Below are 115,343 nucleotides of genomic sequence, written 5' to 3'. Positions count from 1 at the left end.
GCCACAGCGTGCTGCTGATTCATCCACAATAACCACACGCCCAGTCGATGCAACAGACTCTAAAATTCCTTCTTCATCCAGAGGTGAAATCGTTCGAGGGTCGACCACTTCAACCGAAATACCATCTTTTGCCAGTTTGTCTGCTACTTCATTGGCGCGATGTACCATCAGGCCTAAAGCAATAATGGTCACGTCTGTCCCTTCGCGGGTGTAATTTGCTACACCAAAAGGAATGGTATAGGCCTCATCAGGAACTTCGCCTTTAATGTCATAAAGCATTTTATGTTCACAGAACACTACAGGGTCATCATCACGAATAGCCTGAATTAATAGCCCTTTCACATCATATGGGCTAGATGGAACTACAACTTTTAAGCCCGGAACCGCGGCAAATACGTTATATGGCGACTGAGAATGCTGAGCTGCTGCAGAAAAACCTGCGCCGATCATGCCACGTACAACCATGGGTGCTTTTGCCTTTCCACCGAACATATAACGGAATTTAGCGGCTTGGTTATAGAGCATGTCATGACACACGCCATAGAAATCCATAAACATTAAATCGGCAACAGGACGTAAACCTGTTGCTGCAGCACCAGCAGCCATACCGATAATTGCAGACTCGGTAATTGGCGTATCAATAACACGTTCCGAACCAAATTCTGTCCATAAACCTTTGGTTACGCCCAATACACCACCGAAACCTTCTAACTGGTTTTCTTCAGTATTTTTACCGCCGTGCCCACCGCGAACATCTTCACCAACAACAAATACGGTTGGATCACGGCGCATTTCTGATTCAATGGCTTCTTTAATTGCATTACGAAAACTTTTATTTGGCATCTTTACTATTCCTTTAGTAAGAGACATAGACGTCAGTAAGGAGTTGTTCTGGTTTCGGATATGCCGCAGCACGGGCTTTTGCAACGGCATCATCAACATTTGCCTTTGAAGCTGCATCAATCTCGTCTAGTTTGGCTTCATCAATTTTGCCTTTGACTTTCTCACGGAAAATTTTCAAAGGATCTTTATTTTCTTTAATGAACTCGACTTCTTCTTTAGAACGAATCAAGCCAGGGTCACCTTCGAAGTGGCCATAAAAACGGTTTGTGATGGTTTCAATCACGCTTGGACCTTCACCACGGCGCGCGCGTTCAATGGCAGTTTGAGCGGCTTCATAGACAGCAAAGAAGTCTGTACCGTCAACTTTAACTGCCGGTAAACCAAAGCCTGCTGCACGGCCAGCAATGTCTTTGCTTCCTACTGCGTAATCATGACCAGTACCTTCACCAAAGCCGTTATTTTCAAAAACGAAAATTACTGGAAGTTTAAGAACAACAGCCATGTTCATCGCTTCAAAAGTAAGACCTTGGTTTGAGCCGCCGTCACCTGTAAAAGACAGTCCGACGCCACCAGTCTTTAAGGTTTTTGCTGTCAAAGCTGCACCAATTGCTAAAGGAGGTCCACCACCCACAATCCCGTTGGCACCGAGCATACCTTTGTCTAAGTCGGCAATATGCATAGAACCGCCTTTTCCACGGCACAGCCCGTCATCTTTACCGAAAATTTCCAGCATCATGGCGTGAATGTCGCATCCTTTTGCAATACAGTGTCCATGTCCACGGTGTGTTGAAGTGATATAGTCTTTGTCGGTTAGATTTTCACAAATACCGACTGCAACAGCTTCTTCTCCGCTATATAAGTGAATAAAGCCGGGAATATCACCATTGGTATTTTCTTCATGAAGTCGATCTTCAAATTCACGAATATCACGCATGCGTTTATATGCTGCGAGTAATTGCTCTTCCGTTAATTGCATATCCTTTTCCTTTATTATCTTGATTATTAAAAATCAACCAAGTTTCAGCGAGTTCTATATATTTCGCTATAAATAATAAAGCTCAATTTAATTTAATATGCTATTAGACTAAAAAGTTTAAAATAAGTTTTTTAGCTATTATTTTTTATTTTTCACTAACTTACACCGCAAAAATAAAATTAAAATATTTTAATAAATTTCATATGATTGCAAAACAAACCTTTAACCAACCTTTATTAATTTATAATATTTGCTGTGCACTACACGCATTAATAAATTCTTTATTTTTTTGTTTATATAAATAAGGTTTTTATTATAAACAGTCTAGTTGAAAATTTATTTAATATAAAATGGAATTTTATATATGGACTTAAAAAGGCAAATAGAAACAGGTATTAAATTAAGAGGAATAGATAAAGTTTCTCGTATTCCTATTAAAATTTTACCTACCGAAGAATTACCTAAAAAACCTGAATGGATTCGAGCAAAAATAACTGATTTCGAAGAAATTCAACGTATCAAAAATTTATTACGCCAACAAAAGCTACATAGTGTTTGTGAAGAAGCCGCATGTCCAAATCTACCTGAATGTTTTGGTGGTGGTACAGCAACCTTTATGATTATGGGAGATATTTGTACAAGACGTTGTCCTTTCTGCGATGTAGCACATGGTCGTCCAATGCCTTTAGATGAAAATGAACCTAAACATCTAGCTGAGACGGTCGCTAATCTAAACTTAAAATATGTAGTCATTACCTCTGTAGACCGTGATGATCTACACGATGGTGGCGCAGCACATTTTGTGAAGTGTATTGAAGAAATCAGAAACCGTTGTCCAGACACGCTAATTGAAATTTTAGTTCCAGACTTTCGTGGCCGTTTAGAAACAGCACTCTCTACATTAAGCTTATCACCACCCGATGTGTTTAATCATAATATTGAGACAGTGCCACGTTTATATAAAGCGATGCGTCCCGGTTCGGACTATCAGCATTCACTAAATTTATTAAAACGTTTTAAAAAATACTGTCCAGATATCAAAACTAAATGCGGCCTAATGGTAGGGTTAGGAGAAATTGAAGCTGAGGTTATTGCTATACTCAATGATTTAAAAGATCATGATGTAGATTTAGTGACTATTGGACAATATTTACAGCCCTCTAAATCACATGCCACTATTCACCGGTTTGTGAATTTACAAGAATTTGAAAGATACACACAGCATGGTAAGCGTTTAGGCTTTAAAAATATCTGGAGTGCACCAATGGTCCGTTCTAGCTATTTTGCCGATCGGCAATATTTCGGTGAACCTGCACCAAAGCCATTTTCAAGAGAGGACGTTTTGTCATAGGACGAGGCGAAATAACAAAACTTACCCAATAGGATAATAGTCAAACTGTTTAAAATTATTTAAGGTAAATGAAATAACGAGGAAATAGTCACAATAAGAAAGCTAAACCTGTTGAGCGGCCACGGATACGCCATTTCAACGATAAAGGAACTTCGATATGGATATGTCAAAACAATTATTATTGCCTTCTACAGACAACCTTCCGTCTTTCTTTAGACCGGAAACAATCTCGGAAACACCTTGTTTAGGAAAAAAGCCGTCACTCGATCTAGATGCGGCTCCTATATTTGTTCTAGATCAGGAATGGCAACATTCCTTATTTGGTCGTTCAATCCAAGAGTGCCATAGAAATTTGATGCATATTGCTGAAGATGCAGATATGGCAATTGGGGTAACTGACCCCCATGGTACTTTACTCTGGACATGGAGTAGTACACCTATGCGTTCATCTGCTGAACAAGTCCATTTTGTTGAAGGTGGACAATGGTCAACTCAAGCAGTTGGTCAAAATGCAATTGGTCTTGCCCTGAATACACATTCAGCAAGCTGTGTTTATTCACATGAAAACCAGATGAACAGTGTTAGAGACTGGGTATGTTATGCAGCTCCGATCACCGATGCAAACACCGGCCAGTTTTATGGCATTATGAACTTATCAACTAAGTATCAAAAGCATAATTCACTGGGAATTTTAGCGGTTGAACGCTGTGCCGATATTGTAAAACAAGCCATTCAACTTCATCAAAAGAACATTTTATATATTAAGGCGCTAGGCACACCTAAAATTCAATATAACCAACATGGTTTAACACTCACGCAGCGCCAAATCGAAATTTTATGTATTCTTGCTTTATGCCCGGAAGGCATAAACCTAGAAGAGCTTCACTATGCCTTATATGGCGATCGGCCAGTGAGTACCACTACACTAAAAGCCGAGCTTTCACAGCTTCGAAACCTGATTCCCGATGTGATCGAGTCACGACCATATAGACTTAACTGTGAAATTCAATGTGACTTTCTTATGGCTGAGCAAGCACTAAACTTAGGTTTTACTGCCACCACTTTGACACTGTATAGAGGTAGTTTTTTAGCCAAATCAGAAAGCCCATTTTTGTGTGCTTGGAGAGATTGCTTTGATGCCCGCTTGAGTCATGTTATCTATCAAATTGATGATGTAGACCAACTATTACGTGTGGTTAGCCGCGTTCCTGACCGTGTTGATGCCGTTGAACGCTTACTTGAGCTTCTGCCTGAAGAAACGCCTTATCGGGCAAAGCTCTTAAAATTGCTTGAATAAAATAAAAGGGAGAATATCTAACAATATTCTCCCTCTTTTAAATGAAATTAAGCGGAGGCTTGAAGCTGTACCCTATAGCAATCATCTAAAGCTAGTTCATAATAACGTAACCCTTCTTCAGCAGCATGAAATGCTTTTTGCTGCCAATCAGGTCGGTCATTCGACAACCGCTTAATCAACTCCATGGCTTCATAAGGATGTAAATCATCATAATGAGCATGAGCACGTAACCATGCTAAAGAGCGTTTATCAATCGTAACTTCAGGGTGATCTGTATAAGCGTGAATACCTTTATAAACTTGAATAGACCAATCACCTGTCGCCCATTCAATTGCCAAATTGGTCGCAGCCAAACATTCAGCCAAGTTACCGCGATGACTCATATTCCATAAAAAGTGATTCACAGCATTCATTGCAGCTGGGGGGCGCACGCTATCAAGCTGTTCTACAGTTAATCCAAAACCTTTAGCCCAATCACGATACCACTGTAAATGGCGCTCTTCGACCTTAATATTTTGAATTAACCAGTCTCGTGTTTCTGTTACACCTGGTTCTGCAAAAGCAGTTGCTTTAGCTAACGCACCAGCCATATATGACGGGAAATGCGCTACCAATGGATAGAAATTAAGCAAAGCATAGCGGAAACTTTCTAGGCTCAATCCCCCATTGGCCATTTCAGTAAAAAACGGATGTTTACTCACCCGTTCCTTAACTGGTAAAAGATCCTCCCAAAACCGCTGAGACCATCCATTATGCGGCGTAATTTCTAAACTCATTCCATATTGATTTAGAGCAGTCATTGCTAATTTTCCTATTTATATGACAGCAATCATCTGTACTTCACGGCTATAAGTCTATCCGAAAATGATAAAGATACAATCTTTAATCGACCATTTGTAATTTTTTCTCAAAGGTTTTGAATCTTTAGATAATTGTGACGCTAATCATTGAAATGTCGTGATTTTTATCACAATAAGGGCCTATAAAAATCATTACTTTTTTAAAAAATCTGTATTATTATTTTGAATAAACCACACATTATATAACCAATACTTTTAGATGGAACTTTAATAAAACAAGTCGCATTTTATGCCAACTTCCAATATAGAGAGCATTAATTATGAAGTTGCAAGGTTCCAATATATTGGGACAGGAACAAATAGATTTATTAACCACACGCGGATTGAATTTCGTATGGTTTCCAAAGCAACTTGAAACGATCTATCGTTTTCAATATCAAAATGGTGCAGCCTATGAGTTTCGCTATAGAGCACCTATTATTTTAATATTATATTTATTTTTAAGCTTTGGTATATACCAAGTTTTACCAACCGACCAAGTTTTGTCCTGGTTAAGCTATTATTCTTGGGTAGGCATAATTGTTTTAATCGCATGGATTTTATCATTTATTAAAAAATTAAATCAGTGGTTTGATTATTATGTCGGAATTGGATCTGCTGCTGCAGTTGCCATAACATTTATTTTAATTAACGTTTTAGAAAATGGCCAAGATAATGTTCTTTTTCATGCAGCAATGATGTATGCAATTGTGATTATCTACGGTGCGGTAGGTATGCGCTTTTATACTGCCATTATTGCAGGATGGGTCGGTGGCCTTGTTGGTATTTTAGTCAGTACCTATGTAAAAGGCGATATAGATTGGACGTTTTTGAACCGCACATATACGTTTAGTAGTTTCTTAGGAATGACGCTTGCCTACGCTACAGACCGTCAACACCGGGAAAACTATTTACAAAACTGTATGATTGAGCTCAACCGTATTGAACTCATGCAACAAGCGCAGCAGTTGTCTTTGCTTTCACAGCAAGATGCTTTAACCGGACTTGCTAATCGGCGTTATCTTGATGAAACACTTGATAATGAGTGGCGTCGTGCACTGCGCCATGAAACACCACTGACTATTATGATGGTTGATATTGATTTCTTTAAACCCTATAACGATACCTTAGGACATCTTAAAGGCGATCAGTGTTTAAAAGATATTGCGACTGCTATTTCTTCAATTGCTGCTCGTAGTGGAGATTTAGTTGCTCGCTATGGCGGCGAAGAGTTCTTGCTGCTCTTCCCTATGACGAATGCACAACAAGCTCAAATTCAAGTCGAAAGATTAATGAATGCAATTAAAAAAATCGCCATTGTTCATCCATGTAGCAGTGTTTCACCATACGTAACCATTAGTGCGGGTGTGGCAACAACAATTCCACGTTTAAATGATTCAATTTCTGCTTTTGTTAGTCGTGCTGATCATGCGCTCTATCAGGCAAAAACAAATGGCCGTAATCAGTATCAAATTGCTGTAAATCAAGAACAAATCGTAGATTTAACCTAATAATTAGTTAAAAGATATATATTTAATTAAAAAATTGCTCTCAATAAAAAAGCCACATACTTTAAATTATGTGGCTTTTTTTAGTTAACGAGAGCTAGAACTATGGTTCAATTGGTTCAAATGGAGGAACAACATCGGCATTTTGAGCACGATGACGTAAAAAATGATCCATTAGCACAATTGCTAACATTGCTTCCGCAATTGGAGTTGCTCGAACACCCACGCATGGATCATGACGGCCCTTAGTCAACACATCGGTATCTTCACGGTTTAAATTAATGGTTTTACCTGGAGTTGTGATACTTGCAGTCGGTTTTAGTGCAATTGCTACACGAATGGTTTGACCACTTGAAATACCACCTAAAATACCACCAGCATGATTCGCTAGAAAGCCATGACTAGTCAATTCGTCACGTGTTTCATGTCCGAACTGTCCCGCTACAGCAAAACCATCGCCGATTTCAACGCCTTTAACCGCATTAATACTCATCATTGCATGTGCAATATCAGCGTCTAAACGGTCAAAAACAGGCTCGCCCCAACCTACAGGAACTTTCTCAGCTAAAATTTCTAACTTGGCGCCACAGCTTGTACCTTGTTCACGTAAAGACGTAACCAATGCTTCAAAACGAGGAACAGCATCTACATCGCCACAGAAAAAAGGATTATTTGGAACTTCATTCCAATCTAACTTTTCAGCAACTTCATTACCAATTTGAGTCACATGACCACGAATCGAGACACCAAATTTTTCTGCTAAATATTTCTTTGCAATAGCACCCGCTGCAACACGCATCGCAGTTTCACGAGCACTTGAACGACCACCACCACGATAATCACGAAAACCATACTTTTGTGTATAAGTATAATCCGCATGACCTGGTCTAAAGGTTTGCGCAATATTTCCATAATCTTTCGATTTTTGGTCAGTATTACGAATAAGCAAACCAATTGGCGTACCAGTCGTCTTACCTTCAAATACACCTGAAATGATTTCAACCTGATCAGGCTCTTTACGCTGAGTCGCAAATTTTGATGTACCCGGCTTACGACGGTCCAAATCTATTTGCAGATCTTCTTCGGTTAATGCAAGACCTGGCGGCACGCCATCAACAATTGCCATTAAACCAACCCCATGCGATTCACCGCATGTAGTCACACGAAAGAGTTGTCCAATAGTGTTCCCTGCCATACGTACAACTCCTTAAGCTTGTTCTGCAAATAGTTTTCTATAACGACGACATTGTTCAGCAGTGAGGGCAAAAATGCCTGAACCACCTTTTTGGAAAGTCAGCCAGTTAAACTCAACTGTATTGAAGTTTTGACGCATAGCCCATTCAGAGTTGCCGACTTCAATTACAATTAAACCATCTTCCGTTAAGTAATCTGCCGCTTGAGCTAACATTTTACGAACCAAGTCTAAACCATCTTGACCTGCTGCTAATGCAAGTTCAGGCTCATGTAAAAACTCTTCCGGTAAATCAGCCATATCTTCGGCATCAACGTACGGCGGGTTACTTACAATTAAATCGTACTGATTTTCAGCTGGAATTTTGGCAAACAAGTCAGATTCAAGTAACGCAACTTGATATTGTTTATTGTGATGTTCAACGTTAATCGATGCTACTTCTAAAGCTTCTTTAGAAATGTCGGTTGCATCGACTTCTGCATCTGGATAAGCATAAGCTAAAGCTACTGCAATACAACCAGAACCCGTACACATGTCTAAAATACGTTGCGGTGTCTTAGGCTTGCTATTTTCTGGTAAGTTGTTAAGTGCTTCACGCATTTGACCATTTTCATCTAAGCAATATGGTGCAAAACGTTGCTCAATTAATTCTGCAATTGGTGAACGAGGAATAAGCACACGCTCATCGACATAAAATGGCTTATTGAAGAAGTAAGCTAAATTTAACAAATAAGAAGTTGGAATACGCTCATTAATACGACGCTCCAACAAGCTTAAGAATTCTGCTTTTTCACTTGGTAAAAGTTTAGCATCTAAAATCTCTGAATCTGCTGACCATTCAAGAGATAAGGTTTGTAAAACTAATGCAGAACTTTCTGCAAAATAATCTTCAGTGCCTTGTCCTAAATGTGCATCATGTTGACGTAATGCTGATACCCCAAAACGAATAAAATCTCGAATTGTTGATAAATTTTCAGCAGCTTCCTGTAAATGTTCAGGGCTAATCGTCGGTCGCTCCACTTAGGCGTCTCCAAAGGCAAATTTTGCAAAGTGACTATTCTACTGAGTGAGACAAAGCAACGCAACGCTTTGCCTTGTGAACCAGTGTTTTACATCTCAATCTGTAATAATCTCAACTTAAAATTAGAATACTTTGTTTTAGTTAAGAAATAATGAAGTTTATAAGTAGCAGTATTGTAGTCTCTAAAACAAAAAAGCGGCCATTATGATTGACCGCTTTTCTTGTTTAGTTGACTTAAAGCTTAAGCTTTTCTGCAACATAGTCTGAATCTTTGTCTCCGCGACCAGAAAGATTAACCACAATCATGGTTTCTTTCAGCAGCTTTGGCGCTTCACGTATTGCCCATGCCACAGCATGTGAGCTTTCGAGTGCAGGAACAATACCTTCAACTCGTGATAGGGTCATAAACGCATCTAAACATTCTTGATCTGTTGCAGTGCTATATTCCACACGTCCTAAATCTTTTAAGAAACTATGTTGTGGCCCAACACCAGGATAGTCCAATCCTGAAGCGATAGAATGCACCGGCAAAGGTTCACCAGCCTCATTTTCAAGTACATAACAAGCCATACCATGAATTTGGCTCGGTTTACCTAAGGTTAGGGTTGCGGAATGCATCTTTGTATCTAGCCCATGTCCAGCGGGTTCAACTCCAACAAGTTTTACATCTAGATCATTTAAAAATGCTGTGAAAGCACCGATTGCATTTGAACCACCACCAACACATGCCACCACATAATCTGGACTTTTACCAAAGCGCTGATGCGTCTGTTCTTTAATTTCATTACCGATAATTGATTGAAAATCACGAACCATTTTTGGAAATGGATGTGGCCCAACCACAGAACCAATGGCATAAATAAAGTTTTTAGGGTCTTTTAAATATTCTTCAAATGCGCTATCTACAGCATCTTTTAAGGTTGCTGTACCACGAGTTACCGATACCAAATGAGCGCCCAAAATTTTCATTTTGACCACATTTGGATGTTCTTTTTCAATATCGACTTGACCCATGTGGATTTCACATGGAATACCCACTAAAGCACATGCTGTTGCCAAAGCAACCCCATGCTGACCCGCACCCGTCTCGGCAATCACTTTCTTTTTGCCCATATACTTAGCAAGAAGAGCCTCACCTAAACAGTGATTAATTTTATGAGCACCCGTATGGTTTAAGTCTTCACGCTTTAAATAAATTTGTGCACCACCTAACTGTTCTGAAAGGCGTTTTGCATGAAATAAAGGACTTGGACGACCTACATAATTTGCAAAGAGATCTGATAATTCATTTTGAAACTCTGGTGTATGGCGGATTTCTTCATAAGCAACATTAATTTCATCCATTGCTTCTTTTAAATGTGGAGGAATAAATTGCCCTCCATACTCACCAAAAAATCCTTGCTCATTTGGTAAAGCAATACCATCAATTTGATGTTGCATATCATCCCTCTTTTTAAATTATTAAAGTTATCAAGTTTATCGAGAAAGGTAACGCGTTAAATCTTCAATGCCTTTTAAAGTCATGGGGTACATGTGGTTTTCAAAAATCTCTTTAATCCAACCAATTGTTTGGGTGTAATGCCAATACCCTTCTGTTTCAGGGTTTAACCATGCTGTTTTATCAAAATGCTGACGTAGACGACGTAACCAAACTTCACCTGCTTCATCATTCATATACTCAACCGAGCCACCTACCGATTTCAGCTCATACGGTGCCATACTGGCATCACCTACGACAATTACACGATAGTCACGTCCATAGGTATGAAACAAGTCCCATGTGTTCATGCGAGTCGCTGTTCTTCGGTAGTTATCTTTCCAAACGTAGTCATAAAGACAATTATGGAAATAAAAGTATTCAAGTGTTTTAAATTCTGTTTTAGCTGCGCTGAATAACTTTTCACATTGGGCAATGTGCGCATCCATCGAACCGCCGACATCAAACAACATCAGTACTTTAATTCGATTACGGCGCTCTGGCACCATTTGAACATCCAAGATACCTTGCTTGGCTGTTTCCCGAATTGTTCCATCAACGTCTAGCTCTTCGGCAGCGCCTTGCCGGGCAAATTTGCGTAAACGTCGTAAAGCAATTTGCATTTGGCGAGTACCAAGAACTTGGTCATCATCTAGATTTTGGTATTTACGCTGTTCCCAAACTTTAACCGCCGAACGTTTACGGCCCGGCCCACCAATTCTGACGCCTTCCGGATGGTCACCAAAAGCACCAAAAGGTGAAGTTCCACCTGTGCCAACCATACGGTTACCACCTTGGTGTTTTTTATGCTGTTCACGTAAACGCTCTTCTAGCATTTTCATCAGTTCTTCTAAAGAACCTGCTTTTTGAAGCTCAGCTCTTTGCTCTGGTGTTAAATGCTTTTCTAAAAGCTCTAAATCGAACCAGTCTTTTGGTAGTTTATGGACTTGTTTGAGTAATTCATCGATATCAAAGGTTTCTATGCCATCAAAGTAATCTTTCATGGCACGATCGAACTTATCAAAAAAGCGTTCATCTTTAACTAAAATTGTTTTAGCAAGTTGATAGAACTCTTCTTGATCGGCAAAAACTAAACCTTCACTCACCGCACGATTTAAGTCAATCAATTCACGGGTCGTGACTGGAACACCATATTTTCGTAAGGTGTAAAATAACCGCACAAACATGGGTTATTCCCTCCTTTAACGTCGCGACATGAAAGCCAAACGTTCAAGCAGTTGCACATCTTGTTCGTTTTTAATGAGTGCGCCATACAAAGGTGGAATCGCTTTTGATGTATCTCGATTACGTAGTACATCTTCTGGCATGTCATCTGCCATAAGCAGACTCAACCAATCGATCAGTTCAGATGTAGATGGGGGTTTCTTTAAGTTAGGAATTTCGCGGAGTTTGAAGAAAACTTGCAGAGCTTCATTTACCAAAGTCGCAGAGATATTTGGGAAATGTACCGAGATAATTTCACGCATCGTTGCTTCATCTGGAAACTCAATATAGTGGAAGAAGCAGCGACGCAAGAACGCATCTGGTAATTCTTTTTCATTATTTGAAGTAATAATTACGATTGGACGTTGAGTCGCCGTAATTGTTTCGCCTGTTTCATAAACATAAAAAGACATCTTATCAAGTTCATGTAACAAGTCATTTGGAAACTCAATATCTGCCTTATCAATTTCATCAATTAAAAGCACACAACGCTCTTCACTGGTGAAAGCTTCCCACAATTTACCGGGCTTAATATAGTTCTTAATATCGTAAACACGATCATCACCAAGTTGGCTGTCACGCAAACGAGACACAGCATCGTATTCGTATAAGCCTTGCTGTGCCTTAGTTGTTGACTTGATATGCCAAGTAATGAGTTTTAAACCGAGGCTTTCTGCCACTTGCTCAGCAAGTAAAGTTTTACCTGTACCCGGCTCACCTTTAACCAATAAAGGCTTTTGCAAAGCGCGGGCTGCTTTTACAGCAAGTTTAAGACTATCAGTCGCGATATATTGATCTGTACCGGTAAAATGTTGGGTATCAGCAGACATGTAGAGACCTTATTTTTCTATTTCAATGGTTAGATGGAACGCATGCTTTTGTTTGTTGTATATTTTGACCAACAATAGCCAATAAGCAAACCTAGACCGATTACAAACAGAATTAAGGATAAATTTGACCAGATTAAAGGACTGTCTTTAGTTAACACACCAAACAATAGCCCAAAAATAGCTGGAGCTACAGATGCATTAGGACCTTCCGAAACGGTTGGTGTCACCAAAATGGCAAAAACAACTAACCAGCTTATTGCGCCAAAAGTAGCAGGTAGGCGGCGCATTAAACGCCACCAACACCACAAAGCAATAATAGCGCCAACGCCATAAGCTGTTAAAGCAATGATCTCCTCAGGAACTGCATCGAGAGAAGAAAGTAATTGATTTAGAACTCCAGCTTGATCTTCACGCACCACGTAAGCCCTCTGGTTCAACTGCATTTGGGTTAATTAACCCTTCTGGCGGCATCTGAATAAAGAAACCTTTTGTTTGTAATGAGTCTAGAACATGTAAAACATTTACACGCGCTAATTTACGTGTTGGAGCCAATTCTAAATGCATGACAAACGTTGCACGACCAAATGCTTGTAAAACAGCTTCTGGAACTTTTTCAAACGGATCAGCTTGCTCCGCATCATCAGGATAGTTTGGACGAGCAATATAAATGTACATTTCATCTTTTTTGCTCGATCTATAAATATCACAGTGCATTTCAAATCAACTCTTGAACTAAGGACAGCATACATGAAAAAAAACAACAGACACACGTAGGTTTGTTTACGCATCAGTCGTTTTTTCTTTTCTCGCGAAATATTAACCCACAACAATCATTAAGGTCGATAAATAACTTTTAATTTTCTAAAGTTTTAAATTTTCCAACCTTTATTAACGTATTAATTTTACATAAAAAAGCTTTTTATCAACTTTTATAAAATGAAAAAATTACATTTTGAAAACAATAAACTTAGTCTTAAACAAATTAAAATTATCTTAAAGAATTGAAAATAATAAATTTATTTTCAATAAAAGTTAAAATAAGATTTAAAAAAGATTCAAAGTATGCATACACGATAAGACATTATTTAACCGATTTTAAATTCGAATGTGTTTCAATAATAAAAGATCTTAAAAGAAAATATGGAGGTCTTTGCTATGTCTCGTGGCGACAAATCATCTTACACAGCAAAACAAAAGCGTCAGGCTAAACATATTGTTGAGAGTGAAGTAGATAGAGGTCATTCTCAAGAAGAAGCTGAACGTATCGCATGGTCTACTGTCAATAAACAAGATGGTGGCGGCAAGAAAAAATCACATTAAAATTATTACTGGATACTTCTTTAGTTAAGTTAAGGACTAAAGAAGTATCTTATCAATAAGTTAATCAAAAGTTTTAAAAGACTCTTGAGCCCTGCATATAGTCATTACTCACCTGATTTAAGGCACACAAAATTGTGCTGTGGTTTTCAGTAAGTAAGGCTTCATTTAAATGATTCATGTAATTCATTAATGTTTCTTTAGAAGCTTGTGCAAACTCAGTAGTTACCGCTTCATCTTCATATAAAATGACATAACTACGAGCAAACCCATAAATAAGATAAGCTGCGGCTTTTTCATTTAAATTTGAAGATTGCTTAAGATACTGCTCACACGCATTTTTTAAGTTTTTAAATGCATCTGTACCAGTCGATTGATTTTTGAAAGATGAAAGTATTGTTTGGAAGTTCATATCCATATTCCACTCAAAAAGTAAAGCTACAGAAGAAGCATAAACCTGTCAAACAATATATTGATTTTTATAAATTTAGATTGTAAAAAATTATAAGAAACGCCCTAATCTATGGGCGTTTGAATAGTTTAAAGCTTAGAAACTGACTTCAATATTGACGGTTGTACCAGACTGATCAATATTGGTTGAAACGTTGAAACCTCGTGTCTTTAGCTCTTCCTCTACCTGCGTAATGTGTTCAGGATGCAAAGCATCTATTGGAAATTGAAACACTGCTCGACGTTTACCTTCTTTCGAGACTTCTTCAGTTCCAGATAAGATTTTTTCCAACAATATTGCTTGATCTATTTTGACATCTTTAGCATTTTTTCTTGCCTGTTCAGCATTAAAATTATTAGTCATGTTTATCTCTCTAGTTATTAGTAACTTTCATTTATAGCATAAAAAATTAATCTCAATATTAACTTATTATTGATTTTAAAAACTTTTTAAGACTTTGTATATAAAATTAGAGGCCTCCTCTCCCCGAGAAGGCCTCTATATTTCTGCACCGAAACAAACTTATAGTTATATATTGTTTATTTTGAAATTGTTTTTCTTGTTGCCAAGAATATACAGACCTGTATATATACGCAATTGAATTTTTCTCACGCATAAAGTTAATTTAATTCAGCATAATCATATAAAATTAAGATGAACTCATATTTATAGTATTTAAACTTCAAAACAACCTAAATATATAAAGTATAACTAAACAAAAATTTAAGTTTATAAAGATAGCCTTATAAAAAGGCTTATTTTTAAAGCAAGATTAAATACAAGAAGTTGAATAAATATTAATCAAATAAAATATTTTCTAAATACAAAGTGCATTTAAACTAAAAACACCTATTTAAATTTAAAATAAGAGACTTGCTTTCTCTTCTGTAAATAGCTCAATAAGAGGTTTAGTGAGTAATTCATAGCGCCAACCTAACAAATAGTCAGGTAAGTCTTGTTCATCACCTTTAGAAAGTACATGTTGATGAATTGCATTTAACCATTTCTTACGAAGTAAAACTTCTTTCGGAATGGAAGTCTGCTCTATTGCGTTTGCAATTAATGCATCCATTTTATCTAATGTTTCTTTTGATGTAATTTTAAAAGGTTTAGCAATTTTAGCTGGCCATTGCCCTTCTACTGGTAAATCCTTCAAAAGATCTAGAATAATTTTGCCATATTCACGAACAACATTGGGACGGATATCTCTTACTTGTGATAACTGGAAATTATTACGTGGATTTTTTTCAACCAAATCAATCATTGTAGAATTTCTAAGGATAAAACTACGTGGTTGATTGGTTGCTTTAACTATATGTTCACGCCATTCACTTAAATTTTGCAATTGCATTAATTGACGGCGTGAGTGTCGATAATTACCTACATCTGTATAGAGTAATGGTGTTGGTGTTTCACTAATAATTTCTTTGGTTAAACTGCGGCAGTCTTCAAGAACACACTCATAAAGACCTTTTTGCTTAAGCTGGTCCTTAATATGGTTTGCTAACTGCATAAGGTATAGGACATCATTTGCAGCATAACATAACTGTTGAGGTGACAAAGGTCTTGCTAACCAATCTGATCGAGTTTGATCTTTTTCAATGTCGATTTCTAAACAAAGCTTTAAAGCACCTTGATAACTGACTTGTAAACCATGCCCTAAAAAAGAAAGTCCAACTTGGGTATCAAAAACATTTAATAGATTTTGTTCATCGGCATAATGATAGATTAAATCAATATCCTCACCGCATGCATGAAAAATATTTTGTTGAGCAACAAAGATTTTTTTCCAAAAATCTCTTAAGTCTAACGACACGCCATCCAGCAAATATACATTTCCGTTAACATTAACTTGACATACTCCAAGTTTAGGCCAAAGGGTATCAACCTTAATAAATTCTGTATCAAGTCCGTACGTTGAACATTGATCCATTTGTTGAAGGACATCAACCAATTCGGTTTGCTGTTGGATAAACTGAAACATGCTTTCTCAAGTAACTGCAAAGAGTGCTTTAAACTCTGGTATATATAACATAGCAATAGAAAAATGCTACTGAATCCATGATGAATAATCTATTTTTGAACAATTTTCCAAAAAAGAGATAATTTTTTGATCATTATTTTAAATTTTTCAATTTAAGATCCTTATAAAAATTTATTTTTACTAACGGCTTTTTTTAATTTATATATTCACTCAGTAATTTTTTAAAAATATGTTTTTGTCTTTTAAAAAGATTTTTTAATAATACAATTTTTATTTTAAAAAATCTTTGAAATAAGCACCGAAGTACTTATTTCATACGCATACGGTTATGCACCGCTTGACTTAATGTATGACTATCAACATATTCAAGCTCACCACCTTGAGGTACACCTTGAGCAATACGTGTCATGTGAATAGGTAAATGTTTCGTCGCTTCAACCAAATAGTGCGCTGTCGCCTGACCTTCTACAGTGGCGTTAGTCGCCAAAATGACTTCTTCGATCGTGCCTTGGCTTAAGCGTTGAATTAGGTAAGGAATACCTATTTCCTCTGGCCCAATCCCATCTAATGGAGAAAGATGCCCACCCAATACATGGTATTTACCACGGAAACTACCACTTTGTTCAATTGCCATAACATCTGCCGGAGATTCAACCACACATAGCAGTTGATCATCTCTTTCTGTTGAAGCACAAATATCACAAATTTCGTGCTCAGTTAAAGAGTGGCAAACACTACATTCATGAATATAACTTGATGCTTCATGTAGAGCATGCGCTAAAGCAAATGCACCTTCACGATTTTTCATCAAAAGATGTAAAGCCATACGTTGAGCCGACTTCGGTCCAACGCTAGGCAAAATACGTAAAGCTTGAACGAGTTGTTCAAATCTATCACTAAACACTGAATTTCCTTAGAACATGCCCGCTAAACCAGGAGGTAAACCCATACCAGAGTTAGCTTTTTGCATTTTTTCTTCAGAAACTACTTCGGCTTGACGCACAGCATCATTCACCGCAGCTGCGATTAAGTCTTCAATCATGTCTGGTTCATCTTGAAGCAATTCTGGATTAATTTCGATACGTTTTACGATATAACGACCAGTCATGGTTACTTTAACCAAACCACCACCCGCTTCAGCGTGTACTTCAGTTTGAGCAAGCTCTTCTTTGGCCTTTTTTATATTTGATTCCATATCTTTTTGCATGCGCTGCGCTTGCTGCATGAGCATATTGATATTCATAAACCTAACTCCGTATCTCTATCAAATATAATTGATAGTCACATAACACTTCAGAACTTAAACTCTTTTAGTCACTCAACTCATCACAAAGATCATTGAGGTCATTACGTTTAAATCAAAATTAATCTGTAATTCTGACACAATAAATTAATGTTTTCTATTGCTATCTATGAAACTATTTTCGCTAACTTATCTGTTTAAAGTTTTCTGTGTAAAACTTTTTACGCTTAGAGCCAGTTCTAAAATTTAAGTGAAACTATTGTGAAGCTTGAAGGTTTTTATTGTCCGGTTTGTATTCATTTAAAGGCATTTTTTGAAAAGAGGCATTTGCCTTTTCTATGGAATGATCTGCATCTTCAACTGATTTGTTCGCATCATTAATTAACAATACAGTTTCGCTAATCTGAGTCGGTTCGTCCTTTTGGGCAAATACTCTGTATCCAACCAAACCAATTGCCCCTATAGCGACTAATATAATTATAGGTTTAAGCATGGTTAAAAAACTCACTTTGTTATTTTTATTAAATTTAGAACTTTTATACGTTGTGATTTTAGAGTCATTTATAACAAAATGTAGTCTTTTTATTTCATTCGTTGTATGTAAGTAACAACGCTATGAATAAAAAGCCACACTAAAATAAGTATGGCTTAGTCTTAAATATATAAATTAATTAGATTAAATCTAATCCACGTGAGATATCACCAATAATATCGTTAATATCTTCTAAACCAACTGAAACACGGATTAGACCTTCTTGAATACCTGCTGCTTGTTTTGCTTCAGCAGAAAGTTTGCCGTGCGTTGTGGTCGCAGGATGGGTAATCGTTGATTTCACATCACCTAAATTACCGGTAATAGAAATAAATTTGGTGTTATCAATTACTTTCCAAGCGCCTTCACGCTCACCTTTAACTACAAAAGAAACAATCCCTCCAAAACCTTTTTGCTGTTTTGCAGCAAGTTCATGTCCTTCATGAGCTGAAAGGCCTGCGTAGTAAACTTTTTCTATTTTTTCATGAGTAGATAACCATTCTGCAAGAATTTGAGCACTCTCACAGTGTGCTTTCATACGTAAGCGTAAAGTTTCTAGACCTTTTAGGAACACCCACGCATTAAACGGACTCATAGAAGGTCCAAGTGTACGAACAACACCAAAAACTTCTTCTAGCAATTGATGATTACCGACAACAGCCCCACCTAATGCGCGCCCTTGTCCATCTAAATATTTAGTTGCAGAGTAAATCACAAGGTCTGCACCAAATTTTAATGGTTGCTGTAAAACTGGCGTACAAAAACTATTATCAACTGCAAGTAAGGCACCATTCGCATGGGCAATATCTGCAAGTGCTTGAATATCCGCAATCTCAGCTAATGGATTCGATGGTGACTCAACAAATAAAAGTTTAGTTTCTGGACGTACTGCATTTTTCCATGCATCCAAATCACATAAATCAACAAATGTAATATCTACACCAAACTTGGCAATATATTTTTCAAACAAGGCAACGACTGAACCAAATACTGCTCTTGAGCAAATAACATGATCACCCGCTTTTAAATATGCCATTGCAACTGACAAAATTGCGCCCATTCCAGAACTTGTTGCAACCGCTCGCTCAGCCCCGTCTAAAGCTGCTAGGCGTTTTTCAAACATTGATACAGTCGGATTGGTAAAACGAGAATAGATATTTCCTTGAACTTGACCAGAAAATTTTGCAGCTGCTTCAGCAGCGTTTTCATATACAAAAGATGAAGTCAAAAAAATTGGTTCGCCATGCTCACCTTCAAAACTACGAGTATGTCCGGTACGAATGGCTAAAGTATCAAGTTGGTATTCTAAATCATCAGACTGGTTCATTAAATGTGCGCCTTTACTGGTCATGTACTAAAAAACTATCATCATTTTGAGTGTCTAAGGTATTTAAGGTCAAGGTAAACCTGAAAATTTTCGCTTAGACTTCAATCAATCTTTAGTATAGTTGGTAAAACAAGATGAAACGCTTAAAGTCCCTTGTCCCAGAACAAAGTCAAATCAAGCACCTCTCTACCCGACTATTTCGTCCTCAAACATTAGTATTGTCACAAAGCACTCCGTTTGAAGTAATTGGTGAATTCAATCAAACCCGTGTTCGTTACTATGCGGCTACCCAGAAGCGTTTTAAAGAACCATTAGTATTTGTTGCTCCGCTAGCAATTAATATGGCGATCTATGATTTATATCCTTATCGTTCGCTTGTAAAATATTTTCAAAATGCAGGTTTTGACGTATATCTAGTCGATTGGGGACGTTTGGGCTTTAAAGATAGACATCTTAACTTTTTATCATTTATAGAAGATTTTATTCCTAAAGCTATAGAACTTGTTCGCACCCATTCAGGCAGTGACCAAATTTCTCTACACGGATGGAGCATGGCAGGTATATTCGTTACTTTATATACAGCGCATAATCAACCAAACTATGTCAAAAACCTTATAGTATTAGGTAGTCCAATTGATAGTTATGCTTCTGGTTATATTGGAAAACTCTACCGAACCATAAATAACACTATTGCTCGCAATAAGAAGCTACAGGAGCGTATCTACTCAGGTTTACCAAAGCGTTTGATTCATACACCTGGTATTTTAAATTCTCTAGGATTTAAAATTCTTGATCCTAAAGGTTGGCTCGATGGTCATGTTCAATTACTGAAAAACCTTGATGACCTTCAGTTTGTACAAGAACATGCCACTTTAAGTAGTTTTTTAAATAATATGATTGATTATCCAGGAGGGATTAATCAGGACATGTTATTCAATGTTTGGCTACAAAATCCGTTGAATCAAGGTTCTATTTTATTAAAAGATAAAAAAATTGAGTTAAAAAATATCGACTGTTCTCTCTTGGTTGGTGCGGGTCGTAGCGATCAATTGGTTACGGCGGATGCAGCTCAACCATTAAGCCATTTAACCAGTAGCCAAGATGTTACATTTACTCTTATTCCAGGTGGTCATTTGGGACTAATTTCAAGCCAAGCAAGTTCTCAAGAGTTTTGGCCAAAGTTAGCAGCATGGCTAAGTGAACGTTCAACGAAAATTTGAGCTTTAAAAAGGAAAAAGCCCTTACATAAAGGGCTTTTTTATACTTAGTTTTAAAATATAAATAAGATTTTGATTAATTTTGAAGATTTGTAATGTTTTGAACATTGACCCTAAAAGCAGACTAGAAAGATATTTTTTTAAATACGAAGTACCCTACTTTGCTTTCAAAACTCCCGTCTTTTTGAATATTAAAATATTTTTTGACCACATCTGATGCATTCTCTTGTAGATACTTAAGTGTTTTTATTTGGTCTTCGGGAGTTTTCATACGCTGCACCCAGCTATCAAAATCTAGCATGAGTGACTGTTTATCTAAGGTAGTTAACTCAAAACCAGCATCTTCTATAAAGTAAACCCATTCTTTAATACTATAGTTTCTTACATGACTTGGGTCTCGAATAACCTCTATAGTCTGTAAAAACGTATCTAAAATGGGAAAACTTGAGCTGATAATATCAACAAAAATAACGGTACCATTAGGTTTTAAAACACGATTTATTTCTTTCATCGCCGTTGGTACATGTTGCCAGTGATGGGCAGAATAGCGACTAATCACTACATCAAACTGTTCATCAGTAAACGGCATATCTTCGGCTATGCCTTGTTGTACAAAAATATTTTTTATTTTTCGATCATTGGCAGCTTTTGAGACAGTATCAAGCATTTCATGAGATAAGTCATAAGCAAAAACTAAATCGGCATGATTAGCAACGTTATAAGCCACATGGCCACCACCACAACCTAAATCTAAAACGACAGCATTTGAATATTTCTCAATCTCTTTAATGAACTTATCAAACTCAATCCCTTCAGAGTGAGCTGTGCTGTTCAAATAACTTAAAGATTTATTTTGATACTGTTTTAAATTTATCTCATGTTGATTCAACATGGCTCATTCCTCTTCTTTGATGAATTAACCATAAAAGAAAAAGTGGATAAAAAATAATGATTAGTTTTTAAATAATTAATAAAATAAAGTTATAAATTTATCTTTTAAAGAATATGAGGATAGAATAATTAAAGTGAGGATGATTAATAGTTATCTTGTTTATAATTTTACATCCCAAATATAGAAAACCACCAATTGGTGGTTTTCTATAAATAAAAAGTCAAATTTGTGTCCTTAAAATTCACTTTGCCACAAACTTGATGTTGAACTTTCTTACCTGTTTTCTTACCTCAGGATTAGAAGGCAAAACAAATGGGCTTGCACGCCATATTGCCTTTTCAATACTTGATTTGAACTTTGGATCTTCTTTATCTAGAAAAATAATTTGCTCAATCTCACCACTATCACTTAAAAACAGTTTAACGCTAGCGCTCATACCTACAGAAGATGGTGGGACATCCCAAATTTTAAATATCTTTTTTTGATATTGTTGCTTATATTTTTCAGCCTCTACAATAGTTTTATCATCACCGCTTTTCACTGGCGATAATGATTTAGAGTTAATAGTACACCCAGTTAATAACAATATTGAAGTTAAAATAATGATATTTTTCATTTATAAAACCAATTTTTTCAATGATTAAAATTTAACATTTTATCTTTTTAAAAACTACCAAGCTGATAGTTTATATTGAATAGTCATTATTAAATACAATCTTAGTAAACTTTATATTTCAGCTAATTTACTCGATTGTTTAGCCTAACTATTCAATTTTAATTTTTAAGTAGTGACTTAAAATGATATTTTGTAACGTGAATTGATATTTGAATGCTCAGGCATATCAGCAATATCCTGCTCAGTAAAAATTCCATGCTCAAGTACTTTTGTCCCATTAAATGCAGTATTAACCGGCGTAATGGGAGACTTGGTAATATAATTTTCATCAGCTTTTTGCGTCAATGATGTGCAACCTTCTAGCCCAAATCCAGCAATAAGGACAAATAAAAATTTCTTCATCTGGCTCACCTGTTATAATAAAAATCAAACAATCTAACAAATTATCTATCAATTGTCACATTTTCAAAACGATTAAGTCTCAATCAAAGCTTTAACAAAACTTAATGAAATGTAAACTAATTTGCATAAAATGTTAAATTGTGTAAAATACCTAAATAATTTAACGATATGTTTCAACTCATGATCTTTCTACTTTTTTTATTTTTATTATTTACGTTTGTGCTTCTTTTAAATGCTCATTACAAACAATAGGAGCATTGATTAATCATTCATCAAAGATATCTAAATATTTTTTAAAATAATAAGCTTTTACAGCACCCATAGATCAAGTTTAGTCATCTAAAATTTTATAAAAATAAAAAAGCCCGCTTTGTAAGCAGGCTTTACCCTTTTGATTTTTTGCGCTGATCATTCAGGACTTTTTTGCTGTTTGTGACAGCGCTCGGATATTACACTTATACTTAAAGATTAAAAAGACTAATCTTTTTTAAACTGATGCACTTATTCATCAAGTTCTATCGGATCACCATCTTCTGGACGAATATGTTGTGTGCCGTCATCAGCAGGATCAACACTAGATCCATCCTTAGTGATCGAGTTATACATTTCATCCTCTTTTTTATCATCTGTGAATTCTTCATCTTCAAAATCAAGAGGCTCGTCATCATCTTCAAAATTTAAAGGCTTTTCTTCATCTATCATGTGATTCATCCTTTTTTAAGTTATGTCACTTCATGCTTAATTAAATGACAGATATATTCAACAGTGAACACACATCATTTATGTAAAGAATACTTAAGAAGTATTAAAGATATAAAAACTAAAGGCTGTTATTCAAAGTATTTTAAGAACTCTTCAAGCACAGGTAAATGGACAAAACTTTTATGAGCATCTTCTAGCACGACCCATTCATGTTTTGACTCTATACAAAAATTAAGCTTTAAGTCTGGATTAAATGAGTGTTCCAAAAGCCCTAATGGTATCCATATATAATTTGTACCATTAATTTTATTGGGTACGGGTGAACCACATTTATTACAAAACGATGAGGTAAAACCAGTCTCTTTTTTATAGGTAGAAATATGTTCACTTCCAAATAGCCAGTTAAATTGGCTTTCTTTGACCAAAGTAGCCGCATTTGCTCCTGTACCCGTTTGTTTTCGGCATAAACTGCAATGACAGTAATAAACCGTTTTTATTTCACGAGTTATAGAGAATTTTACTTGATTACATAAACAAGAACCAATGTTACTCATATAATGTATTTAATTCATCACTATGAAATTTTCATAATGACTTTAAATATTGATTATGTACATATTTTTATTGTTTAATTTAAAATAAAATCTAACCAATTGATTTAAAATAAATTTAAAAAAAGATATTGATATCTAAAGCTTTTTTGTATTATAAGATCAAATGTGATTTTTAATAACACTTGAGTAATTAATAGTCATTGAAATATTGGGAATAAACCTTATATTGAGTACAGGTTCATACCTTTAACTGAGGAAAAGCTCATGAATAAATTATTGGTTGCAGTATTCACTGGAATGGTAACCCTTGCCGGTTTCAGTGCTCAAGCTGCAACACCTGAGCAAGAATGTCAAAAATTGCAAGACGATTACAATTTAATTTATGCATCAAAAGGTTTTTGTTTTAAAGACCAAGATGCTAAAGAAAAATATGGTAATGAAAATTGTCATACGACTAAGCCAAAATTCTCTGATAAAGAGCAGCAACGTCTAGATGCAATTAAAGAACGTCAAAAAGAATTGAAGTGTAAATAGTATTTAAAGGAATAATACATGGCATATGATGATCAAAATATCTTCGCAAAAATTTTACGTGGAGAACTTCCAGCGATAAAACTCTATGAAGATGATCAAGTTCTAGCTTTTATGGATATTATGCCCCAAGCCGATGGTCATGCATTAGTTATTCCAAAAACTCCTGTAGTAACTTTACTTGATTTACCGCCTGAAGCGGCAGCCTATACCATTCAGATCGTGCAAAAAATTGCGAAAGCAATGGAAACAGCATTAAATCTTGATGGAATTGTTCTTATGCAATTATCTGGCGCCGCTGCTGGACAAACCGTCCCTCATGTTCATTTTCACCTAATTCCAACAAATGTTCACCAACTTGGTAAACATGCTGCGCAATTGGGAGATCAAGATAAAATCAAGGCCTTAGCTGAAAAAATTAAAGCAGCTCTTTGATTTGAAGAGATAAAAGCGGAGCTTAGGCTCCGCTTTTTTATTTAAAAAGTGTAATAAAATCAAAAGAAAATAAAGTATTTCTAATTTTTATTTGTCATAAAACTGTCATTTCTTCTTCACTCCACTGTCACAAAGTTTACAGATACTTCTTAGCAAGTTGGTGAGCTTCTGTAACTTTTTGTACATAAGCCAACTAAAAAATAAAAGTTAGCTAGGCATACGCCATTTAAAAATACCTTTTGGAGAAATCTCAATGAAGAAATTGCTTCTCGCTGCCGCAGTTGCAACTCTAAGCGTAAACGCGGTGCAAGCAGCGCCAACTTTGTACGGTAAACTCAATGTTACCATTGACCAAGTTGACAACAAAAATTTCGATGGTAAAAGTGACGTTACCGAAGTTAACTCTAACGCGTCTCGTATTGGGGTAAAAGGCGAAGAGAAATTGACTGATAATTTATCAGCAGTTTATTTAGCTGAATGGCAAATTAATGCTGATGGTGATGGTACAGATCTTGGTCAACGTAACCGTTATATCGGTATCAAATCAAATAATGTTGGTACATTAAAAGTTGGTAAATTTGACTCTTACTTTAAAAATGCTGCTGGCAACTACCAAGACATCTATAACGACCACACTATTTTAGATATTACCAACACAATGTATGGTGAAGAACGTCTAAATAACGTTATTGGTTTTGAATCTGATCCTAAACTTCTTGCTGGTGTAACATTCAATGTAATGTTCCAACAAGGTGAAACTCCTGCTGATCCAACACCAGGTACATCTGGTAACGATGACAAACGTAACGGTTTTGGTGACTCAGTTTCAGGTTCTATCGGCTACGAAAACAAAGATATTGGTTTAGCATTAGCTGCTGCTGCTAACTACAGCGTACAAGGTAAATATAATGCATATGGCCTTAGCAATATTTTCTCTGATGCTTACCGTGTAACTGGTTCTTACGATTTTAGTAAACTTGGCGCAACTGGACTTGTATTAGGTGGTTTATGGCAACATGCTGAACCAACTGATGAGCTAACTAAATATAAAGGCTTACAAGAAGATGCATGGGTTGGTGCTGTAACTTACAGAATTGGTGAAACACCTTTTGTAGTAAAAGGCCAATACCAATCATCTAAAGCTTCTGTAGATGGTCAACAAGATCGTAAAATTGATCAATACGGTGTGGGCTTAGACTACAAAATTAATAAACAAGCACGTTTCTACGGTATTGTTGCTCAACAAAAACGTGACTGGCTTGCTCAAGATGACAAACGTACTGTTGTAGGTGCTGGTATGGAATATAACTTCTAAGTTATTAACCATCTTGCATAAAATAAAAGGGCTTATGCCCTTTTATTTTATTGTACCAACAAAAAAGCCGATAATTTTTATATCGGCTTTTTTTAATCTCAATCTTATTTTAAGAAACTGCTCACAAGATTCATCACATTTTGAATGTCTTGATTCGCTTCTTGATGATCTGTACTTTCACCCTGTGGTGTTAAAGAATCAATAACCTGAGGTAACACAGACGCGATCGCGCCGTAAACTTGCTCTTTTGGCGCTTGAGTCTGTTGGGCAACTTGTTCAACATCTGCAGGGTTAAATAAGCTTTGCAGTTGCTGAGTTGGAACTTCACTATTACTTTGATTTGGATCAACCCAACTTTGAACTTGACTACCTAAACCGGCACCTTTTAACTTTTCTAAAGCAGCCTGTAAACCACCTTGTTGTTGAACCCAGCCTAAGATTAAAGGTACTACAGCAATTAATAAACTTTGTACACCGCCACCAGCTTGAGGTGTATTGTTATTTCCAGTCACTTGGCCTAATACCGAACCCAATACTCCACCTAGACCACCTTGAGTACCAGAAGAAGTATTACCACCCATTTGTCCCAATACAGAACCTAAAATTCCACCTAAACCACCTTGACTTGATGCTTGCTGGTTCCCACCTAAAGCTTGCTGAGCCAAAACTTCTACAATATTGCTTAAATTTGTCATGAGTAACTCTTATGTATGGTTTATACACGAGCATACGCGTTTTTTTGTTAAGACAGCAAAAGCGAAATTGTTAAATTTTGAAAGAGATTAAATAGCCTTTTACCAGCGGAATTTATTCCAGTTTTCCGGGTTTGCCCAAAATTTTGAATTAAACCAGTCTGGAACATGTTTATAGGTCAAGATATTAAATTGCCATAAAGCGAAATCACTATCATGTGAAGTTTTATCAATAAGTTGGGTGAAACCTAAAGAACGCAGAAGCTGTTCATCACTGCGCTTACTTACTACAACAATTCGTTTTGCTAATAAATCTCTTAGCTTTACTAATAATTGTGATTTATGTACATCGCTAACGCTTTGCATTTCATCTGTATCAAACAATACAAAACCTAAATCATAACGCTGAGTAAAAGGCAGACTTAAAAGCTCAGTTACGGTAAAATAATGCCATTGAATTGCGTTATTCTGGTCAATTTTCTGGCCAATACAAAGTGCAGTATGAATGGGCTGTTCGTTTGATAAATCGTCTAGCATAGAAGTGATGACATTTTGTTCAGCCATAACTGCAACCCTTAATTGAAAGATGTGAGTTTAAACTTTATGGAACTACAAGGCATTTGCCATAAAATGCATGCAGGCCTAAAAGATGCTAGTGTAACTGATCAACAGACAACCAAGGCAAATGTTGAATACAAATTTGTATTAGACCGTTCAGAAATTGATCTTCCTTTTAATTTAGGACAAGAACTAGAAATCGAATGGACAGGTAATATTTATTGCACATCTTGTGGCGCCAAAACACCGAAGTCCTATTCTCAAGGTCACTGTTTTAAATGTTTTAAAACGAAAGCTGAGTGTGATCTTTGCATTATGAAACCTGAAACATGTCACTATCATTTAGGTACATGTCGTGAAGATGACTTTGCCCACAGTGTATGCTTCCAACCACATATTGTGTATTTGGCAAATTCAAGTGCTTTAAAAGTAGGAATTACCCGTGTTAGCCATATGCCAGGTCGCTGGCTAGATCAGGGAGCAACTCAGGCTTTACCTATTTTAAAAGTTGGATCACGTCGTTTATCTGGTCAACTTGAAACCATGTTTGGTTCCCTAATTGCTGATAAAACTGACTGGCGTAAACTTCTTAAGGGTGAAGCTGAACCTCTAAATATGGTTGAACAACGTGATCAATTAATTGAAGAGTTTGCACCTAAAATTCAAACTATACGTGAAGAGTTTAGCCAAAATCTTGAATTTAACGAGACAGTTGAATTACTAGAAAATGAGTTACCGCGTGAGTTTGTTTATCCTGTTGAACAATATCCTGAAAAAATTAAGTCTCTAAACTTAGATAAAACACCAAAAATTCGTGGTTTATTACAAGGTATTAAAGGCCAATATTTAATTTTTGATATTGGTGTTATCAACATTCGTAAATATACGGGTTACGAACTGATCGTACGTGCATAAGTAGATTTAAAAAGCCCCTAAAAATGGGGCTTTTTCATTAATACGATTAAGATAATCTATTTCTAAATAGCCAAGCTGCTAAGGGTAAAGTGATCAGTCCAAGTATGATCATTGGAATAAAATTAAATTGAACTTGTGTAAAGTTTGCTCCTTCCAAATACACCCGTTGTACCAAATTAATTCCAAACCTTAAAGGATTTGCGTAAGTTGCTATTTCAAGTGCTTTTGGCATATTTTCTACAGGTGTCAGTAAGCCTGAAAGCAACATCAAAGGCATAATTAGTAGAAACGTAAATAGCATGGCTTGTTGCATATTTAATGATAATGCAGAAATTGATAAGCCCACTCCAACTATAGCCACATTAAAACTCAATAAACCAAAATAAAGCAGCCCAATAGAGCCATTCATGGGAATTTTAAACCAGAACAAAATAATCAATAAAATAATAGTTGACTGCATCAGCCCTACAAAAATTGGCGGCAAGGCTTTACCAATCATAATTTGTAATGGCGTATACGGTGTCACTAATAACTGATCAAATGTTCCCTGCTCACGTTCACGTGCGACTGACAAAGCAGATAAAAGTAGTGTCTGCATCATACTTAATGCCGCAATTAATGAAGGCATTAAGCTCCATCGAGACTCTTGATTTGGGTTATACCATGTTCTTGTTTCAAGGCTAATAGGTAAAGCTGAGTTAAATTTTTGCTGATTAAACTGTCCAACTATTTTGTTTAGATATGAACCTGCCACAACTGCCGTTGATGAATTCCTGCCGTCAACAATCACCTGTATAGGAGAGTTTTGGTTATTATTTAATTTACTCTCGAAGTCTGACGGAATCGTGATTACAAGCAATACCTGACGGCTATCAATCACCTGTTTGATTTGTTCGGTATATTGAAGTGTTGCAACACGCTTAAAAATACCAGAGCCATCTAATTTTGAGATGAGTTCATGTGAGACTTGGCCATTGCTCTGATCTAGAATTGCATAATCCACACGGTTAACATCATAAGTTGCAGCGTAACCAAACAAAAGTGCTTGCATCAGTGCTGGTACAAATAGAATGACTCTATTTGCAGGGTCACTAAAAATAGTTAAGAATTCTTTTTTGACTAAAAAACTTAAGTGCTTCAGCCACGTGATTAATTTTTGCCACATAACTTTATCTCAACCGTTTTTTTAGTGAAAAGTTCACGGCACATATCAAAACAATAATATATCCCAGTAAAAAACCGCATTCTTTAAGCCATAACTTCCAGTCATCACCTCCCATAAATAAGGTTTTAATTAAAATCATAAAATGTGTAGCTGGCAGTAACTGGCTAATAATTTGCACCACTAAAGGTAAGTTACGTGTATCGAAAACAAATCCTGAAAGCATAAGTGCGGGCATAAAACTTGCCAATAAAGCAATTTGACTTGCCTGAAACTGACTTTGAGCAAAACCCGATATGGTTAAACCAAGTAATAAAGAAACAACTAAATAGAGAAATGAAGCCGATAAAACTGAGAATAATGAACCGCGCATGGGTACTTCAAAAATAAAATAGGCAGCAATAATACAGATTACGATATCAATCATGCCGACAACAACATAAGGAATGAGCTTTGCTAATACAATTTCAAATGGTCTTACAGGTGTGACAAATAAGGCCTCTAGTGTTCCCCGCTCCCTTTCACGAGCAATAAGTAAACCAGTTAAAAATGCACCGATTAAAGTTAAAATTAATACCATTAAGCCAGGAACTAAAAACCAAGTACTATTAGCAGATTCGTTAAACCATATTCGTTGTTCAACATTAATGGCACTTGACGTTGCTAATATTTGACCACGATCAACTTGTATAGACGCCGCTGTAGCCAAAGCCCCTGTAATATAGCCCTCCAAAGCTGTTGCTATGATGGTGGATGTACCATTTAATAGTAGTTGAGCCTTTGCATTACCTTGTTGTGTCTGACTCGTAAAATCTGAAGGAAAGTGCAAAATGGCATCAATTTCTCCATCTCGAATGGCCTGTTCTGCTTTAGGTAAACTAGGAAACTCTTGACTTGCTAAATATCGCGAACCCTTTAAACCCGCTAAAATCTGATTGATCTGTGGTGAGGACTGATCAACTACGACACCAACTCGTGCCTGATTTAAGTCAAAGGAAAGTCCATAACCAAACAATAAAATTAAAATAACAGGCAAAACCAGACCAATCCCGAGGCTGCTTTTGTCACGAATGAGCTGCTTAGTTTCTTTCCTTACTAACGCTGTCAATCGATTCCAAAATCCAAAGCTCATTGTAGACCTCCTAAACAGCATGCCTTAAAGCACGGGCTTGCTCTACAATTGCTATAAAAGCCTCATTCATATCACCAATATGCTTATCTCGACTGGCTAAATCGCGTACTTGTTGGGGGGAGCCTAAGGCCAATAACTTTCCAGCATCTTGTATGGCGATGCGGTCACAATATTCCGCCTCCTCCATAAAATGAGTCGTAATAATGATGGTAATTCCCTGATTTGCTAGCTCGCCAATGCTGTACCAAAATGAACGCCGTGCAAGAGGATCAATCCCGCTCGTAGGTTCATCTAAAAATAAAATTTCTGGTTCATGCAATAGTGCTGCAGCCATAGATAGTCGTTGTTTATAACCACCGGGTAAATCACCACTTTTAATATGAGGTTTTAAATCGTATTGCTCTAATGCATTATCAATTTGTTGATTTAGTTTTTTGCCTGTTAGACCATAGGCCCCACCAAAAAACTTCAAATTTTCTAAAACAGTTAAATTGCTATACAGTGCAAATTTCTGAGAGACATACCCAACTTTGCCTCGTGCCTCAGCACGAGCTGTGCGTAAGTTTTTACCAGCAACTTCTAGATAACCACTACTTGCTGGTAACAATCCACATAACATCCGAAATGTTGTGGTTTTACCCGCACCATTTGGTCCAAGTAATCCAAATATTTCGCCTCGCTTTACATCAAATGATGTATTGGCAACGGCAGTAAAATCGCCAAAGGTTCTGACTAAATCTTTAACAACAATGACGGGTTGTTGTGATTTTAAATTATTGTTTTGTTCTAATTGAAAATTCTGCTCAGGAACAGATACATGTTTTGTTTGCTTTTGAGTCTGCTGCAACAACATCATAAACGCATCTTCAAGTTCGGCTGATCGCCTATGAGCGACTAGCCCCTGAGGTAAAATATCTGTTGATAATTCTTTTTGGCGACTGATAAAGTTTACTTGTTCACCCTTTGGAACAGCATCAATAATGTCAACAGAATTTCCAAGCAATTGGGCTTGTAAAGTCCGTGCCTTAATTTGCTCTGAAAGTTTTACTTTCCATGTTTGTCCATGTGCTATTTCTTTTAATTGCTCAGGTGAGCCTTGCTTTAAAATTTTGCCCTCATACATGATATATACATAGTCACACTTTTCTGCTTCATCCATATAAGCAGTACTTATAATAACGCTTAAATTTTCTTCTTGAACAAGCTGTTCAATAATAGTCCATAAATCTCTTCTTGATAAAGGATCTACTCCAACACTAGGCTCATCAAGCAATAGTAATTCTGGGGAACGAACTAACGTACATGCCAGTCCTAGCTTTTGTTTCATTCCACCAGAAAGTTTCCCTGCTGGGCGTTGAATGAATTGAGTAAGATCCGTTATTTCTAATAACCGTTTAAATCTTTGACTGCGTACATCTTTGGGAACGCCATGTAAATCAGCATATAAATTTAAATTTTCTTGTACACTTAAGTCTTCATATAGACCGAAACGTTGTGGCATATAACTAATACGGTCTTGCACAGCTTGAGGATGTTTATCGATATCAAACTCAAGCACATTCAGAGAACCTGAAGTAGCTTTATATAGTCCAGCAACTAATCTTAATAAAGTTGTTTTTCCTGCGCCATCTGGGCCAACTAAAGCAGTAAGTTCTCCTTTATTGATTTGCATATCCAAATCATCAATTGCCTTAGTATCTGTTAACTTTTTATTTTCACCTTTAAAAATCATCGATAAATGATGGGCTTGAACCACTACATTATTATCAGTCATGAGCTTTCTCACCTGAAACAAGTGGTACTTTTACAGTCACTGGTTGACCCATTTTCAATTGATCATTCGGGTCATTTACATAAACCCGGACTTCATAAACTAGAGTTGTTCTTATCTCATCAGTCTGTACAGTTTTAGGCGTGAACTCAGCCACAGAAGATATATAGCCAATTTTTCCATTGATAGGTTGATTCGGATCAGCATCTCGAATGACCTGTGCCGTACCACCCATATGAATGGAACTCAAATCTTTTTCATTTGCATATACACGAACCCATTTTGGATCGGTCAAGGCCAATGTATAAACTGCCTTTTGCGCAGTGGTCATATCTCCAACTTCTTGTAGTCGCGCTCTCACAACTGCATTTACAGGAGACTTTAGTACAGCTTGAGTAAGATTATAGTTGATTAGATCTAAATTCGCTTTGGTTGCGTCATATTGTGCTTTGGTTGCTTCTCGATCCTCTTGTCTAGCGCCTTTAATGACCAATTCTAAATTAGCTTGTCTTTCACGGACCGCTGCTTCAGCACTATGTTGATTACTTTTGGCATAGTCGAGTTCTTGTTGGCTAATTGCCCGACCATCCGTACTACTCACCAATATTTGTAACCTTTGCAAGTTTTTACTGGCTTTATCTAAATCAGCTTGAGCAGAAGCGAGTTGTGCTTTTGCTTGACTAATTTCTTCTGGCCGAGCTCCGACTTGTTGTTTAACGATAGCTTCTTGTTGAGCTTTGAGTTGTGCTTGGGCTTGCTTTGCCTGAATTTGTAATGCATTAGTATTCAGAGTTGCTAATATTTGACCGGCTTTAACTTTATCGCCCTCTTGAACTAAGAGTTTTTCAATACGGCCCGGCTGTTCAAATGCAAGTGAAACTTGGCGGATATCCACGTTTCCATATAGAGTCAAATTACTATCTTCTTGATTTTTTGTCTTATATCCCCACACCCAAAAACCGATGACAACCAGAGCTATAATAACTAGGACTATGGCAATCACTTTTTTATTCATCTTATTATCCTTTATTAAATTCAAATTTTCTTAGTTTAAATTCAATTTAAATTTAAATTACTCCAATCTTTGAATAAAAGATATACTTTTATGGTGAATGAAAATTAGGTTTAAACATGTCCAGATCTAGACGAAGTGATGGTGACTTAACAAAGACTAAAATTATTGAGGCAGCAGGACCATTAATTGCCCAGTATGGTTTTGCAAAAACAGCGAACAAAACAATTGCTAACGCTGCTAATGTAGATTTAGCTGCAATTAATTATCACTTTGATGGTCGAGATGGTTTATATCAAGCAGTTTTGGTGGAAGCACATGCCCACTATCTAGATGAACAATACTTACTAGAACTTGTCGAAAGCACTTACTCTCCTGAAGAAAAATTGAGTTTACTACTTGAAACTTTACTGCATAAATTGACAGAAAAAGATGTCTGGCATGGCAAAGTTTTTATTCGTGAACTGTTTTCACCTTCTGAGCATTTATTAAGTTTTATTGAACTTACAGGTATGAGAAAATTTTTTCTTATTCGTAAGTTAATTAGTCAAGTTGCAGGTTTAGAGGAAAATGATCCAGCGGTTTTACCATGTATTTTAAGCGTGATGACACCTTGCATGATGCTCATTATTGCTGGACCAAATGCTCAAGCACCTGAGCCTCTTAAAAATATTGCTCAGATGCCATTGCATGATTTAATTGAACATTTCAAAAAATTTTCATTAGCAGGATTAAAAGCAATTAGCCAATCAAAATCCTAAAGGTTAGCTATTCAGACATTTCAAAATAGCCTGAACAGGATCTTCCGTATTTCCAGAAATAAGTTGTTTATGCATGGTTAAATGTTGCATTACTTGAATTTGCGCCGTTTCAACATTCATTAGTTTTTCTATTTCAGCTGCTAAATTTTCTGGCGTAGCATCTGCCTGAATCAGCTCTTCAATAACTTTTTTACCCGCAATAATATTCGGTAAAGAATAGTAAGGAATTTTGACCAAAAGCTTAGCAATTATATAGGTCAGCCAATGCAATTTATAGAAAGTGACCATCGGTCTATGCATAAGCATTGCTTCTAATGTCGCAGTCCCAGAAGCTAAAGCAATAATATCACTTGCATTCATGACCATACGGCCAATTTTCGATTCGCTATCTGTATTTTCTAAAATATTAATGCAAGCCTTTAAATGGGGCGCTAATTGTTGAACACCCTGCTCAATCTGTTGCTTACGGGCATCATTAATGGCCGGAATCAAGAATTGGATATCTGGATATTTGGTATGCAAAATATTAGCAGCACCCAGCAACATAGGAAGAAGTCGCTCTACTTCACCTTTTCGGCTACCTGGTAATAAAGCAATATACTTCTGATTTTCATTAAGGCCCAATTGCTGTTTACCAATTTGAATTGGATTTTCGAGTGGTAATTGTTTTGCTAGTGGATGACCTACAAAGGCCGCTGGAACGTCATAGCGCTCATAAAAGACTTTTTCAAACGGAAATAAACAAAGTACTAAATCTATGCTCTGTTTAATGCCATGTACACGCCCTTGGCGCCACGCCCAAACAGATGGACTCACGTATTGAACTGTTTTGATCGGAAGATTCTTTTCTTTAATACTTTTAGAAAGTCTGAGGTTAAAATCGGGTGCATCAATACCAATAAAAATATCAACCGGTTGCTGAGTCCATTGGTTAATTAAACCATCTCGCACAGCAAATAGTTTTTTTAAATCTTTTAATACCTCAACAATCCCCATTACAGATAAAGTTTCCATTGGATAATAACTGTTAAAACCCTCAGCAATCATTTGGGGTCCACCGATTCCTTCAAACTCAGCATCGATTCCTTGTTCACGGAAACTACGCATAAGTTTCACACCCAGTGTATCTCCAGAAATTTCCCCAACTACAATGCCTATTTTAAGTTTTCGATTTGCCAAGGCGATTTACCCAAAAATTTGAAATAATGCATTCTAGCATAGAGGCTTATTAATCTTGAACTTGCTAAATATATATGGCTAAAGCCAGCAGAAGCACACCATAATCTAAAATTACACTCATGCACTATCTTTTAATCAAAATTAACAATGCGATTTGAATTGTAGCTTACATTTACAAACAATAAAATAAATGAGAATTATTTACATTATCTTTACTATTATGACCATCCCACCTCGACCATTTAAACTTTCTGTAATCGCCTGCGCGATTTGTTATGCAAATCTCACTTATGCTCAAGATGCAGATATACAAGCTTTGCAGACGATTCAAGTTAAAGCTACAAGTACAGAGCAGTCTTCTGAACAAACCAAAGCCTATAATGTTAAGAACTCTAGCAGTGCAACTAAGCTTAACATTGAGGCTAAAGAAACGCCTCAAACTATTAATGTCGTTACTCGTCAACAAATTGAAGATTTTGGGCTTACTAGCACCCGAGATGTTCTAAACAATACACCTGGGGTCACAGTAACCAATCAGGAAACCGAGCGAACTACTTATATGGCTCGTGGTTTTGAAATTTCAAATATTTTAACTGACGGCGTAGGTTTCCCCCTCTCAGGTTATAACTATAACAATACTAATCCTGATACTTATTTTTATGATCGTGTAGAAGTCGTTAAAGGTGCTGACTCTTTAACGAATGCATTTGGTGACCCAAGTGCAACCATCAATAATATTCGAAAACGCCCAACCCAAGAATTTCAAGCAAGCGGCGGTATAAGTTACGGGTCTTGGGATACTCAGCGTTATGAGGCTGACGTATCTGGCTCAATTCTACCAAGTGGAAAAGTCCGTGGTCGCATTATGGGCTATGAGCAAACTGGTGACTCATACCTTGACCGATATTCTTCAGAAAAAAATGGTTTCGCTGGTATTGTTGAAGCTGATTTAACAGATACAACATTACTTACCGTAGGTTATAGCCAAGAAAAAAATAAACCGAATGCAAACAACTGGGGTGCTCTACCCTTGCTTGATGCCAACGGCAAACAAATTTCTTATGATCGCTCCTATAACCCAAACCCTGACTGGGCGCATTGGGATAATGAAACACAGAATGCTTTTGTTGAATTAAAACAGAAAATTAATGATCAATGGGCAGCTAAGCTGACTTATAACTATCTTGATAACAAGCATAACAGTCGCCTCCTTTACTATTATGGTTACCCAAAAGCTGATGGTTCAGGAGTGTCTTTGACACCATGGGGTGGCCAAGAGCATCAAGAACAACATGCTGTAGATTTTAACCTTGAGGGAACTTATAAGCTCTTTAACCAAGAGCATGAAGCAACGTTAGGTTATAACTATGTACGTAGTCGTCAACACGATAAACAATCTACGGGAACAATTAACGATAGTAATGTTATCAATTCGACCACTACAAACTGGGCAAGTTGGACACCTCAATCTATAACGTGGTCAGATTTCTCTGAAGCAGCGAACTATACGCAAAATATAGATTCAATTTATGCTGCTACCCGCTTACATCTCAACGAAGATTTAAAACTCTTGCTTGGCGCAAACTATGTGAAAGCCGAGAGTAAAGGCGAAAGCTATGGTTCGCCTATGGAATATAGTGAAAGTAAAGTTTCACCGTATGCGGGCTTAACTTATAACTTTACACCTGAATATACAGCTTATATGAGCTATACCTCAATTTTCCGTCCACAAACTGGTATTGATCAAGATACCAATCAAGCTTTAAAACCAATTGAAGGTAAAAGCTATGAAATGGGTGTAAAAAGCTCATGGCTAGATGACCGTTTAACTGGGACGCTTTCAGTATTCAAAACCGAACAAAACAATTACCCACTACGTAACTCGGACGGAAATCCACTTAATCGAAAAGTACCAACCAGCGATTTAAAGTCACAAGGTGTCGAAGTCGGGTTATCTGGTCAAATCACTGATAACGTCAATCTTGCTTTTGGCTATGCTCAATTTAGTATTAAAGATATTAAAAATGGTGGCGAAGCGAGAACGTATAATCCAAACCAAACCCTTAATTTGCTGACTACCTATACACCATCAGTTTTACCTAAGCTGAAAGTTGGCGCAGGGCTACAATGGCAAGATGCCGTGAAGCTATACGACTCGACAGCAAACAGCACCATCAAGCAAGATGCTTATGCCTTAGTAAATTTAATGGCGAGCTATGAAGTGAATGATCACATTACGCTCCAAGCCAATGGAAATAATATTTTCGATAAGAAATATTTGTATAGTTTCCCTAATGGTCAAGGCTTTTATGGACCCTCAGCCAACTATACGGTTGCTGTAAAGTTTAAATATTAAACGCGTAGCCAACTCCACTTTAGGTGTTGGCTTTCTTTTATTTTTTATGTGCCAGTAAAGATGTCCAAAACATTAAATCTCCCTATGTCATATCGTATAAAAGTTTTCTATCGATTTTTAGTCGTTTTCGGTATGGGTTATGCCTGTATGGCTTATTTAAGTCTTGGGCTTACTGGTATCTTTCATTTGACTCTAGATAAACCTGAAGCCATTTATTTGGCAGCATTTATCTCTATTTTGTTTTATGTATTTTTTGTGATGATTGGTTTTTGCATTCAATCATTATGGAAAGTGACTGGGCTATCAATCGTGCTATTTACCCTTTTCTTTATTGTGACACGGATGGTGAGTTATGCATAAAGGTATACGCCAATCTATGGCATGGCTGCATTCATGGACTGGATTAATTTTTGGATGGCTCGTATTTACTATTTTTTTAATGGGGAGTTTGTCGTATTACCGCCATGAAATTAATTTATGGATGCAACCAGCACTTGCACAGTACGAAATAAAACAAGATGTGGCAATTAAAACAGCATATCAGTACTTACAAAAAAACGCTCCAGATGCCAAATCTTGGTATTTAACTGTTGCTACCGCAGAAAGTCCTGCTAACACTATGTATTGGGAAAAACCAGACGGTGGTTATGGAAATGCAACACTTGATGCAAATACTGGTCAAGAACTAAAACTTTCAGCAACTGAAGGTGGTGACTTCTTCTATCGTTTTCACTATCAACTTTTTGGTATTCCGATATTAATTGGACGGCTCGTTGTATCTTTAGCGGCTTTTATTATGTTAATTGCCTTAATCTCAGGCATTATTACCCATAAAAAAATTTTTAGCGACTTTTTTACTTTACGGACCTTTAAGTCTCAGCGCTCATGGTTAGATTTTCATAATGTTTCATCTGTTATTGCACTACCCTTCTTTTTGACTATTACTTTTACAGGCTTGGCTATTTTCTTCTATTTATATCTTCCTTGGGGAATGCAAAAACTCTATCCAGATAATCCATATCAATATTTTACCGAAATTCGCACAAAGACGGTCTCTGAGAACCAATCGATTCAACCTGCTCAAAACTTAGCTATTGAGAATTTATTGAGTCAAGTTCAGCAACGTTGGGGAAATCAAACTTTAGCAACTATGAGTGTTAAAAACCCAAATACGAATCAGGCTCAAATTACATTTATTCAGCAAGAAGACCGTTCTATTACCCGTAATCAAGCACAAATCACACTAGACGCGTCAACTGGCAAAGTCTTGGGTGATACACGTAATCATAGTCCTATTGCTACACTTTATGCTGGAGTATATGGCTTACATATGGCAACTTTTGCTCAGCCTTTACTTCGCTTAGGGTTGTTTTTCTCTGGTATTTTAGGATGTGTAATGATTGCATCTGGCTTGTTACTTTGGAGCCTAAAACGCCAACTTCAAAAGAAAAATAGTAAGTTTCATTTTGGGCATTATTTAGTTGATCGTTTAAATGTTGCTACATTTATAGGTTTGCCTTGTGCAACACTTGCTTACTTATATGCAAATCGATTGTTTACAGTCACGACAACTACTATCAATTATGAAATTTATAGCTTCTTCTTGGTCTGGCTAATAAGCTTGATTATTGCACTCCTCACTAAAAAACAATATTTGTGGCGAACTCAACTTGGCATCTTCATTTTGCTTTGTATAGCACTCCCTCTCTTGAATATAAGTTATTTGCTAAAAAATCATTATGTCCAAAACTTTAATGCTTATTGGGATTTTGCACGCATAGATATTTTTTTCTGGTTATTTGCAGCCTTAGCCCTTTTCATATTTTTTAAAATTAAACCGATTCAACATAAAGCCATAGAAAAAATTCAAAAAAAGCTGAATAAGTTAAATATTGAGGTGAATTCATGATGTTCTTTGTGTTTATCCTGACTTTACTAGGCATGTATTTACTATTCATATCGGCTGAAAAGTATCGCTCACCGAAATCAACTGGTCATTTCAAATCTTTAGCTCAAAAATATTATTCATTGTTGAGGATATTGGCCTTTTTACTATTTGCGTTGAGCGGGTTTATTCTCATCAAAAAATATGGTTTTTCAATTGGTTTTGTCAGCTGGTGGATCTTTGCAACACCCCTTACCTTTTTACTCATACTTTGGCTTAATCCCTTAAGAGCTTTGAAATCATCATCTAAGTCATGAATTTGAATAAAATTTCGTCAAAATAGGCATATTTTTGATTGCTTAGCGTTTTTTTGCATAAGTAAATCATTATTCATGACAACTGTTTATCTCTAAAAGGAATAAGATATCTGCGTTTCGTGATAAGTGGCGATAAAGATGTCTGGTGCTTTTGAATTTATCTTAGCGGGTATGTTAGTTGGCTTCTGTGTAGGTATTACAGGAGTTGGTGGTGGGTCATTAATGACACCAATTTTAATTGGTCTTTTTAGAATTGAACCGCATATCGCAATTGGTACCGATTTACTTTATGCCGCAATTTCAAAGTTCTGTGGATCAATGGTTCACGCAAAAAAACTCAATATCGTGTGGCCTATCGTTTTATGGCTAGCAGTGGGTAGTATTCCTGCGTCTTTCGGTACTGCTTGGGTATTGGAACATTATTTAAGTCAATCAACACACTATAAAGCTGTTTTAACAATGGTATTAGGCTTTATGCTGACTTTGACTGGTATTTCTATCATTTTCCGTACTCGTATTGAAAAGTTTTTTAATAAATTCCGAAATAAAGAGAATACCCAAACTGAAAATGAGCAATTAGCTGTTCAAAATAAACGCACCTATATTGTGATTATGGGCATTATTCTAGGTGTATTCGTAACGTTATCATCTGTTGGTGCCGGTGCCTTTGGAATTATGGCACTCGTGATTATGTTCCCGAACTTACCAATGATTCGAATTATTGGATCAGATGTCGTACATGCAGTATTACTAACCTTAGTTGCCGGTCTTGGACATATGAGTGCCGGTAACGTCGACTTTATGCTACTTATGTGGTTGTTGGTAGGTTCTATTCCGGCAATTATTATTGGCACATTAATTAGCTCACGTATGCCGGAACGTTTAATCCGTAAAATTTTGGGTATTACTCTATTTGCTCTTGGTGTTAACTTTATGGTCCACCCAGTCAAAGCCAAACCAAAAGCAGCTGTGGTACAACAAGCAGTAGTTGCTGAAAAAACAGGCAACTCGACTGAAAGATAGTAAAATCAATAGGATTTTTCCAAACTGAATTGCCATGAGATGTAGTATTTTCATAATTATTTCATGGTATATTCAGTACACAAAACAACCTTTAGTATGATCGAACCAGTGACAGCAATGACTACACATTCAAATTCCGTTTCAAAGCCAGATATCGACGACGTTAACATTAAAAGCATCCAAACTCTTGTAACACCCGCTGAGCTTAAGTCAGAACTTCCATTATCTGATGTTGCTTCCCAAACTGTTCTAAAAGGCCGCGAAACTATTCGTAATATTTTAGATGGCTCAGATAAACGTTTATTTGTCGTTATTGGTCCTTGCTCTATCCATGATCCAAAAGCTGCTCACGAATATGCTGACCGCTTAAAAGCATTAAGCGAAAAGGTTAAAGATACTCTATATCTAGTTATGCGTGTTTATTTTGAAAAACCACGTACAACAATTGGCTGGAAAGGCTTAATTAACGATCCAGATATGAATGACTCATTTAACATTGAGAAAGGTCTACGTATTGGTCGTAAACTTTTACTTGAGTTAAATGAAAAAGGTTTACCTTGTGCAACTGAAGCACTTGACCCTAACTCTCCACAGTACTACCAAGATTTAATTTCATGGTCTGCTATTGGTGCACGTACAACCGAGAGCCAAACTCACCGTGAAATGTCTTCTGGCTTATCATCACCAGTAGGTTTTAAAAATGGTACAGACGGTGGTTTAACTGTCGCAACCAATGCCATGCAGTCTGTTAAATATGGCCATAGTTTCTTAGGCTTAAATGAAGACGGTCAGGTTTCAATTATTAATACAAATGGTAATCCTTATGCACACGTAGTATTACGTGGCGGTAATGGTAAGCCAAACTACGATGCTGGTTCTGTTGCAGAAGCAGAAAATGCTTTAGCAAAAGCAAAAGTTAGCAACAAAATCATGATCGATGCGAGCCACGCAAACTCAAATAAAGACCCATACTTACAACCGCTTGTTCTTAAAAATATTACTGAACAAATTTTAGATGGTAATAAGTCTATCGTAGGTATTATGGTCGAAAGCCACTTAAAAGGCGGCCGCCAAGATATTCCTGAAAATCTTTGCGAGCTTGAATATGGTAAATCAGTCACTGATGGTTGTATTGATTGGGAAACTACCGAAAAGACATTGCTTGAAATGCATGAAGCTCTAAAAGATGTTTTACCTAACCGTTAATTCATCTTTTAAAGATTGAAGATTAAACCCTCATTTTTGAGGGTTTTTTTTATTTTGTTTGGTCGGAATTCAGCTATGACAGCTATTCGTTTTTGATTATACTTCGACGAGTTTTTCCACTACGACCGCCTAAAATATGGTGCTGAGTTTCCGTCAACATTTGCTGAAGTGGCGCACGCTTTTAAGTGCTATCACTTTGCTGTGTTTACTATGGCACATTTTTTTGCCTACTCTTGTGCAAATTGGCATCGTACCTGAATTGTATACTATGCCTAGTCACTGCCAACCAGTTGTATTAGAGCATTCAGCCTACCAACAAAATTTTAATATGGAGCAGCATCACCTTTCACATGCTCATCACCATATGGAATCTATTCAGAATAAATTTCATACCAAGCATGCTCAAGAGGTTTTCGCGTTAGCTACTCAAATCATGAAGCATTGCCCGTTATGTACGCATGGGCTAGATGCAGCAATTTTAATTCCACTCATTGCTTTGATTTTTGTTTTAATTTTACGTTGGTTTAGCCGTGTACGATGCCTGTGCCATACGTGGACCATACAACTAGAACTTCCCGTTACTTTCTATATTTTACCGATTAAACACGCCCCACCAACTGCTCTATAAAACCATAACTTTTCTCATCCCTATTTTCAGGGATTCAAAATTTATTGCTTTTTATAGGGTCATTCTATGTCATCCCTCAAATTTCGCTTATCTGTTTTAAGCGCAGCATGCTTATCTGCTTCATCTAGCTCTCTAGTTTTTGCTGAAGACTTAACACCAGCAAACAATGACACAAAAACCTTAGCAACGATTGTGGTCACGGCAAGTCGCGAAGGTGAAATACTGAATAAAACTCCAGCTGCAATTAGCCAAATCAATAGTGAGCAAATAGAAAATAAACATGCCACTTTTATTGGACAACTTGTAAACCAAACACCAGGAGTCTTGATGAATGATCTTGGTAATGAACAGCACATGATGTCTATACGCCAACCCATGACTACTGCTGCTGTTTATCAATATCTAGAAGATGGCCTTTCAATTCGACCTGTAGGTGTGTTTAACCATAATGCCCTGTATGAGATGAATATGGCGGGTGTAGACAATATTGAAATTTTACGTGGACCAGCAAGTAGTGTTTATGGAAGTAATGCAATTGGCGGAACCCTCAACTTTTTAACCAAGGCGCCGAGTGCCACACCAACAGCAGATATTGATCTGAGCGCAAGTAGTGAAGGTTATCGCCGTGTTGACGTGGGAGCTTCTGATACCTTTGATACTCGTACTGGCACCCATGGGTTAAGAGTTTCTGCCTATGCCAGTGATCGTGGTGATAGCTGGCAAGATCATGCCGAAGCGGATAAACAAAGCATTACAGTACGTCATGACTGGCAAATTTCTGATTCAACTAAACTGAAAAATATATTTACCTATAACCACTTATATGCAGATATGACAGGTAGCTTAAATACTGAAGATTATAGTCAACGGCCTGGTTATAGCTATCAAACATTTACTTACCGGGAAGTAGATGCAACACGTATATCCTCCCAACTAAGTCATGACTGGAATGATCAACAGCAAAGTCAAATCACTTTATATTATCGGGATAATACAACCGAGCAAAATCCAAGCTATAACATAAAAACTGACAAGAAAGATGGAGTTGCAACAGGAACTTACAGCGGGCAGACCACTTATAATAGTTTTCAGTCCTATGGAGTCAACCTACAACACTCAGCAACTTTAGGCCAATTCAAGTTAGTCGTGGGTAGTATGGCTGAGCACTCACCGACTCAGGGCAGAACTAATGATATTGAAGTTTTTCGAGATCCTGTTACACGTATTTATACGAGTTTTAAACAGCGAAAGCTTTTACGTGATTTTGATGTCGACGTTGATAATGAAGCGATCTATGCTCAAGTGAATTGGCAAGCTTTGCCTAACTTAAACTTAGTCGGCGGCACACGTTATGACTGGATTCGTTATGACTATCAAAATAATTTAACTCCTTCTAATGTTACTGGCGCTCCAGATGAAACAAGAAATTTTCATAAGGCTAGTCCAAAATTAGGGGCAATTTGGAATATTACTCCTCAAATCGACTTCTATACAAACTGGTCACAAGGCTTTGTTCCACCAGAGGTCAGTAGCCTTTACGGCGCAAATTTAGTTACGCCGAATTTAACTGAAGCAACTTTTACCAATATTGATGCAGGTGTCCGTTTTAAAACATTCAATGACCGATTAGATGGTGAAATTACGCTTTATCGTTTAAATGGTGAAGATGAAGTAATTAGTTATACTAAACCCGATAATACCCGTGAACCACGTAATGCAGGTAAAACTCTTCATGAAGGTATTGAAGTCGGTGGAACTTGGCAAATTTCCGATCAGCTTGACCAAAAATTGAAAATTTCAGGTAGCTGGGCTCGTCATCGTTATGAACAATTCCAGCCATCAGCTACTATTGATTACAGTGGAAATGATATGCCGAGCGCACCAAAAACTTTTGGTACGCTTGAATATCAAATTAAGCCAATCCCCGAATTATTACTTTCAGCAGAAGGTGTATATGTAGGTTCATATTGGATTAATGACGCCAATACTCAAAAATATGATGGTCATACGGTACTCAACCTGCGTGCAAACTATCGTAAAAAGGCCTATGAAATATATGGTCAGATTTTAAATGTGGCAAATACACATTATGCTGAAAGCACTTCTTTTAGTAATAATGAAGTGAGCTATACACCGGCAGCTCCACGTACATATTTAATAGGTCTACGCTATCATTTTGGTAATTAAGTAAATTTAAGTTTGTGGTCACAGCTGGCCACAAACGCTTAATTTAACTATAAATAAAAACAACTTAAGACAAAAGTAAAAAGCAGAACGGTTTCACTAATTTCAATTGTAGCGCCCACGTTATCGCCCGTAATGCCATCAATTCGTTTTATAAACAGATATCTTAAATAAATCAGGCTTATTAAAAAACCAATTACCGCTATCAGCCCTTGCCATTCCCAATACAAAGGTAACAGTAAAATTAATGCAGCTATTATCCATGAAACAGTTTTAGGTAAATGGTCTGTCAAAGAACGACCTAAGCCTTTTTCGCGAACATATGGTGTAGTTAAAAACAAAATAGATGGCACCACACGTCCAAGTGCAGGAACAAATACTAAGAATAACGTTTGATGTTGTTCAATCAATACCAAGACCAAAGCAAACTTGAGCAAACAAATGATAACTAAGCTCAGCACTCCAATTGGGCCGCAGCTTGGATCTTTCATGATTTGTAAAGTACGATATTTATCCCCAAAGCCACCTACCCAAGCGTCAGCTGTGTCGGCCAGTCCATCTAGATGCAATCCCCCGGTCAGCCAAATCCATAAAGTAAGTATAATTGCGGCAAGTAAAACAACGGGTAATTTGACTAAAAGACAGGCAACAAGAAAAAGTATGCCACCAATAATCAGCCCAACTAGTGGATAAAACAAAATAGCCCGACCATTTTGTTGCGCCGTTGGTGTAGTCTTTAACTCAATAGGTAGAACAGTTAAAAATTGCAATGCAATCCAAAAAGGTGTCATATCCCACTCTCTAACTGATCTATATATAAAAACAAACTGAATTATGAGTAATTAAAAATGGGAATAGCAATCCCTATTCCCATTAAACACTTCAAAAACTGTGAAAAACTATTGTATTTGATAACACTGCTTTAATTTGATGTAGTCGTAGTAAAAACTAGTTGGTGTGTAACGCGCATAGTTACATGCAGATTTAAATAAAGTCTCTTTTTCATTATAAAGCATCTTCACTAAAGTCGAACCTTGGCTATTTTGGTAAACATCCCACTGTACGTTGGCTGCCATAGGTGAAACTACTTCACCACGCCATGTACTTGTTGAATAGTTATAAGTCTGGCGTAGTGGTAACGGCTGCATCATATTATGCAAATCCAAGCTAGTTGCCAGAGGAATAATAATTTCAGCATGGGCAAAACGTAAAACTGCTTTATATGGTTGAGCTTTATTTACAACAGCATCAACTTGTTGGAATAAATCTTGTTTGAGTCCTTGAGCAATTTCACTTGTAACTTGGTTCGACTCTGTGAAACTTGGACCTTTTTCATAAAAATCATTGGCATCATTAAATTCAGCATAAAATTTTGCGGCTTCCAAAGGCATATATTTATCAAAATCAACACCTTTTAACTCATCTTTCATACCACCAGAAATTGAATAAAGCTCATAAACATAAGCCGCAGCATCTACTGCACTAGCAATGGTATTTTTACCCTTACCTTTTTCTGTAATTTGCTCACCTTTTGGTGAAGTTACTGTAAAAGACCCATTATTGCTAAAACTATAACCTGTCGTACCAAGTTTTTTAATAAAGTCTGCTTTAAAAATCGGAGTGAGTACGGACTGGGCAATTTTTTCTGCTTGAGTATTCTTCGATAACTCACTCAACTTTTGGGCTAAATCTTTATTGTTTGCTTCGAAATCTTGATAGGCCTGACTAGCATCATAAATTTTTTGTTGGCTAGCACTAAGTGGTTGAGTTAAATCTTCAGTCGCATTTAGACTATGAAAATAAAGTTTAAAACGATCAACACCCCCGTCTACAAGACTAGGAACGCTTGAACTCGATAAATTGGTATAAGACACAGGAACAATTTTATCTTTCAGCTGAGGCTGTTGTTTTATCAGTTCAGCAGTGAAGAATTTAGCACTATCCACCGCACGATCTACCCCAGAACTTTGTACCAATATAGATGCTTGAGAGTTTACAAGTGTTGGCAAGCGCTGTAATAGGCGATCGGCAATCCCGCGGTGTTCTAAAATACCGGTCATGGTTTCATTTCCATAACCGTATTGGCGAATACCTTCAACCCCATAGCCCAATAAAATATTGGCTTTCATCATGGCTTCCAAGTCAGCACCTAATTGCTCACCCAAAGGCGTTAAAGCATTTTCTGTTTTCGCCTGTTTCCATAAATTATAAAGTGCTAAATCATATTTAAGACTTGATAGTCCTCTCGAACCGTGTCGCGCAACCAATTCTGTAAAAACTGGCTGGAACCCATTTGGAGCTTGTTCATAATTTTTTAGATCTTGCTGTGGTTGATAAGGTGTTTTGGTTTGATAATATTTTGATGAATTTGTAGATGGTGGAGTTTGAACTTCTTGATCATCATTATTATTACAAGCCACGAGCAATAATGAGGCTGCAAGCACACTAGTTTTAAATAAAATATTCATAAGCCAAATAAGTAATTAATTAATAAATGCCAATAGCTTAATTTTTAGTAATGACAGTTCTATTACATAGTTTAAAATATCTTTATAAAAATAATAACTTACAAGTGTATAAAAATATAAAATTCATCTATCTCAACATAAAAGTTAATTGACCATCTGCTTCAGAAAATTCAAAAGAATATAATTTCCCAAGCTCTGCCGACATTTTAAGTAAGTCATCTAAAGGTTGCTGCTCGGCTAAACAAGCCAATAACTTAATCACACCCCCATGAGTAACAACTAACGCATGCTGTAAATTATGTTTTTGCATATGCGTAAGCAAATCCTGAAACCCTTTCAGAACCCTTTTTTGAAACTGGTTTAATGTTTCAGCGCGAGGTGGACAATATTGACTTGGTTTTTGCCAAAAGTTTGCAAGTAATTCTGGTGAAGTTTCATAAATTTGCTGAGTTGAGATACCTTCCCACTCCCCAAAATACATTTCTTTTAAGTCATGATTTATAAGTAAAGGGAGTTCTGCTGTTTTGGCAAGTTCCTCAGCAAAACAAGCACATCGTTTTAATGAGGAACTTACAATAACATCCCATGTCTGGTCTGTGACTTGCTCAATGGTTGACTGCATTTGCTGCCAACCTTTTGCTGTTAACTCATCATCTAAATGCCCACGTAAAGTATGGCTATACTGACTTTCACCATGTCTGAGCAAATCGATCCTAAATTTACCCAATTTTATCCCCGCTTACAGCAGCTTGAGCAAAGGTAGCCATTTGGTTATGTAAGACACATGCCATGTTAACTAATGCCAAGGCAGTACCAGCCCCACTACCTTCGCCTAAACGCAAGTTCATCTTCAAAATCGGGTCAGCATTAAGTTCTTGTAAAATACGTAGGTGTCCATACTCAGCCGATTGATGACCAAATAACATCCAGTCACGTACTTTAGGGTTCATTTGTACCGCACATAAAGCGGCTACAGAACTAATAAAACCATCCACAATCACAGGTAAACCCACTTGCGCACAGCGAATATAAGCACCTGTAATTGCCGCAATTTCCAAACCACCTACAGCACATAGTGTTTTAAAGACATCACCAATGACATGTTTATGGTGAAGTTCAATTGCCTTTTCAATTACTTCAATTTTATGTCTTAACTGATCGGCACCAATTCCTGTACCAACTCCCGTTAATTGCTCAGCCGTATCATTTAGTAAAAGACAGGCTAACGCAGAAGCTGAACAGGTATTTCCAATACCCATTTCACCCGCAATATAAATATCTGCACCATTCGCTTTAGCAGTATCTACACTTTTTTTACCTAACTCTAAGGCAGCACGGCACTCATCAGCATTCATTGCAGCGTGTTTGGCAAAATTTGCAGTGCCAGCACGAATACAGTGACGTTCAACACCTGCGTACTGGTATGGTTCACCTACTGTGCCACAGTCAATGACTTGTAAATGAGCTTGATGATATTTAGCAATGACACTAATTGCCGCACCGCCAGTTATGAAGTTTTGCAACATTTGACGGGTAACAGCTTGAGGGTATGCAGAGATATTTTCTTCAACTACACCATGATCACCTGCAAAAATTGTAATCCATGGATGGTTAACTTGTGGATGTACATTTGACTGTAAACTGGCAAGTGTAATTGCAATCTGCTCTAAATCACCTAAGGCACCTGTAGGTTTGGTAAGTTGGAGTTGATGTTGCTCAGCTTGTTGTTTTGCATCTAAATTAGGTTGCTGTACAGATTCTAACCACCAGTTCATTTTTATTTCTCACCTTTTAAAATCATTGGAAAACCAGCCACACAAAACACAACTTTATCTGCAATTTGTCCTAAAGCCTGATGTAGCCTTCCTGCTTCATCGACAAAACGGCGGCTAATCTCACCGAGTGGTACAACGCCTAAACCCGTTTCATTACTTACTAAAATGATTTCGGACTCGAGTGTGGGTAAAACTTTTAACAGCTCTTCACACTCAAGTTGTTGAACGTTTTTATCTTCTAAAAGTAACAAATTGGTTAGCCAAAGTGTTAAACAATCCACCAGAATAATTTGGTTAGGTCTATCAATTTCTTGCAGAGTTTTTGCTAAAAATAATGGTTCTTCAACCAAAGACCAGTGAGCAGGACGATGATTTTGATGATGGGCAATCCGGCTTTGCATTTCAGAGTCAAGTGCTTGCGCCGTCGCCACATAAGTGACAGCTAATTGCATAGATATGGCCGTTTGTTCAGCCAGTCGGCTTTTACCAGAACGAGCACCACCTAAAATCAATTGCAACATAGCTCACCTAAAAACAAATGCTGATACGGATACAGCTGCCCTTGTAAAATTTGAGCCTCATAATAACCAAAGGTTAAATGCTCAACTTTAAGATCAAATTCAGCCTGATTGTATTGTACAGGTAATTGAGAAATTTTTTGTAAAATCAAATCACTACTATAGTCTTTTTTATACAAACCCAATGTAATGTGCGGATAGTAATCTAAAGCGGCAATTTCATTAGAAATTGAGCCTAATTTTTGACGCATGAGAGATAAAATATTTTCTTTATCCTGAATTTCTACAAATAAAGCACTACTAAAGCTATCAACCGAACCAATTTTTAATTGAAATGGTGCAATATTTTCTTTTCTTAAAATTTCCCTTTGCTGCACAAATTCACTAAAACAAAAGTCATCATCATGAACTTTAGTTTCATGAGTCAAGAAACCGCATATAAACAGCGTGACATGATATTGACGGTGATTAGGCTCTACTAGAAATTCTGAAAAATGCGCACGCAATTGATCTAGATAATGAACTAATTTCTGATCATTAATTTCTAGATACCATAAAGCGTAATTTTGACGCCCAAGGTGCCATTCGGGATAATCCCGCATAGACGTCGGCACCATGAGTGTGGAGGATTTTAACAGCACAGTTTTAATTTAAAATCATAAAAATTTCGTATTAAAACATGTTTGCCTTTCAATTGTTGAGGTTAATTCATTAAGCACATTTAAACATATTAAGTGAGTGTAGTTTTGGCATTGTTCAACTTAATGTCCAAAGGTTGTTTACCTTGTTCAGAAAATAAATATTGAATAAGTTGAACCAACTCAACTTCACGCTGTCTTCTTTGATTTGTATTCAATTCTAAGTTCTGAATTTGCTGTTGCAGATGTTCAACTGCTTTAGTCTCTTCAATTTCTAAAAATTGAATTGCATAGGCATAACCTAAAGCAGCACCTTTTAATAAATTTTTATAAGGCAAATCATGACGAATATTCACTGCAATTGATGCCATAACACGTTCATTGTGATTGAGTTTGCGTAGTGGATCTCTAGCTACGCGTTGACAAGGATCTTTAAATGCATATTCACATGAGTCTAGAAAACTTTGTGCCATTCGATTTAGATCTTTTGCATAGTTAGGTAATACAATTGCAAGTCCCTGCTTCACTTCTGCAATTAAGTTTTCTGCAAATGCTTTAACTGAATGATCACCCATGGCAACACCAATAGATTCATAACCCATTAAAGATGCATACCAAGCAAGCATCGCATGTACACCATTCCATAAACGGTTTTTAATGAGTTGAATGTCAGTAATTTGGTCAACCAACACCACCTGACGCAACTTTTCAAGCAAAGGGCTGCCTTTCTCTACATAAATTGGCATATCTGTTTCACTATGGAACAAGATTAAATCCATGCTTTGTAAGATATGTCCCGGCTGAAAATTACGGCGCATATTATCAACATAGATAGAAGCCTGATTTTGCTGATCTTGAGTCAGTTTATTACAGTCTTCAATTTCGATTTGGTCTTCTTGTTCAACATCTTCTAAATGCTGTTCAAGAAAATTATGCTTAATACGAAGTTGACGATATAAATTCTGATTAGAAAGTTTTGAAACCATACGATTAACTACGGTATCGCAAAAATAATGCTCTTTTAAAATATGCTCGGTAACATCTTCATCGTTAGTTAACTCGAGTAGAGCTTCTTTAAGATGCTTCATCACCAAATATTTCGCACCCACCTTATTTAAAATAATTAGAAAGGTTAAGGGTTCTATACATGTTTCAAGTTGTGAATTAAAACGTGCATATAACCCTTTTGCGATTATCTGTGCTTCAGTTTCAATTGCTTGCTCAGGCAAACATAATGCAATCAAACTTGAATGAATGTACATCTCTAACATTTGTTGTTCATTGTCAGAGTCAACAATCGTCATATTCTCAATACGTTCATCATAAGAAAATTGCCCATAGCGAATACTATAGGTTCCAAACGCATTTACAGCTTCGCGGAAAAGACTATTTCTTGTTGACGCAATGATTCTCTTTGGCTTTGTGTATCCATCCCAATGTGACAAGATCTGCGCTATATAACCACCGCCAATAGCACCGAAACCATGTATTCCAACAGTAAGCTGATTCAGACTTTGCGGAAAAGGTTCCTGTATCTCTGGCATATCCATAACAGGAATAAATTGGTCGAGGTCAGTTAAAAAATCATACATCTGGTCATAATAAAAATGCGCTTTTTCCAGCATTTCATCATTAGGTTCTTTAATATCTTTTAATAAAATTGTTAAACCTTTTGAGGTGTGAGCCGAGGTTAAACCATTTTCTGAATCTTCAAACATTAAACATTGGTTGGCGTCTAAATGAAGTTGACTAGCCGCTTTGAGAAAAATTTCTGGATGTGGCTTCCCTTGTTCTACTTCATCTCCACAAGTAATGACATCAAAAAATTTATAAACATTCGCATTAATTAAATATTCTTCGGCAATTGCTCTACGGCTTGATGTAGCCACAGCCATTCTTAGACCCGATTTTCTTAAACGCTCTAGAACTTGAACCAGACCTTTTTTAATAGGCACACCGTGTTTTCGAATATGTTCTAGTTCCATCTCATCGGCACGTTTTCGAATTTCCTTATATGGAACATCTACTCCGTATAAACGTTGTGCAAGCTTTTCCGCCGTTGTCGCACTTAACCCCAAACATTGCATTAAATATTCGTGTGAAAACTCCTGCCCAATGAGTTCTTGAGATGCCTGTTGCAATGTTTGAAACCGTAACCGTTCAGTATCAAACATTGTCCCATCCATATCAAAGATAGCTCCATGAACAGGTTTTCCATGAAAAATAAGCACGTTTTTACCTCTTTTTTGATCATGTTTTATTCAGGGTATACAAAAAATTGCTTAAAAAGGCAGGATGATAATAAATGAAACATTAGTGGTTATTTTTTAATCATAAATATAAGAAATCTGTTACTGAGAAGAGTTAAATACTCAAAAAGGTTGAACAATATAGATAATTCTGAAACTGAGTTTAAGTACAAAGGTAGCAAGCCTTCCTCGCTTGCTACCTTTGCTTCTTCTTTTTATGCGCTGATCATGTTTGTTTTTCTTAGGTCCATTTACTGCTAACAAACCTGCATTTTTTATTATGTCTTGCAGGTCTACCAATACCAGAAACTCATATAATTTTTGTTATTTTCTGGTAGAACCAAACAATACATAATAATGATAATCATTTTCATTTAGTATGTCAACTTGCTATGCCCTTTTTTAATCAATCAAGTACATCTACAAATTGCGCCGTTAATATGTGTGCCAAGTCTTTAGGATTTAAACCAATATCTAACCCTCTTTTACCACCACTTACATAAATTTTGCTTAACTTTTGTGCAGAGGTATCAATCACTGTCTTTAAGCGTTTCTTTTGACCTAATGGACTAATTCCACCCACTAAGTACCCTGTTAAACGTTCGGCATCTTTGGGATTTGCCATCTGCAATTTTTTACACCCAACTGCCGTAGCTACCTTTTTCAAATTGAGTTGATGATTAACTGGTATAACCGCAACAAAATAATTTTTCTCATCGGTAACAAGAAGTGTTTTAAATACCTCGTTTACATCAAGGTTTAACTTTTCTGCCGCTTCCAAACCAAAACTTTTAGCATTTGCGTCATGTTCATACTCATGGATAGAAAATTCGATTTTGTTACTTTTTAACAGTCTACATGCAGGAGTCATAGGATTTTAGATTTTAATGAAATGAGCTTGATTATATTTATTTAAAAAAAAGTTTAAAATTTACTTAGGCTATTTACATCCTTTACATGAAAAATCAAACGAACACCGAACAAAAAACAATCTAAACTTGATATTGGGTAGATGACTCCAATATATTTAGTTGAGATTTAAAGTCTGAACTGGCGAATTTATGAGTTACAAACACAATAATCTGATGGCAATGCGTCACCGTTTTTGGGATGAGTCTTCAGATCATGTATTAAATGAAAAGCAATTTTTACAGCAGACCTTAATCGAACAAGGCATTTTTAATAATGCGACTTTTGATGATGTTAAGTACTTTTTCTATACACTGCCTAGCATCGTTATTGTAAAGGCTCATGCACTTGGTTTTATGCATGATTCCGTCAAGCAAATGGTTATTCAGCATATTCAAGCTAATCGTATGCACTTAATGCAAAAGGCTGAATTGAAAATTCAGTTTAAAATGTAATTTGCCGGTTAGTATCTGATACGGCGTTTTATAGTAGTTTATTTTTTTCTGAATGGTGGATATTTTGATTTTCTTATTAATGCTTAGGCTATTTTTAGAAAATTAAAATCCCAAATAAGACTTTCAACTCACCATTCAGTCTGAGGGAACTATTTTAATACGTTCAAAACATGTAATATTCGTTACAATTTTAGATCACCAGCGTTTGGCTGCATGATGCGCATAGGATTCTATTTTCATGTCAAATCAGAACGATAAGCTTAAGAGTTTAAAAACTTCTTCCATGGATCGACGCTTATCAATCGCGAAAGCTTCTTTACTGGCAGGAACACGTTGGGCTACTGCAAGTGCCTCTTCCCTCTTTTCTAGTGAAGAAGAAAAAGAGAAGAAACGTAAAAAGGCAATGAGCGAACAAGCTAATTATCTTGTCTCTGAAATTGGCAAACTTAAAGGTTCTATTGTCAAGATTGGCCAAATGATGGCACTTTATGGTGAACATTTTTTACCAGAAGAAATCACTCAAGCTTTAAATACCTTAAATAACCAAACTGTTGCTTTAGACTGGCCAGCAATTAAACCTCATTTGCAAGAACAATTAGGTTCTAAATTAAATGATCTAACAATTGATCATGAGCCTATCGGTACAGCCTCTCTGGCACAAGTTCATCGCGCAACACGTAAATCAGACGGTTTAGAATTAGTTTTAAAAATTCAATACCCTGGTGTTGCGAATGCAATTGACTCCGATATGAGTCTGTTTAAAAACATGCTTAAGCTTACACGTATGGTTCCTCAAACTCGTGAGTTTGATCAGTGGTTTGATGAAGTACGTGAAATGATGCATCGTGAAGTCAATTATCACGTAGAGGCAGCCACAACACGTCGCTTTGCTGAACGTTTAAAAGATGATGAGCGCTATATCGTCCCTACAATTGTAGATGAATACTGTACCGATCAAGTCTTATGTATGACCTTTGAACGTGGCGTGCCAATTAATAGTCCAGTCATGCTTTCCCTTCCTCAAGAACGACGTAATCAGCTCGGTGAAGCTTCACTAGAGATTGCAGTTCGTGAGATTTTTGAATGGGGTGAAATGCAAACTGACCCTAACTTTGGTAATTACCTTGTTCGTTTAGGTAATGGCCAAGATATTCAGGATAAAATTGTACTATTAGACTTTGGTGCGATCCGTCAGTTCGATGAACATTTACTCTCAGTGGCGCGTAATCTTATACAAGCGGGTTATCAGCATGATAAACATGCGATGGTCCAAGCAATGACTGGATATGAGTTTTTCGATGCAATGCCTGAAAGTATTAAACCCGGCATGGCCGATGTCTTTTTACTTGCGACAGAAGCATTCAGTACCCCTGCAAATAATCCAGATATGCCAGTGGGCCTAATGGATGAACATGAACGTTATGACTGGAAAAAGAGCCAGTTACATAGTCGTGTTATGCAGCAAGCAAGCAAATCAATCGCGTCTCGATATTTCTCGGTTCCTCCAAAAGAATTTATGTTTATTAGCCGTAAGTTTATTGGCGCATATACATTTATGACGGTGATTGATGCCAAAACCAATGTACGACGTATGATTCGTAACTTTGCTTAATTTATCAAGACTAGAATGGCTCTATGTCATTCTAGTCAATTCAAACAAAATGATTCTTTTTAAAAATTAATTTTTCCTTATAAAATCAAATATATAAAATCAAGCCTATTTTACTCTTACCATTTATCTGCTCATTTTTTGAATGTCAGCAACGACATAGTTTTTTCTTATACAGCGTGTCAGCATAAAACAATAACAATGTGTTAGGACACCACTATCATGACAAATATGATCAATAAAGCCCAAGGGTTGGGTTTATCGCTGATCACGAAATTAGCTGGAAGCGATGTACTTGATCAACTCAAACTACGTAAATTTCTTGAAAAGTCTCTTTATCAAGGTTCAAAAGCTGGATTTAGAGCATTAAGTCAGACTCAGAAAGCATTTAAACCTAAGCAAATCCCCCAACAGCGTCTACCTCAACAGAAGAAAAACCTATTTGACTTAAGCCTCACCGAAGAACAACAAATGACTTCTGATGCAATGTCTCAATTTGCTCAAGAAGTTTTATTAGGATTAGCTCATGATGCTGATCAGGCAGGTCAATTTCCAGAAAGCCTTTGGCAATATGTAGAAGATTTAGGACTAAATTATTATGCTCTTCCAGAAGCACTAGGTGGTGTCGCCGCTGAACAAAATATTGTAAGTAACCTATTGATTGCTGAAAAACTAGCTGAAGGTGATTTTAGTCTTACAGCAGGACTTTTAAGTACGTTTAGCGTTATTAATGCGATTACACGCTGGGGTTCTACTGAAGTTCAGTCAATGTATTTACCTTGCTTTGCAGAAGACTCAGACATTACCGCCACTTTCGCTGTACAAGAAGCTACTCCGGCATTTAACCCATATGTCTTAAAAACAAAAGCTTCTCTTGAAAATAATCAATATTTTATAGAGGGTGAAAAAACCTTAGTCATTTTAGGTGATTTAGCTGATGTGTTCTTGGTGAGTGCAGATTTTAATGGTAAGCCGGATGTGTTTGTAGTACAAGCGGGCGATACCATTTCCATTAAAAGTACCCCTGCTATGGGTCTCAAAGCAACAGAGACAGCTACTTTAAAATTCAGCCATACACCTGCTCTACGATTAGGCACAACAGATTTTGATTACACCGCCTTTTTAGATTTAGGCAACTTAATGTGGTGTGCAATGGCTGTAGGAACCTGTGAAGCTGTAAAAGCATATTGTATTAAATATGCCAATGAACGAACTGCTTTCGGAGAACCAATTTCACATCGTCAAAGTGTCGCATTCATGATTGCAGATATGGCAATTGAAATTGATGCTATGCGCATGCTGATTTTAAATGCCGCAAGTCTTGCCGAAGCAGGTAAACCTTTCCATCGTGAAGCATATTTAGCTCGTCTTCTTTGCGCAGAAAAATCCATGAAAGTAGGAACAGATGGCGTACAAATTTTAGGTGGACATGGGTTTACAAAAGAACACCCTGTTGAACGTTGGTATCGTGATTTACGCGCAACCGCAATTTTACATTCTGGCTTACATGCTTAAGATCAATCAGAGGATATTTTCATGAATTTACAAAATCCAAAAAAATTCAAAATGATGATTGATCAGGCACATGATGTTGCGATCAATGTATTACGCCCTATTTCCCGTAAATACGATAAAGCAGAACATGCTTATCCGAAAGAACTCGATATGCTCGCTTCACTCATTGATGGCATGAATGAAGGTGGTGAAGGAATTAATGCAGGTGCTGCCGGTGCAGGAAAACGTGGTGAATCTGATAATGAAGGTGTCCGTAACGGAACTAACATGTCAACAGCGTTAGGCATCATTGAAATGTGCTATGGCGATACTGGGCTATTACTCAGTATGCCACGTCAAGGTTTAGGAAACTCTGCAATTGCCGCGGTCGCAAATGATGAGCAACTAGAACGTTTTAAAGGAACATGGGCAGCTATGGCGATTACTGAACCAGGCTGTGGTTCTGACTCTGCTGCGATCCGTACTACGGCAACTAAAGATGGCAATGACTATATTTTAAATGGTGAAAAGATTTTCGTAACTTCTGGTGAACGTGCGGACTCGGTGGTCGTATGGGCTACACTTGACCGAAAACTTGGACGTGCAGCCATCAAATCATTTGTAGTGCCTAAAGGTACTCCCGGAATGAAAGTTGAACGACTTGAACATAAGTTAGGTATCAAAGCTTCTGATACAGCCGTTATAAGTTTTACTGACTGTCGTGTTCCGGCTGAAAACTTGCTCGGTAATCCTGAAATTGATGTTGCAAAAGGTTTTGCCGGTGTAATGGAAACCTTTGACAATACACGACCATTAGTTGCCGCAATGGCAATTGGCTGTGCCAAAGCTTCTTTAGAACGTATTAAAGAAATTTTTAAAGACCAATTAGATCCCAATTACTCGACTCCATATTTGCAAACTTCTAACCTTGCTGCGCAAATTTACCGAATGGAAGCCGAATGGGAAGCTGCACGGTTACTTATGTTGAAAGCCACATGGATGGCAGACAACAAAAAACCAAACTCCAAAGAAGCTTCCATCGCTAAAGCAAAAGCAGGTCGTGTAGGCAACGAAATCACTTTGAAATGTGTCGAGTTAGCAGCAAGTGTTGGCTATAACGAAGATGAACTACTTGAAAAGTGGGCACGTGATTCAAAAATTCTTGATATTTTTGAAGGTACTCAACAAATCCAGCAACTTATTATTGCTCGTCGTGAGCTTGGAAAATCTTCAAGTGAACTAAAATAAAGATATTGCAAGGGAGTTTTTTTACTTCCTTGCTTCTTAGCACTGTGACTTATTAGCAAAAATAAAACCCTCTAACCACATGACTAGAGGGTTTGGTATTTCAGGAATATACTTTTAATTATTTAGCTTGTGTAGTTTTTAATGACTTATCGACTACACCAAATTTTTTGAAGATTTTTGCACGACGTTTTGGTGAAATATTCGCTTTATTTAAATCACCTTTGTAGTGATCAAATACACGCTTATCCATCATTTTAAACCATAATGAAGGAATCATTGCTGGTAGCAACATACTTGCATAGCCGCTTGGCAACTCTGGTGCTTCGTCAAAATGACGTAATGCTTGGAATGGACGAGTTGGATAAGCATGATGATCTGAGTGACGCTGTAACTGATATAAGAACAAGTTGGTCACTACATTGTTATTATTCCAGCTATGCTCTGGCATTGTACGTTCATATTGACCATTTTCTTTTTTCTGGCGCAATAAGCCATAATGTTCAATATAGTTAATAATTTCGAATAGACTAATCCCGTAAAATGCTTGTGTTGCTAAATAAGGAATCGTACCTTTACCAAAAATTCCTACCATAGAAGCATGGAAAGCAGCACTCATACCCCAGCCTTGCAGCAATTCGTTATCGAGTGACCAAAACTCTTTACCTTTACGTTTTAAACGATTTTTTTCAATTTCAATTGCTGATTTAAAAGAACCAACAACTGTACGTGGCCAAAATTCATAGAATGTTTCACCCATACGTGAAGATGCCGGATCTTCAGGAGTAGCTGCACGCTTATGATGGCCATATGGATGCTCAATACGGAAATGGTTATAACCAGTAGGTACTAAAGCAAGATGAGATAAAATATGGTCGATACGATCATGTTTATGGCTTAGTTCATGGGCTGTATTAATTGCAATACCATTAATGGCACCCATGGAAATACCAAGCAAAATTTTGTCAATAAATGAAGTATCTTTACGGCTTGTTAAATAACATGCATAAATATTTGCCGCATACTGCAATGGAATAAAACTTTTTACCAAACGCGAATAATATGGATCTTTCTCAAGAAGTTTAATTTCTTCATCGGTTGGATTACGCGCATCTTTACCAATAATTGTATCAATTGCAGGAATCACAACATGTAATAAAAGTGGACCACCTAAAGCAAATACTTTCTTTAATGGGCGTGGACCAAAATGGTATCCGGCTAAAATACCTAAACCAATTACAGGTAGAGCCGGACTAATCATCCATAAATAGCGCTTACGGTCTATCTCACGCATAGACGCTGGCACTGGCATAAGTTCTTGCTGAACATTCACTGGTGCATTCATAGTCATATTTCCTTTTTCTATATACCTATATAGTTAAAGAAATACTATTTGCTTAACAGTTGTAACCGTCCAAAAAACCTATTTCAAAGTCTTTGGCATTTTCTTCCACTTTTTTGTCCTAAAAACACATGTTGATCTATTCTTATAGCTCACTATAATTTTATTAAAATAATGATTGATCATATAAACATGGATGCACTAAGTAAATTTTTTGATGATATCCACTTAAATAAGTCTGAATATATTTATATAAAAGCACAAGGTGAATGGGCTTTTAAAACACAAGATCAATCTGCTTTACTGGCTTACATTGTTTTAACGGGTTCTGTATATATTCAAATAAATAATGTCGAAAAAATAATTGCAAAAGCTGGAGATATTATTTTAATTCCTTCTGGAAAAGCTCATCAAGCTACAGATTCAAAAGCGACTGGAAGCAAACTGGTAGATTCTGTCGATATTACTCCCTTATTTAATGGGCATCGTCACGATCCAATTGAGTTAGGTTCATCAGCACCTGAAAATACATTATTGCTCTGTCTACGTTGTCAAGTTGATACGTATATGGCGGGACCACTGATTAATGCATTACCATCTATTATGCATATTCAACACGAAAACCAGACAACTCCTCCTGAATGGTTGCAAATAGGGCTTTATTTTTTAGCGGTCGAAACACAAAAAATTCAACCTGGCCATGACAAAATTATTGATCACTTAGTCAGTATTCTTTTAATTGAATGTATTCGAGACCATATCCAACAAATGTCAGACCAACAAAACTGGTTAGGAGCATTAACACATCCTGAGTTAAGTAATGCTTTATCCGCAATCCATAGCCAACCTGAGGCTAGCTGGACTGTTGAATCATTAGCTGAACAATGCTGCATGTCGCGTTCTAAGTTTGCCAATCTCTTTAATAATATTATTGGTGAACCACCTCTTACTTATTTGCAGCATTATCGCTTTCGCTTAGCGAGCCAATATCTACGGACAAGTAATTTATCAGTTCAACAAATTTCAAATAAAGTCGGCTATTCATCAGAAACTGCATTTAGTCAGGCATTTAAGAGAGTATTTGATTTATCGCCTAAACAATATAGACAAAATTATATAGGTAGTAGAGATCAGTAATAAAAAAAGCGCCGAAGCGCTTTTTTTATTACATAAGTTTTATTTGATTTTAGCGTGTGACTTTAAGTATTCGCTGTAATCTTCGAGTATTTGCTGACCACGAGATTGACGATAAAGCTGTTGTAATTGCTTTAACTGATCCGCTGGCATAGCATTTACCGCAGCTGAATTTACATTAGAAACGGCAACGACAACCAATTCATTAGGTAAGTTCGCTGTTGTAACAGACCACATACCAGGTTTCGGTGCAGGAACACTAAATGCTGCACGCTCAATTGCACGTTTTAAACCTTGTGAACGAGTAAATACACCTGCAGATTCAAAAGATACTTTATTTTTCGCAACAACTTGCTCAGCTGGCTGAGTTTTGAATTCAGTCAACATGGTAGCAATTTTTGCTTGAGCTGCTTTGCGTGCTTTCTCATCAATTACTTTAGCTTTTGCTTCGTTCATTGCTTGAGCAAGTGGTTTAACGCCAGCAGCATGATAATCACGCACCTTAACCCAAACAGTATCACCATTCGCTAATTGAATATTTGATGAAGCGTTACGATCGCCATTTTTCACATCATCATTAAACAATTTAATTTTTACGTTTGGATCGCTTAGTTGTGGATTTTGAGTAGCTAAAGTTACACCATTTAATGATTCAATTTTTGTACCTTTAACTTGCTGTACAACTGCCTCTAAAGAATCATTACCTACAATTGTTTCATTCAAACTATTTACTGTATCTGAATAAACAGTAGCAACCTTATTCTTTTCAACTTCGGCAGTTAAACGCGCCTTCTCAGCTTCAAACGAAGGAATTTGATTCGCTGGAGTCTCTGCTTCAATAATATGGTAACCATATTGTGTTTTTACTGGCTGCGAAACTTGACCATTTTTCAGACTTGAAACAGTTTTATCAAATGCATCAGAGAAAACACCAGGTGCATACGCCTCTACTAAACCACCTTTCGTTTTTGAAGTTGGATCTTCTGAGAACTGAGCTGCTGCTTGAGCAAATGAAAGACCGCCTTGAATTTTTGCATATACCTCATTAGCAAGCTTTTGAGCTGCCGCATCATCACGAGCATCTGTGGTAATAAGAATATGCTTCACAACACGTTTAGCATTTTTTTGCTGAGTTTCTACAAATTTAGCATAGGCTTGTTTGAGTTCAGCATCTGTTGCTGGTGCAGGTTTCGCCATTAAGGACGGAGATAAAACAACATAATCTACATCAACAGAAGCAGGCTGTTTAAACTCGTTTTGATGTTTATTGTAGTAGTCAGTCGCTTCTTGATTAGATGCTGTTAAACCCGTTTTATAGGTATCTAACTTAATACTAGCTAAATGTAATGTACGCTGTTCAGTTTGCAAATTCGCAATTTGCATTACATCAACTTTACTCACTAAAGCATAATCAGAAAAAGTTGAAGTCAACATTTTCAAAGCGTGATCTTGACGCAAGCTCGCAATTAAGGCTTGGCTTGTCATACCAATTGAACGCAAATAATTTTCATATAATTTTTGTGAAAACTGACCATTTTCTTGCAAGCTTGGCTGCTGAGCTAACATTTGCTCGATTTGAGCATCGCTCAAAGAAATACCCAATTTTTCAGCTTGCTGAATGAGTAAATTACGAGATACCAATATATCGAGAGCTTTTGCTTGAATAACCGGTAAATTAAGTAAACTTTCATCACCTTTTACAGCAGCTAAATATTGTTCTTTATACCTTTGCGTTAAAGTTTCAAGGTCTTTTTTTGATATGTCCTGTCCATTTACAGTTTTTGCGACATCTGCCTTGTTTCCCCTATTAAAATATCCATTAATACCTACAAGCGCTAAAGGGGTCAAAAACAAAATTAAAAGGACTTTGCCGAGCCAACCCTTAATGACTGTACGAAACGATTCCATAAGTATTCCAATATTTTATTTCGAGGAGAATTTTAACTGAAAAACCACAATGAATGAATGAGCAATATTGGTCAATTCAGATTTTTAATAAAAAACGCGCCTATATCGGCGCGTTTAATCATCTTAAAAGATTAAGCAACTGAATCTTTAAGACCTTTACCAGCTTTAAAGCTAGGTACTTTTGTTGCTTTAATTTGAAGCTCTTCACCAGTTTTAGGGTTACGACCAGTACGTGCAGCACGCTCTTTAACACTGAAAGTACCAAAACCAACTAAAGTTACTGTGTCACCTTTTTTAAGTGCTTCAGTAATTGACGCAATTGTCGCATCGAGTGCCTTGCCTGCATCAGTCTTAGATACTCCCCCTTTTTCAGCAATTGCATCGATTAATTCTGATTTATTCATGAATAAAACATCCTCTTAATATCGTTTGTTTAAGGTCCAAGGCTATAGTTTAAAAGGCCATGACGCCTTTATAGCAATGCTTTGGGGGAAAACGCAATACTAGAGCAGAGCTTTTAGCAAAAATAAATGCTAAAAAACTGTTATATATTTGCTAAATCCCTACATTTTTTTACTTTTCATTCAATTTTGCCTTCAATTTTTGATTTTCTTCAATAAGAGCATCAACCTTTATATGCAATTGAACTAACAGTTGTTCAATGTGCTGTAAGTCCTTCGGAGTAACTAAGCCAATTCGATTTAAAGAATGATTTACACTGGTATCTAAAATTTTTTCGACCTTGTCTTTTGTATCAGACACTGACTCTTTCGCCTTTTCGGTTACTTTGCCAACAGTTGTATCGGCTAAATCACCAGTTTTAGACTCAAGTTCTTCCCCTACTTTGACTAGTGAGTCAAATAGTTTATTGCCTTCTTCTTCGGCACGAGAGAAAGCACCTAAACCAGCTAACCATATTTGCTTGGTATACTTTCTAAAATCCAATGCAGACTTTCTAGAACTTTTTGATTTTAATTTGTTTTTATCTCCTTGCTCTTCTGATTGTGTTTCTATGTTTGCATTATCCATTGACCTAAGCTCCTGATCGGATGAGACAGATGAAGTCTTATTTAACCACAAAATATTCTTATAATAACAAAGTCAAGACTTGATACATTTATGAAACTGTTCTACAAAACAATCATGTCATGTAAATATATTTAACAGGACAATGTGTTAAGTTTGAGATAGGATGTCTCATTCTCTTAATTAATCTCTAATATTTAAGGATAAACTTTTATGAGTGAAACGCAACAAAGACAAAAACACCCACGTCTGTTGCTGAACATTGTTCTAATTATTTTAGAAACTTTTTTCTCATTTATTCTCACCCACGATGGTGTTCTTCGCTTGCAGGCGAAAAAGTTTATCGCAAATAAAATCACAATCCGTATTAATAGCTACTTGCCATTTTTCAACTTCTATGTGCAATTTACGGAAAAAGGTTTATTATTTGATATTCATTCTTATGATCGTCGTATTGACTTAGAAATTAATAGTACTCTCATCGACCTTATCAAAATTTTTGCTTTTTCAAATCAACGTAGTTTAAACAATATGCGGATTGATGGAGATGCAGAAACCAAAAAAGAACTCATCGATTTAATTTCACATCTCACTTTACCTAAGCTTCTGGCTGACTGGAAGCAATGGTTCAATACTCCAGATGATGAAGCCGAAGCACTTGCTTCACGTAAAAAAATTGCCCCCTTACTTGAAAAAATTGATCAACAGCGTTCAGAGATAAATTCTTTGAATGTCGAAATTAAGCAGTATCAAAATCGAATTTCACGTTTACAGCAGCGCCAACGCAACATTAACTTGTGCTTTGGTATAATTAGCCTAATATTTATTGCTTATTTCATATATAATTTGTGGGTAGCTTAACTTATTTTTTCTATCTTGATCCTGCACTTGAATTAAAAATAAAAAAACTTGACTATTTTAGTCGGGATTCATAAAATCCTATTATCTAGTCTTAACATGTGTATCGAATCATGCGCCTTACAACTCGCGGTCGCTACGCAGTGACTGCTCTACTTGATTTAGCTTTGCAGCCAACTGAACAAACGATCACGCTCGCCGAAATTGCCGCACGTCAATCTATTTCAGTTGCTTATTTAGAGCAGTTGTTCGCAAAACTTAAGCGTCATGGGTTAGTTTCTAGTGTTCGCGGTGCAAATGGTGGTTACCATTTGGCTCGAAACGCTGATGAAATTACTGTGTTAGAAATTATTGAAGCCGTAAATGAAACTGTTGATGCAACACGTTGTGACCATAAAGGTAACTGCCAAAATGGTGCAATGTGTCTTACTCACGATTTATGGCAAGAACTCTCTCATCATATTGCCGACTATTTAGCTAAAATCACTCTTGCCGACCTCATTAGCCGAGACAACGTTCAAACTGTTGCATTACGCCAAAATGTGACTGGCACAGATTCAGCTCTTTTATCGGGTACAGGTATTTGATATGAAACGTCCAATTTATCTTGATTACGCAGCAACCACTCCAGTAGATCCGCAAGTTGCAGAACGTATGATGGAGTGTTTAACTTTCGACGGTACCTTTGGTAATGCTGCATCTCGTTCCCACGCTTATGGCTGGCAGGCAGAAGAAAAAGTTGAATATGCACGTGAGCAAGTCGCAAATTTAATTAAAGCCGACCCACGTGAAATTGTTTGGACTTCTGGTGCAACTGAGTCAGATAACCTTGCTCTTAAAGGTGTTGCTCAATTCTATGCATCTAAAGGCAAACATATCATTACAAGTAAAATTGAACACAAAGCTGTTCTAGACCCTTGTCGTGAATTAGAAGAACAAGGTTTTGAAATTACTTACTTAGAGCCAGAGCCACAAACAGGTTTAATTACTCCTGAGATGGTTAAGGCTGTCCTTCGCCCAGATACTATTCTTGTTTCTCTTATGATGGTAAACAACGAAATTGGTACGGTTACAGATGTAGCGGCGATTGGTGAATTAACACGTGCCAACAAAACATTTTTCCATGTAGATGCAGCACAAGCAGCTGGTAAAGTTGATATCGACTTATCTACTATGAAAATTGATCTTATGAGTTTCTCTGCTCATAAAATTTATGGTCCAAAAGGTATCGGCGCATTATATGTACGTCGTAGCCCACGTGTTCGCTTAAAAGCACAAATTCATGGTGGTGGCCATGAGCGCGGTATGCGTTCTGGTACTTTGGCAACTCACCAAATCGTTGGTATGGGTGAAGCTTTTGAAATTGCAGGCAAAACAATGCATGCTGAACAAGAGCGTATTCGTAAACTTCGTAACAAACTTTGGAACGGTTTACAAGACCTTGAACAAGTGTTCTTAAACGGTCACCCGACTCAAAACGTTGCTAATTATTTAAATGTCAGCTTCAACTTTGTTGAAGGTGAGTCTTTAATGATGTCGCTTAAAGATGCTGCTGTATCAAGTGGTTCTGCTTGTACGTCTGCAACTTTAGAGCCTTCATATGTTCTTCGCGCATTAGGTTTATCTGATGAGCTAGCACACAGCTCAATTCGCTTTAGTTTTGGTAAATACACGACTGAAGAAGATATTGACCACGTGCTTACAATTACCAAAGCCGCTGTTGAGAAATTACGTGAACTTTCTCCGCTTTGGGATATGTACAAAGAAGGTATCGATCTTTCTACAGTTGAATGGGCAGAACACTAATTATTGAAATTAGTGTTTTAACCCTCATATTAATATTAGGCTGACCCCGAGGTTTGGAGAAGCAAAATGGCTTATAGCGAAAAGGTAATTGATCATTACGAAAATCCACGTAATGTTGGTGTTTTAGATAAAAACTCTGAAAATGTTGGTACAGGCATGGTGGGTGCACCTGCATGTGGCGACGTGATGCGTTTACAGATTCAAGTAAATGACAGTGGCGTAATCGAAGAAGCACGCTTTAAAACTTACGGTTGTGGTTCTGCAATTGCATCAAGTTCACTTGTAACTGAATGGTTAAAAGGTAAAACACTTGATGAAGCTCAAGCAATCAAAAATATTGATATTGCGACTGAGTTAGCTCTTCCGCCAGTAAAAGTTCACTGCTCTGTTTTAGCTGAAGACGCGATTAAAGCTGCGATTGAAGATTATCGTAGTAAAAAGTCAAAAGCTTAATTTGTTACCATTATAAACGTTGGAGTTTTCATGATTCATTTAACTGAAAATGCTGCGACTCATATTAGCAATTACCTTAAAAACCGAGGTAAGGGTGAAGGCATTCGCGTTGGTGTGAAAACTTCTGGTTGTTCTGGGTTGGCTTATGTTCTCGAATTTGTAGACGATATCGATGAACATGATCAAGTTTTCGAACAATTTGGTGTTAAGGTTTTTGTAGATCCTAAAAGCTTAGTTTACTTAGAAGGCTTAGAAATGGACTATGTTAAAAATGGCCTTAACGAAGGGTTCGAATTTAACAATCCTAATAAAAAGGGTGAATGTGGTTGTGGTGAATCTTTCACTGTTTAATCCTCTCCTTTCCTTTTTCTCATTAAAACAGTGTCTTTCAAAAGCACTGTTTTAATGTATTTAATTAACGTGGATCCCATTTCTAATGAATCATTTTGAGTTGTTCAATTTACCTGTGGCACTCGATATCGATTTGGCAAGCTTAAAATCAAATTTCTTGAGTTTGCAACAACAATATCATCCAGATAAAGCCGCAGATAAAGATCAAGCATTGATCAAATCAAGTGAAATCAATCAAGCTTTTAAAACGCTTTCACAAGTTGATAGCCGCGCTGCCTACCTTTTAGCTCTTAAAAAGCAAGATCATCATCTTGACCAATCTATTAGTGATTTTGAATTTCTACAATCTGCATTAGAACTTCGTGAACAACTTGATGAAGCGACATCACCTGAACATTTACGTACGTTAAGATTGGAAGTACAACAATGGATTGATGGCTTGGTTCGTGAATTCAAAATTGATTACAACGAAGAAGATTGGGCTGAAGCACGTGATACCGTACGTAAGTTGCGTTTCTTTCAACGTGTTTTAAACGATATTGATAAAGCAGAAGATCAACTGTTAGATGAAGAAGACAGCTTTGATTTAGACGATGATTTTTAATTTTGCTTTCTCTACTTTATTTTCAAGGGATTTAACTCATGGCACTTTTGCAAATTGCTGAACCGGGTCAATCCAGTGCCCCACACCAACATCGCATTGCGATTGGTATTGACCTAGGAACAACACACTCATTAGTTGCGACAGTGTTATCAGGCAAACCTAAAGTACTCAATGATGTTCAAAATAGAAGATTACTTCCTTCTATCGTTCATTATGGGGACAATACAACTCATTATGGTGAAGAAGCTAAACCATTTATCATTGCAGATCCCAAAAATACGATTGTATCTGTTAAAAGATTTATGGGACGCTCAAAAGCAGACATTAAGTTTCAGCATCCTTATGAATTAGTAGGCTCAGAAAATGAAATGCCTGCTTTTGAAACACGTGCCGGGCGCAAAACACCAGTAGAAATTTCAGCCGAAATTTTAAAACAATTAAAAGATCGTGCTGAAGACAGCTTACAAAATCCCGTTAATGGCGCTGTGATTACAGTTCCTGCTTATTTTGACGAAGCTCAGCGTCAAGCAACTCGCGATGCAGCTCAACTTGCAGGCTTAAACGTATTACGTTTATTAAATGAACCTACAGCTGCCGCAGTAGCTTATGGATTAGATCAAGAAAGTAATTTAGAGACCGACCGTAATTATGTAATTTACGATTTGGGCGGTGGTACTTTTGATGTATCAATCTTACGTTTTTCACAAGGCGTATTTGAAGTTTTAGCGACCGGCGGCCATACCGCTTTAGGTGGTGATGACTTAGACCGCCTCATTGTGAAATGGGCAAAAAAGCAGCTTAATATTGATGTATTAAGTAATGAAGACTATGCAGTATTTATAGTTGCAGCACGTCAAGCTAAAGAGCAATTATCTACTCAAGATTCAGTTGAATTAAAACTGCTTGATAGACCTCTTACACTAGACCGACCTACATTTGAAAATATTATTCAAGTTGCTTTAGATAAAACAATCAGTGTTTGTAAGCGTGTATTGCGTGATGCAAAGCTTGATTTGACTGACATTCAAAATGTAGTTTTAGTGGGTGGCTCTACCCGCTCTTATGCAGTTCAAAAAGCTGTACGTGAAGTTTTTAATCAAGAACCTCTTTGCACAATTAACCCAGATGAAGTTGTAGCAATCGGTGCTTCAATTACAGCAAACCAGTTAATTGGTAATAGTCAAGATGGGTCACTTCTTCTAGATGTCACTCCACTTTCTCTTGGTTTAGAAACAATGGGAGGTCTAGTTGAACGTCTGATCTCTCGTAATACAGCTATTCCTGTTGCACGTCGTCAAGAGTTCACAACCTATCAAGATGGCCAAACTGCCATGTTAATTCATGTGGTTCAAGGTGAACGTGATTTAGTTGAACATTGCCGCTCATTAGGTAGATTTGTACTCCATGGCATTCCGCCAATGACTGCCGGTCAAGCCCGTATTGAAGTCACTTTCCAAGTTGATGCTGATGGCTTACTTACTGTTTCTGCTCGTGAAGCAACTTCTGGTGTACAAGCTCATATCGATATCAAACCATCGTATGGTTTATCTGAGGCAGATACAGAACGCTTATTAATTGAAGGTTTCCAACATGCCGAAGAAGACAAAAATCTTCGTCACTTAAAAGAAACCAAAGTTGAAGCAGAGCGTGAACTTGAAGCTCTAGAGCAAGCCTTAAAAGTAGATGCTGATTTACTTGATGAAAAGCAACTTGCAGAACTCAATTCCTCAAAAGAATCATTAAAAGTTCAGCTCGAAGGTAGTGATATTCAAGCAATTGAACATGCTGTTCAACAGCTTAAAGTACATAGTGACGCTTTTGCAGCATTACGAATGAACCGACATATTGACCATGCCTTAAAAGGCACAAAGCTCGACGATTGGTCAAAATCAAACAAAAAGGTATAGGTGATCAATATGCCACGTATTAAAGTACTTCCTCATGCTCAGATTTGCCCTGAAGGTGCAGAATTTGAGGTTGAACAAAATGCAAATCTTTGCCAAAGTTTGCTCAATAAAGGTATCAAAATTGAACATGCTTGTGATATGTCTTGTGCATGTACAACTTGCCACGTGATTGTCCGCAAAGGTTTTGATAGCTTAGAAGAGATGAACGATGTTGAAGCCGATCTTTTAGACCGTGCTTGGGGTTTAGAACCTGACTCTCGCCTTTCATGTCAGGTTAAAATTGTAGACGAAGATCTTGAAATTGAAATTCCGAAATACACAATTAATCATGCTTCAGAAAATCATTAAGATTTAATGGTAAAAAAAGCTGCTTAAGCAGCTTTTTTTATTTATATGATTTATACCTGATCTTGCTCTTGATCAATATTTATTGGTTTAACTTCATCCTCAAGTCTAAGCTGAGCAACACCTTGAGTATTAATTAAAGTTTGTTGAACTTTAATACGTTGAATCATCTTTTCAAGCACTTCAACCAATTCCGGATATTCGTAGTTTTGTACTTCTTCTAAGTTCAATACTAAATGGAAACCTTTATATTCATAATCAAACCATTGTTGATGATCTGATTTATTTCCTGTGTATTTTTCCATGACTTGCCATGTTTTTACTGCACCTTGAATTCCCTTTAAATAGATTGGGGTTTTCGGTGCACATAGAAAATCACTTTTAATGAGTTGATAAGTATCATCAGAAATGAGTATTTCATCAATTTCAGCAGCATACTGTAAACGCGCCGCCAAATTTACATCACGACCTACAATTGTATAAGCCATACGATGTGTTGCCCCATAATTCCCAACGTGGCAATAACCCGTACTAATACCCATACGGATATGCAAGGCTGAATATCCCATCTTTTTCCAACGCTCACGCAGCAACTTCATTTGCTGACGCATAGCAATTGCCATTTCTACACAAGATTTGGCATCTTGTTCAACACCTTGTGAATTTGGATCTCCAAAAAAGATGAGGATTGCATCTCCCATAAATTTATCGACAGTCGCCTCATATTGCTTCGCAATTTCAGTCATATGACTTAAATAATCATTAAGCAAGAAGGCCAAGTCATCTGGAATTAAGGTTTCTGACAATTCAGTAAAACCTTGAATATCAGAAAAGAATACGGTCATTTTTTTACGTTTATATTCGATTTTTGCTTCAGCTTCACCACGCATAATCGACTGCCATAATTGCAATGGAGCATAGCGGCTTAACTGATTAGCAAAAGCGATATAACGCGTCATTTGGTCATAATAATGCTGGCGTTGCTGACTAATTTTTTTTACCCAGCGATGTTGGTAGTAATTTCCAATAGTGATAAACATCACTAAACCAAGTAGGGTAATTACCGTTAATTCTTGGCTTGTGGCTTCAAAATATGGATGAAAACCAAATAGAAAAAAAGTACTTAAATAAAAAATAATCGCACCAAGCAGACTCGTTAAACAAATCACTGCAAACGAAATACGACTATTAATTGCTGAGTAAAATAATGCAAAAAGTGCAATAAATGTAGGAACAAGATTGAGGTGTACGCCTGCTAGAGTAACCGCCACCACAATTGCATCTATCGCAAAGAAAACACTTTTTTGGGTTTTCTTATCAAATTGGTACTGTAACCAGTGCTCTAATTTAGAACTAACAAAAAGTAAAAAAAGAAAGAAAGGAGGAATATAGATTTGATAATTAGTATTTGGTGAGGTAAAGGCATAGATCACTAAAATCAATGACAGAATGGAATACCCCATCAAACGATGAAAATATGCAAACTGCTTAGGTTCCCGATCTATAAACCTCTCTAATTGCACCCTATCCTCCACATTTCAATGTAGCCACACTCACATGTGGCATGACATTGATTTAATCCATGCGCCAATCAAAAGGCATATCACCCTGACCACGTAAAGCAAGCATAAGGGTCTGACGCATGTGAGCTAAAACATCACTTGTGTATGGTACAGCTGGTGTACCCCACACTGGTTTAGGCCAAGCTACGTCATTTTGATAGCGGACAACATGGTGGAAATGTAATTGAGGTACCATATTACCTAAAGCTGCAACATTCATTTTGTCAGCACGAAAAACGCGAGATAACTGGCTAGATAACCAGCTTGATTCACGTAAAAACTGTTCTTGGTCAGCTTGACTTAATTCGTATAATTCCGTGATTCCTGGTACACGAGGTACTAAAATCAACCAAGGAAATTGCATATCATTCATTAAACGACATGTTGAAAGCGGGAAATCGCCTACAAAAAAAGTATCTTGAGCAAGTTGTGGATGCAAACTAAACATATCTTTTATAAATGACAATAAACAATAATGGCTAATACTATCACATCAGTTTTGATGTGAATATTATTAGTAGTCCGTTTACTTACAAATAACAATGATTTTATGCACTTATTCATATCTCAAGGTATAAAAAAGTACATAAAATCCAATCACAACAAGACAAATGCCCTGATCAGTTATGGCTTATTCAAAAAACTGGACTCAGGCATGTAATTCACTCATCAATTTTTGTAGTAAATCATTGATAAATTGAATTCGTTTTTCATAGTCTTCAAGCTGCACCATCACTTTCAAGCGCTGTCCACCTTCCATACGATAATAGGTCGGGTTCTTTTGCATGAGTTGAATAATACTAATCGCCTGAACTGGAGTATCTGGTGAAAATTCAATGTTGCCGCCTTGAGTATTAATATCAATTTTTGTAATACCCAAATGCTCCGCTTTTAAGCGGATCTGATGCACGCTAAACAAGTGTTTAACTGATTGCGGTGGAACACCAAAACGGTCAATAAGCTCCATGCGAATATTATCCAGTTTTTCTTGAGTATCTGTATTACTAATACGTTTATAGAATAATAAACGTTGATGAACATCACCTAAGTAATCATCCGGAATAAGTGCGGGAATATGTAAGTTAATTTCTGCAGTTAACGACAATGGTGCATCGAAATTCGGTGTTTTACCCTGTTGAATTGCTTTAGTCGCTTTCTCAAGCATTTCCATATACAAGCTATATCCGATCGCCTGCATTGAACCGCTTTGTTGCTCACCCAACAATTCACCAGCACCACGAATTTCTAAATCTTCCGTAGCGAGCATAAAGCCTGCGCCTAATGTAGAAGCTCGTTGAATTGCATCAAGACGTTTTTCAGCATCACCTTTCAAGTGCTTGATTGAAGGCACCAATAAGTAAGCATAAGCTTGGTGATGTGAACGACCTACACGTCCACGTAACTGGTGCAATTGTGCTAAACCAAGCTTATCTGCACGTTCAATTAAAATTGTATTGGCATTTGGAACATCAATACCCGTTTCAATAATGGTTGAACACACCAGCACATTATATTCTTTGTGGTAGAACTGCTGCATAACTTGCTCAAGTTCACGTTCGCGCATTTGTCCATGTGCTACCGCCACGCGTGCTTCTGGCACAAGCATACGAATATTTTCAGCCGCTCGCTCAATGGTATCTACTTCATTATGTAAGAAGTAAACTTGTCCACCACGTAATAACTCACGCAAAATCGCCTCTTTGATTGAAGCATCTGTATGTTCTTGAACAAACGTTTTTACTGCTAAACGACGTGCTGGTGGAGTGGCAATGATCGATAAATCACGCATTCCCGAAAAAGCCATATTAAGCGTACGAGGAATTGGAGTTGCCGTAAGGGTCAACATATCAACATCAGCACGCAAAGCCTTAATTCGCTCTTTGTCACGTACACCAAAGCGATGTTCCTCATCCACGACCATTAAGCCTAGATCTTTAAACTGAACATTCTCTTGTAATAACTTGTGTGTGCCTACCACAATATCGACTTTACCATCCGCCAAGTCTTCAATATTTTTTAAATGAGTTTTGTTCGAACCAAATCGTGATAACACTTCAATACGAACAGGCCAATCAGCAAAACGATCTTTAAAAGACTCATAATGCTGTTGGGCAAGTAACGTGGTAGGAACTAAAACTGCAACTTGTTTACCATTTTGTACTGCAACAAATGCTGCTCGCATGGCCACTTCGGTTTTACCAAAACCCACATCACCACATACCAATCTATCCATTGGTTTTGCTTGCTGCATATCATACAACGTAGCTTCAATTGCATTGGCCTGATCAAGTGTTTCTTCATACGCAAAGCCACTTGCAAATTGCATATAAAGCGACTGATCCAATTCAAAAGCAAAACCAGGTTTTGACTGACGACGTGCCTGAATATGCAAAAGCTCGGCTGCAACATCATGAATTTGCTCTAATGCTTTACGTTTTGCTTTACTCCAAGCATCAGTACCAATTTTATGTAACGGTGCTAAATCTGGGTCGCCGCCACTATAACGGCTAATTAGATGTAAGTTGGTTACTGGGACATAAACTTTGGCATCTTCAGCATAATCTAGCTGTAAGAACTCATAGTCTTGACCTTCGATAGCAAGTGTAATTAAGCCAGCATAACGTCCCACACCATGATCAATATGTACGACAGGAGCACCAATACTTAGCTCAGTTAAGCTTCGAATTAGAAACTCTTCAGAAACTTCCTGTTGACGCTTACGACGACGCTGTACAACTCGGTGTTCATAAAGCTGATTTTCTGAAATAACTGTTAATTGATCAGTTATAAGTAAACCACGGTCTAAAGGTGCATTGGTAATCGCAATTGCAAATTGACTGGTTTTGAATTGCTCAAAATTCTCTACATTCGGAATTTCACCCAAACTTGAACGCAATGCATCTTTTAAACTTTCTCGGCGTCCTGCACTTTCTGCAACCAATAGAACAGGATGGTTTGCTTCATCAATATATTTTTTTACAGCTGCAAATGGTTTCTCTTTTTTTGGATCGACCGGTAATTTACGGGGTTGCTCAGTTTTAAGGTTAAGTGCACCAGCTTTTTCTTCAATAGTTTCTGCACTTACAAGCATGCGCGGAAACTGATTTAAAGCACTCAGCAAATTATTTGGAGAAATAAATAACTCTTCAGGAGCAAGAATAGGTTGATCAATATTATGACGTCGATCTTCATAACGACGCATAACTTCTTTCCAGAAGTTAGTTAAATCGGTATCAACATCACTAGTTGTAATTACAATGCAATTCTTTGGCAAGTACGTTGTAAACATACTTTGCGATTGCATTTGTTCTTTATCAAAAAATAATGGTAAATAAAATTCAATTCCGGGAGATGCTATACCATCTAAAACATCTTGATAAATTGGATTTTTCTTAGGGTTTGCTGTCGGGAAAAACTCAGAATAACGATCTCTAAAAACTGACCGTGCTTCTTTTAATGGAAACTCTTTAGCTGGTAGAACAGTAAAACTTTTTAACGTTGTGGTTGTTCTCTGGGTTTCAGGGTCAAAGAATTTTAACGAATCAATTTCGTCATCAAATAGATCTATTCGGATAGGAGCTTCTTGCCCAGATGCAAAAATATCCATAATACTACCGCGTACAGCAAATTCTCCATGATCATAAACTGTATCTACCAAATGGTAGCCAGCCTGAACCAATCTTAGTTTTTGCTGTTCTAAATCAAATTTTTGCCCCACTCTTATATCAAAGTGCTTACCCAAAACCCATGAGTAAGGCGCAACCCGTTGAGCCAAAGTACTTGCTGAAATGAGTAATACGCCTTGCTGCAGCATATTCGATAAAATCGCAAGACGTTCCGAGACAATATCCTGATGCGGAGATAACCTATCGTAAGGCAAAATTTCCCAATCGGGAAAAATTGTCGGTTTTATTCCATAAAACTCAAGTTCACTTTCTAATTGAGCAACATGTTGGTTATTTCGAGCGACTAAAACTAATAAAGAAGGATGCTGATTCGCAATTTCTTTAAGCAATAAAGCTGCTGATGAACCTAATAATGACCCCACCCAACGCTTTTCACCGGCCTTGAGCTGTTGCAAATTCAATTGAGAGATTTCTTGTTGAAACATGTATATGGCTTTTATGAGCTAAAAAGGTATGAGGTTAATAGTAGCATGATGTTTTTATTGAATTGAGTTATTTTTCTGAAATCAAGCTACTACTTTACGATACTTTTTTATAGTTCTTAAACAAATGTTTGAACTTATTTATCACGTAGAAACATCACATAATATTGGTTCAATATTTGTATGATTGCTTTAAGTTCAAGCAACTTTTCTTGAGTATTACCTAACCTTTCGACATAGCGTTGATTTGCAATTTCTAAATCAATTTTTTCATTAATTTGTGGTGTGATTTGGAATAACTTACGTAAATCATCAAAGTTCTGTAATTTACGATTTGAAAAATATTCAAGGTGCTCTGACCACTTTTCATTAATCACGACATCTTTAATAACCGGACCACGCTCTGAATCAAAACTGAGCTGATTCTCCTGTAAATATAATTGCTCTGGTGACTCTTTCGAGCCTTGAAAAAGCTGGCTTAACTTTTTAAACATTTCATCACATCTTATTAATTTTCAATTTATATGGTAGAGGTAATCTACTCACCTCTACCATCTAAGTTTATTTTTTTAATGCCTACTCGTCACCCAAGTCATCTAGAAAATCTACTGTCGGTACGAAAAATAAAGTACCTGTTTGGGCAGTACTAAAGTCAAGTAAGCGGTCAAGATGACCTTGCTCATTTCCTAAGAACATATTTTCAAGCATTTGACGGGTTGTACTAAATTTACGCGAGTATCCAATAAAGAAAGTCCCATATTCATTTTTTGAAGGGTTAGAAAAAGGCATATTGGCACGCATAATTTTTAGCTCATTACCTTCCGCATCATGCGCTTTACTTACAACATTATGAGCTGTTAAAGGCTTTTCATCATCACCGAGTTCAATATCATTAAACTTCTTACGACCAATTACTTTTTCTTGTTCTTCATCACTTAAAGCACGCCATTTTTCCATATCATGGGTATATTTTTGAATAAATGCATAACTTCCCCCAATGAATTCGGGATCTTCACTGCCCACTAGAGCCCACTGCGCTGCAATTACAGGTTCAGGATTTTCTGTTCCATCTACAAAGCCAATAATTGCACGGCCATCGAAATAACGAAAACCATGTACTTCATCAATTGGATAAGTCACTTTACCCAACTGTTCATTGATAATACTTCCCAATTCATAGCAGAGAGCTTGTCGATCAGCACGAATATGAAAGAATAAATCACCTGGTGTTGAAACGGCTGTGTACTTTGGACCTTTGATTTCTTGAAATGTTTCTAATTCTTGAGGCTTTGATTGTTCTGGAAATAAGATATCCCACGCATTTGAGCTAAAACCGAATGTGGCATTAAATTTACTTTCTGGATAACGATTAGACAAACTTCTAGTTAACGCTGAAAAATTAGCTGCAAAATCTTTTACTTTTTCTACAACAGAATCACCTTGAGCTAATCCTAATACAATAAATAATGCATTTTCTCCAGGATGACTCGTTACAGGCTGAATTCTCATACATTCCATAAAACAGGCCTTATTTTGGTAATTTACGGTAGTAATTTAGCATATTCATGTTTTTATCGTACGATTTCTTATGGTTCTCAACTATTAAAAAAGAGATTGAACGATCCCAATCTCTTGTAATTTTTCTAAGTTATATTTAGCCACCATATTGTTTTTTTAAGTACTTTACAATTTGGGAAGATTCAAACATTTTAACGCCTGTATTTGGATCAACTAAATAAGGCACTTGCATTTTTCCTTGCATAATCTGCAACAATTTTTCTCGTTTACCACCCTTTAAGGGTACATATTTTCCCGGTTTTAAGCGAAGAATAGCAGGCCCCATATCTTGCCATCTTTCTTTAGCCACATTATGCAAAATATAAGGAATTTCAAGTTCGCATAGTACATTTCTTACTACTCTTGAATATGGGCTTGCTTCAAAACTCCATAATTCAAGTTTATGTTCAGGTGCGGCCCGATTTACTATTTTTTTATCAATCCAGACTCCACGAGCACCATTTAATAAGGTTCCAGCAAATGCAACATATGGTTTTTCAGGATAATTTGAAAATTTCTGAGGCGTTTGCCCTGTCTTACCATAATGTTTGAATAAGTGATGAATAATATCTTGTGATTCGTATAGTTTATCGCCTGTATTTTCATCAATTAAAAATGGAAACTGCAATTTACCGCCTATTTCTTTTACGACTGAACGATATCTTGTTCCCCCTTTAGGACATGGGTAAATTTCCACATCCAAATTTAAAAGTGTAATCACTTCACGAACACGCCGACAAAATGGTGAACCTTCAAACTCATAAAGTTTTAGAGCGTTAACAGGCTGATTAGGAAATGCTGTACCTGTAACCCCTCTACCACCTTGAGCAATTGCAGATGCTACTGCTTGCAGCACTTTAATTTGATGATTCACCATTACACGTTCCTTTATATTGTGGAGCTAAACTAATTTTTCCTTAGCAATCACAATTCCATTGTTATCTGCATAAATAAAATCGCCAGATTGAATTGTGACTCCACCAAAATACAAAGGAATATCTACTTCACCAATGCCCTTACGATTACTTTTTTGTGGAATTGCAGCCAATGCATGTACCCCTAAATCCAGAGTCGCAAGTGCATCAACATCACGTACACAGCCATAAATAACCACACCATTCCAGTTATTTTTAACTGCTGATTCAGCAATCATATCTCCCATAAGTGCGCAGCGCATTGAAGCACCACCATCTACAACTAATACCTTCCCTGTACCATCTGTAGCCAATAATTCTTTTACACGCGAGTTATCTTCAAAACACTTTACAGTCACAACTTGTCCACCAAAAGTTTGACGTGCACCGTAACTTTTAAAGAACTTACCGTCCATTGAGGGCGTGACCACTTGTAAATCTTTTTCCGGGTTATCATCCAATAAATCACATGTCACAAATGGTACTGTTGACACTTTTATTCTCCCTATCGAGTTTGTTGTATGCTGAGATTATCATATCGTTTAAATGCTTCAATTTGCGTTAGCGCCGCTACAACCATGGTATGAGCCAATTGCTCTGCTGTAACAGGTTTATATTTGAATGGTTTATTCCATTTACTTTCAATGAATTTAAAAAGACTTTGTCCTAAATCTTCCATAAAACGCACATCGCTACGTTTACCAATTAATAAAGATGGCCTAAAAATAGATAATTTTTCGATGCCTAAACTCTGAATATAGTCTTCTAATTGTCCTTTAACCTTATTGTAGAAAATTGGTGAATTAGCATTTGCCCCAAGTGCACTTACAATTAAAAAATGGATATGTTTATCTTGGATCAAGTCTGCAAAATGAGCATTTATCTCATAATCCACTGCATAGAAGCCTTGTTTTGAACCTGCTATTTTTAAAGTTGTACCTAAACAGCTAAATGCGTGAGTGTGATCATTTACGTCTTCATCGTTGAGCAATAAAAAATCTTCAATTACTAACTGAGTAACTTTTTTATATGTATTAAGTAGTTGTGATTCTTTTCTAACAACAACTGTAATCGCTTCAAATTCCGGTGTTTGTTCAAGCTCTTCAACTAGAGCTAATCCAACGAGTCCTGTAGCACCTACTACAATTGCTTTTTTCGTGCTTATAGTCATTTTTTATCCAACCTTCTTTAAGTTTGTATCAAATTTAACCTTTTCTTACGGTTTTAGCAGCCCCTAAAACGGCTTAAAATGCTCTCAAGGCTTGACTTCACGGTATTGATTCATCACAATATGGCACTTGTTTACGGGCTGGTGATGGTTACACCAGTTTACTGGATTGACCACAGCCCGCCCAGACCAACTTATTTTCAAGGAGTGCAAGAGTGGCAAACTCTGCTCAAGCTAAAAAACGTGCGCGCCAAAACGTTAAAGCGCGTAAACACAACGCAAGCTTGCGTTCTATGGTTCGTACTTACATCAAACGTACTTTAAGTGCAATCGCTGGTGGTGATTATGCTGTTGCTACAGAAGCTTACAAAAAAGCTGTTCCTGTAATCGACCGCATGGCTGATAAAGGCATCATCCACAAAAATAAAGCTGCTCGTCATAAGAGCCGTTTAAATGCTCAAGTTAAAGCTTTAGCTAACTAATTGAAGCATGTAAAAAAAGCCCAACAGGGCTTTTTTTATTACCTATAATTTTATAATTACTCTACTTTATGAAATTTAGAGACATCTAACTCGTAAGCTTCGCCTCGCCAAATCCATTTCAATTTACAATTTGGAAATTCATCCCCTTCAAACCACACAAACAGGCCTTCCATCATTTCTGGCCAATCTGCCTTTTGTATTTGATTGTTGCCTGAAATTACAGCAACTATGGCAGCAATAATTGTGTCATGACTAACAGCTAAACTCAGCCCACTTTTTGTTTTAGGATGAGTCTGATAAATAAGTTCCAACACATCTAAAACCCCAGTAATGGGATGTTTCATACCAGGTAATGCATTGTTCACAAAACTATTAATAAAGCCTAAAGCACCTTGTTTACGAAAATATGGTGCAGCCTGTTGAATATCGAGTACAAAGCTCCCCGGTTCTACCAGTAAGCCTTGTTCAACAATTTCAATTGTATGTGTATTCGGCTCAGGGCTTACCCCATCTGCACCTTCAATCATAAGTGCAGCAGTATCTACACAACGTTGAATTGGACTAGAAATACAGTGTTGAATTACACGATCCGTATTTTTGATTAAATAGCTACCCCATTCCTGTGCAAGCTCACGTCCTTGAGGTGTAAGTTGAAGGTCATATCCTGCCAAGCCTTGCCCATCTACCAGCTCTCTTAAGGAGTGACGTGTAAAAAGGGTTACAGGAGTTGAAGCATCAGGCAATAAATCAATTGCTTCAAACATGCTTTTAGGCAATAAATCGAGTGCCATTTTTATCGTGTCATCTTTTCTCAATATTTTGCCACTATAGCATGTCTGCAATAACTCTCAATCCAAAACACCCGATTGAGCCAAAGCTTCAAATGCTATTTTTTTGCTTTCCTGATCACGAAATGCGATAAAGCCCCCGTTTAATACAGTATCACGTTGGTTATATTCAAATGGTTTACCTTTTAGGGTGAGCAAACCTCCACCTATACTTTCTAATAATCCCTGACCTGAGCTAGTATCCCATTCAGATGTAGGGTGAAATCTAGGGTAAATATCAATCTCGCCTTCTAACATCATGCAAAATTTATAAGCACTTCCCGCTTCACGTCGAATTACGGTACGGCTCTTTTCAATTGGCTCAATAAACTTCTGATACTTCGGATTTTTACTACTATGACTTAAGCCAATTTGTACAGGCGCTTGTGTCGAATAAGATTCTTTTTGATATTGGTACCATTGTTGTTGGCTAAAGTTATATTTAAAAGGCAAATGGTTTAAATAACCTAAATAAACAACTAGTTCACACGGTACAACAATTACAGAAAATACAGTTTCACGCCCCTCAATCAAACTCAAATTTATCGTGAACTCATCTCGTTCATGTATAAACTCTTTCGTACCATCAAGAGGATCTAGCATCCAACAAGAAGACCAATCGTGGCGAGCGCTATAGTCGCTTTCTTCGGATAAAACTGGTAACTGCGGTGTGATTTCTGCAAGATGTTTTAATAAAAATTGATTTACTTTTAAATCTGCTTGGGTCACAGGTGAATCATCATGTTTTTCTTGAATATTAAACTCATATCCAGCTGAATAATTCTGATATTCTTGTAATAAGATCTGACTAGCCTCTTCCAATATTGGTAGTAGCTGTTCAATTAAGTCATCATTAGGGCGAGTTGTTGTTATAAACATAAATAAGCTCTATTTACTTTCCTTTTCATTATAAGTGAATTGTGACAAATTCAGTATTCACCAACAGTCTAGTATTCTTACAAAAAGCTCTTATCTTTAACTAAGAAGTCTTCTATTACCTTAAAAGTTGATTCTTTATATTTTTACTTATTAAACCACTTATTACTCAAGAGAAAGTAAGGTTAAATTTTGTATAAAAAAACATATTATAACTTATGAAAAATAAACAACTTAATGTAAAACCAACCATTTCCTTTTCACACATTTCTTGCTATGTTCAATAGCACAATAACAAAATGGAAGACTAAATATGACGCTATATGGATATCACTTTTCAACAATTGAAAATAACTGGGAAGACTTAACCCCATTAAATGAGTTTTTACAAACATTTGCTGATGATGATGGTGATGTCTCCCAAAGAGACAAAGAATCACTGAAAGAAATTATTGCTAAATCCGATACAGCTTTGGCTTTAGCTAAAGAAATGGGTTGGGACGGTAGCTATACGGGTTGCCCTTATTTATTCTGGTTACCAAGTAAGAATACACAATCATTTGAATATGGATTTGTTTTTAAACAAACCTCAGATAATTCGACTTTTGTGATTTCACCAATTGAATTGGCTTATCTGGCCCAAGATGAGCAGGTAGAAACTTTAAGTAAAAATATTGACTAAATAACAAAGGTTATTGACTTAAAAATTAAGCCAATAACCTGACTCTACTGTTGTTATTCAAACATACTTAATTGAGGCGTGGGCTTTATAATCTTCTCTTTGGGAACGTGTAAACATTCAAATTCCTCAATAGGAAAACCTTCAATAAAGCTTGAAATATCTGGTGTTTCTAAACTTAACCATTCCTCTAGACGATCATGCGGAATCACAATGACTGATCGTTTGACATCGCCCGGTTCATGAAAATCTTTCATCATGGGATGGTCTATGGCATCCATGGTTAACATACTTGCAGAAGGGATAATGGTTTCATTCATTTTGCAAATTTCATAAATTGCGGCAATGAAAAAAGCCTGTCCATCTTTACGGCGGACGCCCCATCGCTCAGGTTTATCATTTATATATTTACTCTCATAAAACTCCGTCACGGGTATTACACCAAACTTACATTTAAGAGCGGCTTCTTGAAAACTCGGTTTTTGGAAAATCGTTTCATGACGGGCGTTATAAGTATGTTTTGCTATATTTGTATCTTCGGCCCATTTAGGAACCAAACCGAACATGACTTCACGCCACTCAAAACCTTGCGGTGATTTGAATAATAGCGGCGTTGTCCCACCCGGATAAACCTCATCGGCATAGCTAAAGCCGACCACAGGCAACTGAAGTTGCTGCAATTGGGCAAGAGTTAAAGGTTTAAAGTTGGCACACATAGCAAGAATAAAATACTGTACTTTTACATCTCTTATTTTATAAGTATTTATTCTATAAACCAAATAAAAAGGCACTCGAAAGTGCCTTTAACGACATAACTTTACGCTTAGGAAATGTGCTGAATTCCTTGCGGAATGGCCTGTAATAGTCGTTTAGTGTAGTCATGTTGAGGATGCGCATAGAGCTCATCTGAGTTAGCGATTTCAACAACTTCACCATGATTCATGACCATGACCTGATCAGAAATATATTTCACAACCGATAAGTCATGTGAAATAAAAATATAACTAAGGCCAAACTCATCTTGTAAGTCTTGTAATAAGTTAAGTACTTGTGCCTGAACCGACACATCTAGTGCCGAAACAGATTCATCACAAATTAGAATTTCAGGCTTTAAAGTTAAACAACGTGCAATCGCAATACGTTGGCGTTGACCACCCGAGAACTCATGCGGATATCGATAATAAGCTTGTTCAGGTAAATTCACTCGCTCAAGTAAACCAAGTGCAATTTGCTTACGTTCCGCATCATCTTTACCAATGCCATGAATTTGCATAGGTTCTAATAAAATCTGCCCAATGGTAAAGCGTGGATTTAGCGAAGCATATGGATTTTGGAAAATGATTTGGATCTTCCTTTGATATTTGGCAAACTCTTTTTCAGTTAAAGACAGAATATCTTTACCTTCAATTAAAGCCTGCCCCCCAGATGCTTGATGTAAGCGCATAAGCAATAACCCGACAGTGGTTTTGCCTGAGCCAGACTCTCCCACTAAACCAAGCGTTTTACCTTTAGCAAGTTTAAAAGAAACGCCTTTTACCGCCTGAAATTCTTCTTTGCCAAATAACCCCTTACGGCTATAAAAGCTTTTTTTCAAATCTTTTACTTCTAAAATAATTTGCTCATCGCCATTTAAACCACGTTTACGCTGTGGAATTTCTGAAACATCAAAACTTTGCTCTACCAATATATTGTCTTCTTGACGCATAAAATCGCTGGTCACAGGCAAACGATAAGGTCGCTGTGATATTTGAGGACGACAATAGAGCAATGCTCGGGTATATACATCTTTAGGTTGCTCTAGAACTTGTTCTGCAAATCCCTGCTCTCTAATTTCACCATGACGCATCACAATGACTTGATCTGCAATTTCACCCACTAAAGCCAAATCATGCGTAATAAAAAGCATCGACATTTGACGGCGCTGGCGCAACGATTCGAGTAAATCAATAATTTGTTTTTGAATGGTGACATCAAGTGCCGTAGTCGGTTCATCGGCTATCAGTAGCTTAGGTTCACAAGCAATCGCCATTGCAATCATGACACGTTGCTGTTGACCACCAGACAGTTGGTTAGGATAAGCATCAATCTTAGTTTCCGGTGAAGGTATCCCGACCTCTTTAAGTAACTCTAAAACACGTTGACGGGCCTGTTTACGACTCATACCCATGTGTAAACACAACACTTCTGCGATTTGATTACCTACCGTAAAAACGGGATTTAATGATGACATCGGTTCTTGAAAAATCATGGCAATATCTTTACCACAGATTTTTCGCATATCTTTACGGGATAAGCTGAGTAAATCTTGACCTTCAAAAACAATCTTACTTTTTTCATCAATTTTACTTTGGCCTACAGGTAGTAAACCCATGGTTGCCAAAGAAGTAACCGATTTACCACTACCTGACTCACCAACTAAAGCAACAGTCGTATTTGCTAGAATATCAAAGGAGATTCCTTTAACAGTTTCGATATACTGCTTGTCTTCACCTTTAAAACTTACACGTAAGTTTTCAATGTGAAGTAATGGGACATTTTTTTGTTGTTCTGACATTAGCGTTTCCTCTTATTTTAATTTTGGATCTAATGCATCACGCAGTGCATCAGTAAACATTGAAAATGCCGTAACTAAAACAGCCATTGCTACCGAGGCTGCAACAAGCTGCCACCATTTTCCTAAAAGAAGTTCACTTTGAGCTTCATTTAACATACTGCCCCAAGACACTACACCCACTGGTACACCAAATCCCAAGAAACTTAAAATAACTTCCGATTTAATAAAGGAAACCACCAAAATCGACATTTGAACCAATGCGATATGGCTGACATTAGGAAAAATATGAATAAACATACGGCGAAAATGGCCAACACCAATTGCCTTGGCCGCCAGAACATATTCACGTGAGGTATGTTTCATATACTCCGCACGAATTAAACGGTAAACACCAGTCCAACCCGTTAAACCTAAAATCAAAACAATAGATAAAATGCCCTTTTGTTGCAGTACGGCAGCTATCGCAAGAACTAATAATAAATATGGAATGGAAGTAAAAATATTATAAAACCAGTTAAGGATGTCATCTACCCAACCACCAAAGTAGCCTGAAATTGCCCCTAATAATGTGCCTAAGGTCACTGCGAGTAATGCAGAAACTAGCCCTACAATAATTGAAGTTTCAGCACCTTTAATGGTTTTTTTAAGAACATCTTGCCCCCATTTGTCGGCCCCAAATATAAGAGTACTTTTTAGTTCACTCTGCTGATCGAGTAAGTGTCCACCTAGTTGCTGATCAATTGCTTTCATATCATCAGCTAGTGGGTCAACTACCCCATAATAATCAATTGCATTTCCAGAGGTCTTTTCTTGTTTAATTTCAGCCTTGAGTTGGTGAATGACATCTTTTAAAGGATCGACTGGATTTTCTGGTAACTCTTCATCTACAGCAGCTGTCTTTTGCAAAGCTTCAGTTGTTTTATCTGCACCTATAAATGTAGGAGGTGCATAACTGACAGCAACTTCTTTATTCCAGTCTGATGCAATCACGCCAGTAAATGATAGTAGCAATACGACCAGATAGAACAGCACAACAATGAGCGATGCAATTGCAATTTTGTCAGCCCGAAGACGGCGCATTGCAAGGCGCCATAAACCCGCTGAAGCTGGAGCTGTCTGGGTTTGTAATTTTCTTTTTGTTAGAACACTTAGCATAACCCACCTACTTCAACTGTACACGTGGATCAACCACTTTGTAGACCAAATCGGCAATCAAATTAAAAATCATGGTTGCAGCTGCGATATACACTGTAATTGCTTTAATCACAGGAAAATCACTTCGCTCAACCGCGATAATTACTTCTCGACCAATACCGGGAATACCAAAAAAACGTTCAATTAAAAATGCACCTATGAGCAACGCAGGCAAAGTCGCCATCACGTCAGTAATAATAGGAATTGAGGCATTACGTAAAACATGCACACCTAAAATTCGGCTTTCCCCTACACCTTTAGCCCTTGCCGTTCTAACATAATCTTGATTAATCTCATCAAGCACAAAACTACGGTATAAACGTAAAGTAGGTGCAATACTCACCACCAACATAATTAGAATTGGAAGTAAGGCAAACTTAAATAAATTATCGGTAAAGTTATCGCTCCAGCCCTGCACTGGAAACCAACTTAACTGATATGCCAAAACATATTGAAAAACAATAATATAAACCAAGATACTGATCGACATACCAATGGTACATAACATCATGACCATACGATCTGTTAAAGAACCACGTACTGCCGATACAGCTAGAGCCAAGCCAATTGAAATAACGGTTTGTAAAATAGTGAGTGGAATTAAGAGCGTTAACGAAGGCCCCAAGCGAGTTAAAATAATTTGTGAAACTGGCTCGCCAGTACTCCAACTTGCGCCATAGTCAAAAGTAAGAATCTGCTTAATAAAAATCCAGAGCTGAACGTAATAAGGCTGATCGACACCTAGTTGCTTACGAATGTTTTCAATCTGCTCAGGATTAGACATCTTACCTGCCAGAATATAGGCCGGATCTCCACCGACCCAGTTAAAAAGAATAAAGATAAACAGTACTACTCCCAACATGGTTGGAATCATCTGCCATAACCGCCGAATAACATATGCCAGCATAGTGATAATTCCTTATTTAACCCGTTGTCCGGTAATTTCGTTAAAGAATGCTTTATTGTCAGGATCACGACCAAGGAAATCTTTAACCAATTCAGCTGCCGGTTTTTGGCTACCTTGCGATAAAATGGTCTGGCGATAACGTTGTCCTACTTGTGGGTTATTTAAGTTGTCACCATAAGCAGAAAGCATGTCTAAAGCTAAAACCTCAGACCACATATAACCGTAGTAACCTGCTTGATAACCACCCATCAAGTGTCCAAACTGACCAGGAAACTCTGTTGTTGGGACATATCCCAAAGCTGTAGCTGCTTCCATTTTTTGCCAAGTTTCTAAAGGTTTTACTTTTAAGGCATCAGCCGTATGAAGCGCCATATCGTACTGTGCATAAAGCGTTTGACGTGCGTAACGTAAACCGCGCCCATAGTTATGTACTGCTTTTAAACGGGCAATTAATTCATCATCAACTCGTGGGCATGCCGGGTCACAATAATCGGCCACTTTAGATAAGGTTTCTTTACGGCGTGCCCACTCTTCATACATTTGAGATGGTGCTTCTACAAAGTCACGCTCTACAGATGTTCCAGACTGGCTTGCATAACGGGTATTAGATAAAATGCCATGTAAGGCATGACCAAATTCATGCACAAAAGTTTCGAGCTCATCACTATTTAAACCTTTACGGTTAAAGTTTGTGACTAATGCTGAAACCGGTAAGCGGTTGGTTAAAGTGCTGCCACCATATACTCCCCAAACGGCAGCATGACCATATTTCCCTTCGCGAGGGAATTTATCCATATATAGGCCGCCTAGAAGTTTTCCTGTCTTTTTATCGACTACATCGTAATATTCAACTTCGCTCTGCCATGCTTTCACTTTGACAGGTTTAAAATCAATACCATAAAGATCAGATGAAATAGCAAATAACCATTTTTGTGCTGCTAAAGTCGGGAAATAATCACGAAGCTTTTCCTGATCAATTTGATATTTGCTCTTACGAAGTTTTTCACTCCAGTAAGCTTCACTCCAACGTGTTATCTCAGTTTTATCTAATGGTGTTTTTAAAGTTTGTGCTTTAAATGCACGGAGCTCTTCTACTTCTTTGCGCTCAAGTGGTGCTACCGTTTTTTGTACTTCTGCTAAAAATTGATTTACAGTTTCTGGCGTTTTTGCCATACGGTCTTTTAACGCCCAATCAGCATAACTTGCTTTGCCAAATAATTGCGCCAATTCATAACGCAAATCTATTGCCTGCTTGAGTAATTTTAAGTTTTGTTCAGTACCGCGTCGTGTAAAGGCAATCTGGTATCTTTTTCTGGCATCATCATTATCTGCCAGTTCCATAAATGGACGATATTCCGGATACTCAAAACCTAATAAATAGTTTCCTTTGGCATTTTTCTTTAACCCTGAAATATAACTCTCTGGCAGACCTTTCATCTCTTCAGGTGTAAATTCAAGTTTTTCAGGGTTATCACGAATATTGCGATTATATTCTTGCTCGAGTTTAGTCAATTCATCAAGAATCGCTTTCATTCTTGCACGTTTGGCTGGTTCTAATTGAACCCCTGTGTCTTCAAACTGATCCAGAATATCCTGACGGTATTTCTGATCTATCGGATCAGTTGCTTTTGTATTTTTAATTACGTTATACAGTTTTGAGTTTTGGAATATATCAGTATGAAATTGATTAATTTTGATCTCACAATCTTCTGCTGCTTTACGTAATTTCGCATCTGGATCTACATTACTATATAAACCTATGGGCCCTGAAAAATCTTCAAGATGAGCAAAAATTTTATCCCACTTTGCTAATATTGGAGCTGCGGCAGCATCAGTTTTAACAGGTGTCTTTTCAAAGTTTGAAATCTCTTGGTGGATTTTTTTTAAATTAGAATCGCACCATGCTGGGAGTTGTTCTGCCTTAAGTAATGGTAAGGTTGCACGTGTGGTCTCTGCCGATGCAAACTGACTTATACCTATCGTCAACATACATAAACTAGTCATTTTCAGTGTGTTATTTTTCATCGTATCTCCAATTTTTTTCATTTAATGATTAGATTTCGTATTTGTATCAATATCGAAGTACATCCATTCAGCATGTAAAATCGGATGCTTCTTATATCCAATGATTCGTGGTTGAGCCAACATATTTCTATAACGTGCATACAAGACTTGCACTGGCATATAAACTTCTAATAAACGTGTCATTTTTCGATAAATCACGTCTCGTTCTGGGCCTGGCTTAACCTGTTGAGACTGACGGTATAATTGATCAAACTCCGGTATAGAACCGCAAGACCAGTTGGTCATATGGGTATTCGGACCATAAAAATTCTGCATAAAATTATCCCCATCCGGATAATCGGCTATCCATGCAGAGGAACCGAACATTCCGTCACACTGTTTTTGTGCCCGAATGAGGTCTGAAAAGAGCATTGGCTTGTACACCATCCGGATATTCAAACTGTCAAAGTTCTTTTTCCAAAGCTCAGCGCTTTGCTGACCAATACTGTCATTACGCGCCATATATTCAATGACCAAAGGCTTACCATTTGGTTGTGTACGCCATCCTGATGCATCTTTTTTGTAGTTATATTTATCTAATAATAAATTTGCTGCTTTGACCGAATATGGGGTACTGCTTCTATATTGAGGTTCGGCCCCTACTACACCTGGTGGAACTGGGAAATGTAGACGCTCTGCATCACCGTTGCGCACTAACTTAATTTCTTGATCTATTGAACGGGACATTGCAATTGCACGGCGTAAAGCGATTTTTTCTTTACTCATTCCTCCAACAACGGGATTTTTAAGATTCCAATAGTTATAACTAATTTCCGGATCTACAATACGTGATAATTGCACACCTTCTTTTACAAGCTCGGGTCTTAATTTACCGTCTTTAATGGCTTTCGAGACTAATTGCCCTTCGAGCTGAATGATATCAACTTCACCACGCTGAAATGCCAACCATCTTGACTGGTTTTCCTCCATCACCTGAATATCAATTGTACCAATTTGAGGCATTTGTTTGCCCTTAAGATGCTTCACAATAGCTTGATCTTCAGGGGTACTGGGGACAAAATTCCAAGTAAAGCCATGATAATCAGGATTCGCTTTTAAAACTATGCGTGAAGCAGGCACCCATTTACTGAGCATATAAGGTCCTGTTCCTACTGGATGCCCCATAACAAAGCCAGCTTTATCTTTATATTTTTCGATAACTTCACGTGCTACAGCCCCTGTAGGGTCATGTGCCAGTAATAAAGGAAAGTTATAATCAGGTTTCATTAATCGAATAACCAAGGTGTACTTATCAGGGGTCTGCAAACCACTCACACTTTGATCATAATTAAATTTTCCTGTTTTATTAGCTGATTGTACTAAGGCATCCATACCTTCAATTTTGTTTTCCAGCAACCAGCTATTTGGTGAACGTAAAGTTGGGTCCAATAACCGCTTAAAAGAGTATGCATAATCATAAGCCGTTAACTCTCTAGGTTTGCCTTTAAAAACAGGGTCTGGCGTAAAATAAATACCTTTTTTAATGTGAATAGTATAAGTCAGACCATCTGCACTCACTTCAGGCATAGCAGTTGCGATTTGGGGAATAAGCTTTGCTGGCCTTGCTAAATAGTCATAGGTATATAAAGTTTCAAATATCGAAGTAGTTACATGCGCCGAATATAAATCATGGATATACGCTGGGTCGAAACCTGTTTCAGCTGTCGGGAACGTATAATGTAAAATTTTATTCGGATCGGCTGGACTTTTGGCAAAAATAGTCGTGGTCCCCGTTAATGCCATTCCGGCAAATAATAGGCCTACACTACAGTGCTTGAGCTTTAGTCTTAAATTTTCAGTCATGATGATCTTTATCTAAAATTATTTTTTAACGGGGGTAATATCAAGATATTGCCAGCTTGTATTTATCATCGGGTGAGGTTTAAAACCCTGAACTTGTGGCCGTATCAACCAATTGCGAATTCGAGTTACATGAATAATCCAAGGATTGTCTGCTTCAATCTGGCGATTAAGCTTTTCATAATATGGTAGACGTTGTTGCGGTGGTAAATGAATAGCCTGAGTATAAAGAGCATCATATGTTTTAGATTGATAACAAGCATGGTTCCCTTGCCCAGCATTTGGTCCATATAGTAATTGTGCAAAATTATCTCCTTCGGGATAGTCAGCAATCCATGCCCCACTCCAGATCATATATTTACATTGTGTGGCGGCTTTTAAGTTATCTGCAAAATTACTTACTTTAAAGTCAGCACGAATGCCAATCGCATCTAAATTTTTTTTCCAGAGTTCGGAAAGAATAACTGCAGCTGAGCTATTTTCATTATTAATTTTTAAAACTAAAGGTTTGCCATTTGGTAAGGTCCGATAGCCATCAGCTCCTTTTTTATAACCATAATAATCAAGTAGTTTATTGGCTAATCGAGGATTATATCCTACGCTACTTTTATACTTTGGGTTATACCCGTTTACACCTTCAGGTATAAACATTTCTGCTCTCACTGCCTGACCTTTATATGCCTGTTTTATGCTTTCTTTTTGGTCATAGGCCAAAGTAATTGCGCGACGAAGTGCAATTTTTTCTGGACTAAAACCACCAATAACCGGATCACGCATATTCATCATGGTATAGGTCATTTCAGGTTCTTTATATGGAAAGTGTTTAATTCCTTTTTTTTGAAAAGAAGCTTTAAGTTGATTGCCATCTAACGCTTGAGGAACGGCATCTGCCGTAAGTTTGTCAAAATCTAATTGACCCGATTGAAAGGCTAACCATCTTGATTGTTGTTCTTCTATAATGCTCACTACAACTTTGCCAATTTGTGGCATTTTCTTTCCAGACATTTCTTTAACAAGCTGGTTATCCCACGGTGTTCCTGTTGACTTAAAATTCCAGACAAAACCACGATAATCAGGATTGGCAACCAACTCGACCTTACTTCTTGGAACATATTTACTTAACATATACGGTCCGGTACCCACTGGATGCATACCAATACGATCACCGTAATAGTCAACAATCTCTTTAGCAACGGCCCCAAAAGCAATATAAGCAAGAATATAAGGAAAATTATAGTCTTGGCGAGTTAACGTAAATTGGAGAGTATATCGATCAGTCGCTTTAAGCCCTGCAATTGGCACGGCATAATCAAACTTTCCAGTTTTCTTTGCTTGAGCTACCACTGCATCGGCACCCAGCAATTTTCCATCCAGAAAAGAAACAGAAGGTGCTCGATTTTTAGGGTCTAAAATACGCTTAATTGAATAAATATAATCTTCGGCCACTAACTCACGGCGTTTGCCTTTAAAGGCAGGATCATCTGTAAAATAAATCCCTGGCTTAATTTTAAATATATAAACTTTACCGTCTTGCTCAACCTTAGGCATGCTTTCAGCCGTATAAGGAACTAATTGTAATGGACGAGCTAAATAATCATATTTGAGTAGTGGTTCAAAAATAGCTTCAGCAATACTAGCACTATAGAAATTGGTGGTTTTAACCATGTCAAAACCGTCATCTGGTGCTTCATAGGCAACATGCAAAATCTTGTTTGGTTGTGCTGGCGTAATTGCATAAGCACATGGAATTGAAGTAATAGCCAAACTTAAAATGGCGAGCTTAAAAAATTTTAATTTCAAGTTCATATCCACATAACTAATTTTTTTAAAAGATATTAACCTTTTGAGTAACATCTAAATCCGCATAAGAAAAGTTCTTTTTTCAGCAGATAGGCCTATTTGGGATTTGGAATTCACTTTCCTTTATCATCTTTTTATTTGATCAAATGGAAAAATAAATTCAAGTACCCAGAGTTTTGTAACTACTGAATATAAAGCGAATTTCATGCCATCTATTGGTATTCATAATAAAATATTTAAGATTATTCGAAATTCATATTTTTATTAGGTACTTAAATCCGTTTGAACTATATAAATAAAAGTTACTTTTTGCCAAATATTATATTTGTATATGTTAATCATTTAACATCTTAAATGCACAAAAAAAATACATTGATGATTCATTATGCAACATATTAATTCATTTGTACCAAATGAAAAATATAAATTTAATTATTTGATATTTAAATAAAATTATGTGAAAAAATCTTACAACAAATAGTATAACATTACATATAGTAAAGTTCTAAAACGATACATTTTTATTTATTAAGTATGTGAAGTGTCCATTAATGTATATTTTTTATACAAATAAATTTGAAACTTTTAGCCAATATAAAAAAATTTGCCAAACGGAAAATTTATTTTTCATCAAAACAAATAAAGACTCTGTCTTCAAACATAATAAAATCAATATTTATCAGTATTTTGCATAAACTAAAAAAAGAAAAATATATAGTTGGCACTTGCTTTGCTTAAAAGCATTACAGCAATATCGCTAACTACAACAAAAAGGGATCAAGTCCACGATGAAAAAAAAATACAATGTTCGATCTCAGGTAACCCCCAAGATCGGCAAGACAATACTTAAATTAAGTACCCTTAGTTTAAGCATGATGTGTCTTACCATGGCACAAGCAGCAGAAACTGAACAAACAAGTAATGATGACAAACCAGCAAAAGTTGTAAAAGTTGCCGTTACAGGCTCTTCAATCAAAGGGGTTGCTGCACAAAGTGCTTCACCAATTACCGTTGTAAAAGTTGATGAAATTTTAAAACAAGGGGTAACTTCAACTGAAGAAGCATTAGCTAAGATTAGTGCAAACCAATCAAACTTCGTAACTGCTAGCAACGTGGGCGCTAGTAAAACTGTGGGGTCAGCAGCAAACCTAAGAGCTTTAGGGGCAAACAAAACTCTTATTTTACTGAATGGTCGTAGATTAGCTGCCAATGCATACGATAGCGGAGTAACCAATTTAAATATTATTCCACTCGCTATGTTAGACCGTATTGAAGTTTTACGTGATGGTGCTTCTTCCATTTATGGAACAGATGCAATCGGTGGGGTTATCAACTTCATTACTAAAAAGCAGTTTACGGGTCTTAACTTAACTGCTGGGTATCAAAAACCAGAAGAAAAAGGTGGAGATCAACAAGACTACAGCATTTTCGGCGGTTTTGGTGACTTAGAGGAAAATGGCTATAACGTTTTTGGAGTTGTCGATTACAGAAAAGGCGATGATGTCATGGCCCAAGACCGTAAAGTCAGTCGACGTGGAGGCATATTACCTGAATTAGGTGTAAATAAAACCAGTAGTGGCTCATTCCCAGCCAATGTTCCAGGTTTAGGCAATCCTTATGCATCTATAGGTTGTAGCAATGACCCTCTAGTCAACAGTCCTGATGGCAAAACTTGTAGATATAACAGCCAGGCTGTTATTGGAATTGTTCCAAAAACAGAAGATATTTCTGTAATGGGCCGTGCTACTTTTAAACTCAGCGATAATTTTAATGCAATTGCTGAATATTTATATGCAAGAAATGAGGTTACCACTTCAGTAGCACCAGATGTATTCTTTGATTTAACACTAGATCCTAGTAGTAAATATTATCCAGGAAATGGCATAACTCCTGCTCTTGCTGGTGCAACGGGCCCTATTGATCTTTATTTACGTTCACAAGCTGGTAATCGTATCAGTAATAGTATTAACCAGTCACATCGTATATTTGCCGGTATTGAAGGTGAAACTCATGGCTGGGATATCAATTCAGGTGTGACTTATGCGCATAGTAGTGCCTCTGATGCTATTTTGAGTGGATATTTAGACTATGACAAAACTCAAGAGGCTTTAAACAATGGCACCTTAAATCCGTTCGGACCGCAAAATTCTGAAGATGCTGGTGTATGGGATCAACTAGGTGTTAAAGGCAAATATTTAAAAGCCAACTTAGATACTACAACTGTCGATTTCACTGCAAGTCGACCTATTTTCAAACTACCAGCAGGTGATGTCGGATTCGCCGTTGGAGCAAGCTATCGTTATGAAGATTGGACTTCAAAGGTAGTTGCAGATGTTGCTCGACTAGCTCCTAGTACAGGTACTGATCCAGACGAACCAGAAAACAAGGGCGATCGTAATATCAAATCGGTATTTACCGAATTCCACATTCCACTGCACAAAACTTTAGAAGCTCAAATTGCTGCTCGTTATGATGACTATAACGATTTTGGCGATACGTTTAATCCAAAATTTGCACTTCGTTGGGAGCCGATTAAACAGTTAATGTTCCGTACCACTTATAGTACAGGTTTCAGAGCTCCTACACTTTGGGAGGTTAATGGACCAAATTCAGTAACGAATACAGGTGCGACATATGATGACCCAGCACTTTGTCCTGGAGGAGTTGTACAACCTGGTGGTAAACAAGAACGCGACTGTAATATGCAGTTCAAACGCCAAAATGGTGGGAACAAGAGTTTAAATCCAGAAGAGTCTAAATCTTTTACAGCGGGCTTAGTATTTGAACCTGTCAAAAATTTAGCCTTCACTCTTGATTACTTTAATATAGAAGTGGATAAGCAAATTGCTACTCTATCCGAAGCAGCTATATTTGCAGATCCTGTGAAATATGCAGACAAATTTGTACGTAATGCTGACGGCTCACTAAATTATATTATTACTACACAACAAAATTTAGGTGGCATTAAAACATCTGGTTTTGATGTGGGCTTAAGTTGGGTTTCACCAATGACTACCACAGGCCGATTTGGTTTCAATATTGATGGTACATATATCACTGACTACAAATATCAAGCAGAACCAGATGGTGACTGGAAAGGTGTTGCAGGATCATATAGCGGCTTAGATTATCAATCGATTATTTTGCGCTGGAAACATACCGCAAATCTGAACTGGAACTACGAAAACTGGGCTTTAAACCTACAACAAAACTTCTCTCGTGGTTATCAAGATCAAAATGCAAATGATCAAAACCATAGAGTAAGTGACTATACAACCTACAATATTTCAGGAACTTACAAAGGATTTAAAAATCTAGAGTTAACAGCAGGTATTAAAAATATATTTGATGAAGATCCACCTGCTTCTAACGTAATTGATAACTTCCAAATGGGTTATGACCCACGTTACGCAGATCCTTTAGGACGTACTTACTTTGTACGAGGTACATATAAGTTCTAAATGGTTGTTCTGCAAATATAACTGTCAAAAGTTAGTTTGCAGAACAAATACTCATTCTTAGCCAAACAGTCATTTTAAAAAATTGTTTGTCTACAGTTTCAGGAGTAACTATGGGCATGACTTTTACAGACATAGAAAATAAATCTGCCAAACGCCTTATTGGTATTGCCGCAGTACTTTTTCTGCATCTTCTTGTTGCCTATATTCTGATGTCAGGTTTAGCAAACAATATTCAAAAACCAGCAGAAAAACCTGTGGAATTACAAATTATTCAGGATATTAAACCGCCTCCTCCACCAAAACCGGAGGAGCCAAAACCTAAGGAAAAACCACCGGAGCCACCAAAAATGGTCGAAAAGGTTGCCAAGGTTCCTGAGCCGCCTAAACAAGTTGAAAAAGTAACGACACCGGTACAAAAAACTACTCCGGTAGCTCAGCCAACTAAAGTTGCGTCTCCAGCTCCAGCCGTGCCGGCAACACCTAGTACACCATCACCAAGTCCCGTTGCAGCACCTGCCCCAGCACCGGCAGCACCGGCACCGAAACCAACTGGCGTGACTCGTGGCGTTTCAGAAGGTTCCGCAGGTTGTGAAAAACCGGAATATCCTCGCGAAGCACTGATGAATGAAGAACAAGGTACGGTACGTATACGTGTTTTAGTTGATACATCCGGCAAAGTTATTGATGCCAAAGTGAAAAAATCGAGTGGCAGTAAAACCTTAGACAAAGCGGCAACTAAAGCTTACAGCTTATGTACATTCAAACCAGCAATGAAAGATGGCGTGCCTCAGCAGGACTGGTATGAAATTGAATATCCATTCGTAATTGAATAAACAATTGAATTAGTAAGAAATTAAAAATATTGGAGATAACATGATGAAAAAATCAACTCAACCACTAGTACGTTTCGCTTCTGCAAGTTTAATCGCAGCATGCTCACTGCTCCCATTAAGTACAGTTTTTGCAGAAGAAACCAGTAATACTCCTGTTGCAACAGCAACTACTGAAGCGGCTTCAAACGCAAGTACTCCTACTCCGCCTCCAAAGCCTGCAACGAGTGAAACTGTTAAAAACCCTTATGGTCTAGAAGCTCTTTGGCGTGAAGGTGATTTAGTTGCTAAATCTACCCTATTCATACTCGTACTTATGTCTATTGGTACGTGGTACATCATTGTCTCTAAATTCTTACAACAAGCAAAAGTAAAACGCCAAGGTAAAGAAGCAGAAAAAAGTTTTTGGGAAGCCACTTCTCTTGATAATGCCACTGACGGTTTGGAACAAAGTAGCGCATATCGTTTTATTGCGGAAAAAGGTATTAACTCAACTAAATCACACGGCGGTTCATTACTTGAACGCATTGACTTTAATACTTGGGTCAGCATTTCAATACAACGTGCGATTGAAAAAGTACAAAACCATTTAGGTGGAGGTTTAGCCTTTCTAGCAACGGTTGGATCTACTGCACCTTTCGTGGGTCTATTCGGAACAGTATGGGGAATCTATCACGCGTTAACTGCTATCGGGATTTCAGGTCAAGCATCTATTGATAAAGTAGCAGGACCTGTTGGTGAAGCACTTATTATGACTGCTATTGGTCTTGCAGTTGCAGTACCGGCTGTACTTGGTTACAACTGGTTGACTCGACGCAATAAAGCAGTAATGGAAAACGTCCGTTCATTTGGTTCAGATTTACATGCAGTTTTATTAAGCGGTGAAATTAATACCAATAATTCAGTTAACCGCAGCATTAAATAATAAGGAGCAAACATTATGGGTATGAGTGTTGGTTCTGAAGATGATGACGAAATGATTGGAACAATTAATACGACACCTTTGGTGGACGTCATGTTAGTTCTACTTATTATTTTTCTTATTACTATTCCGGTAGTTACTCATACAGTTCCGGTGAAACTACCAGAAGAAAAGAATACGCCGTATGCAACCACACCTGAAAATATTCAACTCTCAGTTAATAAGAAAGGCGATATTTTCTGGAACGAAAGTTATGTACCAAATAAAGAAATACTGTTAGCAAAATTGCAGGCTGTAGCACAAAAAAGACCACAGCCAGAAGTACATATTCGAGGAGATCAGCTTACCCGTTTTGAAGCGATAGATCAGGTCATTAGTACGACCAAACAAGCTGGTATTGGCAAAATTGCCTTTGTTACTACACCTCCAGCCACCCCGTAATGATTTTAAGGAGAATTTTATGGGTATGAATGTCGGTTCAAATAATGATGACGATGTGATGTTGGAAGTCAACATGACACCGCTTATTGATGTCATGTTGGTACTCATTATTATGTTTATTATTACCATACCTGCACCAAACAACGCGATTAATATTAATTTGCCAAATGGCACACCGCCACCAACAAATGAAAAGCCACCTGAAGTGATTGATGTAAGAATTGATACAACAGGCAAAGTATTTTGGAATAACCAAGCGGTTTCTGACCGAAAGGCACTAGAGACTTTATTTCAAGGTGTTGTTGCTAAAAAAGATCAAGACCAGATCAAACTCAAACCAGACCAGATGGCTGAATATAAAAATGTAGCGATGGTTATGGCTACTGCACAGCGTTTAGGTGTTACTAAAATTGGAATTGTAAGTAGCAACTAGTATTTCTTTTAATTTATATAGCTCCATTATCTCCAACGCTAACTTGAATTTTCAGTTAGCGTTTTTTTGAAGCGAAATATTCAACTCTAAAATAATATCACCGCATTCATCACATTCTCCAGTTTCTATAAAACCCAATTTTTTATAAAGTTTTCCAACCACATAATTCGATGGCTTATACATCGTTCGTATGCGTTTCGCCCCTTTAGTAAATATTTCATCAATTGCTATTTGCAACGCTGTGGTACCATAACCTTTAGCTTGGTTACCTTTGCTAATCATAAATCGAAACAACCAGAATAATGTCTTATCAGGTGGATCAATTTCGACGCAATACATTAGGAACCCAACGACTTCCTCATTAAAACAGATCACTCTTGGACAGTAATGTTCTTCCACTTTAGACTCAGCAATAGAATATACATTTGGTGCAACATAGTCCTTTTGAGAATCATCTAATGATAATCTTGCGCATAGAAGCCAATTCTCACGATCGAGATTTTTTAAGTTAATCAAACTTGAAATCCTTTATTTATAAATTCACACCTTATCTGTAAGCACAAAATATACCGAAAATAAAAAAAGCCTCCGAAGAGGCTTTTTTTATAACAGGTTTAAATTAGTCACCTGTATAACCTTTTAATTTTAAGCGAGCAGCGTGTAGTAACGGTTCAGTATAACCTGAAGGCTGTTCACAACCTTTAAAGATAAGGTCTGAAGCTGCTTGGAAAGCAATATTCGTTTCAAAGTTAGCTGCCATTGGTTTATACAATGGGTCATTCGCATTTTGCTCATCAACAATTTTTGCCATGCGTTTAAGCACTTCTTCAACTTGTTCACGAGTCACAATACCGTGACGTAACCAGTTCGCAACGTGTTGAGAAGAAATACGTAATGTTGCACGGTCTTCCATTAAACCCACGTTGTTAATATCAGGAACTTTTGAACAACCTACACCTAAGTCAACCCAACGAACAACATAACCTAAAATACCTTGGCAGTTATTTTCAAGCTCATTGTTGATCTCTTCTGCTGACCAGTTTGTATCAGGTGCAAATGGAGGTGTTAACAAGTCGTCTAATGACAGCATTTCTTCAGCTTTTAGCTGATCTTGACGTGCTTTTACATTTACTTGATGGTAATGTATCGCATGAAGTACAGCACCAGTTGGTGATGGAACCCAAGCACATGAAGCACCAGCATTTGGATGAGCAGCTTTAGTTGCCAACATATCTTTCATGCTGTCTGGTTTTGGCCACATACCTTTACCAATCTGAGCTTTACCTTGTAAACCACATTTCAAACCAATTGCAACGTTACGGTTTTCGTAAGCAGCAATCCATTTTTGTGTTTTAACAGCTTCTTTACGAACAACTGGTGCAGCTTCCATAGAAGTATGGATTTCATCACCTGTACGGTCCATGAAACCAGTGTTGATAAAGATAGTGCGATCTTTAGCAGCAGCAATACAGTTTTTCAAGTTTACAGATGTACGGCGTTCTTCATCCATAATACCGATTTTTAGAGACTTCGCTGGTAAACCTAGTGCTTGCTCAGCACGTTCAAATAACTCTACAGCAAATGCAACTTCTTCAGGACCATGCATTTTTGGTTTAACAATATACATAGACCCTTTACGAGAGTTTTTATTTTCGTTCGTACTACGGATATCAGCAACTGATAACAATGGAGTTACCAATGCATCCATAATACCTTCGTAAATTTCTTCACCATCTACTAAAATCGCTGGATTCGTCATTAAGTGACCTACGTTACGAAGTAACATAAGTGAACGACCATGAAGTTTTGTTGTTCCACCAATTAAGTTTTTAATCTCGCGGTCTTTGCTTAACGCACGAACAATTGTTTTACCATTCTTTTCGATAGATTCTTGAAGTGTACCCTTCATTAAACCTAACCAGTTACGGTAACCTTCAACTTTTTCTTCTGCATCTACAGCTGCAACTGAGTCTTCAAGATCTTGAATTGTTGTAACCGCCGCTTCAAGTGTTAAATCTTTAACACCTGCTAAATCAGTTTGACCAATTGGGCTATTCGCATCAATTTCAATAATGACATGCAAACCATTACTTAAAAGTACTACTTCTGAAGGATTTGCTTCTTCACCATTGAAACCAACGAACTGGGCTTCATGAGCTAAACCTGTTTTAGTACCATCTTTTAAAGTCACAACAAGTTTGTTTTGCTCAATTGCATATTTAGTTGCATCAGCATGTGAACCTTCTGCAAGTGGGAAAATTTCATTTAAGAAATTTTTAGCAAACTCAATCACTTTAGCGCCGCGCACAGGGTTATATCCTTTCCCTTTTTCAGCACCACCTTCTTCTGAAATTACATCGAAGCCGTAAAGTGCATCATACAAAGAACCCCAACGTGCGTTTGCTGCATTTAAGCAATAACGTGCATTACGTACAGGCACTACTAACTGCGGACCTGCTAATAATGCAATTTCTTCGTCTACGTTTTCAGTTGTGATCTGGAAATCTTCAACTTCTGGTAATAAATAACCAATTTCAGTTAAAAACGCTTTATAAGCACCTAATTCAAATTTGTTATTACGGTGCCATTCATCAATTTTTGCTTGTAATTCATCACGCTTAGCCAATAACGCTTTATTTTTTGGGCTAAGATCGACAACAACTTGCTCAAAGTTCTTCCAGTAAGTTTCACTATCTAAACCAGAACCTGGTAAAGCTTCATTTTCGATAAAATCGTAAAGTTCTTTAGCAATCGCTAACTTGCCTTTTTGAATACGTGCAGTCATTGTCTTTCCTGAAGTTGCTACTTTTTATACCAAGAGAAACCTAGTATACCGATTTAAATTAAGCTGAATACTAATATCACATTCCTAAATAGTAAGCATTTTCCCTTGCAAAACTATTGACAAAGATAAATTTTTCTATACAGGAAAATATTAAAATTCTAACTAGGTTTCCCAACAATTTATTCAATATTGAAAGATACTGAAACTAGACTTTTTGTTAACATACAAAAAGTTTCACTATCTTATTTTTTCTAAAGCGTATTTAGTTATATCAAACTTTGCACAATGAAAAAGTATTATTTAGCTAAATTTATCTATTTTTGTTGTAAAAAAGCGCTCTATTTAGAGCGCTTTTTTATATCTCATTTCTTAAGAAGTTTTAGTAGCATCAATATGACGATGCTCAGAATGCAAATACTCATCTGATTGCATTTCTAATAAACGGGAACGTGTACGCTCAATTTCAAAAGCCAATTTCTCACCTTGATAGATATCAATAATGCTGTCTTGAGAAGTTAAGAGTAATTTCACACCACGATCATAAAACTCATCGACAAGATAAATAAAACGACGTGTGCCTTCTGACAAGAAGTCAGTTAAGTGCGGAACATTACTCACCAGAACAGTATTATAGATATTGGCAATTTCAATAAAGTCTGCAGGACTACGCGGCTTTAAACAAAGTTCAGAGAACTCACACCATAAAACATCTTCTGTATGACCTAGTGTTTCAACAACACGGTTATTAATCACAATTGGTTCATGAGAATTTGTTTGCGTTTGAGTTAAAGCACTATAACGCTCTGCGATCCAGTTTTGAGCTTCATTGCCCAGTGGTGATTTAAACAATTGAGCTTGTTTTAAAACACGTAAACGGTAATCCACACCCGCGTCTACATTTAAAACGACACAGTTCTTTTTAACCATTTCAATTGTGGGAATAAAACGATCACGGTGAATCCCGTTTTTATATAAACCGTCTGGTGCAATATTTGAAGTTGCAATGAGTGTTACACCGCGAACAAATAACTTCTGGAATAAATCACTCAAAATCATTGCATCTGTTACGTTTGACACGAAAAACTCATCGAAACAAATAACAACAGCATCTTTATAAATTTGATCAGCCACGATATCGAGTGGATTACGTTGACCAGAAAGTTTATTTAATTCTTTATGTACATGTTGCATAAAGTGATGGAAATGCATACGTGTTTTACGGCGAAATGGCACAGACTCATAAAATTGGTCCATAAGCCAAGTTTTACCACGTCCTACACCACCCCACATATATACACCTTTTGGAGAGGTTTGACGGCGAAAACGACGAAAAGCTTTTTTAGAAGCTTTATAACGATTTAAAAGTTCTTTCCATACACGATCTAATTCTTGCACTGCCTGTGCTTGTGCTTCATCTGCCATGAACTGGCCTGAAGCCAATGCCTCAGCATAGCGCTCTGCTGGGGAAGAAGGAGTAAATGCAGTACTATGAGAAGATTTTAAATTTAACATATCATTTTATTTCAATTTTAACTTAAGAGAGTATAGCGAACATTTTGTCCGACCACATTAGCTTTTAGCATCAAGAGTTATACTCAGTAAAACTCTTTTCCATATTGCCGAGGGCTCTGTCCAAACCATCTTTTAAACGCATGATTAAAAGCGGCAGGTTCAGAATAACCAAGTGCTTCTGCAATAACTTCAATTGAATACTCTTTATATTCCATAAGCTTAAGCGCCTTATTCTTGATAATCTGTTCACGAATTTGTTTATAACTCGTATTAAGCTGCTGCAATTGATGCCTTAATGTCCTTTCAGGCATTTTTAAAGCAAAAGCGGTTTCCGCCATGCTCGGGATAATTCCTTGTTGTAGCTCTAAATAATCTTGCACATATTGAATAATAGGTGGTATTAGATGATCTTGTTCATTTAATCGTTTAATTTCTTTAATACATTTAGCTTCATAGATACGATGAGTAATAATATCTGCTGAAGGAATTTTTATATCAAGTACATTCCTACTTAGGCTAAATGCTGCATGTGTAGAATTAAAATGCAGATCATCTCCATAATATGAGAAATATTGAGCAACAGTATCTGGATCAGTGGATTCTGGAAATGGTAAATCTATACGCATATCAGGCATTTTTAAGCCCATCATTGTATAAATATCTTGAATAAACTTATAAGTACCCGAAATTTCGCATTGGGCACGGAGTAAACCGATTTCTGTTTTTAAATCGACCGGTAAATAGTTAAGAATGATATGTTTTTCGGTTTCTTGTAAACTCAAAGTGCCAAATAAATGAGTGAGTTTTTGATACTGTATCCCTTTTTCCAGGGCAGTTTGTATATCTTGACTTGTTACAAGTAGCATTAACAATGGACCATAACCTGCTAATGCATAGTGTTGCCCAATAAACAAACCTTTCTCAGGATCAACATTCTCACTAATAATTTGTTGTATATCCCATTCCAAACTGTCATGAATTGTTGAGCTTGGGTCTAAGGAATCTACTTTTATACCTATATCTGCCAAACGTGAGTCGACATCAATGCCCGCATTGCGCATTCCTTGAATTAAATAGATTAAACCAAGTGCCGATCGTTTCATTCTTCTATCAATTTCCCTAGACTGAAATGTTTTACTATAAAGAAGTAATAAAATTAATTGCCGAATATATCAATTTTCACGTCGGTACAATCATGTTTAAACTGTTCAAAAGAAGTTAGTCTTGCCTGCAATCCTCTTTAGCGCATATGCAGGGTTTCCAATGCTAAATTCAAAACAACATGCTACTCAAAAAACTAAAATCGCAATTATTGGTGCTGGATTCGGTGGCCTTGCAATGGCTATTCGTCTATTACAGAACAAGCAAACAGATTTTCTTATTTTAGAAAAATCCACTGATGTAGGAGGAACTTGGCGAGAAAACAGGTATCCAGGAGCTGCCTGTGATGTACAGTCACACATGTATTCTTTATCTTTTGCACCTAAAACAGACTGGTCAAAACGCTATGCTGAAGCCCCCTGAAATTTTTGATTATATTCAAGATATAACTAATAAATATCAAATAAAAAACTACTGTAAGTTTAATCATGAAGTTACACATGCACAGTATGATGAAACGCGACATGTATGGATGTTAGATTTTGCCAACCAACCTTCTCTAGAAGCACAATTTGTAGTATTTGCATCTGGTCCATTACATATTCCACAAATCCCTCATATTCAAGGTATTGAAAAATTTAAGGGTAAAGTTTTTCACTCCTCCCAATGGGAACATAGCTATAGCCTAAAAGATAAATCAGTTGCTTCGATTGGTACAGGTGGTAGTGCGATTCAATATATTCCAGAAATCGCAAAAGATGTTAAGCAACTATATGTCTTTCAAAGAACAGCAGCATGGGTTATTCCACGTGATGAGCGAAAATACTCCAGTTTAAGTAAAGCCCTATTTAAAACATCTAATCTTTATAGACAAATTCATCGTAGTCGCCTTTATTGGAGTAACGAATCACGCGTTGTGCCAATAGTTCAGCCTCAAATCATGAAATATGGACAAAAACTAGCCGAAGCTTTTATACGCTTCCAAGTAAAAGATAAAGAATTAGCTAAAAAACTTACCCCAGACTTTGTGATGGGCTGTAAACGTATTCTTATTTCAAATAAATACTTCCCGACATTTAACCGTAAAAATGTGGAATTAGTGACGGATAGTATTCAAGAAATTAAAGAACACAGCATTATTACAAAAGATGGAAAAGAAAGATCTATCGATTGTTTGATTTATGGGACTGGCTTTATTACAGATCCCCGAATTTACTTAAAAGATTTTACTTGTATTGATCGTAACCAAATTGAATTAAAGCAGGCGTGGAAGAACGGTGCAGAAAGTTATTATGGAATAGTGACCAAGAATTTCCCTAACCTATTCCAACTGCTTGGACCAAATACTGTTTTAGGCCATAACTCGGTTATTTTTATGATTGAGTCTCAAGTTAATTATATTTTACAACTTATTGAACTCGTTGATAAATCTGGTCAACACGCTATAGAAATTAAACCGGAAGTCCAAGATACTTTCAATGAAGGAATACAGAAACAACTTCAAGGTACAGTATGGCAAGCAGGCGGTTGTAATAGTTGGTATCAGGCTGCCGATGGGAAAAACTTTTCTTTATGGCCAACTTATACTTGGAAGTATTGGTTAGAAACCCGTAAAGTTAACCCCAAAAATTATTTACTGCTAAATAAGTTCTCTAAGAGCTATGCAGCATAAAATGTTCAATACATAATAGATAGGTTAATAACAATCTATCTATTATATGCAATCTGTTAGCCTGATTATTCAAATTTTTATTGTAATAGCTTTTGGTTACTTTCTTGGTCCTAAACTCTCATTAAATATTCGGCAGTTTATTTTTAAAATTCTGCCCTATTTTTCATATATTTTACTAACAAGTGTTGCTTTAGAATTAACACTTGCACTTGATCAAATTAATAACCCATCTACTATATTGCCACCAGCTCTATTAATTGCATTTACAACATCTTTTGGTTCTTTTTTTACTTGTTTAATCGCCTACGCAATTTTTGATAAAGAAAGTGTTAAAGGAAAAATTTCACTTCAGCTTTTTATCAATGCTCTAAAAAATATTGCTAAGGCATTTCTAGCTTTAACTGTAGGTATCATTTTAGGTATTCTTTTTACTCGACTAAATATACATATTTCATTTAATAGTTGGTATCTGTTATTAGTCTTTATTTTTCTAATTGGCATCGAATTAGCTTTTACCCATTTTAACCGAACATGGTTAAGCTGGAAAATTCTTATTGTACCTTTAGCTGCTTTTATAGGTTCATGTATAGCTGGTTTTCTTAACTATTTTATACTAGGCAATCATTTTACACTCAATGAAATGTTAGCTTTAGCCCAAGGCTATGGCTGGTATTCGATGTCAGGTATTTTATTTACACAATTACATTCAGCTGAGCTAGGTGGAATTGCCTTACTTACAGATTTATTTAGAGAAATAGTTGCAATTTTACTCATGTACACCATGGGATGGCGTTTTCCACGTCCAGCAATTTCAAGCGCTGGTGCTACCTCGATGGATGTAACATTAGCAATGGTAAAACAGTCATGTGGTACACATTATGTACCACACGCCATGATGAGTGGCTTACTTCTAAGCCTACTCGCTCCACTTTTAATTACTGTGTTTTTAAACTTTTAAGCAATCGAAGCAAGAATTGACTTCAACATTTGAGTTGGGTCTTCTGCTTTAGTAATTGGACGACCAATAACTAAATGGGTAGAGCCATCAAGCATTGCTTGTTTTGGAGTCACAATACGTTTTTGGTCATCTGCATTACTACCTTCTGGACGTATTCCAGGGGTAACTAAAGAGAAATCTTCTCCAATTAATTCACGGAGAATTTTAGCTTCTTGAGCAGAACAAACTACACCATCTAAACCACTCTCTTTAGTCAGTTTAGCTAATCTTTTAACTTGCTCTACAGGTTCAATATCTAAACCAATATCTTTTAAGTCTTCACGACCCATTGAAGTTAAAACTGTTACAGCAATTAACTGAGTTTGATAATTACCAGCCTTTAAACGCTCTACACAGGTTTCCATCATTTTTCGACCACCTGATGCATGTACGTTCACCATCCACACACCTAAGTCTGCCGCAGCACATACAGCTTGAGCAGTTGTATTAGGAATATCATGAAATTTTAAATCTAAGAAAACTTCGAAATTTTCTTCTTGAAGTTTTTTTACAACAGATGGGCCTTCATGAGTAAAAAGCTCTTTACCTACTTTTACGCGGCATAATGTAGGATCAAGTTGTTCAACAATTTTTAAAGCGTCATATTGGCTTTTAGCATCCAACGCAACAATGATACTCAAGAGACTTTCTTCCATCATATAAAATCAGCGCTATTATAATAGACAAGTCAGCTACTAATAAAGAAAACTATGAAGACAAGTTTTTGAATAAAAAAATATTGATTTTAAATTTAATGAATGAGGAGAAATATAGGGAGGAAATACTACTCTCTATAACCAGATAAAGAGTAGTATTACGAATAATTATAAAGGAGTAGAGTTTTTATCTTGAGGATAAACATCTACCACAGTTTTTTCATGTCTTACATTTGCAGCTGCTTCTGCTGCTGCCAATTGAGCACTTTGAATTTGTTCTTTTCTCAAATGGTCAATATCTTTTCTAAGGCGTTTAATTTCCCAACCTTTTTGGAAAACTCGGAAAACTTGTACACCTAATAAAAGTCCAACTACAATTCCAAGCGCCAAGGTAAGCAACAATAATAAACCTAAACGCATTGCAGGAACTTGAGTAAATAATAAATCAACAGGAAGTTCTGTTGGGTTCTGCAAAACAAGTGCTAAAGAATAGCCAAATACAATAATGAGTAATGCAATTAGAATATAACGCATAGGCACCCCACTTATGAGTTTTATTTATTTTCCAGATTCATTCACTGCATCACGGAGTGCTTTACCTGGTTTAAAATGTGGAACAGCCTTCGCTGCAACATCTACTGACTTACCTGTTTTTGGGTTGCGACCAACTCTAGGTTCACGGTGGTGTAAAGCAAAGCTACCAAAACCACGGATTTCAATACGATTGTCAGTCGAAAGAGCTTCGATCATTTGATCAATCATGATTTTAACCGCTTCTTCCACCAATGGCTCAGCCAAGTGTGGATTTTTTAGCGCAATGCGTTCAATCAAATCAGACTTATTAAGAGCTTCAGTAGTCATCTACGACCTCGTTATTTATTACTACTCTAAGTCGTTTGATAATAACCTGTTTAAATACAAAACGGTAGCGCAGTATGTTGAATACTACGCTACCGTTTACAGTAATTTGTATAAAAAGTACAATTTCGTTACATGAAACTGTACTTTGTTAACTTATTACTTCATTTGTGCTTTGATCAAGTCACCAATAGTCTTAGGACCATTTTCTTGAGAAGCTGATGCTGTACGTAAGTTAGCTACTGCTTCTTTCTCTTCAGCTTCGTCTTTCGCTTTGATAGACAAGTTGATAGAGCGAGATTTACGATCAACGTTGATGATTTTAGCTTCAACTTCTTGACCAACTTCTAAGAATTTAGTTGCATCTTCAACGCGGTCACGGTTGATTTCAGAAGCTTTAAGAGTAGCTTCTACTTCGTCAGCTAACTTAACAGTTGCGCCACGAGCATCAACTGCAGTCACAGTACCTTTAACTAAAGCACCACGTTCGTTAGCAGCTAAGAAATCATTGAACGGATCGCTGTTCAATTGCTTGATACCAAGGCTGATACGGTTACCTTCAGCGTCTACAGACAAGATAACTGCTTCAACAGTGTCACCTTTCTTGTAACGACGGATAGCTTCTTCGCCTTGTTCGTTCCAAGAAATATCAGACAAGTGAACTAGACCGTCGATACCGCCATTTAAACCAATGAAGATACCAAAGTCAGTGATAGACTTGATTGTGCCTGAAACTTTTTCGCCTTTCTCATGAGACTTAGCAAACTCTTCCCATGGGTTAGCACGAGTTTGTTTGATACCAAGGCTGATACGACGACGTTCTTCGTCAACTTCAAGAACCATAACATCAACTTCGTCACCGATCTGAACAACTTTAGATGGGTGGATGTTTTTGTTAGTGTGGTCCATTTCAGAAACGTGTACTAAACCTTCAACGCCTTCAGCGATTTCAGCGAAACAACCGTAGTCAGTTAAGTTAGTAACACGTGCTTTAACGATAGAACCTTTAGGGTAACGGCTCATGATCGCTAACCATGGATCTTCGCCTAATTGTTTAAGGCCTAAAGATACGCGGTTACGTTCACGGTCAAATTTAAGTACTTTAACAGTAACTTCTTGACCAACTTCAACAACTTCTGAAGGGTGCTTAATACGCTTCCAAGCCATATCTGTGATATGAAGAAGACCATCAATACCGCCAAGATCAACGAATGCACCGTAATCAGTAAGGTTCTTGATAGTACCTGTAACTGTTTGACCTTCTTCAAGTTGAGCAAGTAATGCTTCACGGTCAGCAGAAGATTCAGCTTCCATAACAGCACGACGAGATACAACAACGTTGTTACGTTTAGCATCAAGTTTGATTACTTTAAACTCTAACTCTTTACCTTCAAGGTGAGTAGTGTCACGGATAGGACGAGTGTCAACTAATGAACCTGGTAAGAACGCACGAACAGGACCGATGTCAACAGTGAAACCGCCTTTAACTTTACCAGAGATAACACCAGTAACGATTTCGCCATCTTCAAAGATTTTTTCAAGTTTAGTCCAAGTTTCAGCACGTTTAGCTTTTTCACGTGATAAAACTGTTTGACCCATACCGTTGTCAAGAGCTTCAACAACTACGTCAACAGTGTCACCAACCTGAACTTCAAGTTCACGTTGTTCATTTAAAAATTCAGCACGGTCAACAATGCCTTCTGATTTAAGGCCAGTGTCAACAGTAACCCAGTCGCTATCGATGTTTACAACAACACCTTGGATGACTGCACCCTTTTCAACGTTGAGGTTTAATTCACTTTCTTCAAAGAGGGCTGCAAAAGATTCGGTCATGATATACCTGATAAAGTCAGCGGTCTTGGATCAGACAAGGCCGGTTTAGTTAAGTATCAACATAGTCTTTATAGACTGATCAAGCTATGCGTCAACTGATAATCTTAGTTGCTAATAGTACGGCTATTGACATAATCAACCATTAACTTAAATACTTGATCGATCGTTAATTCCGAACTATCAATGATATAAGCATCTGCGGCTGGCTTGAGAGGAGCTACTTCCCGCTCCATGTCTCTTTTGTCACGCGCTTGTATATTAGCTAAAATGTCGTTTATTTTAGCATCTAGACCCATGCCCTGCAACTGTTTTACTCTTCGCTCAGCACGAGACTCTGCCGAAGCTGTCAGGTAAATTTTTGCATTCGCTTCAGGGAAAATTGATGTTGCCATATCTCGGCCATCTGCCACTAAACCTGGAGTTTGCGCAAAGGCTCTTTGACGCTCAAAAAGTGCTTGTCTAAGCTCTGGTATTGCTGCAACTTTAGAAGCATACTCTCCAACTCGCTCTGTACGGATAGTTTGTGATACATCTTCTCCATCAAGGAAAACCAATGTTCCCTCTGCTGAAGTTTCAAACTTGATATTAAGCTGACGAGCATATTTCACACACTCATCTAAATGGCTATCTAATTTTTCCAATAAATCATGTTTATGTAATGACAACCCTAACAAACGATACAAGGCGCCAGAGTCGAGTAAATGAAATTGATAATAAGCAGCAAGTTTTGCCGCTAGTGTTCCTTTACCCGAACCACTCGGACCATCAATAGTAATAATTTGAACTGTCATTGAACTCTCACTAAGAAGCAAATGCTTTAGCTAATCTCGAAAAGCCTAGTGTAATCGCTAGTTTTAGCTGTGCAAGAATTAATTTACTTACAACAGGAGCTTTTGCCGTTAATTCGATACGATAAGTAACCAAAGTAATATATGGAGTTATTTCAGAAAACTCGATACGACCTAAATGGTGCTTAACTAAGGGATTATCAATCAATTTATATTCAATACGCTTGTTTTCTTCGAGATAAGTGATTTCTTCTTTAAGTGGTTTAATCGTACCAAACCCCATACGACGAACAGAACCAACCCCATCGGGTCTTTCAGGATCTACTGAGTCTTTTACACGTACAACTTGTAATGGAGCAAATGCCTTATTGTAAGTTGCATGTTTAGAAAGCAGGTTAAATACATCACTAAGAGGAGCATTAAATTCTTTTTGTATAGTAATTACATTACGCATGAAAGTTCCTTATTTAAATAAATCATGTCAATGAAACGGCGTTAGTTTGCCATAACCACATGACATTTTTTAATCATTTAAGGACGATTTTTGTTGCTTCTCTTGTTTCTTTTGTTCACGTCTTTGCTTAAAAAAAAGACTTAACTGCTGAGCACATTTTTCATGTAAACATCCCTGCTCAAAAGTAAATTTATGGTTGTAATAACCATTTTCTAATAATTGACGTGTACTCACTAGTGAGCCTGCTTTAGGCTCTACTGTCCCGAATACAACGTGTTTAATTCTTGCATGTACCAAAGCTCCCACACACATTGTGCATGGCTCAAGCGTAACGTATAAAGTCGCGTCTTCAGGTAAACGATAATTTTTTAATAATTCGCAAGCCGAACGAATAGCTTGAATTTCTGCATGCGCTGTAGGATCAGACAAACCAATTGGAGCATTGAAACCAGCTCCAATTAACTTATTTTGGCTTACAATTACAGCCCCAACAGGAATTTCCCCCTGCTCAGCTGCTAATTCAGCTTGCTCGTAAGCAAGCTGCATCCAATACTCATCACTAAATTTAGACATTATTTATTATGACACTACACCATACTGTCTAAGTAATGCATTCCAGCTATCAATAGTCGTAATTGGTGGGTCATCGGCCAAAATGCCTCTTAATGTAAGATCTTCACATGCTTTCCACTCTGGCGATAAATCTTTATCGACTAAACGTGCACGCACACCTTCCACAAAGTCAGGGTGGCGAATTTTCCATTCAGAAATTTGCGCTTCCAGGTCAAAAACTTCGTCCCAAGAATGAACTTGTTTACCCCATTGCCATAACAACCAAGTAATCGCTGCTGTACTTGGCGAACCCTTTTGTAAGTTTTCACTAGCTTGACGCAACCAATCACTGCTTGCATCGCGTAAGCTTACAATCGCCTGATAGTCTTGTTCAAAACTTGAACCACGACAAACACTATGGATAACGTCTAAAGAATTTTGCAATGGTCCTGCTGCAACCGGACGGTGCAAACTATTTAAAGTATCGTCAATCGCACGGAAATCACCTGCAGGATAGTGAGCCCAATTAATATTCAGTACTTTTTGCAGAACATTATCACGTTGTGCTTCGCAAATATGCGTCGCCCAACCAATGCTGTAGGCCCCAGCGGCAGTCATGATAGAACCCGTCAAACCAGTAAATAAACCAATTTGCCCACGGTCAGCAAGGAAACGGCTTGCACCTACATCTGGGTATAAGCCAATATTAATTTCAGGCATTGCCAAACGTGAATACGGTGTAACTAAGCGGAAAGGCGCAGCCATAAACAAGCCTAAACCGCCGCCCATTACATAACCTTCGCCCCATACAACAACTGGTTTTGCATAATTATGCAAAAGTAAATCCAAAGCATATTCTTGCTGGAAAAACTTATTTGCTGTTTCTACTTCTTGATTAATGATCAGCTGACGTAATTTGCGTACATCTCCGCCTGCACAAAAAGCTTTTGGTGTTGTCGAGTCCAACCAAATTGCTTTCACTCGCTCATCATCACGGAAGTCTTCAAATACTCGTAATAAAGCCGTTACGATTGATTCATCTAAAGCATGTAATGATTTAGGTCGATTCAAACGTACTATACGCCAACCATTTTTCGCTTCTTCAACTACCAAATCCGGATGATAGCTATTTACATTGGGAGAGTTCATCATGCGTCCAATTGCCAGTCTATGGGCTCAATGCCATATTGTTTCAAATATTGATTTGTTTTTGAAAACACTTTGCAACCAAAAAAACCACCACGATTAGCCGCAAGTGGTGATGGATGTGCAGCAGTTAAAACTAAGTGTTTTTCTCTATTTATACGTTGCCCTTTACGTTGTGCATAAGCACCCCATAAAATAAAAACAATGTGCTCGCGTTGTTCATTTAAGACATCAATTACTGCATCAGTAAACTCTTCCCAACCTTGTTTTTGGTGTGATGTGGGCTGTCCTGCTTCTACAGTAAGTACACTGTTTAATAAAAGTACACCTTGCTCGGCCCATTTGGTTAAATCACCATGACGCGAAATTGGTACACCTAAATCTGTATTTAATTCATGAAAAATATTACGTAAAGATGGAGGTAATGCAACCCCTCTTTGTACAGAGAAACTTAAGCCATTTGCCTGATTCGGTCCATGATATGGATCTTGCCCTAAAATCACGACTTTTACATGATCTAAAGGTGTAATATTTAAAGCATTAAAAATTTGTTTACTTGGTGGATATATTGTTTTTTGAGCCTGCTTCTGTTGAAACAGGAAGTCTCGCAAACTATCCATGTAAGGACTCAGCAAAAATGGAGTTAATGATCTTTTCCAGCTTTCTTCTAATTGAACTTTACTGAGTTTGTCTTGCTGTTGCTCAGTTAATTGCATTAATGTCATCCTAGATCAATTTTCATTTCTACAAACAAAAGGACGTTAACTTACACTTCTACTTGTAAGTTAACATGTGGATTCTGAAACTTAATCCCTTGTTTTAAATTTTCATACATTTGTGGATCAGTCCATTCAGATTGAACTTGTTCTGAGAAAATAATACCTTCAAGGTTTAGTAGTCCCATTTGTTCATTTTGAATATCTTCAAGAAAACTTTGGGCATACCCTGTATCAGTTTCATGAACAATCACTGAATAAACTTCAACATCACCTTCCCCATTTTGGGTAATGGTTGATTTTAATACTTGCTGAGCTAGATAGAAGAAAATACGAGAAAATTGCTCGGCAGATGGAGACACTGGTAAAGAAATCCAACGTGCACTAAAAGTTTTACAAGCATCGATATATTGTGGATCATCTTTTTCCCAGAAACAAATCGCATGATCAAAACTATCAAAAAGGTCCTTAATCACGCCTTTTAATAGTCCAAAATCATATACCATTTGTCCATGATCTAATTTCGAAGCTTTAAGTAATAACTCGACTTTATAACTGTGCCCATGAATCGATCGCTTACAACGATCTGATGTACAGTTACGTACTACATGTGCATTTTCAAACTTAAATAACTTACGAATTAACATGTGCCAAATCGATCATTCCTTCTAAGAACATTATTATAAAGCAAAAGATAAAAACTTCGCACCACTTTTCAAATAGAAACAATTAGCAAAAAGTATGATAAGAGATGTGAAGGAATTTTGAAGATATTGATTTTTACTTTAAATATTGTCTATACAGAAATATGACCTCATCCCTTTTATTAATAAGCTTCAAGTATTACAGACTTAGGAAAAATATCAATAAATTTATTTAGTTAAATGAAGCCAAACTCCTTGAGTAGACATATACTTGCTTATCTTTTCGCATTAAGGCGCTAGTAAATTGGCGCTTTCTATTGTTTAGAACAACTTCAATTTGAGCTTGAAAGAAGTTAGATTTAACATCAATAAGACCACTTGCCTGCTTTTTCTTTTGACTATCAACCGCTGAAAAAGCACTCAATTGCCACAATTCATCAACATTTTGGAAGAACTTTAAATTTTGCTGTCGCGCCTGTAATTCTTTTTCGATCGCCCCCACATCTAGTTTTTCATCAATACTTGCTAAAACCAATGGTGAAGCAGTATTGATGTTTAATTTCGTATTTTCTGGCAAAGCAGAAATATATGGGGCGATCAAATCATATTTTTTACCATCAAAGCCTCTAACTAGTTTTAACTCTTCAATACGGTGAAATTTAGTATTCGCAGCCATATAGCTAGGATCTAAGCCTTGATAATAACTACTTTCTGCTCCCATTGGTCCAGCTGGCTCATCATTTGGGTCTTGCCAATCAATCACAGCCTGACTTAGCTCAGCAGGTAAACCTACTCGCACAAGCAAACGTTCAAACCAACTTTTAGCATCTTCATTTACCATACCTTCCCCATTGGTCAAATTATTTAAGTTAAATTTCCCCGACTCATCAAGCAAACGCCCTGAGACAGAACCATCTTCTACTGGGAACGTTGGCATAGGTTGTGCCCATGTCTCTTTTAAATGATCTACTCCACCCGCATTATTTGCATCTTGAATTAATAACTCCGAAAAAAAAGCTTCTGCACTTTTTGCATAGAGCAAAGATTGATTTTGACGCATTAAATAAGCTGTATTTTCCATAGTATTATTTTGATGTTT

The 115,343-nt window shown here is 37.1% G+C and carries 112 protein-coding genes and 1 pseudogene (2 of these 113 running past the window's edge); 40 read left to right on the top strand and 73 right to left on the bottom strand.

Features of this window, described 5'->3' with window-relative positions; all coding sequences use genetic code 11:
• Both MKL35_RS06900 and MKL35_RS06895 read right to left on the bottom strand, forming a co-directional pair.
• Positions 1–843 carry the 5' portion of an alpha-ketoacid dehydrogenase subunit beta gene (locus MKL35_RS06900; protein ID WP_016805198.1) on the bottom strand. Its footprint begins 177 nt before the window's first position, so only the first 843 of its 1,020 coding nucleotides appear in the window; the start codon lies at positions 841–843; the stop codon falls past the left edge of the window.
• A gap of 13 nt (positions 844–856) precedes the next feature.
• Entirely contained in the window at positions 857–1,819 is a 963-nt protein-coding gene (locus MKL35_RS06895) for a thiamine pyrophosphate-dependent dehydrogenase E1 component subunit alpha (RefSeq protein ID WP_001177517.1), read from the bottom strand.
• Between the two features lie 364 nt (positions 1,820–2,183).
• On the opposite strand from MKL35_RS06895, the gene lipA reads away from it, so the two are divergent.
• Positions 2,184–3,170, top strand: coding sequence for a lipoyl synthase (gene lipA / locus MKL35_RS06890; RefSeq protein ID WP_032011994.1), 987 nt, complete (start codon positions 2,184–2,186; stop codon positions 3,168–3,170).
• A gap of 157 nt (positions 3,171–3,327) precedes the next feature.
• Positions 3,328–4,467 (top strand): helix-turn-helix domain-containing protein, encoded by a 1,140-nt coding sequence (locus MKL35_RS06885; RefSeq protein ID WP_032011993.1) that lies wholly within the window; start codon positions 3,328–3,330, stop codon positions 4,465–4,467.
• Positions 4,468–4,514: 47 nt separating this feature from the next.
• Here MKL35_RS06885 and MKL35_RS06880 read toward each other — a convergent pair whose 3' ends face one another.
• Positions 4,515–5,267, bottom strand: coding sequence for a TenA family transcriptional regulator (locus MKL35_RS06880; RefSeq protein ID WP_004708909.1), 753 nt, complete (start codon positions 5,265–5,267; stop codon positions 4,515–4,517).
• Positions 5,268–5,587: 320 nt separating this feature from the next.
• On the opposite strand from MKL35_RS06880, the gene MKL35_RS06875 reads away from it, so the two are divergent.
• The gene (locus MKL35_RS06875; RefSeq protein WP_002050016.1) at positions 5,588–6,817 is read left to right on the top strand and encodes a GGDEF domain-containing protein; all 1,230 of its coding nucleotides are present in this window, start codon (positions 5,588–5,590) and stop codon (positions 6,815–6,817) included.
• Between the two features lie 100 nt (positions 6,818–6,917).
• On the opposite strand, the gene aroC is transcribed toward MKL35_RS06875, so the two are convergent.
• From aroC to MKL35_RS06840, 7 genes are all read right to left on the bottom strand, one after another.
• A complete protein-coding gene (gene aroC / locus MKL35_RS06870; protein ID WP_032011991.1) occupies positions 6,918–8,009 on the bottom strand; it encodes a chorismate synthase in 1,092 nt (363 codons plus the stop codon).
• A 12-nt stretch (positions 8,010–8,021) separates the two neighbouring features.
• Entirely contained in the window at positions 8,022–9,026 is a 1,005-nt protein-coding gene (gene prmB, locus MKL35_RS06865; RefSeq protein ID WP_002049811.1) for a 50S ribosomal protein L3 N(5)-glutamine methyltransferase, read from the bottom strand.
• Positions 9,027–9,261: 235 nt separating this feature from the next.
• Positions 9,262–10,467: a tryptophan synthase subunit beta gene (gene trpB / locus MKL35_RS06860; RefSeq protein ID WP_032011989.1), complete on the bottom strand. Its 1,206-nt coding sequence runs from the start codon at positions 10,465–10,467 to the stop codon at positions 9,262–9,264.
• A gap of 36 nt (positions 10,468–10,503) precedes the next feature.
• Positions 10,504–11,691 carry a vWA domain-containing protein gene (locus tag MKL35_RS06855; RefSeq protein WP_000498059.1) on the bottom strand — a complete coding sequence of 396 codons (1,188 nt, stop codon included), beginning with the start codon at positions 11,689–11,691 and terminating at the stop codon, positions 10,504–10,506.
• Positions 11,692–11,706: 15 nt separating this feature from the next.
• Positions 11,707–12,558 (bottom strand): AAA family ATPase, encoded by an 852-nt coding sequence (locus tag MKL35_RS06850; RefSeq protein WP_001271636.1) that lies wholly within the window; start codon positions 12,556–12,558, stop codon positions 11,707–11,709.
• A 29-nt stretch (positions 12,559–12,587) separates the two neighbouring features.
• Complete coding sequence (locus MKL35_RS06845) at positions 12,588–12,974, bottom strand: hypothetical protein (RefSeq protein ID WP_002050047.1); 387 nt, start codon at positions 12,972–12,974, stop codon at positions 12,588–12,590.
• Positions 12,967–13,272: a YcgL domain-containing protein gene (locus MKL35_RS06840; RefSeq protein ID WP_002049830.1), complete on the bottom strand. Its 306-nt coding sequence runs from the start codon at positions 13,270–13,272 to the stop codon at positions 12,967–12,969. Before MKL35_RS06840 ends, MKL35_RS06845 begins: the two co-directional genes overlap by 8 nt.
• A 441-nt stretch (positions 13,273–13,713) precedes the next feature.
• On the opposite strand from MKL35_RS06840, the gene MKL35_RS06835 reads away from it, so the two are divergent.
• The gene (locus MKL35_RS06835; protein WP_000086293.1) at positions 13,714–13,878 is read left to right on the top strand and encodes a hypothetical protein; all 165 of its coding nucleotides are present in this window, start codon (positions 13,714–13,716) and stop codon (positions 13,876–13,878) included.
• Positions 13,879–13,951: 73 nt separating this feature from the next.
• Here the strand turns inward: MKL35_RS06835 and MKL35_RS06830 are convergent, their stop codons facing one another.
• From MKL35_RS06830 to MKL35_RS06800, 7 genes are all read right to left on the bottom strand, one after another.
• Complete coding sequence (locus MKL35_RS06830; RefSeq protein WP_032011988.1) at positions 13,952–14,293, bottom strand: hypothetical protein; 342 nt, start codon at positions 14,291–14,293, stop codon at positions 13,952–13,954.
• A 129-nt stretch (positions 14,294–14,422) separates the two neighbouring features.
• Positions 14,423–14,689, bottom strand: a complete 267-nt coding sequence (locus MKL35_RS06825; protein WP_004708919.1) for a hypothetical protein — start codon at positions 14,687–14,689, stop codon at positions 14,423–14,425.
• A gap of 496 nt (positions 14,690–15,185) precedes the next feature.
• A complete protein-coding gene (locus MKL35_RS06820) occupies positions 15,186–16,310 on the bottom strand; it encodes a ribonuclease D (RefSeq protein WP_002049871.1) in 1,125 nt (374 codons plus the stop codon).
• A 307-nt stretch (positions 16,311–16,617) separates the two neighbouring features.
• On the bottom strand, positions 16,618–17,214 hold the full coding sequence (gene recR, locus MKL35_RS06815) for a recombination mediator RecR (protein WP_000490551.1): 597 nt from the start codon (positions 17,212–17,214) through the stop codon (positions 16,618–16,620).
• 9 nt (positions 17,215–17,223) lie between these two features.
• A complete protein-coding gene (locus tag MKL35_RS06810; RefSeq protein WP_001024697.1) occupies positions 17,224–17,553 on the bottom strand; it encodes a YbaB/EbfC family nucleoid-associated protein in 330 nt (109 codons plus the stop codon).
• A 256-nt stretch (positions 17,554–17,809) separates the two neighbouring features.
• Positions 17,810–18,046, bottom strand: a complete 237-nt coding sequence (locus MKL35_RS06805) for a hypothetical protein (protein WP_004887361.1) — start codon at positions 18,044–18,046, stop codon at positions 17,810–17,812.
• 178 nt (positions 18,047–18,224) lie between these two features.
• Positions 18,225–19,412, bottom strand: a complete 1,188-nt coding sequence (locus MKL35_RS06800) for an O-succinylhomoserine sulfhydrylase (protein ID WP_031224812.1) — start codon at positions 19,410–19,412, stop codon at positions 18,225–18,227.
• Positions 19,413–19,546: 134 nt separating this feature from the next.
• Here MKL35_RS06800 and MKL35_RS06795 point away from each other — a divergent pair, with 134 nt between their 5' ends.
• Positions 19,547–20,632, top strand: coding sequence for an alpha/beta fold hydrolase (locus MKL35_RS06795; RefSeq protein ID WP_032011987.1), 1,086 nt, complete (start codon positions 19,547–19,549; stop codon positions 20,630–20,632).
• Between the two features lie 121 nt (positions 20,633–20,753).
• Here the strand turns inward: MKL35_RS06795 and MKL35_RS06790 are convergent, their stop codons facing one another.
• The 5 genes from MKL35_RS06790 to MKL35_RS06770 form a co-directional block, all read right to left on the bottom strand.
• The gene (locus MKL35_RS06790; RefSeq protein ID WP_006581560.1) at positions 20,754–21,521 is read right to left on the bottom strand and encodes a class I SAM-dependent methyltransferase; all 768 of its coding nucleotides are present in this window, start codon (positions 21,519–21,521) and stop codon (positions 20,754–20,756) included.
• Positions 21,522–21,762: 241 nt separating this feature from the next.
• Positions 21,763–22,137 (bottom strand): cell envelope integrity protein TolA, encoded by a 375-nt coding sequence (locus MKL35_RS06785; RefSeq protein WP_032011986.1) that lies wholly within the window; start codon positions 22,135–22,137, stop codon positions 21,763–21,765.
• A 177-nt stretch (positions 22,138–22,314) separates the two neighbouring features.
• Complete coding sequence (locus MKL35_RS06780) at positions 22,315–22,539, bottom strand: hypothetical protein (RefSeq protein WP_017392812.1); 225 nt, start codon at positions 22,537–22,539, stop codon at positions 22,315–22,317.
• A 501-nt stretch (positions 22,540–23,040) separates the two neighbouring features.
• The gene (locus MKL35_RS06775) at positions 23,041–23,241 is read right to left on the bottom strand and encodes a hypothetical protein (RefSeq protein WP_032011151.1); all 201 of its coding nucleotides are present in this window, start codon (positions 23,239–23,241) and stop codon (positions 23,041–23,043) included.
• A gap of 128 nt (positions 23,242–23,369) precedes the next feature.
• On the bottom strand, positions 23,370–23,795 hold the full coding sequence (locus MKL35_RS06770; RefSeq protein ID WP_017392813.1) for a GFA family protein: 426 nt from the start codon (positions 23,793–23,795) through the stop codon (positions 23,370–23,372).
• A gap of 264 nt (positions 23,796–24,059) precedes the next feature.
• On the opposite strand from MKL35_RS06770, the gene MKL35_RS06765 reads away from it, so the two are divergent.
• The 3 genes from MKL35_RS06765 (at position 24,060) to MKL35_RS06755 (ending at position 26,076) form a co-directional block, all read left to right on the top strand.
• On the top strand, positions 24,060–24,329 hold the full coding sequence (locus MKL35_RS06765) for a YARHG domain-containing protein (RefSeq protein ID WP_002049864.1): 270 nt from the start codon (positions 24,060–24,062) through the stop codon (positions 24,327–24,329).
• Between the two features lie 18 nt (positions 24,330–24,347).
• Positions 24,348–24,761 carry an HIT family protein gene (locus MKL35_RS06760; protein ID WP_209796237.1) on the top strand — a complete coding sequence of 138 codons (414 nt, stop codon included), beginning with the start codon at positions 24,348–24,350 and terminating at the stop codon, positions 24,759–24,761.
• A 253-nt stretch (positions 24,762–25,014) separates the two neighbouring features.
• Positions 25,015–26,076: a porin gene (locus tag MKL35_RS06755; protein WP_002050241.1), complete on the top strand. Its 1,062-nt coding sequence runs from the start codon at positions 25,015–25,017 to the stop codon at positions 26,074–26,076.
• Between the two features lie 104 nt (positions 26,077–26,180).
• Here MKL35_RS06755 and MKL35_RS06750 read toward each other — a convergent pair whose 3' ends face one another.
• A complete protein-coding gene (locus MKL35_RS06750; protein ID WP_004708930.1) occupies positions 26,181–26,771 on the bottom strand; it encodes a YidB family protein in 591 nt (196 codons plus the stop codon).
• 99 nt (positions 26,772–26,870) lie between these two features.
• A complete protein-coding gene (locus MKL35_RS06745; protein WP_002049924.1) occupies positions 26,871–27,332 on the bottom strand; it encodes a DUF6231 family protein in 462 nt (153 codons plus the stop codon).
• A gap of 39 nt (positions 27,333–27,371) precedes the next feature.
• Between MKL35_RS06745 and MKL35_RS06740 the strand changes: the two genes are divergently transcribed.
• Positions 27,372–28,241: a DUF2797 domain-containing protein gene (locus tag MKL35_RS06740; protein WP_022574615.1), complete on the top strand. Its 870-nt coding sequence runs from the start codon at positions 27,372–27,374 to the stop codon at positions 28,239–28,241.
• Between the two features lie 46 nt (positions 28,242–28,287).
• Here the strand turns inward: MKL35_RS06740 and MKL35_RS06735 are convergent, their stop codons facing one another.
• From MKL35_RS06735 to MKL35_RS06720, 4 genes are read right to left on the bottom strand one after another with little or no spacing between them, the layout of a single operon-like run.
• Positions 28,288–29,406 (bottom strand): ABC transporter permease, encoded by a 1,119-nt coding sequence (locus tag MKL35_RS06735; protein WP_106479368.1) that lies wholly within the window; start codon positions 29,404–29,406, stop codon positions 28,288–28,290.
• A 4-nt stretch (positions 29,407–29,410) separates the two neighbouring features.
• Positions 29,411–30,535 carry an ABC transporter permease gene (locus tag MKL35_RS06730; RefSeq protein ID WP_016804997.1) on the bottom strand — a complete coding sequence of 375 codons (1,125 nt, stop codon included), beginning with the start codon at positions 30,533–30,535 and terminating at the stop codon, positions 29,411–29,413.
• Positions 30,536–30,545: 10 nt separating this feature from the next.
• A complete protein-coding gene (locus MKL35_RS06725) occupies positions 30,546–32,309 on the bottom strand; it encodes an ATP-binding cassette domain-containing protein (protein WP_032011152.1) in 1,764 nt (587 codons plus the stop codon).
• Positions 32,302–33,321 (bottom strand): HlyD family efflux transporter periplasmic adaptor subunit, encoded by a 1,020-nt coding sequence (locus MKL35_RS06720; protein ID WP_032011154.1) that lies wholly within the window; start codon positions 33,319–33,321, stop codon positions 32,302–32,304. Before MKL35_RS06720 ends, MKL35_RS06725 begins: the two co-directional genes overlap by 8 nt.
• A 116-nt stretch (positions 33,322–33,437) precedes the next feature.
• Here MKL35_RS06720 and MKL35_RS06715 point away from each other — a divergent pair, with 116 nt between their 5' ends.
• On the top strand, positions 33,438–34,079 hold the full coding sequence (locus MKL35_RS06715; RefSeq protein WP_016805000.1) for a CerR family C-terminal domain-containing protein: 642 nt from the start codon (positions 33,438–33,440) through the stop codon (positions 34,077–34,079).
• Between the two features lie 3 nt (positions 34,080–34,082).
• Here the strand turns inward: MKL35_RS06715 and lpxB are convergent, their stop codons facing one another.
• Complete coding sequence (gene lpxB, locus MKL35_RS06710) at positions 34,083–35,258, bottom strand: lipid-A-disaccharide synthase (RefSeq protein ID WP_209796243.1); 1,176 nt, start codon at positions 35,256–35,258, stop codon at positions 34,083–34,085.
• A 220-nt stretch (positions 35,259–35,478) separates the two neighbouring features.
• Here lpxB and MKL35_RS06705 point away from each other — a divergent pair, with 220 nt between their 5' ends.
• The 8 genes from MKL35_RS06705 to MKL35_RS06670 all read left to right on the top strand — a co-directional run bounded on the left by MKL35_RS06705 (position 35,479) and on the right by MKL35_RS06670 (position 44,860).
• The gene (locus MKL35_RS06705; RefSeq protein ID WP_270913243.1) at positions 35,479–37,614 is read left to right on the top strand and encodes a TonB-dependent siderophore receptor; all 2,136 of its coding nucleotides are present in this window, start codon (positions 35,479–35,481) and stop codon (positions 37,612–37,614) included.
• A gap of 60 nt (positions 37,615–37,674) precedes the next feature.
• Positions 37,675–37,974 carry a hypothetical protein gene (locus MKL35_RS06700; protein WP_033846313.1) on the top strand — a complete coding sequence of 100 codons (300 nt, stop codon included), beginning with the start codon at positions 37,675–37,677 and terminating at the stop codon, positions 37,972–37,974.
• Positions 37,967–39,523, top strand: a complete 1,557-nt coding sequence (locus MKL35_RS06695; protein WP_032011161.1) for a PepSY-associated TM helix domain-containing protein — start codon at positions 37,967–37,969, stop codon at positions 39,521–39,523. The genes MKL35_RS06700 and MKL35_RS06695 overlap by 8 nt, the downstream gene beginning before the upstream one ends.
• A complete protein-coding gene (locus tag MKL35_RS06690; protein WP_032011163.1) occupies positions 39,520–39,816 on the top strand; it encodes a hypothetical protein in 297 nt (98 codons plus the stop codon). Before MKL35_RS06695 ends, MKL35_RS06690 begins: the two co-directional genes overlap by 4 nt.
• A gap of 138 nt (positions 39,817–39,954) precedes the next feature.
• Complete coding sequence (locus tag MKL35_RS06685) at positions 39,955–40,839, top strand: sulfite exporter TauE/SafE family protein (RefSeq protein ID WP_032011166.1); 885 nt, start codon at positions 39,955–39,957, stop codon at positions 40,837–40,839.
• 96 nt (positions 40,840–40,935) lie between these two features.
• On the top strand, positions 40,936–42,045 hold the full coding sequence (locus tag MKL35_RS06680; RefSeq protein ID WP_106479503.1) for a 3-deoxy-7-phosphoheptulonate synthase: 1,110 nt from the start codon (positions 40,936–40,938) through the stop codon (positions 42,043–42,045).
• Positions 42,046–42,181: 136 nt separating this feature from the next.
• Entirely contained in the window at positions 42,182–42,673 is a 492-nt protein-coding gene (locus MKL35_RS06675) for a hypothetical protein (protein WP_032011168.1), read from the top strand.
• A 66-nt stretch (positions 42,674–42,739) separates the two neighbouring features.
• The gene (locus MKL35_RS06670; protein ID WP_106479493.1) at positions 42,740–44,860 is read left to right on the top strand and encodes a TonB-dependent receptor; all 2,121 of its coding nucleotides are present in this window, start codon (positions 42,740–42,742) and stop codon (positions 44,858–44,860) included.
• A 47-nt stretch (positions 44,861–44,907) separates the two neighbouring features.
• On the opposite strand, the gene MKL35_RS06665 is transcribed toward MKL35_RS06670, so the two are convergent.
• The 8 genes from MKL35_RS06665 to ybaK all read right to left on the bottom strand — a co-directional run bounded on the left by MKL35_RS06665 (position 44,908) and on the right by ybaK (position 53,376).
• Entirely contained in the window at positions 44,908–45,648 is a 741-nt protein-coding gene (locus tag MKL35_RS06665) for an adenosylcobinamide-GDP ribazoletransferase (RefSeq protein WP_032011172.1), read from the bottom strand.
• Positions 45,649–45,756: 108 nt separating this feature from the next.
• Positions 45,757–47,325, bottom strand: coding sequence for a histidine-type phosphatase (locus MKL35_RS06660; RefSeq protein ID WP_004709015.1), 1,569 nt, complete (start codon positions 47,323–47,325; stop codon positions 45,757–45,759).
• A gap of 127 nt (positions 47,326–47,452) precedes the next feature.
• Positions 47,453–48,052, bottom strand: a complete 600-nt coding sequence (locus MKL35_RS06655; RefSeq protein WP_032011175.1) for a histidine phosphatase family protein — start codon at positions 48,050–48,052, stop codon at positions 47,453–47,455.
• Positions 48,045–49,100 (bottom strand): nicotinate-nucleotide--dimethylbenzimidazole phosphoribosyltransferase, encoded by a 1,056-nt coding sequence (gene cobT / locus MKL35_RS06650; RefSeq protein WP_032011177.1) that lies wholly within the window; start codon positions 49,098–49,100, stop codon positions 48,045–48,047. The genes MKL35_RS06655 and cobT overlap by 8 nt, the downstream gene beginning before the upstream one ends.
• 2 nt (positions 49,101–49,102) lie before the next feature.
• Positions 49,103–49,621: a bifunctional adenosylcobinamide kinase/adenosylcobinamide-phosphate guanylyltransferase gene (gene cobU, locus MKL35_RS06645; RefSeq protein ID WP_032011179.1), complete on the bottom strand. Its 519-nt coding sequence runs from the start codon at positions 49,619–49,621 to the stop codon at positions 49,103–49,105.
• Positions 49,609–50,235: a 2'-5' RNA ligase family protein gene (locus MKL35_RS06640; RefSeq protein ID WP_032011181.1), complete on the bottom strand. Its 627-nt coding sequence runs from the start codon at positions 50,233–50,235 to the stop codon at positions 49,609–49,611. The genes cobU and MKL35_RS06640 overlap by 13 nt, the downstream gene beginning before the upstream one ends.
• Before the next feature lie 113 nt (positions 50,236–50,348).
• Complete coding sequence (gene mtlD, locus MKL35_RS06635; protein WP_270913174.1) at positions 50,349–52,487, bottom strand: bifunctional mannitol-1-phosphate dehydrogenase/phosphatase; 2,139 nt, start codon at positions 52,485–52,487, stop codon at positions 50,349–50,351.
• Positions 52,488–52,911: 424 nt separating this feature from the next.
• Positions 52,912–53,376 carry a Cys-tRNA(Pro) deacylase gene (gene ybaK / locus MKL35_RS06630; protein WP_032011184.1) on the bottom strand — a complete coding sequence of 155 codons (465 nt, stop codon included), beginning with the start codon at positions 53,374–53,376 and terminating at the stop codon, positions 52,912–52,914.
• A 190-nt stretch (positions 53,377–53,566) separates the two neighbouring features.
• On the opposite strand from ybaK, the gene MKL35_RS06625 reads away from it, so the two are divergent.
• The 4 genes from MKL35_RS06625 to MKL35_RS06610 all read left to right on the top strand — a co-directional run bounded on the left by MKL35_RS06625 (position 53,567) and on the right by MKL35_RS06610 (position 58,220).
• A complete protein-coding gene (locus MKL35_RS06625) occupies positions 53,567–53,869 on the top strand; it encodes a hypothetical protein (RefSeq protein ID WP_000120631.1) in 303 nt (100 codons plus the stop codon).
• Positions 53,870–54,107: 238 nt separating this feature from the next.
• Positions 54,108–55,481 (top strand): ABC1 kinase family protein, encoded by a 1,374-nt coding sequence (locus MKL35_RS06620; RefSeq protein WP_270913172.1) that lies wholly within the window; start codon positions 54,108–54,110, stop codon positions 55,479–55,481.
• 228 nt (positions 55,482–55,709) lie between these two features.
• On the top strand, positions 55,710–56,993 hold the full coding sequence (locus MKL35_RS06615; RefSeq protein ID WP_171073640.1) for an acyl-CoA dehydrogenase family protein: 1,284 nt from the start codon (positions 55,710–55,712) through the stop codon (positions 56,991–56,993).
• A gap of 21 nt (positions 56,994–57,014) precedes the next feature.
• Positions 57,015–58,220, top strand: coding sequence for an acyl-CoA dehydrogenase family protein (locus MKL35_RS06610; RefSeq protein WP_004887415.1), 1,206 nt, complete (start codon positions 57,015–57,017; stop codon positions 58,218–58,220).
• A gap of 118 nt (positions 58,221–58,338) precedes the next feature.
• Here MKL35_RS06610 and MKL35_RS06605 read toward each other — a convergent pair whose 3' ends face one another.
• Positions 58,339–59,562: an alkane 1-monooxygenase gene (locus MKL35_RS06605; protein WP_032011189.1), complete on the bottom strand. Its 1,224-nt coding sequence runs from the start codon at positions 59,560–59,562 to the stop codon at positions 58,339–58,341.
• A gap of 189 nt (positions 59,563–59,751) precedes the next feature.
• Between MKL35_RS06605 and MKL35_RS06600 the strand changes: the two genes are divergently transcribed.
• Entirely contained in the window at positions 59,752–60,696 is a 945-nt protein-coding gene (locus MKL35_RS06600; protein WP_002049958.1) for an AraC family transcriptional regulator, read from the top strand.
• A 39-nt stretch (positions 60,697–60,735) separates the two neighbouring features.
• Here the strand turns inward: MKL35_RS06600 and MKL35_RS06595 are convergent, their stop codons facing one another.
• The 3 genes from MKL35_RS06595 to MKL35_RS06585 form a co-directional block, all read right to left on the bottom strand.
• Complete coding sequence (locus tag MKL35_RS06595; protein ID WP_032011191.1) at positions 60,736–62,601, bottom strand: SurA N-terminal domain-containing protein; 1,866 nt, start codon at positions 62,599–62,601, stop codon at positions 60,736–60,738.
• 131 nt (positions 62,602–62,732) lie between these two features.
• Positions 62,733–63,005: an HU family DNA-binding protein gene (locus tag MKL35_RS06590; protein ID WP_001043034.1), complete on the bottom strand. Its 273-nt coding sequence runs from the start codon at positions 63,003–63,005 to the stop codon at positions 62,733–62,735.
• Positions 63,006–63,174: 169 nt separating this feature from the next.
• Positions 63,175–63,630: a phasin family protein gene (locus MKL35_RS06585; RefSeq protein WP_002049921.1), complete on the bottom strand. Its 456-nt coding sequence runs from the start codon at positions 63,628–63,630 to the stop codon at positions 63,175–63,177.
• Between the two features lie 210 nt (positions 63,631–63,840).
• On the opposite strand from MKL35_RS06585, the gene MKL35_RS06580 reads away from it, so the two are divergent.
• The 8 genes from MKL35_RS06580 to fdx all read left to right on the top strand — a co-directional run bounded on the left by MKL35_RS06580 (position 63,841) and on the right by fdx (position 69,954).
• Positions 63,841–64,488, top strand: coding sequence for a hypothetical protein (locus tag MKL35_RS06580; RefSeq protein WP_002050024.1), 648 nt, complete (start codon positions 63,841–63,843; stop codon positions 64,486–64,488).
• Positions 64,489–64,598: 110 nt separating this feature from the next.
• Positions 64,599–65,072, top strand: coding sequence for an Rrf2 family transcriptional regulator (locus MKL35_RS06575; protein ID WP_002050146.1), 474 nt, complete (start codon positions 64,599–64,601; stop codon positions 65,070–65,072).
• Position 65,073: 1 nt separating this feature from the next.
• Entirely contained in the window at positions 65,074–66,291 is a 1,218-nt protein-coding gene (locus MKL35_RS06570; protein WP_032011192.1) for an IscS subfamily cysteine desulfurase, read from the top strand.
• 66 nt (positions 66,292–66,357) lie between these two features.
• Entirely contained in the window at positions 66,358–66,744 is a 387-nt protein-coding gene (iscU, locus tag MKL35_RS06565) for a Fe-S cluster assembly scaffold IscU (protein ID WP_002049835.1), read from the top strand.
• A gap of 30 nt (positions 66,745–66,774) precedes the next feature.
• Positions 66,775–67,095 (top strand): iron-sulfur cluster assembly protein IscA, encoded by a 321-nt coding sequence (gene iscA / locus MKL35_RS06560; protein ID WP_002050042.1) that lies wholly within the window; start codon positions 66,775–66,777, stop codon positions 67,093–67,095.
• 85 nt (positions 67,096–67,180) lie between these two features.
• Positions 67,181–67,699: a Fe-S protein assembly co-chaperone HscB gene (gene hscB / locus MKL35_RS06555; protein WP_004709049.1), complete on the top strand. Its 519-nt coding sequence runs from the start codon at positions 67,181–67,183 to the stop codon at positions 67,697–67,699.
• 38 nt (positions 67,700–67,737) lie between these two features.
• On the top strand, positions 67,738–69,606 hold the full coding sequence (gene hscA / locus MKL35_RS06550; RefSeq protein WP_032011194.1) for a Fe-S protein assembly chaperone HscA: 1,869 nt from the start codon (positions 67,738–67,740) through the stop codon (positions 69,604–69,606).
• Between the two features lie 9 nt (positions 69,607–69,615).
• Positions 69,616–69,954: an ISC system 2Fe-2S type ferredoxin gene (fdx, locus tag MKL35_RS06545; RefSeq protein ID WP_002049779.1), complete on the top strand. Its 339-nt coding sequence runs from the start codon at positions 69,616–69,618 to the stop codon at positions 69,952–69,954.
• Positions 69,955–70,004: 50 nt separating this feature from the next.
• On the opposite strand, the gene MKL35_RS06540 is transcribed toward fdx, so the two are convergent.
• From MKL35_RS06540 to MKL35_RS06505, 8 genes are all read right to left on the bottom strand, one after another.
• The gene (locus tag MKL35_RS06540) at positions 70,005–71,474 is read right to left on the bottom strand and encodes an adenylate/guanylate cyclase domain-containing protein (RefSeq protein ID WP_002050106.1); all 1,470 of its coding nucleotides are present in this window, start codon (positions 71,472–71,474) and stop codon (positions 70,005–70,007) included.
• Positions 71,475–71,526: 52 nt separating this feature from the next.
• Positions 71,527–71,961, bottom strand: coding sequence for an HIT domain-containing protein (locus MKL35_RS06535; protein WP_000492048.1), 435 nt, complete (start codon positions 71,959–71,961; stop codon positions 71,527–71,529).
• 201 nt (positions 71,962–72,162) lie between these two features.
• Positions 72,163–75,624: a transcription-repair coupling factor gene (gene mfd / locus MKL35_RS06530; protein ID WP_106479494.1), complete on the bottom strand. Its 3,462-nt coding sequence runs from the start codon at positions 75,622–75,624 to the stop codon at positions 72,163–72,165.
• Positions 75,625–75,758: 134 nt separating this feature from the next.
• Positions 75,759–76,115: a hypothetical protein gene (locus MKL35_RS06525; protein ID WP_004709057.1), complete on the bottom strand. Its 357-nt coding sequence runs from the start codon at positions 76,113–76,115 to the stop codon at positions 75,759–75,761.
• An 82-nt stretch (positions 76,116–76,197) separates the two neighbouring features.
• Entirely contained in the window at positions 76,198–77,130 is a 933-nt protein-coding gene (locus MKL35_RS06520) for a Dyp-type peroxidase (protein WP_025465737.1), read from the bottom strand.
• 145 nt (positions 77,131–77,275) lie between these two features.
• Complete coding sequence (locus MKL35_RS06515) at positions 77,276–78,055, bottom strand: glutathione S-transferase N-terminal domain-containing protein (RefSeq protein ID WP_032011197.1); 780 nt, start codon at positions 78,053–78,055, stop codon at positions 77,276–77,278.
• Between the two features lie 24 nt (positions 78,056–78,079).
• Positions 78,080–78,586 (bottom strand): ribonuclease E activity regulator RraA, encoded by a 507-nt coding sequence (gene rraA / locus MKL35_RS06510; protein ID WP_000108826.1) that lies wholly within the window; start codon positions 78,584–78,586, stop codon positions 78,080–78,082.
• 11 nt (positions 78,587–78,597) lie between these two features.
• A complete protein-coding gene (locus tag MKL35_RS06505) occupies positions 78,598–79,263 on the bottom strand; it encodes an NAD(P)H-binding protein (protein ID WP_004709063.1) in 666 nt (221 codons plus the stop codon).
• A 212-nt stretch (positions 79,264–79,475) separates the two neighbouring features.
• Here MKL35_RS06505 and rpsT point away from each other — a divergent pair, with 212 nt between their 5' ends.
• Positions 79,476–79,742, top strand: a complete 267-nt coding sequence (gene rpsT / locus MKL35_RS06500; protein WP_000013652.1) for a 30S ribosomal protein S20 — start codon at positions 79,476–79,478, stop codon at positions 79,740–79,742.
• A gap of 56 nt (positions 79,743–79,798) precedes the next feature.
• Here the strand turns inward: rpsT and MKL35_RS06495 are convergent, their stop codons facing one another.
• Positions 79,799–80,533 (bottom strand): histidine phosphatase family protein, encoded by a 735-nt coding sequence (locus MKL35_RS06495; RefSeq protein WP_004709064.1) that lies wholly within the window; start codon positions 80,531–80,533, stop codon positions 79,799–79,801.
• Between the two features lie 57 nt (positions 80,534–80,590).
• Complete coding sequence (locus tag MKL35_RS06490; protein ID WP_270913161.1) at positions 80,591–81,448, bottom strand: 3'(2'),5'-bisphosphate nucleotidase CysQ family protein; 858 nt, start codon at positions 81,446–81,448, stop codon at positions 80,591–80,593.
• A 310-nt stretch (positions 81,449–81,758) separates the two neighbouring features.
• On the opposite strand from MKL35_RS06490, the gene MKL35_RS06485 reads away from it, so the two are divergent.
• Positions 81,759–82,127: a hypothetical protein gene (locus MKL35_RS06485; protein WP_002049893.1), complete on the top strand. Its 369-nt coding sequence runs from the start codon at positions 81,759–81,761 to the stop codon at positions 82,125–82,127.
• Positions 82,128–82,180: 53 nt separating this feature from the next.
• On the opposite strand, the gene MKL35_RS06480 is transcribed toward MKL35_RS06485, so the two are convergent.
• The 7 genes from MKL35_RS06480 to MKL35_RS06450 all read right to left on the bottom strand — a co-directional run bounded on the left by MKL35_RS06480 (position 82,181) and on the right by MKL35_RS06450 (position 92,455).
• Positions 82,181–82,840, bottom strand: a complete 660-nt coding sequence (locus MKL35_RS06480) for an SOS response-associated peptidase family protein (protein ID WP_209796258.1) — start codon at positions 82,838–82,840, stop codon at positions 82,181–82,183.
• Positions 82,841–82,947: 107 nt separating this feature from the next.
• Positions 82,948–84,678 (bottom strand): ABC transporter ATP-binding protein, encoded by a 1,731-nt coding sequence (locus MKL35_RS06475; protein WP_004709072.1) that lies wholly within the window; start codon positions 84,676–84,678, stop codon positions 82,948–82,950.
• Positions 84,679–84,690: 12 nt separating this feature from the next.
• Entirely contained in the window at positions 84,691–85,833 is a 1,143-nt protein-coding gene (locus MKL35_RS06470) for an ABC transporter permease (RefSeq protein ID WP_004709074.1), read from the bottom strand.
• A 7-nt stretch (positions 85,834–85,840) separates the two neighbouring features.
• On the bottom strand, positions 85,841–86,779 hold the full coding sequence (locus MKL35_RS06465; protein ID WP_004709076.1) for an ABC transporter permease: 939 nt from the start codon (positions 86,777–86,779) through the stop codon (positions 85,841–85,843).
• A 12-nt stretch (positions 86,780–86,791) separates the two neighbouring features.
• The gene (locus MKL35_RS06460; RefSeq protein ID WP_209796245.1) at positions 86,792–88,825 is read right to left on the bottom strand and encodes a M3 family metallopeptidase; all 2,034 of its coding nucleotides are present in this window, start codon (positions 88,823–88,825) and stop codon (positions 86,792–86,794) included.
• Positions 88,826–90,649, bottom strand: coding sequence for an ABC transporter substrate-binding protein (locus MKL35_RS06455; protein ID WP_081404435.1), 1,824 nt, complete (start codon positions 90,647–90,649; stop codon positions 88,826–88,828). It abuts the gene before it with no gap.
• Positions 90,650–90,664: 15 nt separating this feature from the next.
• Entirely contained in the window at positions 90,665–92,455 is a 1,791-nt protein-coding gene (locus tag MKL35_RS06450) for an ABC transporter substrate-binding protein (RefSeq protein ID WP_081404440.1), read from the bottom strand.
• A gap of 776 nt (positions 92,456–93,231) precedes the next feature.
• On the opposite strand from MKL35_RS06450, the gene MKL35_RS06440 reads away from it, so the two are divergent.
• From MKL35_RS06440 to MKL35_RS06420, 5 genes are all read left to right on the top strand, one after another.
• Positions 93,232–95,904: a TonB-dependent receptor gene (locus MKL35_RS06440; RefSeq protein ID WP_032011206.1), complete on the top strand. Its 2,673-nt coding sequence runs from the start codon at positions 93,232–93,234 to the stop codon at positions 95,902–95,904.
• Between the two features lie 110 nt (positions 95,905–96,014).
• Positions 96,015–96,737 carry an energy transducer TonB gene (locus tag MKL35_RS06435; protein WP_032011208.1) on the top strand — a complete coding sequence of 241 codons (723 nt, stop codon included), beginning with the start codon at positions 96,015–96,017 and terminating at the stop codon, positions 96,735–96,737.
• Positions 96,738–96,777: 40 nt separating this feature from the next.
• Positions 96,778–97,659, top strand: coding sequence for a MotA/TolQ/ExbB proton channel family protein (locus tag MKL35_RS06430; RefSeq protein WP_004709087.1), 882 nt, complete (start codon positions 96,778–96,780; stop codon positions 97,657–97,659).
• A 15-nt stretch (positions 97,660–97,674) separates the two neighbouring features.
• Positions 97,675–98,097 carry an ExbD/TolR family protein gene (locus MKL35_RS06425; protein ID WP_032011209.1) on the top strand — a complete coding sequence of 141 codons (423 nt, stop codon included), beginning with the start codon at positions 97,675–97,677 and terminating at the stop codon, positions 98,095–98,097.
• Between the two features lie 19 nt (positions 98,098–98,116).
• Entirely contained in the window at positions 98,117–98,530 is a 414-nt protein-coding gene (locus tag MKL35_RS06420) for an ExbD/TolR family protein (RefSeq protein WP_032011210.1), read from the top strand.
• Positions 98,531–98,581: 51 nt separating this feature from the next.
• Here MKL35_RS06420 and MKL35_RS06415 read toward each other — a convergent pair whose 3' ends face one another.
• The 4 genes from MKL35_RS06415 to MKL35_RS06400 form a co-directional block, all read right to left on the bottom strand.
• Positions 98,582–99,046: a GNAT family N-acetyltransferase gene (locus MKL35_RS06415; RefSeq protein WP_032011211.1), complete on the bottom strand. Its 465-nt coding sequence runs from the start codon at positions 99,044–99,046 to the stop codon at positions 98,582–98,584.
• 103 nt (positions 99,047–99,149) lie between these two features.
• Positions 99,150–101,315, bottom strand: a complete 2,166-nt coding sequence (locus MKL35_RS06410) for a malate synthase G (protein ID WP_270913156.1) — start codon at positions 101,313–101,315, stop codon at positions 99,150–99,152.
• A gap of 369 nt (positions 101,316–101,684) precedes the next feature.
• Complete coding sequence (gene zapE / locus MKL35_RS06405; protein WP_002050256.1) at positions 101,685–102,827, bottom strand: cell division protein ZapE; 1,143 nt, start codon at positions 102,825–102,827, stop codon at positions 101,685–101,687.
• An 83-nt stretch (positions 102,828–102,910) separates the two neighbouring features.
• Positions 102,911–103,930, bottom strand: coding sequence for a helix-turn-helix domain-containing protein (locus tag MKL35_RS06400; RefSeq protein WP_032011220.1), 1,020 nt, complete (start codon positions 103,928–103,930; stop codon positions 102,911–102,913).
• 121 nt (positions 103,931–104,051) lie between these two features.
• Between MKL35_RS06400 and MKL35_RS06395 the strand changes: the two are divergent.
• Positions 104,052–105,600 (top strand): annotated as a pseudogene (locus MKL35_RS06395) (flavin-containing monooxygenase).
• A gap of 46 nt (positions 105,601–105,646) precedes the next feature.
• Positions 105,647–106,558 (top strand): lysine exporter LysO family protein, encoded by a 912-nt coding sequence (locus MKL35_RS06390; RefSeq protein ID WP_002049769.1) that lies wholly within the window; start codon positions 105,647–105,649, stop codon positions 106,556–106,558.
• Here the strand turns inward: MKL35_RS06390 and pyrF are convergent.
• The 11 genes from pyrF to gspK form a co-directional block, all read right to left on the bottom strand.
• The gene (gene pyrF, locus MKL35_RS06385) at positions 106,555–107,253 is read right to left on the bottom strand and encodes an orotidine-5'-phosphate decarboxylase (RefSeq protein WP_025467815.1); all 699 of its coding nucleotides are present in this window, start codon (positions 107,251–107,253) and stop codon (positions 106,555–106,557) included. The two genes, MKL35_RS06390 and pyrF, sit on opposite strands and share 4 nt — an antisense overlap.
• A 168-nt stretch (positions 107,254–107,421) precedes the next feature.
• Positions 107,422–107,787 (bottom strand): lipopolysaccharide assembly protein LapA domain-containing protein, encoded by a 366-nt coding sequence (locus tag MKL35_RS06380; RefSeq protein WP_002049904.1) that lies wholly within the window; start codon positions 107,785–107,787, stop codon positions 107,422–107,424.
• 24 nt (positions 107,788–107,811) lie between these two features.
• Positions 107,812–108,114, bottom strand: coding sequence for an integration host factor subunit beta (locus tag MKL35_RS06375; protein WP_002050043.1), 303 nt, complete (start codon positions 108,112–108,114; stop codon positions 107,812–107,814).
• Between the two features lie 156 nt (positions 108,115–108,270).
• Complete coding sequence (rpsA, locus tag MKL35_RS06370; protein ID WP_002050239.1) at positions 108,271–109,944, bottom strand: 30S ribosomal protein S1; 1,674 nt, start codon at positions 109,942–109,944, stop codon at positions 108,271–108,273.
• Positions 109,945–110,048: 104 nt separating this feature from the next.
• Positions 110,049–110,735, bottom strand: a complete 687-nt coding sequence (gene cmk, locus MKL35_RS06365) for a (d)CMP kinase (protein WP_002049899.1) — start codon at positions 110,733–110,735, stop codon at positions 110,049–110,051.
• 10 nt (positions 110,736–110,745) lie between these two features.
• Positions 110,746–111,186, bottom strand: coding sequence for an SRPBCC family protein (locus MKL35_RS06360; RefSeq protein WP_002050033.1), 441 nt, complete (start codon positions 111,184–111,186; stop codon positions 110,746–110,748).
• A gap of 69 nt (positions 111,187–111,255) precedes the next feature.
• Positions 111,256–111,759, bottom strand: a complete 504-nt coding sequence (gene tadA / locus MKL35_RS06355; RefSeq protein ID WP_032011223.1) for a tRNA adenosine(34) deaminase TadA — start codon at positions 111,757–111,759, stop codon at positions 111,256–111,258.
• 6 nt (positions 111,760–111,765) lie between these two features.
• Complete coding sequence (locus tag MKL35_RS06350; RefSeq protein ID WP_270913151.1) at positions 111,766–112,890, bottom strand: enoyl-CoA hydratase/isomerase family protein; 1,125 nt, start codon at positions 112,888–112,890, stop codon at positions 111,766–111,768.
• Positions 112,887–113,600, bottom strand: coding sequence for a uracil-DNA glycosylase (ung, locus tag MKL35_RS06345; RefSeq protein WP_032011224.1), 714 nt, complete (start codon positions 113,598–113,600; stop codon positions 112,887–112,889). Before ung ends, MKL35_RS06350 begins: the two co-directional genes overlap by 4 nt.
• Before the next feature lie 50 nt (positions 113,601–113,650).
• Positions 113,651–114,247, bottom strand: coding sequence for a 6-pyruvoyl trahydropterin synthase family protein (locus tag MKL35_RS06340; RefSeq protein ID WP_032011226.1), 597 nt, complete (start codon positions 114,245–114,247; stop codon positions 113,651–113,653).
• Between the two features lie 229 nt (positions 114,248–114,476).
• Positions 114,477–115,343, bottom strand: the 3' portion of a protein-coding gene (gene gspK, locus MKL35_RS06335; protein ID WP_032011227.1) for a type II secretion system minor pseudopilin GspK. Its footprint extends 93 nt past the window's final position; the window shows 867 of its 960 coding nt (coding positions 94–960); the start codon falls outside the window, past its right edge; it ends in the stop codon at positions 114,477–114,479.

It is taken from the genome of Acinetobacter sp. AOR41_HL (genome assembly GCF_027854645.1).
In the GTDB taxonomy this organism is placed as follows: domain Bacteria; phylum Pseudomonadota; class Gammaproteobacteria; order Pseudomonadales; family Moraxellaceae; genus Acinetobacter; species Acinetobacter nosocomialis.
Note: the sequence above shows the minus strand (reverse complement) of the source record. Positions and strands in the feature narration are given on the sequence as shown.

Coding starts and splice junctions, on each gene's coding strand:
- MKL35_RS06895 (WP_001177517.1), bottom strand. CDS start 1,819: ATGCAATTAACGGAAGAGCAATTACTCGCAGCATATAAACGCATGCGT.
- lipA (WP_032011994.1), top strand. CDS start 2,184: ATGGACTTAAAAAGGCAAATAGAAACAGGTATTAAATTAAGAGGAATA.
- MKL35_RS06885 (WP_032011993.1), top strand. CDS start 3,328: ATGGATATGTCAAAACAATTATTATTGCCTTCTACAGACAACCTTCCG.
- MKL35_RS06880 (WP_004708909.1), bottom strand. CDS start 5,267: ATGACTGCTCTAAATCAATATGGAATGAGTTTAGAAATTACGCCGCAT.
- MKL35_RS06875 (WP_002050016.1), top strand. CDS start 5,588: ATGAAGTTGCAAGGTTCCAATATATTGGGACAGGAACAAATAGATTTA.
- aroC (WP_032011991.1), bottom strand. CDS start 8,009: ATGGCAGGGAACACTATTGGACAACTCTTTCGTGTGACTACATGCGGT.
- trpB (WP_032011989.1), bottom strand. CDS start 10,467: ATGCAACATCAAATTGATGGTATTGCTTTACCAAATGAGCAAGGATTT.
- MKL35_RS06855 (WP_000498059.1), bottom strand. CDS start 11,691: ATGTTTGTGCGGTTATTTTACACCTTACGAAAATATGGTGTTCCAGTC.
- MKL35_RS06850 (WP_001271636.1), bottom strand. CDS start 12,558: ATGTCTGCTGATACCCAACATTTTACCGGTACAGATCAATATATCGCG.
- MKL35_RS06840 (WP_002049830.1), bottom strand. CDS start 13,272: ATGCACTGTGATATTTATAGATCGAGCAAAAAAGATGAAATGTACATT.
- MKL35_RS06835 (WP_000086293.1), top strand. CDS start 13,714: ATGTCTCGTGGCGACAAATCATCTTACACAGCAAAACAAAAGCGTCAG.
- MKL35_RS06830 (WP_032011988.1), bottom strand. CDS start 14,293: ATGGATATGAACTTCCAAACAATACTTTCATCTTTCAAAAATCAATCG.
- MKL35_RS06825 (WP_004708919.1), bottom strand. CDS start 14,689: ATGACTAATAATTTTAATGCTGAACAGGCAAGAAAAAATGCTAAAGAT.
- MKL35_RS06820 (WP_002049871.1), bottom strand. CDS start 16,310: ATGTTTCAGTTTATCCAACAGCAAACCGAATTGGTTGATGTCCTTCAA.
- MKL35_RS06810 (WP_001024697.1), bottom strand. CDS start 17,553: ATGAATATCAATATGCTCATGCAGCAAGCGCAGCGCATGCAAAAAGAT.
- MKL35_RS06805 (WP_004887361.1), bottom strand. CDS start 18,046: ATGCTTAAACCTATAATTATATTAGTCGCTATAGGGGCAATTGGTTTG.
- MKL35_RS06800 (WP_031224812.1), bottom strand. CDS start 19,412: ATGAACCAGTCTGATGATTTAGAATACCAACTTGATACTTTAGCCATT.
- MKL35_RS06795 (WP_032011987.1), top strand. CDS start 19,547: ATGAAACGCTTAAAGTCCCTTGTCCCAGAACAAAGTCAAATCAAGCAC.
- MKL35_RS06790 (WP_006581560.1), bottom strand. CDS start 21,521: ATGTTGAATCAACATGAGATAAATTTAAAACAGTATCAAAATAAATCT.
- MKL35_RS06785 (WP_032011986.1), bottom strand. CDS start 22,137: ATGAAAAATATCATTATTTTAACTTCAATATTGTTATTAACTGGGTGT.
- MKL35_RS06780 (WP_017392812.1), bottom strand. CDS start 22,539: ATGAAGAAATTTTTATTTGTCCTTATTGCTGGATTTGGGCTAGAAGGT.
- MKL35_RS06775 (WP_032011151.1), bottom strand. CDS start 23,241: ATGATAGATGAAGAAAAGCCTTTAAATTTTGAAGATGATGACGAGCCT.
- MKL35_RS06770 (WP_017392813.1), bottom strand. CDS start 23,795: ATGAGTAACATTGGTTCTTGTTTATGTAATCAAGTAAAATTCTCTATA.
- MKL35_RS06765 (WP_002049864.1), top strand. CDS start 24,060: ATGAATAAATTATTGGTTGCAGTATTCACTGGAATGGTAACCCTTGCC.
- MKL35_RS06760 (WP_209796237.1), top strand. CDS start 24,348: ATGGCATATGATGATCAAAATATCTTCGCAAAAATTTTACGTGGAGAA.
- MKL35_RS06755 (WP_002050241.1), top strand. CDS start 25,015: ATGAAGAAATTGCTTCTCGCTGCCGCAGTTGCAACTCTAAGCGTAAAC.
- MKL35_RS06750 (WP_004708930.1), bottom strand. CDS start 26,771: ATGACAAATTTAAGCAATATTGTAGAAGTTTTGGCTCAGCAAGCTTTA.
- MKL35_RS06745 (WP_002049924.1), bottom strand. CDS start 27,332: ATGGCTGAACAAAATGTCATCACTTCTATGCTAGACGATTTATCAAAC.
- MKL35_RS06740 (WP_022574615.1), top strand. CDS start 27,372: ATGGAACTACAAGGCATTTGCCATAAAATGCATGCAGGCCTAAAAGAT.
- MKL35_RS06735 (WP_106479368.1), bottom strand. CDS start 29,406: ATGTGGCAAAAATTAATCACGTGGCTGAAGCACTTAAGTTTTTTAGTC.
- MKL35_RS06730 (WP_016804997.1), bottom strand. CDS start 30,535: ATGAGCTTTGGATTTTGGAATCGATTGACAGCGTTAGTAAGGAAAGAA.
- MKL35_RS06725 (WP_032011152.1), bottom strand. CDS start 32,309: ATGACTGATAATAATGTAGTGGTTCAAGCCCATCATTTATCGATGATT.
- MKL35_RS06720 (WP_032011154.1), bottom strand. CDS start 33,321: ATGAATAAAAAAGTGATTGCCATAGTCCTAGTTATTATAGCTCTGGTT.
- MKL35_RS06715 (WP_016805000.1), top strand. CDS start 33,438: ATGTCCAGATCTAGACGAAGTGATGGTGACTTAACAAAGACTAAAATT.
- MKL35_RS06705 (WP_270913243.1), top strand. CDS start 35,479: ATGACCATCCCACCTCGACCATTTAAACTTTCTGTAATCGCCTGCGCG.
- MKL35_RS06700 (WP_033846313.1), top strand. CDS start 37,675: ATGTCCAAAACATTAAATCTCCCTATGTCATATCGTATAAAAGTTTTC.
- MKL35_RS06695 (WP_032011161.1), top strand. CDS start 37,967: ATGCATAAAGGTATACGCCAATCTATGGCATGGCTGCATTCATGGACT.
- MKL35_RS06690 (WP_032011163.1), top strand. CDS start 39,520: ATGATGTTCTTTGTGTTTATCCTGACTTTACTAGGCATGTATTTACTA.
- MKL35_RS06685 (WP_032011166.1), top strand. CDS start 39,955: ATGTCTGGTGCTTTTGAATTTATCTTAGCGGGTATGTTAGTTGGCTTC.
- MKL35_RS06680 (WP_106479503.1), top strand. CDS start 40,936: ATGATCGAACCAGTGACAGCAATGACTACACATTCAAATTCCGTTTCA.
- MKL35_RS06675 (WP_032011168.1), top strand. CDS start 42,182: ATGGTGCTGAGTTTCCGTCAACATTTGCTGAAGTGGCGCACGCTTTTA.
- MKL35_RS06670 (WP_106479493.1), top strand. CDS start 42,740: ATGTCATCCCTCAAATTTCGCTTATCTGTTTTAAGCGCAGCATGCTTA.
- MKL35_RS06665 (WP_032011172.1), bottom strand. CDS start 45,648: ATGACACCTTTTTGGATTGCATTGCAATTTTTAACTGTTCTACCTATT.
- MKL35_RS06660 (WP_004709015.1), bottom strand. CDS start 47,325: ATGAATATTTTATTTAAAACTAGTGTGCTTGCAGCCTCATTATTGCTC.
- cobT (WP_032011177.1), bottom strand. CDS start 49,100: ATGAACTGGTGGTTAGAATCTGTACAGCAACCTAATTTAGATGCAAAA.
- cobU (WP_032011179.1), bottom strand. CDS start 49,621: ATGTTGCAATTGATTTTAGGTGGTGCTCGTTCTGGTAAAAGCCGACTG.
- MKL35_RS06640 (WP_032011181.1), bottom strand. CDS start 50,235: ATGGTGCCGACGTCTATGCGGGATTATCCCGAATGGCACCTTGGGCGT.
- ybaK (WP_032011184.1), bottom strand. CDS start 53,376: ATGACTCCTGCATGTAGACTGTTAAAAAGTAACAAAATCGAATTTTCT.
- MKL35_RS06625 (WP_000120631.1), top strand. CDS start 53,567: ATGAGTTACAAACACAATAATCTGATGGCAATGCGTCACCGTTTTTGG.
- MKL35_RS06620 (WP_270913172.1), top strand. CDS start 54,108: ATGTCAAATCAGAACGATAAGCTTAAGAGTTTAAAAACTTCTTCCATG.
- MKL35_RS06615 (WP_171073640.1), top strand. CDS start 55,710: ATGATCAATAAAGCCCAAGGGTTGGGTTTATCGCTGATCACGAAATTA.
- MKL35_RS06610 (WP_004887415.1), top strand. CDS start 57,015: ATGAATTTACAAAATCCAAAAAAATTCAAAATGATGATTGATCAGGCA.
- MKL35_RS06605 (WP_032011189.1), bottom strand. CDS start 59,562: ATGAATGCACCAGTGAATGTTCAGCAAGAACTTATGCCAGTGCCAGCG.
- MKL35_RS06600 (WP_002049958.1), top strand. CDS start 59,752: ATGGATGCACTAAGTAAATTTTTTGATGATATCCACTTAAATAAGTCT.
- MKL35_RS06595 (WP_032011191.1), bottom strand. CDS start 62,601: ATGGAATCGTTTCGTACAGTCATTAAGGGTTGGCTCGGCAAAGTCCTT.
- MKL35_RS06590 (WP_001043034.1), bottom strand. CDS start 63,005: ATGAATAAATCAGAATTAATCGATGCAATTGCTGAAAAAGGGGGAGTA.
- MKL35_RS06585 (WP_002049921.1), bottom strand. CDS start 63,630: ATGGATAATGCAAACATAGAAACACAATCAGAAGAGCAAGGAGATAAA.
- MKL35_RS06580 (WP_002050024.1), top strand. CDS start 63,841: ATGAGTGAAACGCAACAAAGACAAAAACACCCACGTCTGTTGCTGAAC.
- MKL35_RS06575 (WP_002050146.1), top strand. CDS start 64,599: ATGCGCCTTACAACTCGCGGTCGCTACGCAGTGACTGCTCTACTTGAT.
- MKL35_RS06570 (WP_032011192.1), top strand. CDS start 65,074: ATGAAACGTCCAATTTATCTTGATTACGCAGCAACCACTCCAGTAGAT.
- iscU (WP_002049835.1), top strand. CDS start 66,358: ATGGCTTATAGCGAAAAGGTAATTGATCATTACGAAAATCCACGTAAT.
- iscA (WP_002050042.1), top strand. CDS start 66,775: ATGATTCATTTAACTGAAAATGCTGCGACTCATATTAGCAATTACCTT.
- hscB (WP_004709049.1), top strand. CDS start 67,181: ATGAATCATTTTGAGTTGTTCAATTTACCTGTGGCACTCGATATCGAT.
- hscA (WP_032011194.1), top strand. CDS start 67,738: ATGGCACTTTTGCAAATTGCTGAACCGGGTCAATCCAGTGCCCCACAC.
- fdx (WP_002049779.1), top strand. CDS start 69,616: ATGCCACGTATTAAAGTACTTCCTCATGCTCAGATTTGCCCTGAAGGT.
- MKL35_RS06535 (WP_000492048.1), bottom strand. CDS start 71,961: ATGTTTAGTTTGCATCCACAACTTGCTCAAGATACTTTTTTTGTAGGC.
- mfd (WP_106479494.1), bottom strand. CDS start 75,624: ATGTTTCAACAAGAAATCTCTCAATTGAATTTGCAACAGCTCAAGGCC.
- MKL35_RS06525 (WP_004709057.1), bottom strand. CDS start 76,115: ATGTTTAAAAAGTTAAGCCAGCTTTTTCAAGGCTCGAAAGAGTCACCA.
- MKL35_RS06520 (WP_025465737.1), bottom strand. CDS start 77,130: ATGAGAATTCAGCCTGTAACGAGTCATCCTGGAGAAAATGCATTATTT.
- MKL35_RS06515 (WP_032011197.1), bottom strand. CDS start 78,055: ATGGTGAATCATCAAATTAAAGTGCTGCAAGCAGTAGCATCTGCAATT.
- MKL35_RS06505 (WP_004709063.1), bottom strand. CDS start 79,263: ATGACTATAAGCACGAAAAAAGCAATTGTAGTAGGTGCTACAGGACTC.
- MKL35_RS06495 (WP_004709064.1), bottom strand. CDS start 80,533: ATGGCACTCGATTTATTGCCTAAAAGCATGTTTGAAGCAATTGATTTA.
- MKL35_RS06490 (WP_270913161.1), bottom strand. CDS start 81,448: ATGTTTATAACAACAACTCGCCCTAATGATGACTTAATTGAACAGCTA.
- MKL35_RS06485 (WP_002049893.1), top strand. CDS start 81,759: ATGACGCTATATGGATATCACTTTTCAACAATTGAAAATAACTGGGAA.
- MKL35_RS06480 (WP_209796258.1), bottom strand. CDS start 82,840: ATGTGTGCCAACTTTAAACCTTTAACTCTTGCCCAATTGCAGCAACTT.
- MKL35_RS06475 (WP_004709072.1), bottom strand. CDS start 84,678: ATGTCAGAACAACAAAAAAATGTCCCATTACTTCACATTGAAAACTTA.
- MKL35_RS06470 (WP_004709074.1), bottom strand. CDS start 85,833: ATGCTAAGTGTTCTAACAAAAAGAAAATTACAAACCCAGACAGCTCCA.
- MKL35_RS06465 (WP_004709076.1), bottom strand. CDS start 86,779: ATGCTGGCATATGTTATTCGGCGGTTATGGCAGATGATTCCAACCATG.
- MKL35_RS06460 (WP_209796245.1), bottom strand. CDS start 88,825: ATGAAAAAAATTGGAGATACGATGAAAAATAACACACTGAAAATGACT.
- MKL35_RS06440 (WP_032011206.1), top strand. CDS start 93,232: ATGAAAAAAAAATACAATGTTCGATCTCAGGTAACCCCCAAGATCGGC.
- MKL35_RS06435 (WP_032011208.1), top strand. CDS start 96,015: ATGGGCATGACTTTTACAGACATAGAAAATAAATCTGCCAAACGCCTT.
- MKL35_RS06430 (WP_004709087.1), top strand. CDS start 96,778: ATGATGAAAAAATCAACTCAACCACTAGTACGTTTCGCTTCTGCAAGT.
- MKL35_RS06425 (WP_032011209.1), top strand. CDS start 97,675: ATGGGTATGAGTGTTGGTTCTGAAGATGATGACGAAATGATTGGAACA.
- MKL35_RS06420 (WP_032011210.1), top strand. CDS start 98,117: ATGGGTATGAATGTCGGTTCAAATAATGATGACGATGTGATGTTGGAA.
- MKL35_RS06410 (WP_270913156.1), bottom strand. CDS start 101,315: ATGACTGCACGTATTCAAAAAGGCAAGTTAGCGATTGCTAAAGAACTT.
- zapE (WP_002050256.1), bottom strand. CDS start 102,827: ATGTTAAATTTAAAATCTTCTCATAGTACTGCATTTACTCCTTCTTCC.
- MKL35_RS06400 (WP_032011220.1), bottom strand. CDS start 103,930: ATGAAACGATCGGCACTTGGTTTAATCTATTTAATTCAAGGAATGCGC.
- MKL35_RS06390 (WP_002049769.1), top strand. CDS start 105,647: ATGCAATCTGTTAGCCTGATTATTCAAATTTTTATTGTAATAGCTTTT.
- pyrF (WP_025467815.1), bottom strand. CDS start 107,253: ATGGAAGAAAGTCTCTTGAGTATCATTGTTGCGTTGGATGCTAAAAGC.
- MKL35_RS06380 (WP_002049904.1), bottom strand. CDS start 107,787: ATGCGTTATATTCTAATTGCATTACTCATTATTGTATTTGGCTATTCT.
- MKL35_RS06375 (WP_002050043.1), bottom strand. CDS start 108,114: ATGACTACTGAAGCTCTTAATAAGTCTGATTTGATTGAACGCATTGCG.
- rpsA (WP_002050239.1), bottom strand. CDS start 109,944: ATGACCGAATCTTTTGCAGCCCTCTTTGAAGAAAGTGAATTAAACCTC.
- cmk (WP_002049899.1), bottom strand. CDS start 110,735: ATGACAGTTCAAATTATTACTATTGATGGTCCGAGTGGTTCGGGTAAA.
- MKL35_RS06360 (WP_002050033.1), bottom strand. CDS start 111,186: ATGCGTAATGTAATTACTATACAAAAAGAATTTAATGCTCCTCTTAGT.
- tadA (WP_032011223.1), bottom strand. CDS start 111,759: ATGTCTAAATTTAGTGATGAGTATTGGATGCAGCTTGCTTACGAGCAA.
- MKL35_RS06350 (WP_270913151.1), bottom strand. CDS start 112,890: ATGATGAACTCTCCCAATGTAAATAGCTATCATCCGGATTTGGTAGTT.
- ung (WP_032011224.1), bottom strand. CDS start 113,600: ATGCAATTAACTGAGCAACAGCAAGACAAACTCAGTAAAGTTCAATTA.
- MKL35_RS06340 (WP_032011226.1), bottom strand. CDS start 114,247: ATGTTAATTCGTAAGTTATTTAAGTTTGAAAATGCACATGTAGTACGT.